Annotated in this window: 104 protein-coding genes, 2 tRNA genes, 1 pseudogene and 1 riboswitch (2 of these 108 cut by a window edge); of the genes and pseudogenes, 48 read left to right on the plus strand and 59 right to left on the minus strand. The window is 66.4% G+C overall.

The annotated features are described in order from the left end of the window. The 10 genes from R2APBS1_RS12395 to R2APBS1_RS12440 form a co-directional block, all read right to left on the minus strand. A protein-coding gene (locus R2APBS1_RS12395) for an arginase family protein (RefSeq protein ID WP_015448173.1) crosses the window boundary here: on the minus strand, positions 1 to 129 show its start. It extends 708 nt beyond the left edge of the window; only the first 129 of its 837 coding nucleotides appear in the window; its start codon is at positions 127 to 129; the stop codon falls past the left edge of the window. 39 nt (positions 130 to 168) lie between these two features. Then, positions 169 to 888, minus strand: coding sequence for a transposase (locus tag R2APBS1_RS12400; protein ID WP_015448174.1), 720 nt, complete (start codon positions 886 to 888; stop codon positions 169 to 171). 170 nt (positions 889 to 1,058) lie between these two features. Beyond that, the gene (locus R2APBS1_RS20165) at positions 1,059 to 1,673 is read right to left on the minus strand and encodes a hypothetical protein (protein ID WP_015448175.1); all 615 of its coding nucleotides are present in this window, start codon (positions 1,671 to 1,673) and stop codon (positions 1,059 to 1,061) included. Positions 1,674 to 1,772: 99 nt separating this feature from the next. Beyond that, positions 1,773 to 2,249: a TIR domain-containing protein gene (locus R2APBS1_RS12410; protein WP_015448176.1), complete on the minus strand. Its 477-nt coding sequence runs from the start codon at positions 2,247 to 2,249 to the stop codon at positions 1,773 to 1,775. Next, positions 2,246 to 3,676 (minus strand): SIR2 family protein, encoded by a 1,431-nt coding sequence (locus R2APBS1_RS12415; protein ID WP_015448177.1) that lies wholly within the window; start codon positions 3,674 to 3,676, stop codon positions 2,246 to 2,248. The genes R2APBS1_RS12410 and R2APBS1_RS12415 overlap by 4 nt, the downstream gene beginning before the upstream one ends. 189 nt (positions 3,677 to 3,865) lie before the next feature. Then, positions 3,866 to 4,069, minus strand: a complete 204-nt coding sequence (locus tag R2APBS1_RS12420; protein WP_015448178.1) for a hypothetical protein — start codon at positions 4,067 to 4,069, stop codon at positions 3,866 to 3,868. After that, positions 4,032 to 4,571, minus strand: a complete 540-nt coding sequence (locus tag R2APBS1_RS12425; protein WP_015448179.1) for a nucleotidyltransferase family protein — start codon at positions 4,569 to 4,571, stop codon at positions 4,032 to 4,034. The genes R2APBS1_RS12420 and R2APBS1_RS12425 overlap by 38 nt, the downstream gene beginning before the upstream one ends. A 3-nt stretch (positions 4,572 to 4,574) precedes the next feature. Beyond that, on the minus strand, positions 4,575 to 8,255 hold the full coding sequence (locus R2APBS1_RS12430) for a methylmalonyl-CoA mutase family protein (RefSeq protein WP_015448180.1): 3,681 nt from the start codon (positions 8,253 to 8,255) through the stop codon (positions 4,575 to 4,577). A gap of 167 nt (positions 8,256 to 8,422) precedes the next feature. Beyond that, positions 8,423 to 9,325 (minus strand): alpha/beta hydrolase, encoded by a 903-nt coding sequence (locus tag R2APBS1_RS12435; RefSeq protein ID WP_007511905.1) that lies wholly within the window; start codon positions 9,323 to 9,325, stop codon positions 8,423 to 8,425. A 10-nt stretch (positions 9,326 to 9,335) separates the two neighbouring features. Beyond that, complete coding sequence (locus R2APBS1_RS12440) at positions 9,336 to 9,938, minus strand: TetR/AcrR family transcriptional regulator (protein WP_007511907.1); 603 nt, start codon at positions 9,936 to 9,938, stop codon at positions 9,336 to 9,338. 106 nt (positions 9,939 to 10,044) lie between these two features. Here R2APBS1_RS12440 and R2APBS1_RS12445 point away from each other — a divergent pair, with 106 nt between their 5' ends. From R2APBS1_RS12445 to R2APBS1_RS12465, 5 genes are all read left to right on the plus strand, one after another. Further along, the gene (locus R2APBS1_RS12445; RefSeq protein ID WP_015448181.1) at positions 10,045 to 10,842 is read left to right on the plus strand and encodes a M48 family metallopeptidase; all 798 of its coding nucleotides are present in this window, start codon (positions 10,045 to 10,047) and stop codon (positions 10,840 to 10,842) included. Between the two features lie 207 nt (positions 10,843 to 11,049). Next, positions 11,050 to 11,289, plus strand: coding sequence for a YXWGXW repeat-containing protein (locus tag R2APBS1_RS12450; protein WP_015448182.1), 240 nt, complete (start codon positions 11,050 to 11,052; stop codon positions 11,287 to 11,289). 206 nt (positions 11,290 to 11,495) lie between these two features. Beyond that, complete coding sequence (locus R2APBS1_RS12455; RefSeq protein WP_007511915.1) at positions 11,496 to 12,599, plus strand: Glu/Leu/Phe/Val dehydrogenase dimerization domain-containing protein; 1,104 nt, start codon at positions 11,496 to 11,498, stop codon at positions 12,597 to 12,599. Positions 12,600 to 12,737: 138 nt separating this feature from the next. Continuing rightward, positions 12,738 to 14,282, plus strand: coding sequence for a phospholipase D family protein (locus R2APBS1_RS12460; RefSeq protein WP_015448183.1), 1,545 nt, complete (start codon positions 12,738 to 12,740; stop codon positions 14,280 to 14,282). A gap of 154 nt (positions 14,283 to 14,436) precedes the next feature. After that, positions 14,437 to 15,594: an isovaleryl-CoA dehydrogenase gene (locus tag R2APBS1_RS12465; RefSeq protein WP_015448184.1), complete on the plus strand. Its 1,158-nt coding sequence runs from the start codon at positions 14,437 to 14,439 to the stop codon at positions 15,592 to 15,594. Between the two features lie 443 nt (positions 15,595 to 16,037). On the opposite strand, the gene R2APBS1_RS12470 is transcribed toward R2APBS1_RS12465, so the two are convergent. Beyond that, positions 16,038 to 18,869, minus strand: coding sequence for a S8 family serine peptidase (locus R2APBS1_RS12470; protein WP_015448185.1), 2,832 nt, complete (start codon positions 18,867 to 18,869; stop codon positions 16,038 to 16,040). 228 nt (positions 18,870 to 19,097) lie between these two features. On the opposite strand from R2APBS1_RS12470, the gene R2APBS1_RS12475 reads away from it, so the two are divergent. The 5 genes from R2APBS1_RS12475 (at position 19,098) to R2APBS1_RS12495 (ending at position 25,680) form a co-directional block, all read left to right on the plus strand. Further along, the gene (locus R2APBS1_RS12475; RefSeq protein ID WP_015448186.1) at positions 19,098 to 20,282 is read left to right on the plus strand and encodes an acetyl-CoA C-acyltransferase; all 1,185 of its coding nucleotides are present in this window, start codon (positions 19,098 to 19,100) and stop codon (positions 20,280 to 20,282) included. A gap of 155 nt (positions 20,283 to 20,437) precedes the next feature. Beyond that, positions 20,438 to 20,803: a hypothetical protein gene (locus R2APBS1_RS12480; protein WP_007511924.1), complete on the plus strand. Its 366-nt coding sequence runs from the start codon at positions 20,438 to 20,440 to the stop codon at positions 20,801 to 20,803. A gap of 153 nt (positions 20,804 to 20,956) precedes the next feature. After that, positions 20,957 to 22,564, plus strand: coding sequence for a carboxyl transferase domain-containing protein (locus R2APBS1_RS12485; protein ID WP_007511926.1), 1,608 nt, complete (start codon positions 20,957 to 20,959; stop codon positions 22,562 to 22,564). Positions 22,565 to 22,606: 42 nt separating this feature from the next. Then, a complete protein-coding gene (locus tag R2APBS1_RS12490; protein ID WP_015448187.1) occupies positions 22,607 to 24,295 on the plus strand; it encodes a molecular chaperone HscC in 1,689 nt (562 codons plus the stop codon). A gap of 164 nt (positions 24,296 to 24,459) precedes the next feature. Further along, a complete protein-coding gene (locus tag R2APBS1_RS12495; protein WP_231378361.1) occupies positions 24,460 to 25,680 on the plus strand; it encodes a J domain-containing protein in 1,221 nt (406 codons plus the stop codon). A gap of 20 nt (positions 25,681 to 25,700) precedes the next feature. Here R2APBS1_RS12495 and R2APBS1_RS12500 read toward each other — a convergent pair whose 3' ends face one another. The 6 genes from R2APBS1_RS12500 to R2APBS1_RS12525 all read right to left on the minus strand — a co-directional run bounded on the left by R2APBS1_RS12500 (position 25,701) and on the right by R2APBS1_RS12525 (position 29,628). Beyond that, the gene (locus R2APBS1_RS12500; RefSeq protein ID WP_015448189.1) at positions 25,701 to 26,543 is read right to left on the minus strand and encodes an FTR1 family iron permease; all 843 of its coding nucleotides are present in this window, start codon (positions 26,541 to 26,543) and stop codon (positions 25,701 to 25,703) included. A 4-nt stretch (positions 26,544 to 26,547) separates the two neighbouring features. Beyond that, positions 26,548 to 26,874: a cupredoxin domain-containing protein gene (locus R2APBS1_RS12505; RefSeq protein ID WP_007511935.1), complete on the minus strand. Its 327-nt coding sequence runs from the start codon at positions 26,872 to 26,874 to the stop codon at positions 26,548 to 26,550. A gap of 179 nt (positions 26,875 to 27,053) precedes the next feature. Next, positions 27,054 to 28,133, minus strand: coding sequence for an Obg family GTPase CgtA (gene cgtA, locus R2APBS1_RS12510; RefSeq protein WP_015448190.1), 1,080 nt, complete (start codon positions 28,131 to 28,133; stop codon positions 27,054 to 27,056). A gap of 165 nt (positions 28,134 to 28,298) precedes the next feature. Continuing rightward, the gene (gene rpmA / locus R2APBS1_RS12515; protein ID WP_007511939.1) at positions 28,299 to 28,556 is read right to left on the minus strand and encodes a 50S ribosomal protein L27; all 258 of its coding nucleotides are present in this window, start codon (positions 28,554 to 28,556) and stop codon (positions 28,299 to 28,301) included. 20 nt (positions 28,557 to 28,576) lie between these two features. Then, positions 28,577 to 28,891: a 50S ribosomal protein L21 gene (gene rplU / locus R2APBS1_RS12520; RefSeq protein ID WP_007511941.1), complete on the minus strand. Its 315-nt coding sequence runs from the start codon at positions 28,889 to 28,891 to the stop codon at positions 28,577 to 28,579. Positions 28,892 to 29,001: 110 nt separating this feature from the next. Then, positions 29,002 to 29,628 (minus strand): DUF2059 domain-containing protein, encoded by a 627-nt coding sequence (locus tag R2APBS1_RS12525; RefSeq protein WP_015448191.1) that lies wholly within the window; start codon positions 29,626 to 29,628, stop codon positions 29,002 to 29,004. Positions 29,629 to 29,777: 149 nt separating this feature from the next. On the opposite strand from R2APBS1_RS12525, the gene uvrA reads away from it, so the two are divergent. Genes uvrA through R2APBS1_RS12540 form a run of 3 tightly spaced genes read left to right on the plus strand, consistent with a single transcriptional unit; the run spans position 29,778 to position 33,821 of the window. Then, positions 29,778 to 32,717, plus strand: a complete 2,940-nt coding sequence (uvrA, locus tag R2APBS1_RS12530; RefSeq protein WP_015448192.1) for an excinuclease ABC subunit UvrA — start codon at positions 29,778 to 29,780, stop codon at positions 32,715 to 32,717. Continuing rightward, positions 32,714 to 33,175 carry an acyl-CoA thioesterase gene (locus tag R2APBS1_RS12535; protein WP_015448193.1) on the plus strand — a complete coding sequence of 154 codons (462 nt, stop codon included), beginning with the start codon at positions 32,714 to 32,716 and terminating at the stop codon, positions 33,173 to 33,175. Before uvrA ends, R2APBS1_RS12535 begins: the two co-directional genes overlap by 4 nt. Before the next feature lie 7 nt (positions 33,176 to 33,182). Next, entirely contained in the window at positions 33,183 to 33,821 is a 639-nt protein-coding gene (locus R2APBS1_RS12540; protein WP_015448194.1) for a helix-turn-helix domain-containing protein, read from the plus strand. On the opposite strand, the gene R2APBS1_RS12545 is transcribed toward R2APBS1_RS12540, so the two are convergent. Continuing rightward, entirely contained in the window at positions 33,818 to 34,318 is a 501-nt protein-coding gene (locus R2APBS1_RS12545; protein WP_007511951.1) for a GNAT family N-acetyltransferase, read from the minus strand. The genes R2APBS1_RS12540 and R2APBS1_RS12545 overlap by 4 nt on opposite strands. A gap of 190 nt (positions 34,319 to 34,508) precedes the next feature. Here R2APBS1_RS12545 and R2APBS1_RS12550 point away from each other — a divergent pair, with 190 nt between their 5' ends. Continuing rightward, positions 34,509 to 35,963: a DUF4139 domain-containing protein gene (locus tag R2APBS1_RS12550; protein WP_015448195.1), complete on the plus strand. Its 1,455-nt coding sequence runs from the start codon at positions 34,509 to 34,511 to the stop codon at positions 35,961 to 35,963. 18 nt (positions 35,964 to 35,981) lie between these two features. After that, entirely contained in the window at positions 35,982 to 36,740 is a 759-nt protein-coding gene (locus R2APBS1_RS12555; protein ID WP_015448196.1) for an enoyl-CoA hydratase/isomerase family protein, read from the plus strand. A gap of 118 nt (positions 36,741 to 36,858) precedes the next feature. Here the strand turns inward: R2APBS1_RS12555 and R2APBS1_RS12560 are convergent, their stop codons facing one another. From R2APBS1_RS12560 to bamJ, 3 genes and pseudogenes are all read right to left on the minus strand, one after another. After that, the gene (locus R2APBS1_RS12560) at positions 36,859 to 37,722 is read right to left on the minus strand and encodes a sulfurtransferase (RefSeq protein WP_015448197.1); all 864 of its coding nucleotides are present in this window, start codon (positions 37,720 to 37,722) and stop codon (positions 36,859 to 36,861) included. Further along, positions 37,719 to 38,500 (minus strand): annotated as a pseudogene (locus tag R2APBS1_RS12565) (NUDIX hydrolase). Before R2APBS1_RS12565 ends, R2APBS1_RS12560 begins: the two are co-directional and overlap by 4 nt. A 38-nt stretch (positions 38,501 to 38,538) precedes the next feature. After that, positions 38,539 to 39,261 carry a BamJ family beta-barrel-assembly machinery protein gene (gene bamJ, locus R2APBS1_RS12575; protein ID WP_015448198.1) on the minus strand — a complete coding sequence of 241 codons (723 nt, stop codon included), beginning with the start codon at positions 39,259 to 39,261 and terminating at the stop codon, positions 38,539 to 38,541. A 166-nt stretch (positions 39,262 to 39,427) separates the two neighbouring features. Between bamJ and R2APBS1_RS12580 the strand changes: the two genes are divergently transcribed. Next, entirely contained in the window at positions 39,428 to 40,210 is a 783-nt protein-coding gene (locus R2APBS1_RS12580) for an enoyl-CoA hydratase/isomerase family protein (protein ID WP_015448199.1), read from the plus strand. A gap of 129 nt (positions 40,211 to 40,339) precedes the next feature. Here R2APBS1_RS12580 and R2APBS1_RS20170 read toward each other — a convergent pair whose 3' ends face one another. The 6 genes from R2APBS1_RS20170 to R2APBS1_RS12605 all read right to left on the minus strand — a co-directional run bounded on the left by R2APBS1_RS20170 (position 40,340) and on the right by R2APBS1_RS12605 (position 47,414). Then, positions 40,340 to 40,831 carry a hypothetical protein gene (locus R2APBS1_RS20170; RefSeq protein ID WP_155950924.1) on the minus strand — a complete coding sequence of 164 codons (492 nt, stop codon included), beginning with the start codon at positions 40,829 to 40,831 and terminating at the stop codon, positions 40,340 to 40,342. A 129-nt stretch (positions 40,832 to 40,960) separates the two neighbouring features. Beyond that, a complete protein-coding gene (locus R2APBS1_RS12585) occupies positions 40,961 to 41,866 on the minus strand; it encodes a DUF1684 domain-containing protein (protein ID WP_015448200.1) in 906 nt (301 codons plus the stop codon). Between the two features lie 33 nt (positions 41,867 to 41,899). Next, positions 41,900 to 43,726 carry a DNA mismatch repair endonuclease MutL gene (gene mutL / locus R2APBS1_RS12590; RefSeq protein WP_015448201.1) on the minus strand — a complete coding sequence of 609 codons (1,827 nt, stop codon included), beginning with the start codon at positions 43,724 to 43,726 and terminating at the stop codon, positions 41,900 to 41,902. Between the two features lie 49 nt (positions 43,727 to 43,775). Next, positions 43,776 to 45,284, minus strand: coding sequence for an N-acetylmuramoyl-L-alanine amidase (locus tag R2APBS1_RS12595; RefSeq protein ID WP_007508049.1), 1,509 nt, complete (start codon positions 45,282 to 45,284; stop codon positions 43,776 to 43,778). A 164-nt stretch (positions 45,285 to 45,448) separates the two neighbouring features. Beyond that, positions 45,449 to 45,934: a tRNA (adenosine(37)-N6)-threonylcarbamoyltransferase complex ATPase subunit type 1 TsaE gene (gene tsaE, locus R2APBS1_RS12600; protein ID WP_015448202.1), complete on the minus strand. Its 486-nt coding sequence runs from the start codon at positions 45,932 to 45,934 to the stop codon at positions 45,449 to 45,451. Further along, positions 45,921 to 47,414, minus strand: coding sequence for an NAD(P)H-hydrate dehydratase (locus tag R2APBS1_RS12605; protein WP_015448203.1), 1,494 nt, complete (start codon positions 47,412 to 47,414; stop codon positions 45,921 to 45,923). The genes tsaE and R2APBS1_RS12605 overlap by 14 nt, the downstream gene beginning before the upstream one ends. A gap of 15 nt (positions 47,415 to 47,429) precedes the next feature. Here R2APBS1_RS12605 and queG point away from each other — a divergent pair, with 15 nt between their 5' ends. Further along, the gene (gene queG / locus R2APBS1_RS12610) at positions 47,430 to 48,527 is read left to right on the plus strand and encodes a tRNA epoxyqueuosine(34) reductase QueG (protein WP_015448204.1); all 1,098 of its coding nucleotides are present in this window, start codon (positions 47,430 to 47,432) and stop codon (positions 48,525 to 48,527) included. Between the two features lie 4 nt (positions 48,528 to 48,531). Here queG and panD read toward each other — a convergent pair whose 3' ends face one another. The 5 genes from panD to pcnB form a co-directional block, all read right to left on the minus strand. Then, positions 48,532 to 48,924, minus strand: a complete 393-nt coding sequence (gene panD / locus R2APBS1_RS12615; RefSeq protein ID WP_007508045.1) for an aspartate 1-decarboxylase — start codon at positions 48,922 to 48,924, stop codon at positions 48,532 to 48,534. Between the two features lie 100 nt (positions 48,925 to 49,024). Beyond that, on the minus strand, positions 49,025 to 49,870 hold the full coding sequence (gene panC, locus R2APBS1_RS12620) for a pantoate--beta-alanine ligase (protein WP_015448205.1): 846 nt from the start codon (positions 49,868 to 49,870) through the stop codon (positions 49,025 to 49,027). Between the two features lie 17 nt (positions 49,871 to 49,887). Next, positions 49,888 to 50,718: a 3-methyl-2-oxobutanoate hydroxymethyltransferase gene (panB, locus tag R2APBS1_RS12625; protein ID WP_015448206.1), complete on the minus strand. Its 831-nt coding sequence runs from the start codon at positions 50,716 to 50,718 to the stop codon at positions 49,888 to 49,890. Between the two features lie 55 nt (positions 50,719 to 50,773). After that, a complete protein-coding gene (gene folK / locus R2APBS1_RS12630) occupies positions 50,774 to 51,253 on the minus strand; it encodes a 2-amino-4-hydroxy-6-hydroxymethyldihydropteridine diphosphokinase (RefSeq protein WP_007508042.1) in 480 nt (159 codons plus the stop codon). Next, entirely contained in the window at positions 51,250 to 52,602 is a 1,353-nt protein-coding gene (pcnB, locus tag R2APBS1_RS12635) for a polynucleotide adenylyltransferase PcnB (protein WP_015448207.1), read from the minus strand. Before pcnB ends, folK begins: the two co-directional genes overlap by 4 nt. Positions 52,603 to 52,793: 191 nt before the next feature. On the opposite strand from pcnB, the gene R2APBS1_RS12640 reads away from it, so the two are divergent. Further along, a tRNA-Glu gene (locus tag R2APBS1_RS12640) sits at positions 52,794 to 52,869 on the plus strand. A gap of 256 nt (positions 52,870 to 53,125) precedes the next feature. Next, complete coding sequence (fdxA, locus tag R2APBS1_RS12645; RefSeq protein WP_007508040.1) at positions 53,126 to 53,449, plus strand: ferredoxin FdxA; 324 nt, start codon at positions 53,126 to 53,128, stop codon at positions 53,447 to 53,449. Positions 53,450 to 53,516: 67 nt separating this feature from the next. Here fdxA and R2APBS1_RS12650 read toward each other — a convergent pair whose 3' ends face one another. Both R2APBS1_RS12650 and dapA read right to left on the minus strand, forming a co-directional pair. Further along, positions 53,517 to 54,107, minus strand: a complete 591-nt coding sequence (locus R2APBS1_RS12650) for a hypothetical protein (protein ID WP_027490127.1) — start codon at positions 54,105 to 54,107, stop codon at positions 53,517 to 53,519. A 33-nt stretch (positions 54,108 to 54,140) separates the two neighbouring features. Further along, positions 54,141 to 55,037 (minus strand): 4-hydroxy-tetrahydrodipicolinate synthase, encoded by an 897-nt coding sequence (dapA, locus tag R2APBS1_RS12655; RefSeq protein ID WP_007508037.1) that lies wholly within the window; start codon positions 55,035 to 55,037, stop codon positions 54,141 to 54,143. A gap of 126 nt (positions 55,038 to 55,163) precedes the next feature. On the opposite strand from dapA, the gene R2APBS1_RS12660 reads away from it, so the two are divergent. From R2APBS1_RS12660 to R2APBS1_RS12685, 6 genes are all read left to right on the plus strand, one after another. After that, positions 55,164 to 55,739: a glycine cleavage system transcriptional repressor gene (locus tag R2APBS1_RS12660; RefSeq protein ID WP_027484693.1), complete on the plus strand. Its 576-nt coding sequence runs from the start codon at positions 55,164 to 55,166 to the stop codon at positions 55,737 to 55,739. 105 nt (positions 55,740 to 55,844) lie between these two features. Continuing rightward, entirely contained in the window at positions 55,845 to 56,306 is a 462-nt protein-coding gene (locus R2APBS1_RS12665) for a peroxiredoxin (RefSeq protein WP_015448209.1), read from the plus strand. Between the two features lie 64 nt (positions 56,307 to 56,370). After that, positions 56,371 to 57,753, plus strand: coding sequence for a PhoH family protein (locus tag R2APBS1_RS12670; protein ID WP_015448210.1), 1,383 nt, complete (start codon positions 56,371 to 56,373; stop codon positions 57,751 to 57,753). A 183-nt stretch (positions 57,754 to 57,936) separates the two neighbouring features. Next, positions 57,937 to 58,884, plus strand: coding sequence for an aspartyl/asparaginyl beta-hydroxylase domain-containing protein (locus tag R2APBS1_RS12675; protein ID WP_015448211.1), 948 nt, complete (start codon positions 57,937 to 57,939; stop codon positions 58,882 to 58,884). A 57-nt stretch (positions 58,885 to 58,941) separates the two neighbouring features. Beyond that, the gene (sigJ, locus tag R2APBS1_RS12680; protein WP_015448212.1) at positions 58,942 to 59,847 is read left to right on the plus strand and encodes an RNA polymerase sigma factor SigJ; all 906 of its coding nucleotides are present in this window, start codon (positions 58,942 to 58,944) and stop codon (positions 59,845 to 59,847) included. Positions 59,848 to 59,882: 35 nt separating this feature from the next. Next, complete coding sequence (locus tag R2APBS1_RS12685; protein WP_015448213.1) at positions 59,883 to 60,338, plus strand: carboxymuconolactone decarboxylase family protein; 456 nt, start codon at positions 59,883 to 59,885, stop codon at positions 60,336 to 60,338. Between the two features lie 84 nt (positions 60,339 to 60,422). Here the strand turns inward: R2APBS1_RS12685 and R2APBS1_RS12690 are convergent, their stop codons facing one another. The 3 genes from R2APBS1_RS12690 to grxC all read right to left on the minus strand — a co-directional run bounded on the left by R2APBS1_RS12690 (position 60,423) and on the right by grxC (position 62,256). Then, on the minus strand, positions 60,423 to 61,436 hold the full coding sequence (locus R2APBS1_RS12690) for an isocitrate dehydrogenase (RefSeq protein ID WP_007508022.1): 1,014 nt from the start codon (positions 61,434 to 61,436) through the stop codon (positions 60,423 to 60,425). Between the two features lie 173 nt (positions 61,437 to 61,609). Next, complete coding sequence (locus tag R2APBS1_RS12695) at positions 61,610 to 61,996, minus strand: carboxymuconolactone decarboxylase family protein (protein WP_007508020.1); 387 nt, start codon at positions 61,994 to 61,996, stop codon at positions 61,610 to 61,612. Further along, positions 61,993 to 62,256, minus strand: a complete 264-nt coding sequence (gene grxC / locus R2APBS1_RS12700; protein ID WP_015448214.1) for a glutaredoxin 3 — start codon at positions 62,254 to 62,256, stop codon at positions 61,993 to 61,995. Before grxC ends, R2APBS1_RS12695 begins: the two co-directional genes overlap by 4 nt. A gap of 112 nt (positions 62,257 to 62,368) precedes the next feature. On the opposite strand from grxC, the gene R2APBS1_RS12705 reads away from it, so the two are divergent. From R2APBS1_RS12705 to R2APBS1_RS20175, 9 genes are all read left to right on the plus strand, one after another. Continuing rightward, entirely contained in the window at positions 62,369 to 63,991 is a 1,623-nt protein-coding gene (locus R2APBS1_RS12705) for a M48 family metalloprotease (RefSeq protein ID WP_174315855.1), read from the plus strand. Positions 63,992 to 64,067: 76 nt separating this feature from the next. After that, entirely contained in the window at positions 64,068 to 64,757 is a 690-nt protein-coding gene (gene phoB, locus R2APBS1_RS12710; RefSeq protein ID WP_007508013.1) for a phosphate regulon transcriptional regulator PhoB, read from the plus strand. 73 nt (positions 64,758 to 64,830) lie between these two features. Next, positions 64,831 to 66,099, plus strand: a complete 1,269-nt coding sequence (gene phoR, locus R2APBS1_RS12715) for a phosphate regulon sensor histidine kinase PhoR (protein ID WP_007508011.1) — start codon at positions 64,831 to 64,833, stop codon at positions 66,097 to 66,099. Between the two features lie 94 nt (positions 66,100 to 66,193). Next, on the plus strand, positions 66,194 to 68,287 hold the full coding sequence (gene ppk1 / locus R2APBS1_RS12720) for a polyphosphate kinase 1 (protein ID WP_015448216.1): 2,094 nt from the start codon (positions 66,194 to 66,196) through the stop codon (positions 68,285 to 68,287). A gap of 84 nt (positions 68,288 to 68,371) precedes the next feature. Next, positions 68,372 to 69,889 carry a Ppx/GppA phosphatase family protein gene (locus R2APBS1_RS12725; RefSeq protein WP_007508007.1) on the plus strand — a complete coding sequence of 506 codons (1,518 nt, stop codon included), beginning with the start codon at positions 68,372 to 68,374 and terminating at the stop codon, positions 69,887 to 69,889. Between the two features lie 69 nt (positions 69,890 to 69,958). Further along, on the plus strand, positions 69,959 to 70,675 hold the full coding sequence (locus tag R2APBS1_RS12730; protein WP_015448217.1) for a peptidylprolyl isomerase: 717 nt from the start codon (positions 69,959 to 69,961) through the stop codon (positions 70,673 to 70,675). Positions 70,676 to 70,682: 7 nt separating this feature from the next. Further along, positions 70,683 to 71,411: a UDP-2,3-diacylglucosamine diphosphatase gene (locus R2APBS1_RS12735; protein WP_015448218.1), complete on the plus strand. Its 729-nt coding sequence runs from the start codon at positions 70,683 to 70,685 to the stop codon at positions 71,409 to 71,411. 725 nt (positions 71,412 to 72,136) lie between these two features. Then, positions 72,137 to 73,330: a tyrosine-type recombinase/integrase gene (locus R2APBS1_RS12740; protein ID WP_015448219.1), complete on the plus strand. Its 1,194-nt coding sequence runs from the start codon at positions 72,137 to 72,139 to the stop codon at positions 73,328 to 73,330. A 483-nt stretch (positions 73,331 to 73,813) separates the two neighbouring features. Further along, positions 73,814 to 74,953: a hypothetical protein gene (locus tag R2APBS1_RS20175; protein WP_157769746.1), complete on the plus strand. Its 1,140-nt coding sequence runs from the start codon at positions 73,814 to 73,816 to the stop codon at positions 74,951 to 74,953. On the opposite strand, the gene R2APBS1_RS12750 is transcribed toward R2APBS1_RS20175, so the two are convergent. Continuing rightward, complete coding sequence (locus R2APBS1_RS12750; RefSeq protein ID WP_015448221.1) at positions 74,928 to 76,172, minus strand: inovirus-type Gp2 protein; 1,245 nt, start codon at positions 76,170 to 76,172, stop codon at positions 74,928 to 74,930. The genes R2APBS1_RS20175 and R2APBS1_RS12750 overlap by 26 nt on opposite strands. A 122-nt stretch (positions 76,173 to 76,294) precedes the next feature. Next, positions 76,295 to 76,735 (minus strand): helix-turn-helix transcriptional regulator, encoded by a 441-nt coding sequence (locus R2APBS1_RS19725; protein WP_157769747.1) that lies wholly within the window; start codon positions 76,733 to 76,735, stop codon positions 76,295 to 76,297. Positions 76,736 to 77,277: 542 nt separating this feature from the next. Between R2APBS1_RS19725 and R2APBS1_RS20180 the strand changes: the two genes are divergently transcribed. The 3 genes from R2APBS1_RS20180 to R2APBS1_RS12760 all read left to right on the plus strand — a co-directional run bounded on the left by R2APBS1_RS20180 (position 77,278) and on the right by R2APBS1_RS12760 (position 78,389). Further along, on the plus strand, positions 77,278 to 77,427 hold the full coding sequence (locus R2APBS1_RS20180) for a hypothetical protein (RefSeq protein WP_015448223.1): 150 nt from the start codon (positions 77,278 to 77,280) through the stop codon (positions 77,425 to 77,427). Then, positions 77,420 to 77,788, plus strand: coding sequence for a hypothetical protein (locus R2APBS1_RS12755; RefSeq protein ID WP_015448224.1), 369 nt, complete (start codon positions 77,420 to 77,422; stop codon positions 77,786 to 77,788). The genes R2APBS1_RS20180 and R2APBS1_RS12755 overlap by 8 nt, the downstream gene beginning before the upstream one ends. Positions 77,789 to 77,903: 115 nt before the next feature. Next, on the plus strand, positions 77,904 to 78,389 hold the full coding sequence (locus R2APBS1_RS12760; protein ID WP_015448225.1) for a JAB domain-containing protein: 486 nt from the start codon (positions 77,904 to 77,906) through the stop codon (positions 78,387 to 78,389). A gap of 28 nt (positions 78,390 to 78,417) precedes the next feature. On the opposite strand, the gene R2APBS1_RS19730 is transcribed toward R2APBS1_RS12760, so the two are convergent. Further along, positions 78,418 to 78,741, minus strand: a complete 324-nt coding sequence (locus R2APBS1_RS19730; RefSeq protein ID WP_015448226.1) for a helix-turn-helix domain-containing protein — start codon at positions 78,739 to 78,741, stop codon at positions 78,418 to 78,420. A gap of 472 nt (positions 78,742 to 79,213) precedes the next feature. Between R2APBS1_RS19730 and R2APBS1_RS12770 the strand changes: the two genes are divergently transcribed. Both R2APBS1_RS12770 and R2APBS1_RS12775 read left to right on the plus strand, forming a co-directional pair. Further along, positions 79,214 to 79,912, plus strand: coding sequence for a hypothetical protein (locus R2APBS1_RS12770; RefSeq protein WP_015448227.1), 699 nt, complete (start codon positions 79,214 to 79,216; stop codon positions 79,910 to 79,912). A 66-nt stretch (positions 79,913 to 79,978) separates the two neighbouring features. Continuing rightward, a complete protein-coding gene (locus R2APBS1_RS12775) occupies positions 79,979 to 81,730 on the plus strand; it encodes a hypothetical protein (protein WP_015448228.1) in 1,752 nt (583 codons plus the stop codon). Between the two features lie 158 nt (positions 81,731 to 81,888). Here the strand turns inward: R2APBS1_RS12775 and R2APBS1_RS19735 are convergent, their stop codons facing one another. The 10 genes from R2APBS1_RS19735 to R2APBS1_RS12820 form a co-directional block, all read right to left on the minus strand. Next, positions 81,889 to 82,098 (minus strand): KTSC domain-containing protein, encoded by a 210-nt coding sequence (locus tag R2APBS1_RS19735; protein ID WP_015448229.1) that lies wholly within the window; start codon positions 82,096 to 82,098, stop codon positions 81,889 to 81,891. Positions 82,099 to 82,117: 19 nt separating this feature from the next. Continuing rightward, on the minus strand, positions 82,118 to 84,022 hold the full coding sequence (locus R2APBS1_RS12780) for an ATP-binding protein (RefSeq protein ID WP_015448230.1): 1,905 nt from the start codon (positions 84,020 to 84,022) through the stop codon (positions 82,118 to 82,120). Further along, positions 84,003 to 85,316, minus strand: a complete 1,314-nt coding sequence (locus R2APBS1_RS12785; protein ID WP_015448231.1) for an SIR2 family protein — start codon at positions 85,314 to 85,316, stop codon at positions 84,003 to 84,005. Before R2APBS1_RS12785 ends, R2APBS1_RS12780 begins: the two co-directional genes overlap by 20 nt. After that, positions 85,313 to 86,629: a DUF2130 domain-containing protein gene (locus R2APBS1_RS12790; RefSeq protein ID WP_015448232.1), complete on the minus strand. Its 1,317-nt coding sequence runs from the start codon at positions 86,627 to 86,629 to the stop codon at positions 85,313 to 85,315. The genes R2APBS1_RS12785 and R2APBS1_RS12790 overlap by 4 nt, the downstream gene beginning before the upstream one ends. 253 nt (positions 86,630 to 86,882) lie before the next feature. After that, a tRNA-Ser gene (locus R2APBS1_RS12795) sits at positions 86,883 to 86,975 on the minus strand. A 77-nt stretch (positions 86,976 to 87,052) separates the two neighbouring features. Continuing rightward, positions 87,053 to 87,256 carry a carbon storage regulator CsrA gene (gene csrA / locus R2APBS1_RS12800; RefSeq protein ID WP_007508001.1) on the minus strand — a complete coding sequence of 68 codons (204 nt, stop codon included), beginning with the start codon at positions 87,254 to 87,256 and terminating at the stop codon, positions 87,053 to 87,055. Positions 87,257 to 87,525: 269 nt separating this feature from the next. Continuing rightward, positions 87,526 to 90,168 (minus strand): alanine--tRNA ligase, encoded by a 2,643-nt coding sequence (alaS, locus tag R2APBS1_RS12805; protein WP_015448233.1) that lies wholly within the window; start codon positions 90,166 to 90,168, stop codon positions 87,526 to 87,528. Positions 90,169 to 90,252: 84 nt separating this feature from the next. Further along, entirely contained in the window at positions 90,253 to 90,789 is a 537-nt protein-coding gene (locus tag R2APBS1_RS12810) for a regulatory protein RecX (RefSeq protein WP_015448234.1), read from the minus strand. Between the two features lie 32 nt (positions 90,790 to 90,821). Beyond that, a complete protein-coding gene (recA, locus tag R2APBS1_RS12815; RefSeq protein ID WP_007507996.1) occupies positions 90,822 to 91,859 on the minus strand; it encodes a recombinase RecA in 1,038 nt (345 codons plus the stop codon). A 137-nt stretch (positions 91,860 to 91,996) separates the two neighbouring features. Beyond that, on the minus strand, positions 91,997 to 92,506 hold the full coding sequence (locus R2APBS1_RS12820) for a CinA family protein (RefSeq protein ID WP_015448235.1): 510 nt from the start codon (positions 92,504 to 92,506) through the stop codon (positions 91,997 to 91,999). 90 nt (positions 92,507 to 92,596) lie between these two features. Here R2APBS1_RS12820 and mutS point away from each other — a divergent pair, with 90 nt between their 5' ends. After that, the gene (mutS, locus tag R2APBS1_RS12825) at positions 92,597 to 95,281 is read left to right on the plus strand and encodes a DNA mismatch repair protein MutS (protein ID WP_015448236.1); all 2,685 of its coding nucleotides are present in this window, start codon (positions 92,597 to 92,599) and stop codon (positions 95,279 to 95,281) included. Between the two features lie 191 nt (positions 95,282 to 95,472). After that, on the plus strand, positions 95,473 to 96,915 hold the full coding sequence (locus tag R2APBS1_RS12830) for a catalase (protein WP_015448237.1): 1,443 nt from the start codon (positions 95,473 to 95,475) through the stop codon (positions 96,913 to 96,915). 9 nt (positions 96,916 to 96,924) lie between these two features. Here the strand turns inward: R2APBS1_RS12830 and R2APBS1_RS12835 are convergent, their stop codons facing one another. From R2APBS1_RS12835 to R2APBS1_RS12850, 4 genes are all read right to left on the minus strand, one after another. Further along, positions 96,925 to 97,566, minus strand: a complete 642-nt coding sequence (locus R2APBS1_RS12835; RefSeq protein ID WP_007507977.1) for a response regulator — start codon at positions 97,564 to 97,566, stop codon at positions 96,925 to 96,927. A gap of 92 nt (positions 97,567 to 97,658) precedes the next feature. After that, positions 97,659 to 98,057 (minus strand): RNA-binding S4 domain-containing protein, encoded by a 399-nt coding sequence (locus R2APBS1_RS12840; protein WP_015448238.1) that lies wholly within the window; start codon positions 98,055 to 98,057, stop codon positions 97,659 to 97,661. 30 nt (positions 98,058 to 98,087) lie between these two features. Then, a complete protein-coding gene (locus R2APBS1_RS12845) occupies positions 98,088 to 98,675 on the minus strand; it encodes a response regulator (RefSeq protein ID WP_015448239.1) in 588 nt (195 codons plus the stop codon). 68 nt (positions 98,676 to 98,743) lie between these two features. Then, positions 98,744 to 99,637: an AEC family transporter gene (locus R2APBS1_RS12850; protein ID WP_015448240.1), complete on the minus strand. Its 894-nt coding sequence runs from the start codon at positions 99,635 to 99,637 to the stop codon at positions 98,744 to 98,746. Positions 99,638 to 99,779: 142 nt separating this feature from the next. On the opposite strand from R2APBS1_RS12850, the gene R2APBS1_RS12855 reads away from it, so the two are divergent. From R2APBS1_RS12855 to pnuC, 3 genes are all read left to right on the plus strand, one after another. Next, positions 99,780 to 100,916: a phosphotransferase enzyme family protein gene (locus tag R2APBS1_RS12855; protein WP_041676776.1), complete on the plus strand. Its 1,137-nt coding sequence runs from the start codon at positions 99,780 to 99,782 to the stop codon at positions 100,914 to 100,916. A 33-nt stretch (positions 100,917 to 100,949) separates the two neighbouring features. Beyond that, a riboswitch (TPP riboswitch) is annotated at positions 100,950 to 101,045 on the plus strand. A gap of 54 nt (positions 101,046 to 101,099) precedes the next feature. Beyond that, positions 101,100 to 103,283 (plus strand): TonB-dependent siderophore receptor, encoded by a 2,184-nt coding sequence (locus tag R2APBS1_RS12860; protein ID WP_015448242.1) that lies wholly within the window; start codon positions 101,100 to 101,102, stop codon positions 103,281 to 103,283. Between the two features lie 10 nt (positions 103,284 to 103,293). Further along, the gene (gene pnuC, locus R2APBS1_RS12865) at positions 103,294 to 103,881 is read left to right on the plus strand and encodes a nicotinamide riboside transporter PnuC (RefSeq protein WP_015448243.1); all 588 of its coding nucleotides are present in this window, start codon (positions 103,294 to 103,296) and stop codon (positions 103,879 to 103,881) included. Between the two features lie 32 nt (positions 103,882 to 103,913). Here pnuC and R2APBS1_RS12870 read toward each other — a convergent pair whose 3' ends face one another. The 4 genes from R2APBS1_RS12870 to R2APBS1_RS12880 form a co-directional block, all read right to left on the minus strand. Continuing rightward, positions 103,914 to 105,599: a hypothetical protein gene (locus R2APBS1_RS12870; RefSeq protein WP_015448244.1), complete on the minus strand. Its 1,686-nt coding sequence runs from the start codon at positions 105,597 to 105,599 to the stop codon at positions 103,914 to 103,916. A 143-nt stretch (positions 105,600 to 105,742) separates the two neighbouring features. Further along, complete coding sequence (locus R2APBS1_RS20185) at positions 105,743 to 105,904, minus strand: hypothetical protein (protein WP_015448245.1); 162 nt, start codon at positions 105,902 to 105,904, stop codon at positions 105,743 to 105,745. Positions 105,905 to 105,942: 38 nt separating this feature from the next. After that, a complete protein-coding gene (locus R2APBS1_RS12875) occupies positions 105,943 to 106,341 on the minus strand; it encodes a hypothetical protein (protein ID WP_007507960.1) in 399 nt (132 codons plus the stop codon). An 80-nt stretch (positions 106,342 to 106,421) separates the two neighbouring features. Next, entirely contained in the window at positions 106,422 to 108,635 is a 2,214-nt protein-coding gene (locus R2APBS1_RS12880; RefSeq protein ID WP_007507958.1) for a toll/interleukin-1 receptor domain-containing protein, read from the minus strand. Positions 108,636 to 108,944: 309 nt separating this feature from the next. Here R2APBS1_RS12880 and R2APBS1_RS12885 point away from each other — a divergent pair, with 309 nt between their 5' ends. Next, positions 108,945 to 109,580 (plus strand): DUF4124 domain-containing protein, encoded by a 636-nt coding sequence (locus R2APBS1_RS12885; protein ID WP_231378359.1) that lies wholly within the window; start codon positions 108,945 to 108,947, stop codon positions 109,578 to 109,580. 18 nt (positions 109,581 to 109,598) lie between these two features. Here R2APBS1_RS12885 and R2APBS1_RS12890 read toward each other — a convergent pair whose 3' ends face one another. Next, a complete protein-coding gene (locus R2APBS1_RS12890; RefSeq protein ID WP_007507954.1) occupies positions 109,599 to 110,222 on the minus strand; it encodes a phosphatase PAP2 family protein in 624 nt (207 codons plus the stop codon). Between the two features lie 171 nt (positions 110,223 to 110,393). Between R2APBS1_RS12890 and R2APBS1_RS19370 the strand changes: the two genes are divergently transcribed. The 3 genes from R2APBS1_RS19370 to R2APBS1_RS12900 all read left to right on the plus strand — a co-directional run. After that, positions 110,394 to 110,648, plus strand: coding sequence for an FAD-dependent oxidoreductase (locus tag R2APBS1_RS19370; protein ID WP_050980795.1), 255 nt, complete (start codon positions 110,394 to 110,396; stop codon positions 110,646 to 110,648). Positions 110,649 to 110,813: 165 nt separating this feature from the next. After that, complete coding sequence (locus tag R2APBS1_RS19375; protein ID WP_050980794.1) at positions 110,814 to 111,518, plus strand: NAD(P)-binding domain-containing protein; 705 nt, start codon at positions 110,814 to 110,816, stop codon at positions 111,516 to 111,518. A gap of 118 nt (positions 111,519 to 111,636) precedes the next feature. After that, on the plus strand, positions 111,637 to 111,906 hold the 5' portion of the coding sequence (locus tag R2APBS1_RS12900; protein WP_007507952.1) for a hypothetical protein. 300 nt of this gene lie beyond the right edge of the window; 270 of the gene's 570 nt are visible here — the first part of the coding sequence; the start codon lies at positions 111,637 to 111,639; its stop codon lies off the right edge, out of view.

Genomic DNA, 111,906 nt, shown 5'->3' on the forward strand with positions numbered 1-111,906 from the left:
GAGTGGCCCGTAGTTGCGGCAGACATCGGCCGCGGCCTGCGCGCCCCGACGCAGGTGTTCCGGGCGTCCCGAGCCTTGCCATTGCGGATAGGACAGCACCAGATCGAATGGATGATCGACAGCTTGCACGATTTCGCCCCCCCGAATCAAAGCGGGTCAGAGCCCGAATCAAAGCGGGTCAGAGCCCGTTCCGAAAGCATCTTTGTTCCGTCGCGGGCGGTGGGCGGCACGGACGCTGGCACAACGGCCGATCATCGCCTCGATCTCGCGCTGGAATCGCGGCGTGCCAAGCGCGCGCTGCTGCTGCACGTACGCACGAATCTGGGCCAGGCGATCATCGTCCAATACTTCCTTGAACAGTTGCCGGTAGGCAACGCAGCGTTCCGACACATCGGTACCAAGACGCAGATATTCGACGTGCGGCACTACCACTTTGTCCGGCAACGCCTGCGCGTTGGCACGGTAGCTTGACCACGCATAATCGGCCGGATCGGACACCATGGCTGCCCGCACAGGGTTCAGTTCGATATAACGATAGCAGGTGAGCAGGTAGCGCTCGGTATCGACCAGGCAGGACTTGTAGCGGCCTTCCCACAACGTGCCGGTACGCCGATACCGTCCGTTGATGTAGCCCACATACTGACGACCCAGCCACTGCATCATCCGCGACACCGCGCCAGCCGACGACGGTGTCACCAGCAAGTGCACGTGGTTGGTCATCAGTACGTACGCATGTACCGAACAGCCATAGCGGATGGCCGATTCGCGCAATCCGGCAAGATAACGTCGGTAGTCGTCTGTCACGTAAAAGCATGGCTGACGATCATTGCCCCGCTGAACCACATGCTGCGGAACACCGGCAAGATCAGGTCTGGGTTGGCGCGGCATCCGGAGTCTCCTCGTCACCGCTCCAGCCTGCCAAGCCGACCACGTCCTGCCCATCAGCCTCCGCCCCTCACCACGTCAGCCGCCACGAACCGTGCTTGTAAGGGGCTCTGACCCGGTTACGCGAGGGACGAGGCTTAATTAGCCACGCCCCTTTATTCGTCCTTGTTTGTTCATTCCTGTTTCGAGTTTAGCTTCTTCAGCAAATCGGAGGCCGTCCCGAGACGTTGGCGACGCAGCGTGATCCAACGCATAGCATTCATCGCAAGGGATGCGTTGTGTTTCGCAATTTGCTCCTCTTGGCGCTGCAGGTATTCCGGAATCTTGGCGATTGTCTCATCAATGTACCGTGCAGCCTGATCCGCCTCATTCGCTCGCACTTCGATACCAATCACGAGATTATTTTCCCGAATATCGCCGCGAGGTGGATTCATGCCCCAAGGATTGGTGCGAAGATGCCAAAGTTCGGGATCACCATTGAACGGGAAGGACTTGGTGGCTGCCAATCCCTGGACGCGAATAGGCCCCCTCTCGAAACCGAACTGATCATGGACCTCTATTTGACACTCACGAACGCTCGCTGTCCCTGCGTTGAAATCAACAGTGAGAGCCTGGAGGGCTTCCCGTTCGGCAATTTGTTTGGCGATTTCCTCATCAGATTTTTTGGAAAAGAAGTCTTCGGAAAGAGCGTCGACCTTGCCACGAAGTTGCTCAACCCGATGCCTCAGCACAGCATCGAGGTCAACCTGATCTCGCCGATAAAAAAGTAGCTCTCCTAAAACTGCCATCTTTCACCCCCCTACAATTAATATTACTTCTTCCAGTTCGATTAAAATAAACTAAACACTGTTCGTTCGTTATAAGTGGCTTGACCCACCTACTTTTTTTCAGATGCGTTGACGCTTGGCAGCTGCGATCCAGCTCTCGATATTGTCCTTGATGTCGTTGTAGGCATCCGACGATTTCGGGTCGTATACGAGGGGCTTGATTACGACACCGTTGTGGCTGAAATTAAAGGCATCAAACGGATTTGAGCCTTTCGTGCTCGCGCCATCGTTCATGGACTTGAGGTTGTGGATATGGATGCCGAAGATCGGCTTTCCCAGCTCCCACGCGCGCTTCATTTCGTACTTAACCCATTTTCTACCGGCAGTCGCCGCACCGATGAGGACGATGACTACATCCTTATTTTTCATGTTTTTTTCGATCCACGCCTCCACGCCGCTGTCCGTCTTTTTGAGAGTCTCCCAGACATTCGGCTCGACCGGCTCATCCCCGGTGACCACCCCCATGTTGCGAATCATCTGCACGCGCATCACGTCGTTGTCGAAATGAAAGCTGTAAAACACGTCTGGCTTGCTCATTTGCCTATCCTCTCCATGAATTTCAAAACAACGCCAATCAGGGCCTCGGCGTCTTTGCCGGCTGCCTCAAGCTCTTTGACCGAGTCCGCTATCCACCCGCGTTGACCGTAGACGTGCGCCACGTCGGCGAGCACGTCGCCGGCAAGATCCGCCGCGACAAATCCTGTGGCCGCAATCGGAAGCGGGACGACGCCCAGCTCGCGGGCGATGTCATATTCGGCACGCACTCCACCTGCCTTGACCACCTTCCCGTCCACGACCTTGTTACCGAAGACGAAAATCGCGGTTCCCGCGAGGGCAATCATGCGGCGGCGATAGCTGTCCCACAAAACCGGAAGATCTTTTCCGTTGCTGGCAAACTGCGGGAATGGGCGCATGACTAGCTGGTCTTCGCTGTACTTCGCCGGTTCGAGGTAGATGGTTTCTAATGCGCCATTGATGACAGCGCTTCCGACGCCCCACCCGAACCCCGTGATCACGCGATAGCCACCCCTGATCAGGGCGGCTGACAGACGGTGCAGAAGTCCTTGGGCCTCCTCCATGGCCCAGTCCCCGAATTCGTGTGCACTCCCGGAGATAAAAACCGTCTTCATCCGATAGCGCTCTTCGATGGCGGCGAGGATGCGTGGAATGTCCTCGTACTCATCAACCTCAAGAGCGGTGATGCCATACCGGTGAAGGTCGTCATTGCGAAGCTTCTCGCGACGTGTACGGTAATTGACCGAGGCCTCCGACTCACCCTCTTCAGCCACGACCTTACGCACAAAGCAGTAGTGCTCGCGAGAGGGCTCTGCTGGCAGCCGGCTCAGGACGTAATCGAGGTTAGGATCAGTAAAACTGAAGCCGATGAACAGGAACGTCTTGGTAACCAGATCGCCGCGAAGTGCCGTGATGAAGCCTTCGTGGGTCTTGTGGTACTGCTCGTATTGCGACTTGTAGAGAATCGCCTTCTTAGGATCCGAAGCGTCTCCGTGCATCTTGTAAATGACAGCGTCCCGGCGTGGCCGCGTATTGCTCAACTGGTCGACGTTGAACTTCACATCTGCGATGCGAAATGCCCGTTCGAGTGCTTTCTCAATGAGTGCGTCGTAGTTGGTCGTCCACCATGTCGGGATCGGCAAGCGCGCAAGGATGCGATGCGACTCGGTCTCCTCTGCCTGGTGAGAAAACTCCTCGATGATTTTTCGGACGAGGCCCGCCGGGCCCTTTTTTAAGTTGTAGTGATACTGGGCAACTGCGATGAGGTCATGCTCAAGCTGCAGCTCAAGTCCGAGCTCCTCTGCGATGTCATGAAGGAGTTCCTTCCAGTCAACGTACCCTGCACCGCGGGACATGCCCGCCCCCGCAAAGATTGCTCCTGTACCGTTGGCAATCTGGCCAACGAAATCTTTGATGAACGCTTCAATTTCCCTGCTGAATCCGGCCACGCCTCACTCCTGTTAGACACCTTCATACTAGACGATATGCCGTCCTTCCAAATCGTCGAGTCAACTGCACCACAGAAAAAGATCATTGCTCATGGCTTGCTCGCGCAGCGAGTGGCGCAACTTCCTTATCGCCTCTCAAATGAGGGACCGGAAAATGGGACGGAGGAAGTTAAATCCTGCTGGCGTTCTTCAAAGCTTGAACTCGAACTGCTTCGCCATCGGGTGCTCCCCCCTCGGCCACACCGGGCACAACGCCTCCACCGCCTCCATCAACTCTACCCAATCCGACAGATCGCCCCTGCCCACCTGCACGACATCCAGCACGTCGCTGCCGACCAACGGCTCGCGGACACCTTCATGCTTTGTCGTTGGCGATTTCGGCGAGTAGTTCATCCAGCATCTCCTGGCGATCGAACAGCGCGAAGTACCCCTGCACTTCCTGCATGTTGAGCCGGCCACGCTGCGCGCGCAACAGCGCGCGGATATCGTCGAGGTCGCGCGTGCGGGATGGGTTGTTGACCAGCGCCTGCAGCTTGAAGCCGATCAGGCCTTCGGCGCTGATGACGCGCAGCGGTCCCATGGCCGTGGAACGCTCCTCGGCGTCGGCGAGCAGGCGTCGTGCCGTCGGGCGATGCGCATACAGCAGATCCAGGCCCTCGTCCTCGCGGACATAGTTGGCTGCATCCTCGCTGCGATGGACGCAGCGGTAGCCGAGCGCCAGCAGGATCTCGTTCAGCCGATCTGCATCGGCCGCGTCGGCGAGAAAATCCACATCGCGGGTGGCGCGCACCACCTGGTGCGCGGCCAGCGCCAAGCCTCCGATCAACGCAGGCGTGGTCTTGCAGCCAGTAAAGGCGGCAACGGCCTGCTTGATCTGCTCGACCAGGCGGGACATGGTTTACATATTGCGGCGGTATTCGCCGCCCACGTCATACAACGCATGGCTAATCTGCCCCAACGAGTTGTACTTAACCGCCTCAATCAACTGCTCAAACACATTGCGCCGGTCCCGCGCCGTCGTTTGTAGCACTTTCAAACTGTCTGAGGCCAGCGCATTGCGCGCCTCCCCATACCGCTTCACATTGGCAATCTGCGCCCCCTTCTCTTCGGGCGTCGACCGAATCAACTCGATCTCGGTAGCAATCTCCCCGCCGTGGTCCTTCGGCAGGAACGTATTTACCCCGATCAGCGGCAACGAGCCGTCGTGCTTCTTGTGCTCGTAGTACATCGACTCTTCCTGGATCTTGCCGCGCTGGTACATGGTGTCCATCGCGCCGAGCACGCCGCCGCGCTCGCTGATCGCCTCGAACTCCTTGTACACGGCTTCTTCCACCAGGTCGGTGAGGGTGTCGACGACGTAGCTGCCCTGCCACGGGTTCTCGTTGAAGTTGAGGCCGAGTTCCTTGTTGATGATCATCTGGATCGCTACGGCGCGGCGCACGCTTTCTTCGGTGGGCGTGGTGATGGCTTCGTCGTAGGCGTTGGTGTGCAGGGAGTTGCAGTTGTCGAACAGCGCGTACATCGCCTGCAGCGTGGTGCGGATGTCGTTGAACTGGATTTCCTGCGCGTGCAGCGAGCGGCCCGAGGTCTGGATGTGGTACTTCATCATCTGGCTGCGGCTGCTGGCGCCGTAGCGCTCGCGCATGGCGCGGGCCCAGATGCGGCGGGCGACGCGGCCGATCACGGTGTATTCCGGGTCCATGCCGTTGGAGAAGAAGAAGCTGAGGTTGGGCGCGAAGTCGTCTACCTTCATGCCGCGGGCGAGGTAGTACTCGACGATGGTGAAGCCGTTGCTGAGGGTGAAGGCGAGCTGGCTGATCGGGTTCGCGCCGGCTTCGGCGATGTGGTAACCGCTGATCGATACCGAGTAGAAGTTGCGCACCTTGTGGTCGACGAAGTACTGCTGGATGTCGCCCATCATGCGCAGCGCGAATTCGGTGGAGAAGATGCAGGTGTTCTGCGCCTGGTCTTCCTTCAGGATGTCGGCCTGCACGGTGCCGCGCACGCGGGTCAAGGTGTCGGCCTTGATCTGCGCGTAGGTTTCCGCGTCGACCAGTTCGTCGCCGCAGACGCCGAGCAGGCCGAGGCCCAGCCCGTCGTTACCCTTGGGCAGCTCGCCGTGGTACTGCGGGCGCGGCACGTTCGCGTACAGCTTGTCGATGTATTGCTGCGCGGCGGCCCAGCGCTGGTCGTCTGCCTTCAGGTACTTCTCGACGTTCTGGTCGATGGCAGTGTTCATGAACATCGCCAGGATCAACGGCGCGGGGCCGTTGATGGTCATCGACACGGACGTGCTGGGCGCGCTCAAGTCGAAGCCGGAGTACAGCTTCTTCATGTCGTCCAGGGTGGCGATGTTGACGCCGGAGTTGCCGATCTTGCCGTAGATATCCGGGCGCGGCGCGGGGTCTTCGCCGTACAGGGTGACCGAGTCGAACGCGGTGGACAGGCGCGTGGCGGCACCGCCCTGACTCAGGTAATGGAAGCGGCGGTTGGTGCGCTCGGGCGTGCCTTCGCCGGCGAACATGCGGGTGGGGTCTTCGCCGCTGCGGCGGTACGGGTAGACGCCGCCGGTGTACGGGTAGTGGCCCGGCAGGTTCTCGCGGCCGAGGAAGCTGACCAGTTCGCCCCAGTCCTTGGATTTGGGCGGCGCCACCTTGGGCACCTTCTGGTGGCTCAGCGACTCGCGGTAGTTGTCGACGCGGATGACCTTGTCGCGCACCTTGTATTCGTTGACGTCGGCGGTGACGGATTGGTACAGCGCCGGCCAGTCGCGCAGCTGGTGGATGGCTTCGTGGCTGAGTTCCTTGAGCGCGGCGTTGTAGCGCTGGCGCAGGAGCAGGATGCTGCGATCCACTGCATGCTCGTCGCGCTCTGGTTCTTTTTTGCCGTCATTCCGGCGCAGGCCGGAATCGCTCTTCGTCGCCGAATGCGCGGCCTTCGCACTGTGTGCTTCGTGCGCGGTGGGTGATGCGATCCCGGCCTGCGCCGGGATGACGGTTTGGGGAGTTGAGGCGTTTGGAGTAGTGACGGGCTGGTGCAAATCCGCGCTGGCGTAGAGGTCGAGCGGGCGCGGCAGCTTGGGATCGCCCAGTTCCTTCAGCGCCTCGTAGTAGTGCTGCGCCTTACTGGCGAATTCGGCCTGGTGGGCGATGGCGCTGTTGATGCTGCGGCCCTGTTCGGCGATCTCGGCGAGGTAGCGCACGCGGTTGCCGGGGATCAGCACGGTGGCGCGCGGCTCCTTCAGGGTGGTGTCGAGCTCGGGTTTCCAGTCGCAAGGTACGGCAAGAGCGACCCCACCCTGCCCTCCCCTTGAAGGGGAGGGTTCAAGATGCAGTTTTTCGCGCATCAGCCGGCATAGGTTGGCGAACATCCAGGTCACGCCCGGGTCGTTGAACTGGCTGGCGATGGTGGGATAGACCGGCACGTCTTCGTCGGCCACCTTGAACGCGGTGTGGTTGCGCTTCCACTGCTTGCGCACGTCGCGCAGCGCGTCCTCGGCGCCGCGCTTGTCGAACTTGTTCAGCACCACCAGCTCGGCGAAGTCGATCATGTCGATCTTCTCCAACTGGCTGGCGGCGCCGTAGTCGCTGGTCATCACGTAGACCGGGAAGTCGACCAGGTCGACGATCTCCGAATCACTCTGGCCGATGCCGGCGGTCTCGACGATCACCAGGTCGTAGGGCTGGCTCTTCAGGAAGTCGATGCAGTCGTGCAGCACGATGCTGGTGGCGGCGTGCTGGCGGCGGGTCGCCATCGAGCGCATGTACACGCGCTTGGAGCGCAACGAATTCATGCGGATGCGGTCGCCGAGCAGCGCACCGCCGGAACGGCGGCGGGTGGGATCGACCGCGAGCACGGCGATGCGCATGTCGGGGAACGCGTGCAGGAAGCGCAGCAGCAGCTCGTCCACCACCGACGACTTGCCGGCGCCGCCGGTGCCGGTGAGGCCGAGCACCGGGGTGTGCTTGCCGGCCAGCTTCCACTGCTTGCGCTGGTGCTCGAGTTCGGCCCCGGCGAGCTTGCCTTCCTCGATGGCCGAGAGCATGTGGCCGATCGAGATCTCGTCGTCGATGTCGACCTTGGGCAGCGTGTGCGATTCGGACCCGGCGCGCTTCGCGGCAGCGCTGCCGGCGCGCTGCACCACGTCCTCGATCATGTGCACGAGGCCCATGTGCATGCCGTCGTTGGGGTGGTAGATGCGTTCCACGCCGTAGGCTTCCAGCTCGCGAATCTCTTCCGGCGTGATGGTGCCGCCGCCGCCGCCGAACACGCGCACGTGGCCGGCGCCGCGCTCGCGCAGCATGTCGACCATGTACTTGAAGTACTCGACGTGGCCGCCCTGGTAGGACGACAGCGCGATCGCGTCGGCGTCTTCCTGCAGCGCGGCACGCACCACGTCCTCGACCGAGCGGTTGTGGCCGAGGTGGATCACCTCCGCGCCCTGGCTCTGGATGATCCGCCGCATGATGTTGATCGCCGCGTCGTGGCCATCGAACAGGCTGGCCGCGGTGACGAAACGCAGCGGGGTGGTGTCGGCCTGCGTGGCGCTGGCGGGGACGTGCTTGGCGGGGGAACTCATGGCAACTCCGACATCGGTGCTTGAACTTGCCGATTCTAGTGGATCGACAGGGAGCGCGGAGTTTTGAGCTACCACGCCGTCATCCCGGCGAAGGCCAGAAGTGCGATCCCGGCCTTCGCCGGGATGACGGCGTTATTTCCCCTGAAATTCCGGGGGAGAAGGGAAACCTACATGCGGAGCGCGAGGTCAGGACTGCCGACCACACGCGTGCCTACCTGTTCGCCGCGCATGAAAGCCAGCGCCGCCCCGATCACTTCGGGGGCATCGAGCACGCGGCGGTGGCCCAGTCCCTGCGTGGTGTGCAGCCGCGCGCCGGGCCAGTGCTGGGCGTAGCGTTCGCCCTCGCCCCACGGCACGTCCGCGTCGTCCAGGTCATGCACGATCAGCGCGGGCTGGCCCAGCGAGGGCAGCTTGCGTTCCACCCGCAGCTCGTCGATGTGCACACCGGTGCGCCGGTGCAGCCATGCGTAGAACGGCTGGCGCAGATGGCCGGCCAGGTGCACGAAGCGGAAGAAGCGCCGCGTCGCCGCCTTCATGTCGGCGGCCGGCGCCACCAGGATCAGCTGCTCGGCACGCCACGCCTCGTCCTGCGCGAGGGTGACCGCGGCACCGCCGAGCGAGTGGCCGACCGCCAGCGCGGCGTTGCCGTAGTGCGCGCCGATTGCGCGGATCGTGGCGATGAATTCCGGCAGCGTGCACAGCTGGCCGCTGCTGTGGCCGTGGCCGGGCTGGTCGAAGGTGACCACGGCCAGGCCCTGCGCGCGCAGCTGTGCCACCCACGGCAGGAAGCGCAGGCCGAAGCTGGACCAGCCGTGCGCCAGCAGCGCGTAGGGCTGGGTCGACGGGTCGCCCCAGACGTAGGTGGCGATGGTTTCGCCGCCGACCTGCAGTTCGCTGCGCTGCATGTCCGCGTCGCCCTGCGCCGCCTGCGCGCGGCGGCGGCTGCTGGCGAACGGAGTGGCGAACAGGCGCGCGGCACGGTTCACCGTGCGCTGCGGTGCGATCCGGCCGCCCAGCACGAAGCCGGTGCGCACGGTAGTGAGCTTGAGTCGGTCGATGACGGTGGACATGGGTCTCGCCTCAGGTTTGCCAGCTGCGCCACAGGCGCTCGAAGGCCGCTCGCGTAAGGCAGCCGGCTTCATCGAACCCGAACAGCCCGGCGTCGTGGTGCAGGCCGAGCATCAGGGCGTAGATCTCGAAGGCGAGCTGGGCGACGTCGGTGTCGCTGCGCAGGTGGCCCAGTTCGACCGCCTGCGCGATCGCCTTCTGCAGTTCGTCGCGCCAGCCGGCCTGCTGCCGCACCACGCCGTCGTGCAGCGCGCCGTCGCGGCCGTCGTATTCGCTGACGGCGGACAGCAGCACGCAGCCGCTCTGGTGCTCGCGGCCCCACTCGAACCAGTTCGCCACGATCGCGCGCAGCCGCGGCAGGCCGCGCGGCTGCTGCAGCGCCGGCAGCAGCACCCGGGTCACGAAGCGCTGGCGGCCGGTGTCGAGCACGGCCAGCTGCAGGTCTTCGCGTGAACCGAAGTGGGCGAACACGCCGCTCTTGGACATGCCCACGTCCACCGCCAAGCCGCCGATCGACAGGCCTTCCAGCCCGCCGTTGCAGGCCAGCGCGTAGGCGTGGTCGAGGATGGTGTCGCGGGTGGCCGCGCGCTTGCCGGGGTGGGTTGCGATCGTCATGGCTGCATAAATAGCACGATCGTTCGTTCTATATCAAGCGACAGTCACGCGGCCTCGGCAGACCTTGTAGGTATGCTTTGCCGCTGCAAGCCAAGGAGGATCCCGCATGAAAATCCGCAACCTGAGCATCCCGCTCGCCACCGCCCTGCTGGCCGCCTGCGTCACCTCGCCGACCGGCCGCTCTCAGCTGATGATGGTGTCGGACAGCCAGATGAGCCAGATGGGCCTGAGCGCGTTCAACGACATGCGCAAGCAGGGCAAGTTCGTCGACGCGCCGCGCGAACGCGCCTACGCCACCTGCGTGTCGCACGCGCTGATCGCGGTGCTGCCGCCGCCGTGGAACGCCCAGCAGTGGGAGGTGCAGATCATCGGCGACGACACGGCCAACGCGTTCGCCCTGCCCGGCGGCCAGATCGGCGTGAACCGGGGCATGTTCAAGCTCGCCACCGACCAGGACCAGCTGGCGGTGGTGCTGGGCCACGAGCTGTCGCACGTGGTCTCGCGGCACGGTGCGGAGCGCGTGTCCGACAACATGGCGGCGCAGGCGGCGGTGGCCGCCGGCAGCATCTACGCCGGCACGCGCGGCAGCGACACCGGCAACGTCGCGGCGCTGCTCGGCGTGGGCGCGCAGGTGGGCATCCTGCTGCCGTTCTCGCGCACCCAGGAAAGCGAGGCCGACACGCTGGGCCAGCGCTATATGGCGCAGGCTGGTTTCGACCCGCGCGCGGCGGTGACGCTGTGGGACAAGATGGGCGCGCAGGGCGGCAGCAAGCCGCCGGCGTTCCTGTCCACCCACCCGTCTTCCGGCAACCGCGCGCAGGCACTGGACCGGCAGGCGCAGCAACTGCTGCCGGTGTACCAGCAGGCGCGCGCCAGCGGCCACGCGCCGAACTGCCGGCTGTAGACGGGCCTGGCCGCCATCGCCGACTGAACGGGGGACGACACCCCGTCAACTGCGCGCGCCGCTCCTCGTTTTCCGTCCTGCCTGCCGCGCCTTGCGGCGCTGACGGAGAACACCCTGACCCAAGCACTCAAGCTGGCCCTGCTGACTGGACTCGGCCTGACGTTCGCCGGCGCCCTGTATGCGCCGCCCGCTGCCGCGCGCACCCAGATGGCGGTCGGCATCAGCATCAGCGTGGCCCCGCCGCCGCCGCGTTTCGAACGGCTGCCGCCGCCACGCCGCGGTTACGTCTGGGCACCGGGCTACTGGCGCTGGAGCCCGCACGCCCATCGCCACGTGTGGGTCGACGGCGGCTGGCTCCGGCTGCATCCGGGCCGCCACTACCGCCCGGCGCACTGGGTACGCCACGGCCAGCAGTGGCGTTTCCGGCCCGGTTACTGGGGTCGCTGAGCGCTCCATACGTCCGTGACTTGTTGCGTCGCGTCACCACCCTCGGGGACGACGTACTAAACTTGTCGCTTTGATTCATCGCCCCGGCTCCGGTCGGGGCGATGAGTTTCCGGCGTTTTCATCACCCTCCGGCGGATTCCCGCGGTCTCTTCCGCCACCCTCTGTCGATGCCCACCGGCACCGTAAATCATGGAGTCACCGTTCCAATGATCTTTGAAACCATCGCCAACACGGGTCACGAAGAAGTCGTCTTCTGCCACAACAAGGACGCCGGCCTGAAGGCCATCATCGCGATCCACAACACGGTGCTGGGCCCCGCGCTCGGCGGTCTGCGCATGTGGCCGTACAAGACCGAGCAGGAGGCGGTGAACGACGTGCTGCGCCTGTCGCGCGGCATGACCTTCAAGAACGCCGTGGCCGGCCTGAACCTGGGCGGCGGCAAGGCGGTGATCATCGGCGATCCGAGCAAGGACAAGTCCGAGGCGCTGTTCCGCGCGTTCGGCCGCTTCGTCAACTCGCTCAACGGCCGCTACATCACCGCCGAGGACGTCGGCATCGACGTCAACGACATGGAATACGTGTTCCGCGAGACCGAGTACGTCACCGGCGTGCACCAGGTGCACGGCGGCTCGGGCGACCCGTCGCCGTTCACCGCCTACGGCTCGCTGCAGGGCCTGATGGCCGCGCTGCAGTTCAAGCACGGCAACGAGGACGTGGGCAAGTACAGCTACGCCGTGCAGGGCGCCGGCCACGTCGGCGGCGAGTTCATCAAGCTCTTGCGCGAACAGGGCGCCAAGGTGTTCGTCACCGACATCAACAAGGAAGCGGTGCAGCGCTGCGTGGACGAGCTGGGCTGCGAGGCGGTGGGCCTGGACGAGATCTACGACGTCGACGCCGACGTGTACTCGCCGTGCGCGCTCGGCGGCACGCTGAACGAGCAGACCATCGACCGCATCAAGGCCAAGATCATCTGCGGCCCGGCCAACAACCAGCTAGCCACCGACGCGATCGGTGACGAGCTGAACCGCCGCGGCGTGCTGTACGCGCCGGACTACGCGGTGAACGCCGGCGGCGTGATGAACGTGTCGCTGGAGATCGACGGCTACAACCGCGAGCGCGCGATGCGCATGATGCGCACGATCTACTACAACCTGGGCCGCATCTTCGAGATCTCCAAGACCGAGAACATCCCGACCTACAAGGCGGCCGACCGCCTGGCCGAGGAGCGCATCAGCGCGATCGGCAAGCTGAAGCTGTCGCACATGGGCAACGGCGGCACCCGTTTCCAGGGCCGCATGCGCGGACAGTAAGCCGCACCGATACGGGCAAGCCGGCCTTCGGCCTGCCCCCCGGTTTCAACCAGGGCCTGCCGCCACCCGCGGCAGGCCTTTGCTTATGCGGGGCGGTTGATCGAATAATCGCAGGCAAGGGGACCGAGGGTGCGCAGGATGATGATCTGGCTGGGCTGGGGATTGTTCGCACTGGTGTTGCTGGTGACCAGCGGGCTGCTGCTGGCCGACCGCCTGACCCCGCGCGCCACCGGCACACCGAGCACTGCACTGCCGCCGGAGCCGGCACAGACCCCGATCGACCGCGAGCTGGCCCCGTACCTGGCCGCGCACCCGGGCGAGACCGCGGCGACCCTGCTGCCCGACGGCCTGGACGCGTTCGCCGCGCGCGCCGCCTCCGCGCGCCTGGCCGGGCGCAGCCTCGACCTGCAGTACTACATGTGGCACGACGACCTGGTCGGCCACCTGCTGGCGCGCGAGGTCTACGCCGCGGCCGAGCGCGGCGTGCGCGTGCGCCTGCTGCTGGACGACATCAACACCAAGGGACTGGATCCGGCGCTGCTGGCGCTGGATGCGCACCCGAACATCGAGGTGCGCCTGTACAACCCGTTCCGCAACCGCCGCGGCGTGTGGCGTTTGCTGGAGATGGTGCAGCGCTTCTTCAGCGTCAACCACCGCATGCACAACAAGGCGTGGATCGCCGACGGCCGGATCGCGCTGGTCGGCGGCCGCAACATCGGCGACGAGTACTTTGACGCCAATCGCAGCGTGAATTTCCGCGACCTCGACATGCTGCTGCTCGGTCCGGCAGTGGCCGACGCCAGCGCGATCTTCGACGACTTCTGGAACTCCAGCGCCGCCGTGCCGATCGAGGCGCTGAACCCGCAGACGCCGGAGAACCTGCACAGGCTGGTGGCCGCGCTCGCCCACGAGTGCGCCGATGCCGCCGCGCAGGTCTACCTGGACCGGGTCGCTGCGTCGCCCTCGGCGCAACGCCTGGCCAACCGCGAACTGTCGCCACACTGGAGCGCGAGCATCACGGTGGCGTCCGATCCGCCGCTGAAGACGAAGGCCGCCGACCGCAGCGGCTGGCTGCAGCCGCGGCTGGCCGCCCACCTGGACGGCGTGCACAGCGAGGTGCTGCTGATCTCGCCCTACTTCGTTCCCGGCAAGCAAGGCACGGCGACCCTGCTTGGGCTGGCACGCGGCGGCACCCGCGTCGGCGTGGTCACCAACTCGCTGGCCGCCAACGACGTGCCCGCCGTGCACAGCGGCTACGAGCGTTATCGCCGGCAGTTGCTGGATGGCGGCGTGGGCCTGTTCGAGATCCGCCGCCGCGGCCCGGTCGCCACCCACGGCCTGTTCGGCAGCGGCGCCAGCCTGCACACCAAGGCGTTCGTGATCGACGGCGCGCGCGGCTTCGTCGGCTCGTTCAACCTCGACCCACGCTCGGCCAACCTCAACACCGAGATGGGCGTGCTGTTCGACGACGCCAGCCTGGCCCGCGACCTGCGCCAGGAATACCTGCGGCTGGCCATGCCGGAGCTGAGCTACCAGCTGCGCCGTGGCGCGGACGGCTCGCCGCAGTGGCTGGACCGCAGCGTGCAACCGCCGCTCGTGCTCGAGCACGAGCCCGAGGCCGGCTGGTGGCTGCGCACGATCACCCGCCTGATCAGCTGGCTGCCGATCGAATCCCAACTGTAGGAGCGCACCGAAGTGCGCGATGCTTTTCGTCACGTGGCGGAAAAGCATCGTGCACGACCGAAGAAAGTCCCTTGTGGACAGAGTGCGCTCCTACACACGGGCCAGGTGTTGCCGTGTGCGCTAAAATCGCCGGTCTGCATCCAAGGAGTTCGCCATGCGTCCGTTTCCGCTCGGAGAAGACATCGACCTGCTGCGCGAGTCCGTGCATGCCTTTGCGGAAAAGGAAATCGCCCCGCGTGCCGACCGCATCGACCGCGACAACCTGTTTCCCGCCGACCTGTGGCGCAAGTTCGGCGAGATGGGCCTGCTCGGGGTGACTATCCCCGAGACCTACGGCGGCAGCGGCATGGGCTTCCTCGCGCACATGGTGGCGATGGAGGAAATCTCGCGCGCGTCCGGCTCAGTCGGCCTGTCCTACGGCGCGCATTCCAACCTGTGCCTCAACAACATCTTCCACAACGGCAACGAGGCGCAGCGTCGCAGGTACCTGCCGAAACTGTGCAGCGGCGAGCACGTCGGCGCGCTGGCGATGAGCGAGCCCGGCGCCGGCTCCGACGTGGTCGGCTCGATGAGCTGCAAGGCCGAGCTGCGTGGCGACGTGTGGGTCGCCAACGGCAACAAGATGTGGATTACCAACGGCCCCGACGCCGACGTGCTGCTGGTCTACATGCGCACCGCGCCGCGGCCGGCCGGCAGCCGCTGCATGACCGCCTTCATCGTCGAGAAGGGCATGAAGGGCTTCAGCACCGCGCAGAAGCTGGACAAGCTCGGCATGCGCGGCTCCAACACCTGCGAGCTGGTGTTCGACAACTGCGAGATCCCCGCCGAAAACGTCGTCGGCGAGGTAAACGAGGGCGTGCGCGTGCTGATGAGCGGGCTGGACACCGAACGGCTGGTGCTGTCCGGCGGCCCGATCGGCCTGATGCAGGCGGCGCTCGACATCACCCTGCCCTACGTGCGCGAGCGCAAGCAGTTCAACGCGCCGATCGGCACGTTCGAGATCATGCAGGCCAAGGTCGCCGACATGTACACCGCGCTGCAGAGCTCGCGCGGCTTCGCCTACATGGTGGCGCAGCAGTTCGATGCCGGGGTGAAGTCGCGCATCGACCCGGCCGCCTGCCTGCTCAACGCCTCGGTCAACGCGGTGCAGGTGGCGCTGGAGGCGATCCAGTCGCTCGGCGGCAACGGCTACATCAACGAATTTCCCGCCGGCCGGCTGCTGCGCGACGCCAAGCTGTACGAGATCGGCGCCGGCACCAACGAGATCCGCCGCATGCTGATCGGCCGCGAGCTGTTCCACGGCAAGGCATGAGAAACATGCGCCGACAAAGGCATCGGCACCGGCACACCGAACCGAATTCCGCCGCATACTGATCGGCCGCGAGCTGTTCCACGGCAAGGCGTGAGGAACATGCGCCGACAAAGGCATCGGCGCCGGCACACCGAACCGAATTCCGCCGCATGCTGATCGGCCGCGAGCTGTTCCACGGCAAGGCGTGAGGAACATGCGCCGACAAAGGCATCGGCGCCGGCACACCGAACCGAATTCCGCCGCATGCTGATCGGCCGCGAGCTGTTCCACGGCAAGGCGTGAGGAACATGCGCCGACAAAGGCATCGGCGCCGGCACACCGAACCGAATTCCGCCGCATGCTGATCGGCCGCGAGCTGTTCCACGGCAAGGCATGATTCCGCCGCAATCGGAAGAGGAAAGGCCCGCACCATGCGGGCCTTTCTTCTGTGTGCACCGATGCGCTCAGAACGCCCAGCTGAAATTCACCGTACCCATCTGCGCCTGCTGGCGATCGCCGAAGTAGCGGTCGTAACCCAGTTGCAGGCTGGCGTGCGGTGTCATCTTCCAGTCCAGCGTGGTGCCGAGCATGCCGCCGTAACGCGACAGGCCGATACCCCCCACCGGGGCGAACTGGTTGATTCCGCTGAAGCTGGCATCGAATACCTCGCCGCGCATACCGAACGACTGCTGCCACAGCATGCGCCCCTGCAAGGCAAGGCTCCCGCCTCCGGCCAGCGCCCATTCGCGGGTGGCACGCAGACCCGCGCCGGCCTGCCAGCGCGCCGTGCTCTGCGCCGCCGATTTCAGGCCAAAGCCGTATGCACCCAGCTCGTTGAAACCATCGCGCCGGATCTGCGCGTACTGCAGGTTCATGTACGGGGTGAGCTGCGTGCGGCCCAGGGCGAAGCGGTAGCCGCTTTCACCATAGGCCACGCCGTAGCGGCCATGGACGTCGCTGGCGACCCCGGCGAACTGGTTGCCCAATTGCAATTGGCGACGCATGGTCTCGCGATAGTTGCCGATGCCGAAGCGTCCCATCGTGTACCACGAGCCGCGGATCATGCCGCCATACAGCATGCCCTCCAGGGCGTGGCTGCGCCCTTGATCCGCACTCTCGGCCAGTCGTCCCAGCCCCTGGCTCTGGCTCAGTGCATAACCGGCGACGCCGTTGCCGCCGACGCGCAGATCCTGCCCGACCAGTGCGCCGCTGAGGTCGTAGCCGACGTGCTCGTAGCCGCCACGCGACATGCCGCCGTGATAGCCAAGACCCTGCGTCCAGGCCCCGGCCTGCGGTGCATCGAGCAGGCTGTCGAAACGGTCGGACAGCGCCCGCGTGCCGGCGTCGATCGCCTCGAAGGTCATCGCCGCACTGGCCGCATGCAACTGGCCGGAAAGGCTTTCCAGCGAATGCTGCGCCGTAGCCAATGAGGCCGACTGCTGTAGGCTGGCAGCACCCGCGACAAACGCCGTCGCCACCGGCGTGGCACCCGTGGCAGCCGTACCGGAGCCGAGCTGGGCATTGATCAGCCCGAACGCGCCGTCCACCCGCTGCGCAGCGCCATACGAAGCGGCGGTGTACGTCATGCCCTGCACCGCCGTAGCCTGTACCTGGGTCACGTCGAGCCATGCGCTGCTGGCGTCGTAGTTGAGCGTGGCATCGAGCAGGACGACGTTGCTCGCCTTGTTCAAGGCGCTGAACGTGCCGCTCAATCCGCCGCTAGCACTGAGCACATTGGTATGCGAATTGACGACGTAACCCGGATTGGTGCCGATCACGTAGAGGTCGCCGCCGGCGAGGCTGGCCGTGCCGATGATTCGCAGCGACGAACCCAGCGATACCGCCAGTCGGCCATTGCCCTGCTGCACGTAGTTACCGCCCACGACGACGTCGCTGCCGACGGCAATGCCGCTGATTCCGAATACGCCGGCATTCGTGACATCGCCGAGAATGGTCTGTGCGCCGGCCAGCGTGCCGGCCGCCCCGATGCTGACGCTCCCGGCCAGTGACTTGGCGTTCAAGGTGCCGCCCTGCACCTGGGTCAGGCCGGTATAGCTCGCCGGCTGGATGAGATTGAGCGTGCCGCTACCCTGCTTGATCAGGCCGCCTGCACCATTGATCGGATTGCTCCAGTTGGAGGTGCCGCTGAAGTTCACCGTGACATCGCCCCAGTCGAACTTCATCGGCCCATTCACCGCGCGGCCCACGTTCAATTCGCCGTAGCCGAACACGGGATCCGGACCGGTGGCACCGAGATCATCGGCGGTGCCGAGCAGGGTCTGCCGCACCAGGTCGTTGCTGAAGTACGGGAAGGCCTGCCACACCAGTGCGGCCGCGCCGGAAACCTCCGGCGCCGCGAACGAGGTGCCGCTGACCACCCAGTAGCTCGGGCTGACGCCGGCGACCGCGCCCTTGTCGCTGACGATCACATCGCCCGGTGCGGCGAGGCAATAGTTCATCGCCCTGCCGCAGGCGTTCGAGTAACTCGCCAGCTGGGTCGGGTGATTGCTGTCGACCGCCACCGCGACCAGCCAGCCCGGCCCCAGTTGCGGCGCCAGGCTGGGCAGGCTGGCGATGTCGCTGGGGTCGCTGCGGGAGTCGTTGCCGGCCGCGAACACCACCAGCCCGCCATGCTGCAGCACGAACGGCTCGTAGGCCTGCGCGAAGGCCTGGTTGATCGAGGCCTTGGTGGTGTCCCAGTAGATGCCGCCCCAGGAGTTGTTCATCACCTGCACGCCGGCGGTGATCAGGTCCGGGTTCAGGGTCTGCGCGAAGAAGGCCGCATCCGCGGCGGTGACCGCGTTGCCCTGACCCGAGCCATCGTCCTTCGGCGCCACGTCGCTGATGATACGTGCCGAAACCAGGCTGGCAGCGGGTGCGATGCCGCCGGGAAACTTGTCGAACGCCCCGCCGGCGGCGATCTGCGAGACCCAGGTACCGTGGCCGACCACGTCGTCGATCGCCGTGTTGTTGGCAGTCGGGTCGACGTAGAGCAACTCCTGCTTGACTCGCCCGACCAGTGCCGGGTGGTTGCGCATGATGCCGCTGTCGACCACGCCGATGGTCACGCCCGCGCCGGTGTAGCCCAGGCTGTGCGCGGCGTAGGCGTTGGTGAGTGACAACTGGGCATCCAGTGGCGGCTGGCCGGTCGGCGTGCCTGGCGGCGGCGAACTCGGTACCGTCGGCGGTGACGTCGGCTTGACGTTGCCGCCTCCACCGCAGGCACTCAATCCCAGTGCCATGGCCACCAGCCAGGCCATTTCGCGACGCCGCAAGCCCGAGTCGAGCATATTCATCAATTCCCCTGTCGATACCGTCAGACCCCATGCATCGCCGGCGCGACGGATACGCCGCGATGCTTCCCCGCCGCGCATCTTGGCACAACGAAAATCCAATGAAACGCGCGCAAATCCTCACGACGCAAGGATTTGCGGCCGTTTGCCGAGTTTTGCGGCGGGCTGCGATAATTGCCCGGTTGTCTGTCAGGCGTTCGCGCCCCTCACGTCTCGCAAGCGGAGTTACCCATGTCGGATGTCAGCGTCGTCATCGTCGGTGCCAAGCGCACCGCCATCGGCTCCTTCCTCGGCCAGTTCACCGGCGTGCCCACCCCGAAGCTCGGCGCCACCGCGATTCGCGCCGCGCTGGAGCAGTCGGGCGTTGCCCCGGCCGACGTCGGCGAGGTGATCATGGGGTGCGTGCTGCCGGCCAACCTCGGCCAGGCGCCGGCACGCCAGGCCTCGCTGGGCGCCGATCTGCCGGCCGGCACCGGCTGCACCACCATCAACAAGGTGTGCGGCTCAGGCATGAAGGCGATCATGCTGGGCCACGACCTGATCAAGGCCGGCTCGGCGGCCATCGTGGTGGCCGGCGGCATGGAGTCGATGACCAATGCGCCGCACATGGTGCAGGCGCGCACCGGCATCCGCTACGGCGACGGCCAGCTGGTCGACCACATGGCCTGGGACGGCCTGACCAACCCGTACGACGGCAAGGCGATGGGCGTGTTCGGCGAGCTGTGCGCCGACAAGTACCACTTCACCCGCGAAGCGCAGGACGCGTTCGCGATCGAGTCGGTCAACCGGGCCAAGGCCGCGCAGCAGAATGGCGCGTTCGCCGGCGAGATCGTGCCGGTGACGGTGAGCGGCCGCAAGGGCGACGTGGTGGTCGACACCGACGAGCAGCCCGGGCGCTCCGACGTGGCCAAGATTCCCTCGCTGAAGCCCGCCTTCCGCAAGGAGAACGGCACGATCACTGCCGCCAGCTCCTCCAGCATCTCCGACGGCGCGGCCGCCGTGGTGCTGCTGTCGGCCGACGACGCGAACAAGCGCGGCCTGAAACCGCTGGCGCGCATCGTGGCGCACGCCACCCACTCGCAGGAACCGGAGTGGTTCACCACCGCGCCGGTCGGTGCGATCCAGAAGGTACTGGACAAGGCCGGCTGGAAGGTCGACGAGGTCGACCTGTTCGAAATCAACGAGGCGTTCGCGGTGGTGGCGATGACCCCGATGAAGGAACTCGGCATCCAGCACGCCAAGCTCAACGTCAACGGCGGCGCCTGCGCCCTGGGCCATCCGATCGGCGCCAGCGGCGCGCGCCTGGTGGTGACCCTGCTGAACGCGCTGAAGGTGCGCGGGCTCAAGCGCGGGGTCGCCTCCCTGTGCATCGGCGGCGGCGAGGCGACCGCGATTGCGGTGGAATGCATCGACTGACGCCGATCCATGACCAGCGCGTGATATCCAGATGACGGCTGGATAAATCTGTTTTTAATACGCCCTGAAGCGCCACGACAAAGATGTGGCGCAATTACCGCGAAAGCGCTATTAATACACGGCCAAACGGCATTCCACGGCAAAGGAGATCCACCATGAAGTTTACGCGTACCCTACTCGCCGCCGCGCTCGTCGCGCTGTTGGCGGCATGCAGCAACGGCGCGCAGGATTCCGCGCAAGACGCCCAGAAGTCGGCGGACACCGCCCAGCAGGCGGCCGACACCGCGCAGAAGGCTGCTGCAGCGGCTCCGACTGAGGCTCCGGCTGCGGCTCCGGCCACCACCGCTGCCGCTCCGGCTGCGGCTCCGGCCACCACCGCTGCGACCCCGGCCGCCGCCACCACCGCTCCGGCCGCCGCCGCAGTCGACGCTGCCGCCAAGGCTGCCGACGCTGCCAAGGACGCCGCAGGTGCGGCCAAGGACGCGGCTGACAAGGCCAAGGACGCCGTGAAGGGTCATTGATCCCTTGCTGGTTTCCTGAAAAAACGGCCGCCTCGCGCGGCCGTTTTTTTTCGTCCATGGTTCGCCGCTCCGCCACTGATTTTGGCCGCCGGCCGACGCCCGCTATCATCCGTGGTTTGGCCTTGATGGCAGCCTATCCGTGAGTCCGCATCCATGAGCGTCATTGCATCGCAGGTTGATCCGCGTTCCGCCGAATTCCAGGCCAGCAGCCGCCAGCTGCGCGCCGTGGTGGACGATCTGCAGCGCGAACTGGTGCGCAGCGCCGAGGGTGGCGGCGCCAAGGCACGCGAAAAGCACGTGGCACGCGGCAAGCTGCTGCCGCGCGAGCGCATCCGCGCCCTGCTCGACCCCGGCTCGCCGTTCCTGGAACTGTCGCCACTGGCCGCGCACGGCATGTACGACGATGCCGCGCCCGCCGCCGGCCTGATCACCGGCATCGGCCGGGTCAACGGCGTCGAGGTGGTGGTGGTCGCCAACGACGCTACCGTCAAGGGCGGCACCTACTTCCCGATCACCGTGAAGAAACACCTGCGCGCGCAGGAAGTGGCGCTGGAGAACAACCTCCCTTGCGTCTACCTGGTTGACTCCGGCGGCGCGTTCCTGCCGCTGCAGGACGAGGTGTTCCCGGACAAGGAGCACTTCGGGCGGATCTTCTACAACCAGGCGCGAATGTCCTCGCTCAACATCCCGCAGATCGCGGTGGTGATGGGCAGCTGCACGGCCGGCGGCGCCTACGTGCCGGCGATGAGCGACGAGACGATCATCGTGCGCGAGCAGGGCACCATCTTCCTCGGCGGCCCGCCGCTGGTAAAGGCCGCCACCGGCGAGGTGGTCGACGCCGAGACGCTGGGCGGCGCGGACGTGCACACGTCGATCTCCGGCGTGGCCGACCACTTTGCCGAGAACGACGCACACGCGCTGGCGATCGCGCGCGACATCGTGGGCCATCTGAACCGCACCAAGGCGATGCCGCTGGCGCTGCGCGCGCCGGTCGAGCCGAAGTATGCGGCCGAGGAGCTGTACGGGGTGATCCCGCAGGACACCCGCCGCCCGTTCGACATCCGCGAGGTGATCGCGCGCATCGTCGACGGCTCGGAGTTCCACGAGTTCAAGGCGCGCTACGGCAAGACCCTGGTGTGCGGCTTCGCGCACATCCACGGCTACCCGGTGGGCATCGTCGCCAACAACGGCATCCTGTTTGCCGAGAGCGCGCTCAAGGGCGCGCACTTCATCGAGCTGTGCAACCAGCGCAACGTGCCGCTGGTGTTTTTGCAGAACATCACCGGCTTCATGGTCGGCAAGAAATACGAGCAGGCCGGCATCGCGAAGGACGGCGCCAAGATGGTCACCGCGGTGGCCTGCTCGCACGTGCCGAAATTCACCGTGGTGATCGGCGGCAGCTTCGGCGCCGGCAACTACGCCATGTGCGGTCGCGCCTACGGCGCGCGCTTCCTGTGGATGTGGCCGAACGCGCGCATCTCGGTGATGGGCGGCGAGCAGGCCGCGTCGGTGCTCGCCACCGTGAAGCGCGACGGCATCGAGGCCAGGGGCGGCGCGTGGTCGGCCGCCGAGGAGGAAGCGTTCAAGGTGCCGCTGCGCGAGCAGTACGAACGCCAGGGCCACCCCTACTACGCCAGTGCGCGGCTGTGGGACGACGGCGTCATCGACCCGGTCGATACCCGCCGCGTGCTCGGCCTGGCGATCTCCGCCTCGCTCAACGCGCCGATCGAGCCGCAGCACTACGGCGTGTTCCGCATGTAAGCTTTCGCTCCACGCGAGACGACTTCACGGGGGAAGTCAGGGATGATCGTCGGCATCGATCTGGGGACCACGCATTCGTTGATCGGCTGCCACGACGCGACGGGGCCACGGCTGTTTGCGAATGCACTGGGGGAGTTCCTGACGCCCTCGGTGGTGAGCATGGACGCGTCCGGCCAGGTCGTCGTCGGCCAGCCCGCGCGCGACCGCATGGTCAGCCATCCGCAGGCCAGCGTGGCAAATTTCAAGCGCTGGATGGGCAGCCCGCGCGAAACACGGCTTGGCGCGCACAGCTTCCGTCCGGAAGAGCTTTCCGCCCTGATCCTGCGCTCGCTGATCGCCGATGCCGAGGCGGCGCTCGGGGAAAGGATCGACGAAGCGGTGATCAGCGTGCCGGCATACTTCTCGGACGCCCAGCGCAAGGCGACCCGCGCGGCGGGCGAACTGGCCGGCATCCGCGTCGAGCGACTGATCAACGAGCCCACGGCTGCCGCGCTGGCCTATGGCCTGCGCGAGAAAGCCGATGGCGCCCGCTTCCTCGTCTTCGACCTGGGCGGCGGCACCTTCGACGTCTCGGTGCTGGAGATGTTCGAGGGCGTGGTGGAAGTGCACGCCAGCGCCGGTGACAACTTCCTCGGCGGCGAGGACTTCCTCGACCTGCTCGAACAGGCCTGCCGCGCCGACCTGAAGCTCGCCGACAGCGCGCTGGACGCAAGCCAGCGTGGCCAGTTGCGTCGCCGGCTGGAAGCGGCCAAGCGCGATCTTGGCAGCCGTGGCCAGGCACAGGTCGAGCTCTCGCTGGGTGACCGGCAGCTGGCATGGCAGATCGACGAGGACCGCTTCGCCCGGCTTGCCGACCCGCTGGTGCAGCGCATGCGCGCGCCACTGGAACGGGCGATGCGCGACGCCCGCCTGAAGCCGGAACAGCTGGACGAAATCGTGCTGGTCGGCGGCGCCAGCCGCATGCCGCTGGTCGCCAGGACGGTATCGCGCATGTTCGGCCGGCTGCCGCTGCGCCACGTGAATCCGGATCGGGCGATCGCACTGGGCGCCTGCATCGCCGCCGGGCTGAAATCGCGCGACCAGCAGCTGGAGGAGGTCATCCTCACCGACGTCTGCCCCTACTCGCTCGGTACCGAGGTGGCGCGACGGGACGAACGGGGGCGCGTGGTGACGGGATTCTTCGAGCCGATCATCCAGCGCAACAACAGCGTACCGGTCAGTCGCGAGGAAACCTTCTGGCCGATCCACGAACGCCAGAGGCAACTCCAACTGGACGTCTACCAAGGCGAAAGCCCGCTGGTGGAAAAGAACATCAAGCTGGGCGCATTGACGGTAGACATCGACCCCGCGCTGCCGATCGCGCAGAACGCGGTGACCGTACGTTTCACCTACGACATCAACGGCGTGCTGCAGGTCGAGGCGCGCGTGCATGCCGACGACCGCCGCTACGAACTGCTGCTGGAACAGAACCCCGGCCTGCTCGATGCGCAGCAGATCCGCGAGCGTCTGGCCGCGCTGAATGACATCAAGATCCATCCCCGCAGCAAGCAGGAAAACCTCGCCGTGCTGGCGCGCGCCGAGCGCCTGTACGAGGAACACCTGCTTGCACGGGACCAGCTGCAGGAGTGGATCGCGCGTTTCCGCGCCGCGCTGGAAAGCCAGGACGACGCCCTCATCCGCGAGCATCGCCGCGAGTTCGCCCGCGCGCTGGACACGCTGGAGTCCGCCTGATGTCGCCGTTCGAGCTGCTCGGGCTGGCGGCGGATGCCGACGAGCGCGCGATCAAGCGTGCCTATGCGCAGCGCTTGCGGGCCACCCGCCCGGAGGACGACCCGCAGGGGTTCCAGCGCCTGCATGCCGCCTACCAGGCGGCACTGCAGCACTGCCGGGCATGCATGACCGGCGAACTGGCAGCGTCTTTCAACCCGCCGATGGACCGATCGGTTCTCGTGCCGACACGGTCGGAGCCCCTGCCCGCCGCGCCGGAGCCACCGACGCTTCCGCATGTCAACCCCGACGCCTTCTGCACCGCCGCGTTCGAACTCGCCGCGGCCGGCGACGCGCCGGCGCTGCAGGCATGGCTGGCCGGCCGGCCGGAGCTGTGGTCGCTGCAGCGCAAGGCCCACACCGGCCATGCCCTGATGGAAAAGCTCTACCGGCAGGTCCCGCCGATGCCGGCCGACTGCCTGGCAACCCTGCTGCGTTTCTTCGACCTCGACCACGCCCTGGCCGGGCACGATCCGCTGGCCCTGCTGCAACTGGAGCGGCGCACACGACTGGCCTGGCAACTGGAAGTCGCCGACCGGGAGGTCCTGGCCGCGCGCCTGGCCATCCGCAGCTCCTCGCAGCGCCGGCGGGCGCACTGGATCGTGCGGCTGCTGATGCGTCCGTTCCGCTGGCCGCGGGTGCTGTTCGTCGGCATGAACAGCGCCAATGCCGGACTCATCGCCGACTTCGTCGACGGCGTGAGCGACAACCATCCGGAGGATCTTCCCGCCGCCATCAACCGTCGCCAGCTTGCCTTCTGGCGCGCGGCGGCCGAACGCGATCGGGTCACTCGCCCGCGACTGATCCTCGGCGGCGCACGCAGCGCGGCGATGCTGCTGCTCGGCATGCTGCTGGCGCCACTGCTGAGCCAGTGGTTCAGCGGCCGCATGTCGTTTCAAACGATGCTGATCGCGATCGGCATGCTGATGATCCCCAGCGCGCTGTGGGCCCTGTGGATGGCCTGGTCGCTGCTCGTTTCCTGGTATCTCCGGCCCGAATGCATGACCGCGCGCCGCTCCGTGCGCGCGTACCTGGTGCCGGCGCTGTGCGCGGGCGGCGTGGTCCTTGGCGCAGAAGGGCTGGACGGGTTCGGTCTCGTCCTGATCGCGCCGGCCTTCTGGTTGGCCGTGCGTCGCTACTGGTACCGCCACGCGAGTCGGCACGCGCTGCTTCGCTCGGGCCACGTGCGGCTGATGAGCCTGCTGGCCATTCCCGTGCTGCACGGCGTACTGAACGCCGGGCGGGGCGGTGAACTGGTGTCCTTCGGCGAGATCATCGCCGCGTTGGCCATGCTGGCCTGGACGGCCGACCTGCGGAAGCAGCGCCAGCGCAGCGCCGAAGCGGGATGACCCGGGCCGCCAACCCGTCGTCAGCAGGCCGGGTGCACGGCGGGCCGGCCATCCAGGGGCCGCGTCGGCGGCTGGCGCTTGACGAAACGCGCGCCCATCCACAACGCGAGCAGGGTCAAGGCGTAGAACACCAGCTGCATGCCGGCCGGCTGCGCATCGTAACCGACCAGGATATGCGCGGTCTGGCCCGGCACCGAGCCGTTGCCGAGCAGCCACGAGCTGTCCCACAGCTGGTTGCCCCAGGCCGGCAGCAAGTCGGCCTGGATCAGGTAACGCGCGGCCGTCGAGGCGAGGCCCGCGGCCAGCAGCACCAGCATGGCGTTGGTCACGCCGAAGAAGTGCCGCAGCGGGATGCGCAGCAGGCCCGCGTACAGCGCGAAGCCCAGCGCCGCACCGGCGACCACGCCGATCGCCAGGCCGGCCCACAGGTGCTCGGCACCGCCGGCGCGCATGCCGTACAGGAACAGCACCACCTCCGAGCCCTCGCGCAGCACCGCCAGTGCCACCACCGCCAACAGCAGCCCCAGCGAACTGGCGCCGCTGTGCACCGCATTGCCCAGCAACTGCATCTGCCGGCTCAGCTCGCGGCCGTGGCTGGACATCCACAGCACGTGCCAGCCGATCATCAGCACCGCCGCCAGCAGCACGCCGGCATTGAACAGTTCCTGCCCGACGCCGCTGAACGCCGCGGCCAGCAGGTCGGCCGACAAGGCCACCAGCACCGCACCGAAGCCTCCCAGCGCGATCCCGCCGCCAATAAACCAGCCGCGCCGGGGCACGCCACGGGTGGCAGCCGCCACCACGCTGACGATCAGCGCCGCCTCCAGCACTTCGCGAAATACCAGCAGGGCTACGGCTCCCATGGCGCTACTCCACCACCAACGTGCCCTGCGCGGTGGGCTGGTGGAAATCGCCATAGAAGCGGTAGTGCCCCGGCTTGAACGGGCCGATCAACAAGCTGGTGCGGCTGTTCGGCATCACGATCTTCTCGGCCGGGAAGTCATCGCTCTCGAACTCCTCCGGCGAGGCGTCCTGGTTGACCAGTTCGAGCCTGACCCGGGTATCCGCCGGGATGCGCAGCTCGCTGGGCTGGTAGCGGTGATCCTTCAAGGTCAGCGTGTAGCTGGTCGTGTCAGCCGCGCTGGCCAGCAGCGGCAACGACAGGGCGAACACGAACGGCAGCAGGCGTGGCATGGGAGTGCTCCTGTGTTTCGGGTAAATGACTGATAGTCATTCTCATTCAATGGGCGCATGATACCCGATCGTTCGGCATGCCGCCAGTCGGCATCGCTCGGCCACGCCCGCCGTCATGCCGGCAGGCGCGAACCGCCTTGCGTCGATCCGGACCCGCGACGCGGCGCCGGCAGCCTGAATCAGCCTTGTGGCGCTTCCCCGCGCAGACGTACGTCGTTCGGCAGCATGTCGGTACGCTCCACGCTGGCCTCACGCTGCGACTCGAAGAAGCGCTGCACCTGCTGACACACCGCCATCGTGCCCTCGCGCGCGATGGCCGAGACCAGGAACCACGGCTGACTCCAGCCCAGTTTGTCGATGATGCCTTGCGCCACCGCCTGGCGTTCGTCCTCCGGCAGTACGTCCGCCTTGTTCAACACCAGCCAGCGCGGGCGTTCGAGCAGCTCCGGGTTGAATTTCTGCAGTTCCTGCTCGATCGCGCGCACCTGGCCGGCCACGTCGGCGCCGTCGATCGGCGCGATGTCGACGATGTGCAGCAGCAGGCTGGTGCGCGCCACGTGGCGCAGGAACTGGATGCCCAGCCCGGCACCTTCGGAGGCGCCCTCGATCAGGCCGGGGATGTCGGCGATCACGAAGCTCTGGTCGGTGCCAAGGCTGACCACGCCCAGGTTCGGATGCAGCGTGGTGAACGGGTAGTCCGCCACTCGCGGCGTCGCCGCCGACACCGCCCGGATGAAGGTGGACTTGCCCGCGTTGGGGAAACCGAGCAGGCCGACGTCGGCCAGCAGGCGCAGTTCAAGCTTCAGCTCGCGCACCTCGCCCGGGGTCCCCGGGGTGGCCTTGCGCGGCGCCCGGTTCACCGACGTCTTGAAATGGATATTGCCCAGGCCACCCTTGCCGCCCTGCGCCACCAGCATGCGCTGGCCATGGGCGGTGAGGTCGCCGATCACCTCGTCGGTGTCGACATTGGTGATCATGGTGCCGACCGGCACGCGGATCGTGGTGTCCTCGCCGCCCTTGCCGTACATCTGGCTGCCCATGCCGTTCTCGCCGCGCTGCGCCTTGAAGCTGCGCTGGTGGCGGAAGTCGATCAGGGTGTTCAGGCCCTCGTCGGCCACCAGCCAGACCGAGCCGCCGAAACCGCCATCGCCGCCGTCGGGGCCACCGAACGGGATGAACTTCTCGCGGCGGAAGCTGATACAGCCATTGCCGCCGTCACCGGCCTGGACTTTGATGTTTGCTTCGTCGACGAATTTCATTGGAGAACCGGGATTCCGGATTGGGGATTGGGAAGAGCAGCCCATCGTGGACATGGTACGGGACGGGACGCGTGCTGGCTTCTGCGAGGCCCGAATCTCGACATCCCGTGACAAAAAACAAAAGCCCCGCCGAAGCGGGGCCTTCGCTGTCGCATCGCGGAAGGCTTACGCCTGGACGACGTCGACAAAACGACGATTCTTCGCGCCGCGGATCTTGAACTGGACGGTACCGTCGACCAGTGCGAACAAGGTGTGATCGCGGCCCAGACCCACGCCGGCCCCCGGATGGAACTGGGTGCCGCGCTGACGCACGATGATGTTGCCGGCCTCGATGGCCTGGCCACCGTAGATCTTCACGCCGAGGTACTTCGGGTTCGAATCGCGACCATTGCGGGTGGAACCGCCTGCCTTCTTGTGTGCCATGACTTTCTACTCCGGCTGAATCAGGCGTTGATGCCCGTGATCTCGATTTCGGTGAAATGCTGCCGATGGCCCTGCTGACGCTTGTAGTGCTTGCGGCGGCGGAACTTGATGATGCGGATCTTATCGGCACGACCGTGCTTGCGCACGGTGGCGCTGACGGTGGCGCCTTCGACGACCGGCGCACCAACGGTGACCGACTCGCCGGAACCGACCAGCAGCACCTGGTCGAAGCTGACCGTGGCGCCTTCGTCGGCGGTCAGCAGCTCCACGCGCAGCACGTCGCCCTGCTGCACACGGTACTGCTTGCCACCGGTCTTGATGACTGCATAACTCATGGAAATGCCCTTCTGTCGTTATTCTCTTGGGTGTTTCGCCCCGAACCGGCCGGAACGAACGCAGAAGTATAGCGAGGCCACCGGCTGCTGGTCAATTCCTGACCAGCCGGTCAGGACTGGGGTGCCGCCGGCGCCGCGGATTTCACCGGCACCGGTGTCGCCGGCTTGGGCTTGGCTGCCGGCTTGTGATGGTGCACCGGCTTGTGCCGGACATGCTTCTTCGCCGGCCGGGCCGCGGGTTTGGCCTCGCCCTCGTCGGCCGCCTCCGGCGCCGCCGGGCAGCGACCCTGCGCGTCGAGGCTGCCCTTCTTCTGCAACTCCTGCAGCATCGTGCGGGTACGCTCCTGCCCCCACTGCCGGCCGGCCTGAACCGCCTCGGCAACGCTCGCCGGCATCTCGGTCAACACCTTCTGGCCCAGCGGCGAACGGTAGAACTTCAGCAGCCCGTCGACCTCCTCGCCGCTGAAATGACGCTGGAACACCGGAACCATGCGCTGCGTCACGGCTGCCGCACCGTCGCCATCGACGAACCCCTGCCAGTAGGCCGCCGGCACGCAGGGCAGCTTCTGCTGCATCAGCGTGGCCATCTGCGTGTTCATCTGGCCGAGGGTCTGTTCCATCCGCATCACCTTGAACAGGTCACGCACCTGCTGCTCGCTGGCGGTCACGGCAGCCGTGGCCGCTCCGCAGCTGACGAGCAGCCACAGCAAGGCGCCGATCCGGATCCGGGTACGCATGGGCAGTGATCTCCGAGGTAGCGGCGTGGCGGCCGGGAAGCCTCGCATTAGGCCATACGCCGCCGCCCACCGGAACTTTCCGGCTGAAGCGGCAATAACTGACCTGCCCAGGTTGGTATAGTGCGCGTTCCCCCCCATATCCGGCGTCCATGGACACCATTCGCATCCGCGGCGCACGCACGCACAACCTCAAGAACATCGACCTCGACCTGCCACGCGACCAGTTGATCGTGATCACCGGCCTGTCCGGCTCCGGCAAATCCTCGCTGGCGTTCGACACCATCTACGCCGAAGGCCAGCGCCGCTACGTCGAGTCGCTATCGTCCTATGCACGGCAGTTCCTGTCGATGATGGAGAAGCCCGACGTCGACCACATCGAAGGCCTGTCGCCGGCCATCTCGATCGAGCAGAAATCCACCTCGCACAACCCGCGCTCCACCGTCGGCACGATCACCGAGGTGTACGACTATCTGCGCCTGCTGTACGCCCGCGTCGGCACGCCGCGCTGCCCCGATCACGGCATTCCGCTGGAGGCGCAGACGGTGAGCCAGATGGTCGACGCCACCCTGGCGCTCGACCCTGAGCAGCGCTACATGCTGCTGGCGCCGGTGATCCGCGAGCGCAAGGGCGAGCATGTGCAGGTGTTCGAGCAGTTGCGTGCACAGGGTTTCGTGCGCGCGCGCGTCGACGGCACCGTGTTCGACCTGGATGCGGTGCCGCCGCTGACGTTGCGGCAGAAGCACACCATCGAGGTGGTGATCGACCGTTTCCGTCCGCGCGAGGACATCAAGCAGCGCCTGGCCGAATCGTTCGAGACCGCGCTACGGCTGGGCGACGGACTGGTGATCCTGGCCAACATGGACGCCGGTGCCAACGCGAAGGAGCAGATGCTCTCGTCACGCTATTCCTGCCCGGTCTGCGACTACTCGCTGCCCGAGCTGGAGCCGCGGCTGTTTTCGTTCAACTCGCCGATCGGCGCCTGCCCGTCCTGCGACGGCCTGGGCGTGACCCAGGTGTTCGATGCGGCGCGCGTGGTCGGCCACCCCGAACTGCCGCTGTCCAACGGGGCGGTGCGCGGCTGGGACCGGCGCAACGCGCACTACTTCCAGCTGATCCTGTCGCTGGCCACGCACTACGGCTTCGACGTGGACACGCCGTGGAACAAGCTTCCCGCGGACGTCCAGAAGGCCATCCTGTACGGTAGCGGCAAGGACAGGATCGCGTTCCGCTACATCACCGAACGCGGCGGCAAGGTCACCCGCGAGCACGCGTTCGAGGGCATCCTGCCGAACCTGGAGCGGCGCTACAAGGAAACCGAATCCGCCGCGGTGCGCGAAGAGCTGGCCAAGTACATCAGCGACCAGCCCTGCCCGGATTGCGCCGGCCAGCGGCTGAACCGCTCGGCCCGCAACGTGTTCGTGGCCGACCACGCCCTGCCCTCGCTCACCGCGCGCTCGATCGACGACGCGCTGGCGTTCTTCGAGGAGCTGAAGCTCGCCGGCTGGCGCGGCGAGATCGCGGTGAAGATCGTCAAGGAAATCCGCGAGCGGCTGAGCTTCCTCAACGACGTGGGCCTGAACTACCTCACCCTGGACCGCCAGGCCGACTCGCTGTCCGGCGGCGAGGCGCAGCGCATCCGCCTGGCCTCGCAGATCGGCGCCGGCCTGGTCGGCGTGATGTACGTGCTGGACGAACCCTCGATCGGCCTGCACCAGCGCGACAACGAGCGCCTGCTCGGCACGCTCACCCGGCTACGCGACCTCGGCAACACGGTGATCGTGGTCGAGCACGACGAGGACGCCATCCGCATGGCCGACCACGTGCTCGACATCGGCCCCGGCGCCGGCGTGCACGGCGGCGAGGTGGTGGCGCAGGGCACCGTGCAGGACATGCTCGACTCGCCGCGCTCGGTGACCGGCCAGTTCCTTTCCGGCGTGCGCGCGATCGAGGTGCCGAAGGAACGCCGCCAGCCGATCGACGACGATTCCTGGCTGCACCTGAAAGGCGCCAGCGGCAACAATCTGAAACACGTCGACCTAGCCATCCCGGCTGGGCTGTTCACCTGCGTCACCGGCGTCTCCGGCTCGGGCAAGTCGACCCTGGTCAACGACACCCTGTTCCGCCTCGCCGCGATCGAGCTCAACGGCGCCAGCGCGCAGCCGGCGCCGTTCAAGTCGGTCTCGGGACTGGAACTGTTCGACAAGGTGGTCGACATCGACCAGTCGCCGATCGGCCGCACGCCGCGTTCCAACCCCGCCACCTACACCGGCCTGTTCACCCCGCTGCGCGAGATGTTCGCGCAGGTGCCCGAGGCACGTTCGCGCGGCTACACGCCGGGCCGCTTCAGCTTCAACGTGCGCGGCGGCCGCTGCGAGGCCTGCGAGGGCGACGGCATGCTAAAGGTGGAGATGCATTTCCTGCCCGACGTCTACGTGCCCTGCGACGCCTGCCACGGCAAGCGCTACAACCGCGAGACGCTGGAGATCCTGTACAAGGGCCACACCATCGCCGACGTGCTCGACATGACGGTGGAGGACGCGCTGAAGCTGTTCGAGAACGTGCCGACCATCGCGCGCAAGCTCGACACGCTGCGCGCGGTGGGGCTCGACTACATCAAGCTCGGCCAGAGCGCGACCACGCTGTCCGGCGGCGAGGCGCAGCGCGTGAAGCTGTCCAAGGAACTGTCCAAGCGCGACACCGGCAACACCTTGTACATCCTCGACGAACCCACCACCGGCCTGCACTTCCACGACATCGAGCAGTTGCTCGACGTGCTGCACCAGCTGGTCGACCAGGGCAACACCGTGGTGGTGATCGAGCACAACCTGGACGTGATCAAGACCGCCGACTGGGTCGTCGACCTCGGCCCCGAGGGCGGTGCCGGCGGCGGCCGCATCCTGGTTGCCGGTACGCCGGAGACCGTGGCCGCCACGCCCGAATCACACACCGGCCACTTCCTCGCGCCGCACCTGAAGCCGGCCAAGCCGAAGAAGCCGGGCGCCGCCACGCGGGTCAAGGCCGCCACCAGGCACATCGCCTCGGCCGACAAGTACAAACCGATGCGCGGCAGCAAGAAGAAGCGTTCATGAATCCACGCAAATCCACCACGGTCGCCGATGCGGCGAGCACTGCCGCGGCAGAAGCCGAAACCGGCAAGCCGCTGTTCGTCGCCTCGCTCGGCGTGCGCTGGCGCGACCTCGACGCGTTCAACCACGTCAACAACTCCAACTACCTCACCTACCTGGAAGAGGCGCGGCTGCAGTGGCTGAGCCACGTGCCCGGGCCGTGGTTCGACGAGCACGCGATGCCGGTGATGGCCGCCAGCCAGGTCAACTACCGCCGCCCGATCGCCTGGCCGGCGCAGTTGCAGGTGCAGCTGTTCTGCGCGCGCATGGGCAACAGCTCGATGACGATCACCCATCGAGTGCTCGACGCCGAACACCCCGACCAGCTGTACTGCGACGGCCACGTGGTGATGGTGTGGATGGATCCGGCCAGCGGCAAGCCGGTGCCGTTGCCCGAGGCGATCCGCATCGCCGTGGGATGAACGACCCATGCGCACCGCCCTCGCCCGCACGTCCTTCGCGGTCAGCGCAACCGGTTCCGGCCGGATCGAAACGATCGCCGGTGCGCGCCATGCCTGGCGCTTCCGGCCGCATTTCCACGCCGGCGACGAAGTCGTGCAAGTGTTGGCGGGACGGGCGCGGCTGCGCCTTCCCGACGCCTGCCGCGCGGTGGTCGCCGGCAATACCGTCGTGGTGCCGGCCGGCGTGATCCATCGTTTCGAGCCAGTGGATGGCAGCGGCTGGGCTTTCAGCTCACGCTTCGTGCCGCCCGCCGCAAACGACGCCGCCACGCCAGGCGCCCTCGATGCGCTCGGCGTCCAGGCGATGGCCCTGCTGGCCGAACGAGCTTCGCTGCGTACCGACGTGGAAGCGATCGCGCAAGCCTGCGCGGTTTCCGCCGGCCACCTGGCGCGCGCGTTCCGTCGCGCGACCGGCAGCAGCCTGCACAACTTCCACCTCCTGCTGGCCCTGCACGAGGCAAAGGCGCGGCTGCGCCACCACGCGTCGATCGTCGAGGCCGCGCTGGATGCCGGCTTCTACGACCAGGCCCATCTCAACCGCGAATTCGTGAGGACGTTCGGCCTGACCCCGGCCGCCTTCCGCGCAGGCTGGGCCAGGGTCGCCTAGGCCGCTCCGGCCGTGAGTTCCAGCGCCATGTACAGGGTGCCCGGCACCGGGTTGTCGTAATACGGCGCCACCGCACGAAATCCCAGCGCGGCATAAAGATGCCGGGCCGCCTGCATCGAAGCCAGGGTGTCCAGCAGCACGCGCGCGTAGCCGGCCTCCGCGGCCCAGGCGATCACGGCCTCGGCCAGTCGCCGCCCCAGCGCCTGCCCCCGCGCCACAGGCCTGACATAGAGGCGCTTGATCTCGCACACGCCTGGCTGCGGCCGGGGTCGCAACGCCACGCAGCCCAGCACCGCGCCCGCGTCGTCGCGCGCAACCAGGATCACGCCGCGCGGCGGCGCATACTTGCCGGGCAGTTGCGCCAGTTCCGCGCCCACATCCTGGAAGGAAAGATCAACGCCGAGACCGGCGATGTATTCCGCGAACAAGCCGCGCACGAGCTCGATGTCGTCCGGCAGGCGGGCAGGCGCAATGTCGATCGTCGAAGGTGCAGGCATGTCCGCTCGCCGGTGGGAATTCGCGCAGCACGATAGTGAATCGGTGCCCTCGACGCTTGGACAATCCTGACCGGCGGTGCACCGGGCCCGCGGCCGGGCGCATCCCGGACACGCAGTGACGCGATCGACGCACGGCCTGCCCGCGCCGTCGCTATGATGGCGATTCGGTCCCCACGATGGAAGGCGCCTCATGACGACAGCACATCGCCCCGCTCTTGCCCTCGCCTGCCTGGCCGCCCTGGCCGGCGCATCGACGGCACGGGCCACCGACAGCACGGCACTCACCCTGTATCGCAGCGACAGCCCCGCGCTGTACGCCAGCCAGGGCGGCGGCGACATCGACGAAGGCTACGCGGTGGTACGCGAGCAGCGTTCGCTGAACCTCGCCGCCGGCGTCCACGACGTGGTGGTCGGCGACCTGCCGAACGCGCTCGACGCCGAGGCGCTGGCGCTGGGCTTTCCCGACGGCAACGCGAAGGTGATCTCGCAGCGCCTGCTGCTGGCGCAAGGTGCGGGCGCAGCGCTGAGCGGTCTGGTCGGACACGAGGTGAGCGTGCTCGGCGGCAGCGGCGAAGCGCTGGCCGGCGGTACCCTGTTGCGCGCAGGCAACGGCTTGCTGGTGCGCGGCACCACCGGCACCACGCTGGTGCGCGACTACGCCGCCGTGCGCAGTGCCGAAGGCGGCTTTCCGCTCGGCTCCAGCCTCAGCCTGCGCGTGGACGCTGCGCGTGCTGGCCAGGCCCGCGCCGTGCTCAGCTACCCCACCGCCGGCCTCGGCTGGCGCGCCGCGTACGTGGCCACGCTGCAGCCCGGCGCAGCCTGCCGCATGCGCTTCGAGTCGCGCGCCAGCATCGCCAACCGCAGCGGCCGCGACTGGCACGATGCGCAAGTCACCCTGATTGCCGGCGAACCGAACATGGCCAAGGCCTCGGCACCGCGGCCGATGGCGTCGATGGCGCGCGGCTACAGCGCGAAGGCCGAAACCCTGCCGCAGCAGGACAGCCTCGGCGACTACCGCAGCTACACCCTGCCCGGCACGGTCGAACTGCCCGACGGCAGCGTCAGCCAGGTGCCGCTGTATGTCGACCGCACGCTGGACTGCGAACGCACCGCGCTGTACGAAAACGGCAACCGCTACCAGCCGCCACGGCCGATCCTCGAACGCGACTACAACCCGGGCGGCGGCAGCGCCATCGTCAGCACGCTGAAGCTGAAGGCGTTCGACAGCCTGCCGGCCGGCTACCTGCGCGTGCTCACCGCCGACCGCCACGGCACGCCGCAATTCATCGGCGAAGGCCGCATCGAGGACACCCCGAAAGGCAGCGACGCCAGCATCACGCTGGGCACCGCCTTCGACCTGCGCGCGACACGCGAGCGCACCGCCTTCCAGGTGGACAAGGCCGGCCGCACGCTGGACGAGACGTTCCGCATCACCCTCGGCAACGCCGGCGACAGCGCCCGCACGGTGACCGTGCGCGAGCATCCCGGCCGCTGGCGCCAGTGGACGCTGGTCTCCTCCAGCAGCAAGCCGAGCGCACAGACGCCGGACACGCTGGAGTTCCGCATCGAAGTGCCGGCCGGCGGCAAGGCCGCGCTGGACTATGCGGTGCGCTACCGCTGGACCGACGACGAACAACCGCAATAACCCCGACCGGAGTTTTTCATGCTCAACCTCGGCAACCACGACCACGGCATCCGCGAGATCCAGCTTGCCCGCCCGCCGGTAAACGCACTGAACCTGGAACTGCTGCGCGCGCTGCGTGCCGCCGTCGACGATGCCGTGCAGGGCGGCGTGCGCGGCATCGTACTGTCCGGCGCGCCGGGGCTGTTCTCCGCCGGCGTCGACGTGCCGACCCTGCTCCAGCGCGACCGCGCCGGCGTACGCGAATACTGGCGCGAGTTCTTCGCACTGTGCGGCACGCTCGCCCGTGCGCCGATCCCGCTGGTGGCGGCGATCACCGGCCACAGCCCGGCCGGCGGCGCGGTGCTGGCGCTGTTCTGCGACTACCGGGTGATGGCCGAAGGGCCGTACCGGATCGGCCTCAACGAGGTGCAGGTCGGGCTGATCGTGCCCGAGGCGATCCAGCTGGCGCTGCGCCGCGTGGTCGGCACTTACCGCGCCGAACGGCTGCTGGTCGCCGGCGCAATGATCGAATCATCCGCGGCGCTGGCCTGCGGCTTCGTCGACGAGCTCACCGGCGTCGACCAGGTCGCCACCCGCGCGATCCGCTGGCTCGGCGACCTGCTGGCGCTGCCCTCGCACGCGATGCTGACCACCCGCGCGCTGGCCCGCGCCGACCTCGCCGCCGCCTACGCCGACATGGACGCGCTGCCGCTGGACGATTTCGTCGACGCATTTTTCCACCCGCAGACGCAGGCGGTATTGCAGCAACTGGTCGCGCGACTGAAAGACAAGAAATGAAACGGCCACGCCGCAGGAACCCGCTGGCGGGCGATACGCTTGCTTTTGCGAACCCCGGCTTTCAACGGACGGACATCCGGTCATCCCAGCTCCAAACGCATCGCCCGCCAGCGGGCTCCTAGAGCTCCCACGACTCCCCGGTTGCCACCGGCCGCGACGGGTCGCTGACCCAGCCGCTCCACGACGGCGCGTACAACCGCGAGCCGGTGAGGCCGGCGTGTTCCATCGCCAGCAGGTTGTAGCAGGCGGTGACGCCGGAGCCGCACATGTGCACGACCCGGTCGGGCATCGCGTCACCCAGCACCGCGGCGAATTCCGCGCGCAGCTGCGCCGGCGGCTTGAAGTGGCCGTCGGCGAGCAGGTTGTCCACGTAGGGGCGGTTGCGCGCGCCCGGCACGTGGCCGGCGGCGCGATCCAGCGGTTCGATATCGCCGCGATAACGCGCGGCGGCGCGGGCGTCGAGCAGCAGCGGCGACGGCGCGGCGTGCAGCGCCGCGTGGTCGACAATCACCTGCCGCGCGTCGTAGCCCAGCATCACTTGCGTCGGCGTGCGCGCAGGCACGTCGGTAGCCAAGGGCTGCCCGGCAGCCTGCCACGCGGCGTAGCCGCCATCGAGCACCGCCACCGCTTCCACGCCGGCCAGCCGCAGCAACCACCACAGCCGCGCCGCCGCCAACGCGCCCGGCCCGGCGTCGTAGCAGACCACCTGCAACTGCGGCGTCCAGCCCCAGCGGCCGAGCACAGCGCTGAACGCGGCCGCCGCCGGCAACGGATGGCGCCCCAGCCCGTCGGGCACGCGCGACATGTCGGAAAGGTCGCGCTCCAGGTCGGCGAACACGGCGCCGGGAACGTGCCCGGCCAGGTAGCTGCGCTCGCCCTGCGCGCGGTCGACCAGGTCGACGCGGCAGTCGACGATCAGCACGTCGCTCGCCGGCAACGCGGCCAGCGCGGCGACGTCGATCAGGGTGGTTTTCAGCGTCATGTCCGTCCCATCCTTTCGAGCAGGTTGTACAGCATCGCGGCGGTGGCGCCCCAGATACGGTGGCCGCCGTGGACGAATTCCACCATCGGCCGGCGATGGCCGCGGAACTCCATGGTGTAGCGGCGCAGGTTCGCCGGTTCCAGCAGGAACGCCAGCGGCACCTCGAACACCTCGGCTACCTCGGCCGGCGCCGGATACAACCTGGCCTCGGCGGCGATCCGCGCCACCACCGGGGTGATGCAGTAGCCGCTGATCGTCTCGAAGCGGTCGAGGTAGCCCAGCGGCGTCACCAGCGTGCGATCGAGACCGATTTCCTCCTCGCTTTCGCGCAGCGCGGTGGCCAGCGCGTCGCCGTCACCGGGATCGCTGCGCCCGCCGGGAAACGCGACCTGGCCGGCATGCGCCTGCAGGTGGTCGGTGCGCACGGTCAGCACCAGCCGCGGCTGCACGCCTTCGCGAAAACCCATCAATACCGCGGCCGGCAGGCGCTCGCTGTTGCCGAGCAAGCGGGACATGTCCGCGTGGTTCCAGCCCGGTCCGATCGGCGGCGTCGACAACGGCCGCAGTGCACTGACCAGCTGGTCGATCATGGCACCCTGCGCAGCGGCAGGATCTCGCGCATCACGCGCAGCCGTTCGGCGTCGCCCATCGCACGCCAGCGGCCGATCTCCTCGCCGGTGCGCCGGCAGCCGACGCAATAGCCGCGCGCGTCCAGCCGGCAGGTGCCGATGCAGGGCGTCAAGGGCGGCGGTTCGGCGGGATGCGGGGTGTTCGACATGCCCCGCCATGCTACCACCGCGGGGTTGGCGTCGGCTTTCAGGGCTTGCCCGTATCCGGCTTGATCGCGAGCAGCTCGATCTCGAACACCAGCGCCTCGTTCGGCCCGATCCGCGGCAGCGCGCCGGTTTCGCCGTAGGCCAGCTGCGGCGGGATCACCACCTTCCAGCGATCGCCCACATGCATGCGCGGGATCACGTCCTGCCAGCCGCGGATCACCTTGTCGACGGTGAAGCTGACCGGCGCGCCATGCGCCCAGGTGCTGTCGAATTCGGTGCCGTCCACCAGCATGCCGCGGTAGTTCACGGTGACCGTGCTGGTCACCGTGGGGCTGGCCTTGCCGCTGCCCGCGCTGAGCACGGCGTACTGGATACCCGACGGCAGCTGGACCACGCCGGGCCGCTGCCGGTTCTGCGCCAGGTACTGCGCGCTCTTGCGCGCGTTGGCGGCGGCGACCCGCTTGAACTCGGCCAGCGCATCGGCGTGCATCTGCTGGTCGAGCCGCTGCAATTGCTGATGCATGTCCTGCATCGACACGCTGGGGTGGCGCCTGGCGTAGGCATCCTGGATCGCCCGCAGCAGCACCGGGATTTCCACGTCCGGCTTGCCGTCGGCAAACTGGCTGCCGATCTGGTAGCCGATCGCGTACGACAACTTCACCTTGTCGGGCTTCGTTGCCGGCGCCGACGCGGCGCTCTGCGCATGTGCCGCGCCGCCCAGCAACAGCGCTGCGCCGAGCAACCCGCAACGCAGATGTGTCATGCCTTTCTCCACCGGGCCCTTCCCTATCGGACAGTCGATCCTGACGGTTCATCCTAAGCGGTCAGCGCGCTTCATGCAGCGCCGGCGTTCGTGGCTTGAGAAACCCCGCGGCGGCAAAGGTTCCCACTGCTACCATCGCGGACTAACCACCGTCAGGAGCCGGCCCATGGCCTACCGCAATCTGGAAATCAGCAACCGCGGCGCCGTCCGCACGATCGTCGTCAACCGCCCGGACAAGCTCAACGCACTGAACCGCGACACCCTCAACGAGCTGAGCCTGGTGTTCGCGCAGGCCGCGCAGGATGACGCCGTGCGTGTGGTGGTGCTGACCGGCGCGGGCGAAAAGGCCTTCGTCGCCGGCGCCGACATTGCCGAGATGAACGGCTACACGAGCGTGCAGGCGCAGGGTTTCTCGCGCGCCGGGCAGCGCCTGATGGCGTCGATCGAGCGGCTCGGCAAGCCGGTGATCGCGCGCGTGCAGGGCTTCGCCCTGGGTGGCGGCATGGAGCTGGCAATGGCCTGCCACCTGCGCGTGGCCAGCGAGAAGGCGAGGTTCGGCCAGCCGGAGATCAACCTCGGCCTGATCCCCGGTTTCGGCGGCACCCAGCGGCTGCTGCGGCTGGCCGGTCGTGGCGCCGCGCTGGAGCTGTGCCTGACCGGCGCGCCGATCAGCGCGCAGCGCGCGTACGAGCTGGGCATCGTCACTCGCGTGGTGGCGCCCGAGGCGCTGGACGACGCCGTGACCACGCTGGCCGACCAGCTTTCCGCCGCCGCGCCGCTGGCCGCCGCCGGCATCCTCGACGCCGTGCTGCAAGGCGGCGAGAGCGCCATCGACCAGGGCCTGGAGTTCGAGACGCAGGGCTTCGCACTGGCGTTCTCCACCGAGGACATGCTCGAAGGCACCACCGCGTTCCTGCAGAAACGCAAGGCCGAGTTCAAGGGACGCTGAAACCGCCGAGGACAAGTGACAAGAGCGGAGGCGCAGTTCGCAAGGCAGGTAGCGCCTCCGCTTTACATCAGGGCATCAGACAACAGGGCCTCCGCTTTGCTGAGCCGCAACTCGTTTCGCAAAATCTGCTTATGTCGCACGCGAGCAGGAGTTGGTCACGTTCCTCTTGTATTCCGTCAACTCCCAACCGGACGATCCATCAGGATAATGGACATACGTGTATTCCCACTCTTGGGTATATCCCGAGAGACAAGTCGATACCTTGTAGGTATCGCCGACGGCATGATGACCTCCCGGGGGTGGAAATGGCGGCTCAGGCACCGAAGCCTGAGGGCTGATTGTCCCGACCAATGTAGGTCCATTCACCTGCCTTGACCATGTGACCACAAAATCGCCCAGCTGCGTGAAGTCACCCATGGCACTCTGGCTGGTTCGAAGATCCATGTCTGGATGTTGGAGAAAAGCCTGAACTTGTGCGTACTCGGCAGTTCCAGCCGCAATATGGCGCGTGGTAGTGATGCGGACCACTTGCGCTCCAGAGGCAGGCGAATCAAACGCGATGGCAGATCCCATGCACAGCAAAAAAGCCACCATCGACAACAGAATTACAGCGCGTTTCATGAGTAATCCCTCACTTCAAAGAAACCGGCAAGCCATGTAGTCACGCCTACCCGTGGCAACCACTAGTTCTGTCAATCGAAATTGTCAAGCGCAATTTGCGAGGTCACGCCCCACCATCGCCGACAACTGTCAATGCGCGCCAGCGTATTTTTTCTCGCCGGCCGTCACTCTCAGATCCAAACGGTTTTCCGGCGGCGCCAGCGGGCAGGTGGCGAACGGGGTGAACGCGCACGGCGGGTTGTAGGCCTTGTTGAAGTCCAGCACGACCTTGCCGTCCCTGGGCGGGTCGATGTACAGGAAGCGCGCGGCACCGTAGGTTTCCCTGCCGCTGGTGCGGTCGGCGAACACGATGAAGTATTGCGCGTCGCCCGGCACCTCGATCACCGGCAGGATCTCGAAGCGCTTGCCGTCGCGGGTGAACTCCAGCTTGCCCGGCACCGGGTACTTGTCGACGGTGCCGATCACCGTGCCCATCTCCAGCGTCTCGCCCGGTGCCGCCGGCAGCCAGGTCGCCTCGATCCGCCACGACGGGTCGACCGGGAACGCGTCGATGCCGGCGAAGTGCTTGCGCGATGGCGCTTCCGTGTCCTTGACCCGCAGCCCCTTGCGGCCGTCGCGGTCGATCACGTAGAAGCTCGCGCTGCCGAACGCCACCCGCGTCGGCGCAGCGTCGCCGGCAACGTGGGCGTCATCCACCAGCGGCGCTTCGGCCACGGCCTTGCCGTCGATCGTCGCGCCATTGTGCTTGTCCAGCACCATGCGCACGCTGCCGTCGTGCGCCAGCGTGACCACGCCCAGGTGCGCCGGCCCGGTGCCCAGCACGATGTCGTTATCGGCGGCGCTGCCGACGCGGTTCGCGCCTTCCTTCAGCCACTCCAGCCCGATCAGGCTCAGCCAGCCGTCCGCCGCGGTGAGCCGCTCGATCCGCCCGGCACGCCACTGCTCGATGCTTTGCTTGTAGTTGTCGATGGTGGCGGCTGGCACGGTGGCGACTCCCAGGATGGCGGCGGCAACAAACAGGCTGGTACGTATCATCAAGATCTCCGGCAATGTTTTCTTGAAGGCGCGTCAACGGCCGCGCATGAACAACTTGTCGAGCTCGGCCAGACTCAGCTGGACCCAAGTCGGACGCCCATGATTGCACTGCCCGGAGCGTTCGGTCGCCTCCATCTCGCGCAGCAGCGCATTCATCTCGGGGATGGTCAGACGCCGTCCCGCACGCACCGAGCCATGGCAGGCCATGGTGGAGAGCAGTTCGTTCTCCAGCTCCTGCAGCCGGCGCGAGCTGCCGTGCTGGGCCAGTTCGGACAACACGTCACGGCTGAGCTGGCCCACGTCGGCGCCTTCCAGCAGCGCGGGAATGCGCCGCACCACGATCGTCGCCGGGCCGCTGCGCGACAATTCCAGCCCCCACTCGGCCAGCGCCTCGGCATGTTCCTCGGCGGCCGCCGCCTCCTTCGCGCTGACCGCGATCGACAGCGGCACCAACAGCACCTGCGAGCGCAGGTTGCTGGTGACGCGGCCGGACTTCAGCTTCTCGTAGGTGATCCGCTCGTGCGCCGCGTGCATGTCCACCAGCACCAGGCCGTGCGCATTCTCGGCCAGCACGTAGATGCTCTTCAGCTGCGCGATGGCGTAGCCCAGCGGCGGCGATTCGGCGTCGTCGGCGGCCGGCATCGGTGCGGTGCCGGCCATGCGCGGCGACTCGCCCAGCAGGGCGGCGTAATCGGCCAGCGGAGCCTCGCGCACGCCCAGCGCCAGCCGGCTCTGCCCGGCACGCCCGAGCCAGGCCGACGCCGCGGCGACCGCCGGCATGCCGGGCAGCGGCGAAGCGCTGGCGCTGGCCAGGCGCAGGTGGCCATCCTCCGCCTGCACGTGCGAGGCCACCTGCCCCGCACGTGTCTGCGCCAGTGCCTCGTGCAGGGTGCGGAACAGGAAGTCGTGCACCAGCCGCTGCTCGCGAAAACGCACCTCGTGCTTGGCCGGATGCACGTTCACGTCGACCCCGGCCGGATCCAGTTCCAGGTACAGCACGAACGCGGCGTGACGACCGTGGAACAGCACGTCGGCGTAGGCCTGGCGCACCGCGTGGGCGACGATGCGGTCGCGCACCAGCCGGCCGTTGACGTAGAAATATTGCGCGTCGGCCTGCGCGCGCGACGCGGTGGGCAGACCGACCCAGCCGGACAGGTGCAGGCCCGCCGCGGCGTGGTCGATGCGCAGGCTCTGCGCCGGGAACTCCTCGCCGAGCACCTCGGCCACGCGCACCAGCTGCGCCTGTTCGTCGCACGCCGCCTTCCAGATACGCACCGGCTTGCCGTTGTGACTGAGCCGGAACTCCACCGAGCTGCGCGCCAGCGCCAGCGATTTCAGCAGGTCGTCGATATGCGCGAATTCGGTGCGTTCGGCGCGCATGAACTTCTTGCGCGCCGGCACGTTGTAGAACAGGTCGCGCACCTCGACACTGGTGCCTTGCGGATGCTGCGCCGGACGCGCCGCCTGCAGCCCGCCGCCATCGACCTCGATGCGGAAGGCGGCGTCCTGGTCGCGCACGCGCGAGGTCAGCGCGAAGCGCGCCACCGACGATACCGAGGCCAGCGCCTCGCCGCGGAAGCCCATGCTGGCGACATGTTCCAGGTCGTCGAAACTGCCGATCTTGCTGGTCGCATGCGAGGCCACCGCCAGCGGCAGTTCGTCGGCATGGATGCCGTCGCCGTCGTCGCGCACGCGGATCAGCCGCGCGCCGCCGGCCTCGATCTCCACCTCGATGCGGGTGGCGCCGGCGTCGAGGCTGTTCTCGACCAGTTCCTTGACCACCGAGGACGGACGCTCGATGACTTCGCCGGCGGCGATCTGGTTGATGAGCTCGGGGGGAAGCGGGCGGATGACGGTCATCCGCGAACTTTAGCAGCGATCGCCGGCCAGGCCGCTGGCGCAGCCGGGATCAGCCGGCGGGGATGGTCAGCGTGGTGCCTGCGCGCACCGTGTTGCTGTTGATCCGGTTGGCGTTCTTCAATGCGCTGACGCTGACGCCATACTGCCGCGCGATGCTGCCCAGGCTCTCGCCGTGGCCGACCTTGTGCACGTCGTGCGCGGGCTCCTGCGCACGAGCCACAGACCGGCTGGCCGACGCCGCCACCTTGCCTGCGCCGGCAGTCGCACCGGAAGCCAGTTGCACGCCATTGCGACGCGCAGCCTCGGCCGCGAACCAGGTGCCGGGCGGCGGCGTGGATTCGAAATAATTCCGCACGCCGCCCATCACCGCCTCGGCGAGCTTCTTCTGGTGCGCCGGATCACGCAGCTTGCGCTCCTCGGCGGGATTGCTGATGAACGCGGTCTCGACCAGGATCGAGGGCACGTCCGGCGAACGCAACACCACGAAATTCGCGCGCTCGACATAGCCGCGGTGGGTCGGTCCCAACTGGGCCAGTGCCTTCAGCACGTTGCCGGCGACCACGTCGCTGGCCTGCATCGCCCAACCCTGCTGCAGGTCGAGCAGCACCTTGGCCAGGCTGTCGTCCTTGTCGTCCAGGGTGGTGCCGCCGATCAGGTCGGCGCGGTTCTCGCGGTCGGCCAGCCAGCGCGCGGCCTCGCTGGTCTTGCCGCGCGGCGACAGTACCCACACCGACGAACCACGGGCGTCGTCGCTGGTGAATGCGTCCGCGTGAATCGACACGAACAGGTCCGCATTGTGTTCGCGGGCAATCCGATAACGCTGCGTGAGCGGGATGAAGAAGTCGCTGTCGCGGGTCAGCACGGCCTTCATGCCGGGCTGGCGGTTGATCTGCGCCGCCAGTTCGCGCGCCACCGCCAGCGTGACGTTTTTCTCCAGCGTGCCGCCGGGACCATGCGCGCCCTGGTCCTTGCCGCCGTGGCCGGCATCGATCGCCACCACCACCTGGCGCTGGCCATCGAGCATCGCCGCCGCCTGCTCGGCCGCCACCCGGCGGCTGTGCGTGGGGTTGCTGTACGACGGAAGCACCGCCGGCGTCTTGGTGACGGCCGCCGGTGCGGCGGCACGGTGCGGCGCCGCAGCGGCGGCGATGCCGGCACCGTCACCGGCCGGATACAGGTCCAGTACCAGCCGGTAGGCCGTGCCGCTGGCCGGCTTCAGCACGAAACTCTTCAGGTGGCTGGCCGGGTCGACCTTCGCGGTCAGCTGCAGGCCGTCGCCGACCCGCGCGTGGCTCATGCCGCGATACAGGCCTTGGGCGGCCGGGCTGGAAAAACCGCGGGCCGCCCGGCTGCCGGGCAGGTCCACCACGACCTGGCCATCCTTCTGGCTGATCGAGTAACGCAGCGGGCCGGAGGCGTCGAGCACCACGCGGGTGTATTCGGGGCCGGCCCAGGCCCGCGCGCCTTCCAGTTCCGCTGCCTGCGCCGCACACAGCGGCAGCGCCGCCAGGATCGCGACGACAGCCCATCCGCACCGGTTGTTCAGCTGACCCCTCATGACGCGGCATTGAAACGCAGCCTTGCGAGGAATGCAAGATACTTTCCCTTGAATATCCATAACCTGCACATCATTCATCACGCTGCGTCAAGTTATGGGGTGCAAGTGGCACATCCGTAACGAATCCTTGCCTGCCCCGCCGTCGGCAATTTTTTCAGGGAAAATCAGGACTTGGCCAGCCGCGCCAGCAGCCGCTCGCCGCGGGCGGTACGCGCGCGCAACGACACTCGACGCCCCTGGCCGGCATAGTCCAGACGTACGTCAAGGTCGGCCGCCGGCAGCGCCCCGGCGCCGCGCTCGGGCCATTCCACCAGCACCAGCGCGGCCGGCTCGGCCAGCGCATCGAGGCCCAGCCATTCCAGTTCACCGGGGTCGGCGATCCGGTAGAGGTCCAGGTGCCAGGCCGGGCGATCACGCGTCGCATAGCCTTCGATCAGGCTGTAGGTGGGGCTCTTGACCCGCTCGCCCACGTCCAGCGCGGTCAGCAGGGCGCGCGCGAAACTGGTCTTGCCAGCGCCCAGCGGGCCATGCAGGTACAGCACCAGGCCGTCGTCCAGCAGATCGGCCAGGCGCGCGGCCAGCGCCGCCGTGGCTGCCTCGTCGGGCAATGCCCAGGCCAGGTCGGTATCGATGGATTCAATCATGCTCATAGCCCATCATGCCGTTGCCGAGGGCACGCAGGGGAGCCAGCAGGTCGCCGGCCAGCAAGCCGCGCTCGCCCTGCTGGGCGGCACGATCGCCGGCCCGCGCATGCAAGCCGACGCCGAGGCAAGCCGCCTGCCAGACGCCGCAACCCTGCGCAAGCAGGGCCGCCACGATGCCGGTGAGCAGGTCGCCCATGCCGCCCGAGGCCATCCCGGGGTTACCCCACGGACAGACGTCCAGACGTCCATCCGGATCGGCGATCAGGCTGCCGGCGCCTTTCAGCACGACGACCGCGGCGTAGCGCCGGGCCAGTTCGCGCACCGCGGCGAAACGATCCTGTTCCACCGCGGCGGCAGTCGTCCCGAGCAACCGCGCCGCCTCGCCCGGGTGCGGCGTCAGCACGGTCGGCGAGCCGAACCGGCGCGGCTCGCGGGCGAGCAGGTTCAGCCCGTCGGCATCGAGCACCAGCGGCTTGCCGGCGTCCAGCGCGGTCAGCCACAGCGCATGGCCCCAGGCGGCCTGCCCCAGGCCCGGACCCAGCGCCAGCACGCTGGCCCGTTCGAGCAGCGGCGCCAGCGCCTGCGGCCCGTCCACCCCGTGCGCCATCAGTTCCGGCCGCGCCGCATTCAGTGCGAACACGTGGTCGGCGCGGGTCGCCACGCTGACCAGGCCGGCGCCGGCGCGCAACGCCGACTCGCCGGCCAGGCGTACCGCGCCGGCCATGCCGTATTCGCCACCGATCACCAGCACATGGCCGTAGCTGCCCTTGTTCGCGTAGCGGGCGCGCGGCGGCAAGGCTTCGGCAACCAGCAACCGCGCGTCGGGCAGCATGTCGGCATGGACGCTGTCCGGCACGCCCAGGGTGGCCAGTTCGAGCACGCCTACCTGGTCGACCGCGCGACCGGTATGCAGCCCACGCTTGCCGGCGACGAAGGTCACCGTGACCTGCGCGCGGATCGCCGCGCCGGGACAGCTGCCGGTATCCGCATCCAGCCCGCTGGGCACGTCCAGCGCCAGCACCGGGCAGGCGCTGTCGTTGATCGCCTCGATCAGCTGCGCCGCTACCGGCTCCGGCGCGCGATGCAGACCGATACCGTACAACGCGTCCACGTGCAGCTCGGCATCGGGCAACTCGCTCTGCGCATCCCACAACCGCACCCGACCGCCACCCGCTTCCCACGCCGCGCGTGCCGCCGCGGCGTCGCCGGGCGAGGCAGCGGTCAGCGCCACCAGCTCGACCTGCAGGCCGGCCTCGCGCGCCAGCACGCCGAGCAGGAAGCCGTCGCCGCCGTTGTTGCCGGGGCCGCAGTGGATGCACAGCTGCTGCAGCTGCGGCCAGTGCCGGCGCAGGCTGTTCAGAGCGGCGCTGGCCGCGCGACGCATCAACTCGGGGCCGGAGATGCCCAGCGCCGACAACGCCGCACGCTCCATCGCGCGCAACTGTTCGACGGTGTGCAGATGGCGGCTGTACGGGTGGGCAGGCATGCGCGGATTATAGGCATGCGCCGCATCTACAATAGATGGATGTCCGGCACCGACATCCAGGCCCCACCCGATTACGCCACGCTCGCCCGCGACATCAAGCGCTGGGCGATCGAGCTGGGCTTTGCCGACGCCGGCATCAGCGGCACCGACCTGGGCGAGGACGAACAGCACCTGCAGCGCTGGCTCGATGGCGACCATCACGGCGAGATGGAATACATGGCCCGCCACGGCACCAAGCGCACCCGCCCGGCCGAACTGGAGCCGGGCACGCAGCGGGTGATCTCGGTACGCATGGATTACATCCCACCCGGCACCGCGAACGCCTGGGACGTGCTGGGCGACGCCGAGGCCGGCTACGTGTCGCGCTACGCGCTGGGCCGCGACTACCACAAGCTGATGCGCCAGCGCCTGCAGAAGCTGGCCGAGCGCATCCACGGCGTGGTCGGCGACTTCGGTTATCGCGCTTACGTCGATTCCGCGCCGGTGCTGGAAAAGGCGCTGGCGCGCAACGCGGGGCTGGGCTGGATCGGCAAGCACACCGTGCTGATCAACCGCCACGCCGGCTCGTACTTCTTCCTCGGTGAGCTGTACACCGACCTGCCGCTGCCGGTGGACGAGCCGGCCAGCGCGCATTGCGGCAGCTGCACGCGCTGCATCGAGGTGTGCCCGACCCAGGCGATCCTGGGGCCGTACCGGCTCGACGCGAAGCGCTGCATCTCGTATCTCACCATCGAGCTGAAGGGCAGCATTCCGGAAGAGCTGCGCACGCCAATGGGCAATCGCATCTTCGGCTGCGACGACTGCCAGCTGGTCTGCCCGTGGAACAAGTTCGCACAGATGACCGCCGAGCCGGATTTCGCGCCGCGGCACAGCCTGGACGGCGCCAAGCTGGTCGAGCTGTTTGCGTGGAGCGAGGAGGAATTCCTCAAGCGCACCGAAGGCATGGCGATCCGCCGCACCGGCTACGAGGGCTGGCTGCGCAACATCGCGGTGGCGCTGGGCAACGCGCCGAAGTCAGCAGCGGTGATCGCAGCGCTCGCCGCCCGCGCCGACCACCCGTCGGCGGTCGTGCGCGAGCATGTGGCGTGGGCGCTGGCGAAGCAGCGCAGTTGAAGGTTCAGGCCGCGGCCATCTGCTTGGGGATGGAACGGTTGGTGTGGCTGATGCGGTTGCCCGGACCCGGTGCGATGTAGACGCAGGTCGGCTGATACTGCTCCAGCTCCGCCTCGCTCAGCTGCGCGAACGCGGCGATGATGACGATGTCGCCAGCCTGCGCACTGCGCGCGGCGCTGCCGTTGACCGAGATGATGCCCGAGCCTTCCTCGGCGCGCAGCGCGTAGGTGACGAAACGCTGGCCGCTGTTGACGTTCCAGGCGTGGATCTGCTCGTACTCGCGGATGCCGGAGGCATCCAGCAGCAGACCGTCGATCGCGATCGAGCCTTCGTAGTGCAGCTCGGCGTGGGTCACCGTGGCGCGGTGGATCTTGGCCTTGAGCATGTTCAGGTGCATGACGTTCTTTCCGGCAGGGACATCCTGCAAAGTCGGCGATTATCGAACCGATGACGCTGCGCCGCAACATCAAGCGGCATGGGCTCGATATGCGGCCGGCTCAGTCCAGCCGCAAGTTGTCGATCAGCCGGGTGCCGCCCAGGCGGGCCGCCACCAGCGCCACCAGCCCTTCGCGCTCGCCCTCGGCCGGCTCGGCCAGGTCTTCGGCACGGCGGATCGCCACGTAATCGGGAACGAAACCCGCGCGTTCGAGGCGCGCGGCGGCGGTCTGCTCGACGGCCTGCCACGGGTGGCCCTGCGCCAGCAGTTCGCGCATCTTCTGCAGGGTGTCGTGGATCAGCGGCGCACGCGCGCGTTCCTCGGCGCCCAGGTACTGGTTGCGCGAGCTCAGCGCCAGGCCGTCGTCGGCGCGCAGGATGGGCGCTGCCACCACCTTCACCGGCAACCCCAGGTCGCGCACCATCCGCTCGACCACCTTCAGCTGCTGGAAGTCCTTTTGGCCGAACACCGCCAAGTCCGGCTGCACCAGGTTGAACAGCTTGCACACCACGGTGGCCATGCCGTCGAAATGCCCCGGCCGGTGCGCGCCTTCCAGCGTGTCGGTGATCTGCGGCACGCGCACGCTGACGCTGTGCTCGGGGCCGAACGGGTACATCGTGGCCACGTCCGGCGCGAACAGCAGGTCGCAATCGTGCTCGGCCAGGGCCGCCTGGTCCTGCACCAGGGTGCGCGGGTAGCGGTCGTAATCCTCGTTCGGCCCGAACTGGGTGGGGTTGACGAACACGCTGGCCACCACCCGTTCGGCGCGCGCGCGCGCCAGCTTGATCAGCGACTGGTGGCCGGCATGCAGGTTGCCCATGGTCGGCACGAAGCCCACCGTCTGGCCCTGCGTGCGCCAGCCGCGAATCGCGGCGCGCAGCGCCGGGACGTCTTGTACGGTCTGCATGGGCGGGCTCGCTCAGCTCAGTTGAAGCAATGCTCGGGGGCCGGGAAGGCGCCGCTGCGCACGTCCTCGGCGTAAGCGGCGATCGCCGCGCCGACCGAATCGCGCCCGGCCAGGAAATCCTTGCTGAACTTCGGCCGCTTGCCCGGGGTGATGCCGAGCATGTCGTGGATCACCAGCACCTGGCCGTCGCAATGCGGGCCGGCGCCGATGCCGATCACCGGGATCTTCAGCGCCGCGGTCACCCGCTGACCCAGCTCGACCGGCACGCCTTCCATCACCAGCAGGTCCGCCCCGGCCGCCTGCACTGCCAGTGCTTCAGCCAGCACGCGGTCAGCCGCCGCCTGCTCGCGGCCCTGGATCCTGAAACCGCCGAACTTGTGCACCGACTGCGGAGTGAGCCCGAGGTGGGCGCAGACCGGGATCGCGCGCGCGGTGAGCGCCGCGATCGCCTCCAGCACATGCGGCGCGGCCCCCTCGATCTTCACCATCGCGGCGCCGGCCTCGCCGACCAGCCGAGCGCCCGCCTCCAGCACATGCGCCACGTCGCGGTCGGCCATGAACGGCAGATCGGCCACCAGCATCGTGGCCGACAGCCCGCGCGCCACCGCGGCGGTGTGGTAGACCATGTGCTCCAGCGTCACCGGCAGCGTGCTGGCGTGCCCCTGCACCACCATGCCGAGCGAATCGCCGACCAGCGCAACATCGACGCCGGCCGCCTCCAGCTGCCACGCGAAACTGGCGTCGTAGGCGGTAAGCATCACGATGCGCCGTCCCTGCGTCTTCATCGCAAGCAGGCCTGGCACGGTCACCGGCTTGCGGTCGGGGACACTGGCGTTCTGCACGTACACGGCAATTCCTGGGATGGGGGTGGTCGCCGATTATCCGGCGCGCCACGGTGATGGCTCAAGCCACGCGTTCGCAGCCGGCCGGATCGAGGCGGGCGAGCCATTCCGCCACCGTGGCCTGGCCGGACGGACGCAGCGTGGGCGCAATGTCGTGCAAGGGCAACAGCACGAATGCCCGCTCGGCCATGCGTGGGTGCGGCAGGGTCAGCTGCGGGTCGTCGAGCCGCACGCCGTCGACGTGCAGCAGGTCCAGATCCAGCGTGCGCGGCCCGTTGCGCTCGCCGCGCACGCGGCCGGCGCGCTGCTCGATCGCCAGCAAGGCGTCCAGCAGGGCATGCGGCGACAGCGCGGTATCCAGTTCCACCGCCGCGTTGATGAAGGGTGGCTGTTCCAGCACGCCCCACGGCGGCGTGCGGTACAGCGGCGAGCGCTGCAGCAGGCGGGTGTCAGGCAGTTTCGCCAGCGCGTCCATGGCATCGAGCAGCTGTTGCCGAGGATTGCCGAGATTGCTGCCCAGCGCGACGTAGGCCAGGGTCACGCGGAACCGGACTTGTCGGCCGGCCGGCGTCGCCGCCGGCGCGCGCGCGGCGGCCTGGCGGCCACCGGCGCCGCCACCACGTGATCGCTGCCGCCGCCGGCCGGCAGTGCGGCGGCCAGCACATCCGGCGGCAGTTGCTGCGCATGCGCCCACCACTGGCCCAGCTCGCGCATTGCCGGCGATTCGTCGCCGCGCAACAGCAGGAAGTCGAACGCCGCGCGAAACCGCGGGTGCGCCATCAGGCGGAACACCCGCTTGCGCTGGACCTGTTCGAAGCGCGGCTGCAGCGACCAGATCTCCTCCATGGTGAAGGTGAACCGGCGCGGGATCGCGACCCGCTGGCACTGCTCGCCGACCACCTGCGCCGCGGCGCGCGACCACGCCTCGTTGCCCTCGACGCCGCGACCGATCAGCTGGTGCGCCACGTCGCGCACCTCGCCCCACAGCAGCACCGCAAACAGGAACGCTGGGGTCACTGACTTGCCCTCGGCGATCCGCGCGTCGGTGTTCGCCAGGCCGTGCTCGACCAGCGCACGCAGCGCCTCGTCGCCGCGCTTGAGCGCGCGCGCGGTCGCCGGGAACAGGAATTTCAGCAGGCCGCATTGCTCCAGCACGCGGAAACTCTTCAGGCCGTGGCCGGAGAGGAACATCTTCAGCGACTCGTCGAACAGCCGTGCCGGCGCCGCATCGGCCAGCAGCGGCCCCAGCGTCTCGAACGGCTCTATCGCGGCGGCATCGATGTGCATGCCGAGCTTCGCCGCCAGTCGCGCCGCGCGCAGCATGCGCACCGGGTCCTCGTGGTAGCGGGTGTCCGGGTCGCCGATCAGGCGCAGCATGCGGTCTTCGAGATCCCGCATGCCGCCGACATAGTCGCGCACCGAGAAGTCGCTGATGTCGTAATACATCGCGTTGACGCGAAAGTCGCGGCGTAGCGCGTCTTCCTCGATGGTGCCCCAGATGTTGTCGCGCACGATGCGGCCGTCGATGATGTGGCGGTCGCCCTCGCCACCTTCCTCGCCGGTGCCGCGGAAGGTGGCCACCTCGATGATCTCCGGGCCGAACACCACGTGTGCGAGCCGGAAACGGCGGCCGATCAGGCGGCAGTTGCGGAACAGCTTCTTCACCTCGTCCGGCGTGGCGTTGGTGGCCACGTCGAAGTCCTTCGGGCGCAGCCCCAGCAGCAGGTCGCGCACCGCGCCGCCGACCAGGTAGGCGGCGTAGCCGGCCTCGTTGAGGCGGTACAGCACGCGCAACGCCGACTTGCTGATGTTCTTGCGCGAGATGATGTGCTGGTCGCGCGGAATGACCCGCAGCGTCGGCGTGGCGTCGGTCCTCGATTCGAGATTCAAGCGGTCGGAATCCTTGCGGGGCGAGCTGCCCGTGGGTTGCAATATATCGCGGCGCGCAGCACCGCGAACCGTCCCGCAGGGGCGCGGAACCTCTGCGCCGACGGGGCCTGTCTCGAACCGCGCAAGCCGATGGCTGCCGAGCATTGCCGGGCGAAACAATTCCGCTATACTAGCGCGCCTCGCAAGTTAACGCTCCCTTCGTCTAGTGGCCCAGGACACCGCCCTCTCAAGGCGGGAACACGAGTTCGAACCTCGTAGGGAGCGCCATTGCTTTTGCAATCTTCCGTGATTGCTCCAGTTGGGCCGGCCAGTGCCAACGTACAGCTCGGCGCCACTGGCTGGATCAGAAGCGGCCATTAACGGCCGCACTTTTCATCACCTGTGCGATCGTCCATGATCGCCGCATCTGGAAGAGCTTCGACGAGCCACGTTGCTTGGCCGTTGGCTAGACTAAAGGCGGCCATCCATGGCCGCACTCTTCACAAGAGCGCTCCGATTCGCTTCTCTCAGAGCAGAGCCGCCCATGACTTTCGTTGTCATCGACAACTGCATCAAGTGCAAGTACACCGACTGCGTCGAGGTCTGCCCGGTCGACGCCTTCCATGAAGGCCCGAATTTCCTGGCGATCGATCCGGACGAGTGCATCGACTGCACGCTATGCGAGCCGGAGTGTCCGATCAACGCCATCTATCCGGAAGACGACGTGCCAGCCGGACAGGAAGGATTCGTGGCGCTGAACGCGGAGCTGGCCAAGAGCTGGCCGGTGATCACCGAACGCAAGGATGCGCTGCCCGACGCCAGGGAGTGGGAAGGCAAGCCGGACAAGCTCGCACTGCTGCAGCGCTGATGCCCTCTGCAAAAAAGAACGCCGCCCCGAGGGCGGCGTTCTTTTTTGCATGTCTGCGCTCCGCCGATCAGCCGCCCAGGCGCGACTTCAACGCATCGACGACCTTGCCCACGGCCGCGGCATTGCCTTCGGCGCGTATTTCGCTGGCCGCGGTGCCGCTGCCGTTCACGCTGATCTGCACCTGGTGCGAGCCGGCACCTGGGGCGGCCAGGGAGTCGCTCTTGTCGCGCCCGAACAGGCGGCCGAAGAAGCCTTTCTTCTTCTGCTGCACCATCGCGTCGGAAACATTCAGCGTGTAGCTGTGCGTGGCATCGTCGTGACCCACCAGCTCGCCCAGACTGCCGCTTTCCAGTACCTGGCCGACCCGGCGATAGGCATTGTCGACGCTGTCGGCCAGCACGAAGCCATCGCTGATCTGGCCGCCAACCGAACCGACGCGCGCGGTGGCGCCACTGGCGGTCGGCTGATTCGCACCCGGCGGCGGGATCACCAGCGCTTCGCTGGTCGAGGGCCGGTCGAGGCTCGGCGGAATCTCCAGCGGAGCCTCCTGCACGGCCTTGTCCCACGCCTTGTGCGAACGGAACACACCGCAACCGGAGAGCAGCAGGCCAGCGAGGGCCACGGCCGGCAGGGCCACGAGGAGCGAGGTTTTCTTCATGTAATCGGATTCCGTGAGTAAGTCGGGCAACCGTCAACCGGCCGCAGTCGCCAAGGATGCCAGACTGGACAGCGCTTGGTGCAATCGGGCGCGATCCGGCCCGTCGTTCAATTCCACCAGCGGCAACCTCGGCAGGGCCAAGCCCAGCCCCAGCAGGGGCAGGCCGGCCTTGACCGCGATCGGGTTGGGCGCACAGTTGAGCGCCTGTACCAGCGGCTCCAGCGCCGCATGGCACCGCGCCGTCGCCGCCTGATCGCCAGCGGTGGCCGCATCGCACAAGGCGCGGAACGCCTGCGGCACCAGATTGGCCACCACCGAGACGGTGCCGGCCGCACCAGCCAGCATCGCCTCGCCGGCACTGCCGTCGTCGCCGGACAGATAGACGAAATCCTCGCGCACAAGTTCCGCCAGTGCCGACATCCGCTCGCGATCGCCGCGCGCCTCCTTGATCCCGACGATCGCCGGATGCTCGCGCAGCGCGGCCACGGTCGACGGCAGCAGGTCGCAGCCGGTGCGGGTCGGCACGTTGTACAGCAGCACCGGCAGGCCGCCGTGCTCAGCCACTTCCAGGAAATGTCGGCACAGGCCTTCCTGGGTCGGGCGCACGTAATACGGTGTCACCACCAGCGCCGCGTCGGCGCCCAGCGCCTGCGCGCGGCGGGTCAGCGCCACCGTCTTGGCGGTGCCGGCCTCGCCGGTGCCGGCGATCACCGGCACCCGCCCGGCCACGCGCTCGAGCGCGAACGCCAGCAGGCGGTCGAACTCGTCGTGCTCCAGCATGTGCGCCTCGCCGGTGGAGCCAGCCACCACCAGCGCCTGGGTACCGCCGGCCAGCTGGTGATCGAGCAGTCGACCGAAAGCATCCAGATCGAGCCCGCCGTCAGCGGTGAACGGGGTGGCCAGCGCGCAGATGCTTCCGCGAATGTTCAAGACACGATTCCGCTACAAGGCAAGCCCCGCATGTTACTTGCCGCCTCGCGAGGCGGGCAAGTAAGCTCGACCGGAGTAGTCTCATGGCTCCGCATCGCGCGGGCTGACGTCCACAGGCAGACCCTCTTGAAATCCTCCCCCGGCCCCTCTTCCGCTTCCACGCGCTCGGGCAACGACAACCAGTTGCTGATCCACGCGCTTACCCCGACGACCAAATCGCCGCTGCTGGCGCTGGCCAAGCGCATCGCCGACGCCGGCTGCAACCTGTCCGAGTCGCGCGTGTCCACCATCGGCACGGAAATCTCGCTGATGCTGCTGGCTACCGGCGCCTGGGACGCGCTGGCCAAGCTGGAAACCGCGCTGGCCAAGCTGGGCCGCGACGAGAGCATGCGCCTGGTGCATTACCGTACCGGCCCGCGCCAGAACAGCTCGCACCTGCTGCCCTACCTGGTGGAAGTGGTGGCGGCCGACCGGCCCGGCATCGTGGCGCGCATCGTGGACTTCTTCAGCCAGCACGGAATCAGCGTCGAGCAGCTGAACTCCACCCGCTACCAGGCGATGCAGACCGGGGCGGAGATGTTCCAGGCCCAGTTCACCATCGGCATCCCGGCGGAAATCCACATCGCCGCGCTGCGCGACGACTTCCTGGAACTGTGCGACGGCCTGAACCTCGACGCAATCATGGACCCGGTGAAGTTCTAGGATGCGCCTGTGCGACAGGCCTGACAAGGCTGTCATCCGCCACAGCCATCGCGCTAGTCTCTGCCACGCACACCGGCGAAACCCCGTCGGGTTTCCGGAGAGACCATGCCAGACATCGGAAAGAAGACCCCCGCCCTCAGCGGCACCACCGGCGACGGCAGTACCCTGAAGCTCGCCGATCTCAAGGGCCAATGGGTGGTGCTGTACTTCTACCCCAAGGACTCCACCCCAGGCTGCACCAGCGAGGCTAAGGACTTCCGCGACCTCCACCCGAAGTTCAAGAAGCGCCATGCGCAGATCATCGGCGTCTCGCGCGATTCGCCGAAGTCACACGCCAACTTCGCCGCAAAGCAGGAGCTGCCGTTCCCGCTGGTATCCGACGCCGACGAAAGCTGGTGCCGCGCGTTCGACGTGATCCACGAGAAGGTGCTCTACGGCAGGCGCCACCTGGGCATCGTGCGCAGCACCTTCCTGATCGACCCCGACGGCAAGCTGGCGCGCGAGTGGCGCGGCGTGAAGGTACCCGGCCATGCCCAGGCCGTGCTCGACGCCATTCCCGCCCAGTGAGCGCCCCGCCGCGCATGGCCTCCATCCGCCGACTCCCTCCACCCACCAGCGAGGACACTTCCGCATGACCGGAAGCAAGCGCATCTACGCTCTCGACACCAACGTCCTGCTGCATGACCCGACCTCGCTGTTCCGCTTCGAGGAACACGACGTCTTCATCCCGATGACCGTGCTGGAGGAACTGGACGAGAAGAAGAAGGGCGCCTCGGAAGTCTCGCGCAACGGCCGCCAGGCCAGTCGCTTCCTCAACGAACTGATCGAACGCGGCAAGCAGCACGAGCTCGCCGACGGCCTGGAGCTGAGCAATCCGCAGGGCGTCAAGCTCAAGCGCGGCACCTCGGTCGGCCGGCTGTATTTCCAGCACCGCACCAGCAGCAACGGCCACGCCAAGGCGGACAACCAGATCCTGGCGGCGGTGATCGAGCTGCGCGACCAGAACCCGGGCCGCGACGTCATCCTGGTCACCAAGGACATCAACCTCAGGATCAAGGCCAGCATCAACGGGCTGGTCGCCGAGGACTACGAGAACGACCGCGCGCTGGACGATTTCTCCCTGCTCTACACCGGCTCGACCGCCCTGCCGGAGGATTTCTGGGAGCTGCACCCGGAGGTGCGCTCGTGGACCGAGCGCGGCCGCACGTTCTACGAGGTGAAGCGGCGCGAGGAGGAAACCTGGTACCCGAACGAATGCCTGTACCTGCCCGGCGAGAACGCGATCGAGCTGCGCGTGCTGCACCTGGACGACGTCAGCGCCACGCTGGTGCTGCTGGACGACCACTCGCACGCCAACCACCACGTGTGGGGCATCGGCGCGCGCAACCGCGAGCAGAACTTCGCGCTCAACGCGCTGATGGATCCGGACATCGACTTCGTCACCCTGCTCGGCAACGCCGGCACCGGCAAGACCCTGCTCGCGCTGGCCGCCGGCCTGGCCCAGGTGATGGACCAGCAGCGCTACCGCGAGATCATCATGACCCGCGCCACCGTCTCGGTCGGCGAGGACATCGGCTTCCTGCCCGGCACCGAGGAAGAGAAGATGACGCCGTGGATGGGCGCGCTGACCGACAACCTCGAAGTCCTGGCCAACCCCGAGGACGGCGGCAGTTGGGGCCGCCAGGCCACCAACGACCTGCTCGCCTCGCGCATCAAGATCCGCTCGCTGAACTTCATGCGCGGGCGAACCTTCCTGAGCCGCTACCTGATCATCGACGAGGCGCAGAACCTCACTCCGAAGCAGATGAAAACCCTGATCACCCGCGCCGGCCCCGGCACCAAGATCGTCTGCCTCGGCAACGTGGAGCAGATCGACACGCCCTACCTCACCGAGACCACCTCCGGCCTCACCTACGCGGTCGACCGCTTCAAGAACTGGGAGCACTCCGCGCACGTCACCCTGCGCCGGGGCGAGCGTTCACGGCTGGCGGATTTTGCGGCCGAGGCGCTATAGGGCCGGGATCCGGGATTCGGAAGAAACACGAATTCGCCACATCGTCACTCCCGCGAAGGCGGGAGTCGCTCTTGCAGCTGGCACCGACCGCTAAGGATGAACAGGCAAGCGCCCGGGCCGAAGCCAGGGCGCCGCATCCGGGTAGAATGCAGCTCTCGATAGTCTCCCGCTGCCCGCGTCGTCATGATCCTCACCCCCCGCCTGATCCTGCTGGTCCTGTTCGCCTTCTTCGTGCTGTGCGTGCTGCTGGTGCACCTGCGCGGCCGCGTACGGCTGCGCTTCGATCGCCAACTGGTTGACCACTCGGCCGTGTTCGCACCGTACAACCTGCTGATGTATGCGTTCTCGGCGGTGCCGGCCAAACCGATCCTCGATCGTCGCGGCTTTCCCGAACTGGACCTGCTGCAGGCGAACTGGCAGACCATCCGCGACGAAGCATTGCAGCTGACCGAAGCCGGCCACATCCGCGGCACCACGAAGAACGACGACGCCAGCTTCAACAGCTTCATCAAGCAGGGTTGGAAGCGCTTCTACCTGAAGTGGTACGGCGAGCCGCTGGCGTCGGCCGAGGCACTGTGCCCGAAGACGGTCGCGCTGCTCAACACCATTCCCGGCATCAAGGCGGCGATGTTCGCCACGCTGGCGCCGAACAGCCGCCTCAATCCCCATCGCGATCCGTTCGCCGGTTCATTGCGCTATCACCTTGGCCTGATCACGCCGAACTCGCGCGACTGCCGCATCTTCGTCGACGGCGAGGAACACGCCTGGGGCGACGGCAAGGACGTGGTGTTCGACGAGACCTACGTGCACTGGGTGGAGAACAAGACCGACCAGACCCGGGTGATCCTGTTCGCCGACGTGGAACGCCCGCTGCGCACGCTCTGGATGAGCGCGGTCAACCATCGCGTCGGCGCCTTCATGGGCCGGATCACCGCCTCGCCCAACAGCGACGCCGAGAAGACCGGCTTCGTGAACCGCCTGTACGCATGGAGCCAGCGCAAGGGCGCCCTGCACCACTGGAAGGCGGCGTTCAAGCGACGGCACAAGAAGCTGTACAAGGCCGGCAAGTACGCCGGCATCGTGCTGCTGATGTGGCTGGTTTTCCTGGCGCCCTGGCCGCTGTTCCGCTGAACTGTCACGTTTTGCGGGCGTGGCGCGTCCTGGCTGGGTCGACCTCCGAAGCATCCCATGGACCCGCAAACCGCCCTGTTCCAGCAACACCGCCAGCGCCTGTTCGGCCTGGCCTACCGCATGCTCGGCACGCCCAGCGACGCCGAGGACGTGCTGCACGACGCCTGGCTGCGCTGGCACGCGCAGGATACCGACGCGCTGGACGATCCGGAGGCGTGGCTGGTCACCGTGACCACGCGCATCGCGCTGGACCGCCTGCGCCGCGCCAAGACCGAGCGCGCGCACTACGCCGGACCGTGGCTGCCGGAGCCGCTGACCGTCGATGCCGACCAGCCCGAAGCGCAACTGGAGCGCGCCGAAAGCCTCACCCTCACCTTCCTGTTGCTGCTGGAGCGGCTGAGCGCGGAGGAGCGCGCCGCCTTCCTGCTGCGCGAGGTGTTCGATTACAGCCACGCCGAGACGGCCGCGATGCTGGAGATCAGCGAGGACGCCTGCCGCCAGCGCGTGCATCGGGCGAAACAGCGGCTGCGCGAGGATCGACCGCGCCAGGCGATGCTGAACATCGACACCCAGCGGCGCCTGCTCGAACGCTTCATGCAGGCGCTGCAGCAGCCCGACATGCCTACACTGCGCGCCCTGTTTGCCGAAGACGCCATGAGCGTCTCCGACGGCGGCGGCCTGGCGCGGGCCATCCTGCACCCGCTGCACGGCGCCGAGCGGCTGGCCCGGTTGTACATGCAGATCGCGCTGCAGCAACAGCGCCACGGCGGTGTGCGCTATGAGATCCATCAGCTCAATGGCATGCCGGCGCTGTTCGGCTGGCACGGCGACACGCTGATCTCGGCCAGCTGGATCGACGACGACGGCGAGCGCATCACCGCGGTGCACGCGTTGCGGCATCCCGGCAAGCTCGCCCGACTGGCGGCTGTCACGAAATCGGGGGCATCCACGTCCTTGCATTGAATGGCCAATCCCGGCCGCACTGCAAGGAAAACCCCATGCCCCGTTTCGATGTCACCAAACACCCCGACGCCATCAAGCCGCTGCTCGCGCTGAGCGAATATGTCAAGAACTGCGGCCTCGAACCGAGCCTGATCGAGCTGGTGCTGATGCGCTCCTCGCAGCTCAACGGCTGCGCCTACTGCCTGGACATGCACAGCAAGGACGCCCGCGCCGCCGGCGAGACCGAGCAGCGCCTGTACCTGCTGCAGGCTTGGCGCGAAGCGCCGTTCTACAGCCCGCGCGAACGCGCCGCGCTGGCCTGGTGCGAGGCGGTGACCCGGCTCGACCCGATCCACGGCGTGCCCGACGAGGTCTACGACGAAGTCCGCGCCCAGTTCAGCGCGGAAGAACTGATCGACCTCAACATGGCGGTGATCGTGATCAACGGCTGGAACCGCATCGCCATCCCGTCGCGCGCCGAGCCGGGCAGCTATCGGCCGGCGAAGCACTGACGCGCGGGTAACGGCAGGCTCCGGCTGCGTCTCGAAGAAGAAGCCGCGGCATGCCCGCGGCTTCTTCTTCAATGAGGGCGCGGATCAGGCCGCGAGGCGCTTCACGATCGCGTCGGCGAAGCTGCTGGTGTTGCCCTTGCCACCCAGATCCGGCGTCACGCTGTCGCGGTCGTGGGTCATGGTGTCGCGGATTGCCTGGCGCAACCGGTCGCCCTTGGCCACCATGTCCAGGTAATCGAGCATGTCGGCCGCGGCCAGCAGCAGCGCGCACGGATTGGCGATGCCCTTGCCCGCAATGTCCGGCGCCGAGCCGTGCACCGCCTCGAAGATCGCCGCGCGCTCGCCGATGTTGTCGCCCGGCGCCAGGCCGAGGCCGCCGACCAAGCCGGCGCACAGGTCGGAGAGGATGTCGCCGAACAGGTTGGTGGTGACGATCACGTCGAACTGGTACGGGTTCATCACCAGCTGCATGCAGGTGTTGTCCACGATCATCTCGTTGAACTCGATCTGCGGGTACTCCTTGGCGATCTCGCGCGCCACGTTGAGGAACAGGCCCGAGCTGGTCTTCAGGATGTTCGCCTTGTGCACCGCGGTGACTTTCTTGCGGCCCTTCTTCACCGCCAGTTCGAACGCATAGCGCACGATCCGGCTGCTGCCCTTGCGCGTGTTGCGCGCGACCGACTCGGCGATCTCGCCGTCCGCGGACAGGGTCTGTCCCTCGGAACGGTACGCGCCTTCGGTGTTCTCGCGCACGGTGATGATGTCGATGTTCTCGTAGCGCGACTTGGTGCCGGGGAAACTGACCGCCGGGCGCACGTTCGCGTACAGGTCGAAGTGCCGGCGCAGGGTCACGTTGACCGAGGTGAAGCCGCCGCCGATCGGCGTGGTCAGCGGGCCTTTCAGCGCCACCTTGTGCTCGGCGATCTTGTCCAGCGTGGCCTTCGGCAGCAGGTCGCCGTGCTTCTCCAGCGCGACCATGCCGGCGTCGACGAAGTCGTAGGAAAGACCGCAGTCCAGCGCGTCGAGCACGCGCAGCGTGGCAGTCATGATCTCCGGGCCGATGCCGTCGCCGGGGATCACGGCAATCGTCTTGCTCATGGGGGTAACTCCTTGGAACGGAATGCTGCGGGCAGTGCGCGCGCATGGGGATGCGCACGCGCCGAAACCGGACGATTATCGCCGATCGGCCCCGGTGCGAACAGGGCAGGCGCCCCGCAAGGCGTTGAAAATACTCGCACGCAGCATTGCAAAAAACCGCAGACGGACGCCGGCTATGCCGGGGCGTGGTCGGCACAGGCGGCCGCATCGTTCGCGGCACCCGACTCCAGTTGGTCGAGCAGGTCCACCGCACGGCGCAGGTGCGGGATCACGATCGAGCCGCCTACCACCAGGCCCACGCTGAACACCTCGAAGAACTCGTCGCGCTGCACGCCGGCGTCCTTGCACTGGGCCACGTGGTAGCTGATGCAGTCGTCGCAGCGCAGCACCAGCGAGGCGACCAGGCCCAGCATCTCCTTGGTCTTCACATCGAGCGCGCCGGCCTTGTAGGTCTGCGTGTCCAGCGCGAAGAAGCGCCGCACGACCTGGTTGTCCTCGGCCAGGATGCGCTCGTTCATGCGCTGGCGGAACGCGGTGAACTCGGCAAGCTTGTCGCTCATGCGGCCTGCCCCAGCAGCTCGCCCAGCTTGCCGCTGCGGTCGGCCGCCACCAGGTCGTCGTAGCCGCCCACGTGCCGATCGTTGATGAAGATCTGCGGCACCGTGCGGCGGCCGCCGCTGCGCGCCAGCATCGCGTCGCGCTGCGCCGGGTCGGTGTCGACGCGCACCTCGGTCCACTCCAGCCCCTTGGACTTGAGCAGGTTCTTCGCCGCCACGCAGTACGGGCATACCGCGGTGGAATAGACCTCGATCTTCGACATCACGACACTCCGCAACTTGGGGAAAGGCCACCCTCATATGGGGCCGCACGCCGGCGGCTCAAGCGGAACCGACGCGGCCGGCCACGGTCTCAATGCTATTGTCACCCACCTGATGAGCATGGCACCACGACCACTCGCACCGCGCCTGCTGACGGCGCTGATCACCGCCGGGCTGGCCTGCGCCGCCGGCGCCCAGCAGGACGTGCGCCTGCCCGACCTGGGCAGCTCGGCGAACGCGCTGATCTCGCCGCAGGAAGCGCAGGACTACGGCGCTTCCATGCTGCGCCAGATGCGCGCGCTGGACATGGTGGTGGACGACCCGCTGCTGGACGACTACATCAACGACCTCGGCTACCGGCTGGTCGCCAGCAGCGACAAGCCGAAGGACCACTTCGCGTTCTTCGTCGTCAAGGACCAGGAGATCAACGCGTTCGCCGCCCCCGGCGGCTACATCGCGGTGAACGCCGGGCTGATGACGATCACCCGCGACGAGAGCGAACTGGCCGGCGTGGTCGCGCACGAGATCGGCCACATCACCCAGAACCACCTGCAGCGCGCATTCGAGGATTCGAAGAAGGACGCGCCGCTGATGGCGCTGGTGCTGCTCGGCGCGATCGCCGCCGGCGCCGGCAGCAAGAGCGGCGACGCGCCAATGGCGGTGCTGGCCGGTGGCCAGGGCCTGATCGCGCAGAAGTCGATCAACTTCACCCGCAAGGACGAGATCGAGGCCGACCGCGTCGGCATCCAGACCCTGGCCAAGGCCGGCTTCGACCCGAACGCGATGGCCGGCTTCTTCCAGCGCATGCAGGACGTGATGAGCGCCGGCGCCGGCGGCGAGGACGTGCCGGCCCTGCTGCAGACGCACCCGGTGACGACGATGCGCATCAGCGACGCGAAAGCACGCGCCGGCGCGCTGATCGCCGCGCAGAAGCTGCGCCCCGCCGCCACCCTCATGGACAAGCTGCAGTGGGAGAAAAGCACCGCGCCGATCGCGTTCGTGAAGGATCCCACCACGTTGTTCCAGCCGCCCGCCCGCGGCCACCTGGACAGCTACGCCCTGATGCGCGAGCGCGTGCGCGTGCTGGCCGGCGATGCGACCAAGCTGGCCACCTACTACAGCGCCAACCTGCAGACCCGGCCGGACTTCGACATCCCGGCGAACCGCTACGGCTACGCGCTGGCGCTCACCCGCAGCGGTCGCGGCGCCGCGGCCGTCGAGCAGCTGCAGCCGCTGCTGCAATCCCACCCCGAGAGCCTGATCCTGAAGCTGGCGCTGGCCGACGCCCGCCTGCAAGCCGGGCAGCGCGCCGCGGCGCTGGCGGCGTACGCCGGGCTCAACACCCAGTCACCGCGCAATCGCGCCGTCGCGCTCGCCTACGCCAAGGCGCTCACCGCCGGGGGCGACCAGCAGCAGGCCCGCCTCGCCGCCGACCTGCTGCGGCCACTGCTGGACAATGCCAGCGAGCCGGAGATCTACAGCACCTACGCCCGCGCCAGCGACAAGGCCGGCGACAGCGTGCGCGCCGGCGAGGCCTTTGCCGACGCCAGTTACTATTCCGGCCGTCCGTACGATGCGATGGAGCAGCTCAAGCGGCTGCTCAGGCGCGACGACCTGGACTACTACGCGCGGGTGCGCATCCAGGCGCGCATCGCCGAGCTGACCCCGCTGGTACTGGAACTGCACAAGCGCAAGATCAAGACCGAGGACAGCCCGGACGACGGTTCCCGGCAATAGATGCGGGCTCCGTGTCATCGACACGTAACATCCATCCGCTGCAATATGTCCGTCACAAGCCAAGGCAGACCACGGCGTGCACAAACGCATCCTGATCGTTGAAGACGAAACCTCGATCCGCGAGATGATCGCCTTCGCCCTGCGCAAGGCCGGCATGGATGCGATCCAGGCGGCCGATGCCCGTGCCGCCCAGCTGGCGCTGGCCGAGCAGGTGCCCGACCTGATCCTGCTCGACTGGATGCTGCCGGGCATGAGCGGCCTCGAACTGGCCCGGCGCCTACGCAAGGAAGAGCTCAGCCGCGAGATCCCGATCATCATGCTCACCGCCCGCGGCGAGGAAATGGATCGCGTCAACGGCCTCGAGGCCGGCGTCGACGACTACGTGGTGAAACCCTTTTCCACCCGCGAGCTGGTTGCCCGGATCAAGGCCGTGCTCAGGCGCAGCCAGGGCGACGACGGCTCCGGCGTGGTCGAGCTGGGCGGCCTGCGCATCGACGGCCCGGCGCACCGGGTGTTCGCCGGCGACGAGCCGGTGCCGATCGGTCCCACCGAATACCGCCTGCTGTATTTTTTCATGACCCATCCCGAGCGCGTCTACTCGCGCACGCAACTGCTCGACCACGTCTGGGGCGGCAGCGTGTACGTGGAGGAGCGCACCGTGGACGTGCACATCCGCCGCCTGCGCAAGACGCTGGAGCCGTGGAAGCTGGACGAACTGGTGCAGACCGTGCGCGGCACCGGCTACCGCTTCTCGACCAGCACCTGAGCCGGCGCGGGCAAGCTTGCGGTATCCGCGGCTATTGCCGATGCTGGCCCGCCTTCCATACTCTGGCGCCAGCATGACCCCGCCTACCACGCCATCCTGGAAACTGCCCGCGGCGCTCGCCGCGGCGCTGTGCACCGGCGCTGCGCTGGGCTGGCTCGCCGACGGCCGCTTGGCGACAGGCATCGCCGTGGTCGCGGTGGCCGAAGTCGTCTTGCTGCTGACCCGGATCCGTCATCAAGCGCGGGCCATGATGGCTGCACCGACCGCCGTCAGCCCTCTCCAGCATGACCGTTTCATGACGCGTTCCCGCCGCATTGCCTCCTCCCTGCGCGATCTTCGCAACGCCGCCGGGCAGCTGCCGGATGCGGTGGTGCTGCTCGACCGCCAGCAACAGATCCGCTGGTTCAACCACGCCGCCGAGAACCTGCTCGGGCTGCGCCGGCCGGACGACCGCGGCGCGTCGCTGCAGCAGCGGCTGGCCGGCTCGGAACTGGCCGGCTGGCTGCGCGACGGCGCGCGCGAGCCGCTCACCGACGCCGCCGCCCCCGGCCGGGCGGACAGCCAGCTCAACGTCAGCCTGCTGCCGTTCGGCGATCACGAACAGCTGCTGCTGGCGCACGACATCAGCCACCTGAACCGGCTCGAACAGGTGCGCCGCGACTTCGTGGCGAACGTGTCGCACGAGTTGCGCACGCCGCTGACGGTGATCCACGGCTACCTCGAACTGCTCGATCCGGAGGACGTGCCCGAACTGGCGCCGGTGCTGGGCGAGATGCGCACGCAGTCGAAACGGATGGGGCAGATCGTGGAAGACCTGCTGACCCTGTCGCGGCTGGAAACCCAGCACGAAGTGGCCGACGAACGCGTGCCGATGGCGGCGCTGCTGGCCACCGTGCGCAAGGAAGCCGAGGCGCTCAGCCAGGGCCGCCATCGCATCGTGCTGGAATCCACCGCCGAGGCGGACCTGCTCGGCTCGCCGAAGGATCTGCACAGCGCGCTGTCGAACCTGGCCAGCAACGCGGTGCGCTACACCCCGGCCGGCGGCAGCATCACGATCCGCTGGCAGCGCGTGCCCGACGGCGCGGTGTACTCGGTCACCGATACCGGCTTCGGCATCCCCGCCTCGCACCTGGCCCGGCTCACCGAACGCTTCTACCGGGTCTCCTCCAGCCGCTCGCGCGAAAGCGGCGGTACCGGGCTGGGCCTGTCGATCGTCAAGCACGTGCTGAACCTGCACCAGGCACAGCTGAAGATCGAAAGCGCGCCGGGCGTCGGCTCCACCTTCTCCTGCCATTTCGGCCCGGCGCGATTGCTCGCTCCCGGCGGCAGCGACGAAAGCTGAGCGCCGCTTCAAAGTCGGCCCGGGAATTTTGAACACCCTCCCGGGCCGCGGCGGCGCCGCATGCAATGGCCCAGGCCATGCGCCAGAATGCGGCATGGCCCAACCCTCACCCACCCCGCCCGACGCCACCGATCTGAGCACTCCCGGCCTGTACCTCAGCCGGGAGCTGGCCGCGCTGGAGTTCAATTTCCGCGTGCTGGCGATGGCCCGCGATGCCGCCGTGCCGCTGCTGGAGCGGTTGCGCTACCTGAGCATCGTGGCGAACAACCTCGACGAGTTCTTCGAGGTGCGGGTGGCGATGCTCAAGCACCACCACGCCTACGGTTCGGCCGCGCCGGGGCCGGATGGCATTCCCTCCGGCGAGTTGCTGACGCGTATCCGCAGCCGCGTGCTGGACCTGGTCACCGAGGTCTACGCCGCCTGGCAGGAGCAGATCGGCCCGCAACTCGATGCCGAGCAGATCCACATCCTCACCCGCAAACGCTGGAGTCCGCGCCAGCACCGCTGGCTGCGCGGCTACTTCGAGCACGAGGTGCTGCCGGTGCTGTCGCCGCTGGGACTAGATCCGGCGCATCCGTTCCCGCGCATCCTCAACAAGACGCTGAACATCGCGGTGGTGTTGCGCGGCCGCGACGCGTTCGGCCACGAAGGCCACATGGCGCTGGTGCGCGCGCCGCGCTCGCTGCCGCGAATCATTCGTGTGCCGGCCGAGGTCAGCGGCCCCGGCGAGCATTTCGTGTTCCTGGCCGAACTGCTGCAGGCCTTCGTCGACCTGATGTTTCCCGGCCTCAAGGTGGTCGGCTCGTACCAGTTCCGGGTCACCCGCAACAGCGAGCTGATCGTCGAGGAGGCCGAGGTGGAGAACCTCGCCCTGGCGCTCAGCGAGGAACTGGTCGGGCGCGGCTACGCGCGGCCGGTGCGGCTGGAGATCGCCAACGATTGCCCGCAGGCGATCACCGCGATGCTGACCCGGAACTTCGAACTGGACGACGCCGACGTCTACCGCTGCGACGGCCCCGTCAACATCATCCGCGCCGGGCTGATCTACGACTGGCTGGACCGGCCGGAGCTGAAGTTCCCGCGCTTCAACCCGCAGCTGCCGCCGGCGCTGGAGAGCAGCCGCAACAAGTTCGACGTGATCGGCCAGCACGACGTGCTGCTGCACCACCCGTACCAGAGCTTCAACGCGGTGATCGACCTGCTGCGCCAGGCCACTGCCGACGCGCAGGTGCTGGCGATCAAGCAGACCCTGTACCGCGCCGGCGAAGACACCCCGCTGGTCGACCTGCTGGTGGAAGCCGCGCGCCACGGCAAGGACGTCACCGTGGTGATCGAGCTGCGCGCGCGCTTCGACGAGGAGGCCAACATCCGCCTCGCCACGCGCCTGCAGGAGGCCGGCGTGCAGGTGGTCTACGGCGTGGTCGGCTACAAGACCCACGCCAAGATGATGCTGATCGTGCGCCGCGAGGGCGAGGCGCTGCGCCGCTACGTGCACCTGTCCACCGGCAACTACCACCAGGCCAACAGCCGCATGTACACCGACATCGGCCTGATGACGGCCAACCCGGAGATCGGCGAGGACCTGCACAAGGTGTTCCAGCAGCTGTCCGGGCTGGGTCCGATCATCGAACTGAAGCGGCTGCTGCATTCGCCGTTCACGCTGTACCCCAGCGTGCTGGCGAAGATCGAGCGCGAGACCGCGCACGCGCGAGCCGGGCGCCCCGCCCGCATCGTGGCCAAGTTCAATGCGCTGAACGAGGCGCGCGTGATCGAGGCGCTGTACCGCGCCTCGACGGCCGGCGTGGAGATCGACCTGATCGTGCGCGGCGCCTGCACGTTGCGCCCCGGCCTGCCCGGCATTTCCGAGCGCATCCGCGTGCGCTCGATCGTGGGGCGCTTCCTCGAACACAGCCGGGTGTACTGGTTCGCCAACGACGGCGACCCCGAGATCTACTGCGCCAGCGCCGACTGGATGGAACGCAACCTGATGCGGCGGATCGAGGTGGCGTTCCCGATCCTCGACCCCGAACTGGCCGCACGCGTGTTCGAGGAGACTCTGGCCAACGGCCTGGCCGACAACACCCAGGCGTGGCTGCTCGGCAGCGACGGCCGCTACACCCGCGCCGAACCCGGTGACGACCCGCCGTACAGCGCGCAGCAGGGCCTGCTCGATCGTTACTGCAAGTGAACCGGCGCACCGCATGAGCCATCGTTTTCCCCATGCCGCACCTGCGTGCGAGAATTCGCGCTTTGCCGTCGCGGGAGCCCGGGCGTGAGTCCAGCCGAACAGACACCGATCCGCGACGGCGAACTGATCGCCGCCGTGGACATGGGCTCGAACAGCTTCCACCTGGTGGTGGCGCGCATGGAGCATGGCGAGCCGCGCGTGATCGACCGCCTGCGCGACACCGTGCGGATGGCCGCCGGCCTGCGTGCCGACGGCACCCTGGACGCCGAGCGGCGCGCCCGCGCGATGGCCTGCCTGGCCCGTTTCGGCCAGCGCATCGCCGGCCTGCCGTCGATGCGGGTGCGCGCGGTGGCCACCAACACGGTGCGCCGGCTGGCCTCGCCGCAGACCTTCCTGACCACCGCCGAGGCCGCGCTCGGCCACCCGATCGAGGTGGTCTCCGGGCGCGAGGAAGGCCGCCTGATCTTCCTCGGCGCGGCCCACGACCTGCCCGCTTCGCGCGAACCGCGGCTGGTGATCGACGTCGGTGGCGGCAGCACCGAGTTCATCATCGGGCGCGGGCTGGCGCCGCTGCACACCGAGAGCGTGCAGGCCGGCTGCATCGCCTCGACCTTGCGCTTTTTCCCCGGCGGCAAGCTCACCCGCAAGCGCTGGCAGCGCGCGCGCAGCGAGATCGGCGTGCTGCTGCAGCAGTTCGCCGAGGACTATCGCGAATCGGGTTGGCAGGACGCCTACGGCTCCTCCGGCACCGCCAAGTCGATCGGCGCGGTGGTGCAGGCGATGAAGTTCTCCGACGACGGCATCACCCCGGCCTCGCTCGCCTTATTGAGCGACGCGCTGATCGAGCACGGCCAGATCGGCACGCTGAAGCTGCCCGGCCTGGTCGAAGAGCGTGCGCCGGTGATCGCCGGCGGCGTGGTGATTTTCGAGGCGGCATTCGCCGCGCTCGGCATCGAGCGGTTGCGCGTGTGCGAAAGCTCGATGCGCGAAGGCCTGCTGTGGGACCTGCTCGGCCGCGCCGGCGGCAGCGATCCGCGCACCGCCAGCATCGACGCGCTGGCTACCCGCTACGGCGTGGATCGTGCCCAGGCGCGCCGGGTCGAGTCGACCGCCCTGATGCTGTTCGACCAGGTCGCGCACGCCTGGAAACTGGACGCCGATGCCCGCGAGTGGCTGTCGTGGGCCTCGCGCGTGCATGAGATCGGCCTGGCCATCGCGCACAGCCAGCACCACCACCACGGCGCCTACATCCTGCGCCACGCCGACCTCGCCGGCTTCTCGCGGCAGGAACAGCAGCTGCTGGCGGCGGTGGTCGAGATGCACCGGCGCAAGCCGGACAAGGCGGTGGTCGCCACCCTGCCGCAGCGCTACCGCCAGCTGGCCCGCTACAGCACCGCGCTGCTGCGCCTGGCGGTGCTGTTCCGCCGCGCGCGTCGCGCCGAGTCGCTGCCGCAGATGAAGCTCGCCGCCAGCAGCAAGTCGCTGCGGCTGACCCTGCCGCTGGCCTGGTTCGAGCAGCACCCGCTCAGCGAGGCCGACCTGCAGCAGGAACAGGCGCCGATGGCCGAACTGGGCATCAAGCTGGACATCTCCAGCAGCTGACCGCGCCGACCAGCCCGCTTTTGCCGCGGCCGCGTATCATCTCCGGACACCCAGACCATACTGATGCCCATGTTGAAATGCCTGCTCGCCACGCTGCTCCTGATCCTGCCGCCGACGCTGGCGGCGCAGACCGCCAGGCCGGCGCCAGCCACCCCCGCCACGCCACCGCCACAGGTCGTGCTGCGCACCTCGCAGGGCGACATCACGCTGGAGCTGTACCCAGACAAGGCGCCGAAGAGCGTAGCCAACTTCCTGCAGTACGTGCGCGACGGCTTCTACGACGGCACCCTGCTGCACCGGGCCATCCCCGGCTACCTGGTGCAGGGCGGCCTGTACACCCGCGACCTGCAACCCAAGCGCACGCGATCGGCCGTCGCCAGCGAGGCGGACAACGGCCTGTCCAACCTGCGTGGCACCGTCGCCGTCGCCCGCGGCGCCGACCCGAACTCCGGCACCGCGCAGTTCTTCTTCAACCTGGTCGACAACCGCCGGCTGGACTTCGTCGGCAACCAGAGCGGGCTGACCTGGGGCTATACCGTGTTCGGCAAAGTCATCAAGGGTATGGAGGTGGTCGACAAGATCGCCGCGCTGCCCACCCGTCCACTGGGTCCGTTCGCCGGCGACGTACCGAACCCGCTGGTGCTGATCGAGGCCGCCCACGTGGTCGGCGAGGAAGCCCCGGCCCCTGCCGCCAGTGCGGCAGCACCGGCCACGGCCGCGTCGGCGACCACCAAGCCCGCCGCCAGACCGGACAGGAAAGCCGCCAAGCCCGCCGGCAAGGGCTGACGTTGCGATGGCCACCCTGTTCATCGCCGACCTGCACCTGGACCCCGCCCGTCCGCAGATCACCGACCTGTTCGAGCGCTACCTGGCCAGCGACGAAGTCCGCCACGCCGACGCGCTGTACATCCTCGGCGACCTGGTCGAGGCCTGGATCGGCGACGACGACGACGCCGAGTTGCCTGCGCGCATCGCCGCCGCCACCCGTACCGTGCGCGATGCCGGCGTGCCGGTGTATTTCATGGTCGGCAACCGCGACTTCCTGCTCGGCTCGGCGTTCGCCGCAGGCGCCGGCCTGACCCTGCTCGACGACGGCACCGTGCACGACATCCACGGCCGCCGTACCCTGCTGATGCATGGCGACGTGCTGTGCACCGACGACCTCGCCTACCAGGCCGTGCGCCAACAGGTGCGCACGCCCGAGTGGCAGGCGCAGATCCTGGCGATGCCGCTGCAGGCGCGCCGCGCGTTCGCCGCCAAGGCGCGCGAGGACAGCAAGGCGCATACCGGCAGCACGATGGAAAGCATCATGGACGTCAATGCTGATGCCGTGGCCGAAGCCATGCGCAAGGCGGACGTGACCCGGCTGATCCACGGGCATACGCACCGCCCGGCCATCCATCGTTTCGAGCTGGACGGGAAACCGGCCGAGCGGATCGTGCTGGGGGACTGGTACGAGCAAGGGTCGGTGTTGGTGGCGGACGGCGATCGCGTGGAGCTGCGCGGATTGGCGGTGGGGTGAGGCCCGCACGGGCCAGAGACTTGGCGTCAAGAATTGCCCCCAGCCGTCCGGACTGAACGTAACGCCGAAGCTGCGGAGTCGAAGCCTCGGTGCAGCCTCCTGCCAAACACGCCCTGCTTCACCGGCGAGCAAAAGCTCACTTCAATGGAATGCGTCGCGGCGTAGAGGGCGCGGGGATTGTTCGGCGCATCCATGGTGAATCCCATCCATGGGATTCACCCTGCCGCGCTGCGCGCTCCAGGGCCAGCCTGCGGCTGTCCAAAATGGTTCCAGACAATTTTGTCGAACGAAGGGTTCGTCCACCACCTCTCTCCGCCAGATACGCAAAACGCCCACTTCGATGAGCGCCTCGCGACGTGGAGGGTGCGGGGATGGTGAATCCCATCCATGGGATTCACCCTTCCGCGCTGCGCGCTCCAGGGCCAGCCTGCGGCTGTCCAAAATGGTTCCAGACAATTTTGTCGAACGAAGGGTTCGTCCACCACCTCTCTCCGCCAGATACGCAAAACGCCCCGTGCGGGGCGTTTTGCGTATCTGGCGGAGAGAGAGACCGCCTTATATAACAACAACGAGGCCCAAGCATTCGTAAAGAGCCTTAGCACAAACCCTTATCTTAAGCCGTTTGTTTAAGGTAATGGCTCAAAGAGCCACAGCGGAAATCAATCACATCCAGACTTGCATGGCATACTAGATGGCACACCAAAACTCAACCTGGAGCCTCCTCTATGGCCCTTCTCACTGACACCAAAGTACGCAGTGTCAAACCTGGAGGCGCTCCGCTCGCACATGGCGGCGTCACCGGGTTGACGCTCCACCCATCCCCCAGCAACAAAGGGCAAGGCAAGTGGGTTCTCCGCTACGTCAGCCCTGTAACCAAGAAGCGTCGTAACGCAGGGCTAGGCAGCTACCCCGAGGTCAGCATTGCCGAGGCAGCACAACAAGCTCGCTTCATGCGCGAGCAGATCGCCCACGGGAAAGACCCGCTGGAAACCAGGGCCGCCGAAGCTGCCCAGCCGCATCTGCCCAAGCTCAAAGAAGCGGCAAAGACCCTGCACAAAGAGCTGGCTCCCGGCTGGAAGAATCCCAAGCATTCCCAGCAGTGGATCAATACCCTTACCGAGTACGCCTTTCCACTGATCGGTGCGATGCCGCTGGATCAAATCCAGCCGCGCCATATCGCCGATGTGCTGCGACCCATCTGGTTGGAAAAAGCTGAGACGGCAGGACGAGTCAAGCAACGGCTACACGCGGTCATGGCGTGGGGGTGGGCACACGGCTTCTGCCAGTCCAACCCAGTCGACGTGGTAAATCACCTCCTGCCCCTCCAGCCGGGCAAGACAGTCCGCACACAGCACCAGCCTGCGATGCCTTGGACGTTGATTCCCGCGTTCGTGGCCGACCATCTGCCGCAAAGCCTTGAAGTATCGCGCCAACTCTTGGGGTTTGTGATTCTGACGGCTGCCCGCTCGGGCGAGGTGCGCCACATGACGTGGGATGAGGTGGACTTAGATGCCAAGCTCTGGACGGTGCCTGCGGAACGAATGAAGGCCAAGCTAACCCACCGCGTGCCGCTTTCCAAGCAAGCCGTAGCGCTTCTCAAGCACCAACAAGGGCTGCACCACACGTTTGTGTTCCCGTCCGTGCGCAAGGGCGTCCCGTTGTCGGACATGGTTCTAACGGCCTTTCTGCGGCGAGCGAAGGCCGTCAGTGACGTTCCAGGCCGTGTAGCCACCGCTCACGGCTTCCGATCCAGCTTCCGCGACTGGTGTAGCGAGAAGGGGTATGCGCGCGACTTGGCCGAAAGAGCGTTGGCGCACACCGTGCAGAACAAGGTGGAGGCGGCCTATCACCGAACCGACCTGCTGGAGCAACGTCGCCCGCTCATGCAGGCGTGGGCGGACTTCGTGACATCTGGCTAACTGACAAGCCCCTCCCCCAGTTGTTGCTGGGGGGAGGGGCTGTATGTGCGCCTAGCTCACAATCTCACGGCTGAGAGCGGAGCCAGCCAATTTCGACCTCGAATTGATGGATGAGTACATGCGTCATCCACGTTTTCTTAGACAAGTGTTCGATGAACTCTTGCAACTTTGCATCGGTGTCAACCTGATGGCTCGCTACGCGGTAGTGCCAGCCTGTCGAGCCAGAAAACACCAAGCAGCCATCTTCGCGGCTCAAAATTACACTCCCTTCCCCGGAATCCATCGTCAGTTCTTTTTCAGCCAAAGGAACATGTCAGATGGGGGGCATACACGCCTCTTCAAGCCGTGGCTCTGTCCCGTCGTTGAAGCTTGAGCAAGGAGGCCCAGTGGTGCAGTCTTAGGCCGACTTCGACATGCCTCGCTGAGGTAAGGACTTCCATGATTGGCACAGAGCACGATGCACCCTTTGACCTTGTGCCACTCATGGAAATCGCCGCAGAAGCGAGCTACCAGAGGCACATCCTGGCTTTGGCTGCGGCTTTCACACGCCCATCCTTGTACATCCAAATTCCATCAGGAAAAGCGGCGTATTCCAGCAATCTCAAGCGCAGTGTGCATGACGACACAAGCTGGCAGACACAGCAGCGAGTGGCTGAAGCCCGTAGCAAGGGTGTGCTCGTCATTCGTAACCCGACACTCTGCCACGACATCAGCTTTGTAGCTTTGGCACCTGAGGACGTACGACGCTTAGCGATAACAGGGGTCGTGCACGTTCAGCGGTTTATTGGTGGGGTAAAAGCTATCTCTGCGCAAGGGGACCCGGAATATATGCATGCGGTGCTTTGCCTACGTCCAGCACTGGAACCAGTGGGCTCCTCACCGTTGATCCTGGATTCGCCCGAGCATGCGACCAGAGTCGAGTTGCGAGACGTGCTTCTGGATCGTGGTGCTATGGGATTGTTGACAGGTTTAGCCGATGCCGATGGGGGGGATAACCCTTTCAATCTGCAGGTACGCGCTCCTGGCGTGTTCGTGCTGTACGCCGCTGCGAAACATTTCTTTGGGCCAAATCCCCCCGACTCCTTCAATCAAGGGACAGTTAAAAAATGGCTTCTCGACCACAGAAACCAAGCTGTCTCATGGGCATACCGTAGTTTCAATAACTACAAGGAGCTAGCCACAGAAGCCAATAGACGGCTCGCATGTAAGCTGATCGACACACGCTACGATTTAGACAAGATCGACAGAAGAAAACGACCGGGCAAGCCACTTGATGCCAAGGGGCTACAAAAAGCCATGGCATACCGCAGAGGCGGTTACGTCAGCGACCGCCTTAGCCTTGTTGCCCTGGCAGTGGAAAAATGGGCGGCATTGACCGAGGCCAACCCTGCCCCAGAAAGCGGCGCCGCTGCCATCGCGAGCCATCAGCTTGATCTGGTTGACAAGCTTCGCCGTGAACTTCTCAAGTGGGGAATAGACTCCACTAGCGAGCGAGATTCTGTCGTTGACTTTGTGACCTGGCCGAAACTGGCTGCCGACTACCGCAAAGCGAGGAAGGAACAGAGGGCTTCCAGGAAAACCCTCTTGGTGCAAAACACTAGGCATCGCGCAGGATCTCGTTGACCAAGGTAAGGTCGTGCTTGGCCTTGCGCGGTGCCCCACGCTTCACTCCGCGCCACGATGGGCGATCAATGCCCTTCCACAGATTGCGAGGGTAACCGGTGAGCACCTGGCAATCGGTTTTGGTGATGTAGCGGATCGCCTCGCGCAGGCCAAGCAGCATCATGCGATCGCTCAGATGGAGCGACCCAAGACAATTCAACGGGTACTGCGAACGCCGAGACCAGCAGTTGAAGTACGTCCCATAGCCCTCGCTGAAGCGATGCTGCCACGCCTCACCGATCAGGCGTGCATACACCTCCGCCTGCTTATGCTTGTGCCCGTCCATGGCGACGAGTACGTGGCAATGCATGCCACGACGAAAGCCGAATTCGCGCTTGCAGATCCACGCGACCACGTCCGGCACAATCCGCTTCTCGCGCAGAGCCCGACGAAACCGACGAACGCAACGGTCACCCGCATCAGTCATGGCCCATGCCTTGTACTCCGGCGCGATGTAAAGCTCGACGCGGAGGATTAGCAGCCGTGAATACTCGGAGAACTTGGTCGCCATGAACTTGCAGCACGACCGCAGGTTCTCCCGCGCGCAATGCTCGTAGTCGTTCTGGATGCGCTTGAACCTTTTGGTTCGACAAACGCGACGAACGAAACGCAGGAGATGATTGAGAGCTTTGACGGCCCACTGGTCGCTCAGATCCAGACGCTTGCCGCCGCCACGCACAAGCCACGGCACCGCCTTCTGGCAAGCGCGCAGCATCACGGTGAGGAACGGATTAAAAATGACCTTCAGGTCATCCAACCGGTAGGGGTCATCGAAGCGATATTCCGCGACTACTCCAGTCTGATTCCTGTTTTTCAAGCGACATCCCGGATACGCCATTTCGATCATGGGGATGGTGTCCATGCACACATCCAGAACCGCCGTGCCCAGTGGCGTGAGCATGGGGGTAAGGTGCCCGTAGGTGAGGAGACCTTTTCCGGTGGCCATATGCACGGCATTCTCGTTCTTGTCGGCAATACGCCTCGCCGCTCTCTCCATGCGTTTGAGCTGCTCAGGCTCGTCGATCTCCTCAGTGATGGAAGACTCGCCGTTCGCCCTGTGCACCATGCCCCGGGCGTACATCTGGTAGCGCGTCTCGCCGGCTTCTACCCCGCGCCGCATGTCTTCCAGAAGACTGACACTTGCTGCCTTGGCGGGCCTGCTGCTTTGCTTTTCTATCATTGCTTTATTTCACCTGGCATCTTGGTTTGATCATTAACTTGCAGCCAATTTGTTATTCCTGTTCACCTCCCTTGAAAAGCCATTAGATAGAAAGCCGTAAATCGGCTATCACGGATAACCCGTCAGAGCATGAATTCCTCCTTGTCAGAAGCATGGCCACGCACGTTTTTCGCCACCTTCGCACGGTTGTTGAGTTGGTCGGTCAGGTAGGCCTTGGGGCGTGTGTTCATCCAGTCGAGGATTTCGCTTTGAAGCCAACCGACAGCCGAACGATTTTTCCCGCTCCCCAAAACCCGCGGCTGCGGGAACTCGGGATCAAACGAGGAGTGGCCCACCGTGCAACGATTACGGATCGTTGACGGGCTGAGACCCGTGCGATGCGCCACTTCGGATTCGCGAAGCATGCGCTGTGCGCTGCTGAAATCAGCCATGAAGCGGAGAAGCCGCCTGAAGAGACCTTCCAACGTGAAAATAGAGCCATCTTTTTTACCCATCGCATAACCTGTGTCGTTGAGATGGGCGCAGGATGAGCCGACGGCATGGGTTTCGGCCAGATGAGACAATCTGACCTGCCGCGGCCTGGAGGTCTGAAACCCGCACCAGGACTGCGCTTGCAGGTCAGACCCCCACCAAGAAAGTAGCGCCGAAACGACTTCGGGTCAGGCAACGCGCCGGACGCGTTCGCGAGGGTGATGGGCCCCACCTTGGCCGCCCACTCCATTGCCATTGCCATTTGCTACGGAATGGTGGCCCTACCGATTGATGATGAACCCGCTTCGTTACTTCAAATGATGCCTGGCGCTATACAAGCGCACCCGATTGGACGAAACGAAACCATAGCGACGCAACGAAATTCATGGCCGGGTTTTGGCGACTTGGTGCCTAATCGGCTGTCGAGTTGGTTCAACTGTTTGAATGGGCAAAGAGAGGCGAGTTAGACGCAACGAAGTGCAATGAAGTTCGACGAAAATAGTTGCCATCCGTAATTAAGCTTCTTTGTGAAACAAAAATCCCACAAATCCACATCACCTTCCCGAGCTGCCATCCCGACAGTTCCATCCATCCGACTAACCGGTGGATGTCTCCCCTCGAAGGAGTCATTGTGATGTTCAACAACGCATGGGTAGGCTCTCCCTATCCACCACTGCTCGAATGCCTCGTCGTCTTCGCTGTGCTGTTCCTGGCCGGTGTGCTGTGGTCGTGGGGCCTTCGTTGGTATGTGGCCTGTCGCCTGAAGGAGGCTGCTGATGAATGAGGCTCTCCTGGATGACGACGGGAGCGACGACCTCGTGGAGTTCACGCCGTGCTGCCCTAAATGCCGGTCGGCCCATGTCGAGCCACGCAACCTGGCAAGGCGCTTCGGTGGGGCGATGGGTGCCATCGTAGGAACGACGGGTGGCGTCGCTGCCGCCGTGGCGGGTGCGGAGGCTGGTGTTCTGGGTGGCCCCATCGGGGTATTACTTGGCGCAGCTGCGGGTGTGGTTATCGAGGGCATTGTTGGCGGGGCCGCCGGCTGTGCGGCGGGCTCCCGTCTCGGTGACGCCATCGACCGGAACATCCTGCACAACTGCCGCTGCCGCGCCTGTGGCCATACCTTCGGCGGCACCTCCAGCTAAGCCACGACACCCTGTCGCGGTTCGCTTCGACCTTTCCCTCTCATAGCGACATACGCCCCGGGCCCGGCTTCTGCCGGGCCCGGGGCGTTATGCCGTCTCATCCAAGGAGTCTGTCATGCCAAAGGTTCCACCCTCGGCACCGCCGTCAGCCGATCATTCTCACAACGCTACAGATCAAGCCATCCTGGCTGCCGCGGAGGGCATCCTGCACGAGAAACTTCAGCGGCAAGGTTGCATCGGCAACCCGATGGATGCCGCCGACTTCCTGCGCATGCGCATGGGAGCGCTACCCCACGAGGAGTTCCATGTCCTGTGGCTCGATAACCGGCATCGCATCCTGGACTGTCAGCGGCTTTTCACCGGCACCGTCGATGGTGCCAGCGTCTATCCGCGTGAGGTCGTGCGAGCCGCCTTGGGCATCAATGCCAGCGCGGCCATCTTCGCCCACAACCATCCAAGCGGCGTAGCCGAACCCAGTGCGGCTGACCGCGCCATTACCAAGGAGCTACGCGATGCCCTAAGCCTGGTCGGTGTGAGGGTGCTCGATCACCTCGTTGTCGGTGCCGAGTGCGTCAGCATGGCCGGCCGGGGGCTTCTGTAGCTCCCTTCTCTAAGTCAAAGCGACGTACTCATTTGGCGCTTTCTCGGGGCTTCCTGACCTTCATCGCAGATGGCAGGTGCTTGGGAAGTACGTCTAGTGTGCTTTCCACCTGTTGCGCATAGGCAGCGAGTGGTGTCCCGGTGGCCTTACACCAATCGTAGAGCTGGAGGATGTCGAGTCGCCGTCGACCCAGCTCGACATCAGCCACGAAAGTTTGTGTGCGCCCCAGCTTCACGGCTAGTTGCCGCTGGGTCAACTTGGCTGACAGACGCGCGGACTTCAGGAGAGCCCACGCGATGGCGTATTCGCCTCTGTCGACCGATTTGACACTTTTGTCAGTACGCATCGCCATGGCCCCACCATACGGAGGCGCCGAGACGATCTATTTATCAACTCATGGACTTCTTATGCCTAGGCGATGCAGTCGCCAAATTGTGCTTATTTCTTGGGCTTTTTGATGAATAGATCCTTCATGCGCCACTCCTCGTTGAACCGTTTTATAGTTCAGTTCAGAATGAGGGTGCATCATTGATGCGTAGCTTGGATTCCGATCTGAGCAGCATTCAAAGCTGGCCACAGGGGGCCATCGAACAACCGATGCGAAGCCGCACACACCTAAGACAAAGCCAATGAACACTTCATCGACTGTGAAGCGGCGGTGGGCATGTCGATTGGTGACCACGCGCAGCGAGTTCTGTTTCTTCACTCTGATCTTGGGCGGGTCGGCTCTTTACCAAGGGCGGCCTGCGGGGATGGGGCCGCGTACACGAAGGCGGTTCCCGCAGTACCAGTTGAGCCAACCACACCACTCACAAGGAAACACCATGACCGCTGTTGCGAATACCTATCCGTCCTATCGGACGAACCTGCAATCGCTTTCCCCGGCCCAGCGCTACAACCTCATCATCAGTCGCCTCTTCCTGGCCACCTGCTTGGCCGGCGCAATGGCCAGTGGACTCGTATTCCTGGCAACCGACAACGGCTTCGGGCTCGTGCTTCAGTACCTGCTGCCGATCGTCGCCCTGCCGTTCATCGTTTGGCGCGGTGCCTGCCGTGGTTCCTACTTCCGCGGCACGCAGCTTCCGAGCGGGTATGTCAAGAAGGATAGCCCCGCGCTCAAGAAGGAATACATCATGGCCGCCATCGGCGGCGTGATCGTGGCGGTTCTCGTCGGCATCGGCTGCGCCGTAGTCAGTAGTGGTGGCGCAGCCTCCTTCTTCACGGTGATCGTGGGCGCCTTTGCTGCGGGCTGGTTCCATACCCGCGGCTTCCTCGCGGGCTGGAACCGCGTCGATGCGGTGGACAGCAATAACGGTCCGGCCGTCGTTGCCAAGCCCAATGCGGCCACCAGTCTCCTGATCTGGAGCGCCCTCCTGACGGTCCTGACGCTCTGTAACCTCTGGGGCATCATGCAGAACCCTTCGATGATTGAGCAGGCGTTGGCCCTCCAGTCGCAGTCGCAGTCGCAGACCTGTGACTCCACCTGCCAGGCGATGTCTGGTAACAGCAGCGATTCCCAGTAAGTCCCTCGCATACAGCCCCGCCCGGTGAGGACGGGGCTGTATGCCCTCCATCGAAGGAAGCCCCCTATGAAAACCCTCCTTTTCATCGTGGCTGTCGCCGCAGCCATCACCCTCACGGGCTGCGCCCCCGACAAGCACATCACTGAGGTGAAGGCGCTCGCCTTCAGCTACCCCAGCAACAACGTCCCAGATCCCAACATGACCGTGGATCAGGCACTCGATTATCGCAAGGTCTGCGACTCCGTGAAGTGGAAGGTCGACGAGACCGAACAGCACCAGACCTTTGTCGAATACAACTGCGATTACAAAAACGTCAAAGACTCATCGTTCATCGCTAATAACTTGGAGGAAGCCAAAGCAAAAAATCCGAACGCTACCGGAGCTGTGCGTATCGGTGATGTCTACCAGTGGGTCTATGGCGCAGACGGTAAGCCCGTGCTCTCCTACGTCACGCTGAGGTACCAGTTCGCAAACGGAACGTCCAAGGACGTGACACAGTCTGACATCGTCATGGGGGAGTTCCGTCTTACGGGGACCGGTTGGATGACGACGCTCATGCAGCAAGCGGTTGAGAACACGGCGATCGATTATGACCACTTCTACGCACAGCTCTATGGCAAACGCATTCCGCCTATGCCTCTCCCGTTGATCAAGCCTGCTTCGCCCATCACGAAGTCGACCTACGCAAATACCGTCGCCGCGCTTTATCCGGGCAAGAGTCCCACCGAAGCAGCTGCTCTTGCTTATCGGTGGATCGGTTCGCCAGTGAAGGTTCAAGGGGTGAATGCGCTTGGATATCCCACTCAGGCAGCAACCTGCAATTACAGTGGAGAAACGGTTGATAGACAGGGAAGGCCTTCTAGCGCCGGAACGATGCAATGCGATGTCACGTTGAACAATGGAACTAGAATCGGATACGACGAGGCTCAATTCGTGAGTCATCTGCTTCCTGTTGATCCCAAGGACGTACAGACGGCCCTTCGGATCATGCTCGGACTGACTGAGTCACGTTTCCATGCGGGTTTCGTTCAACTTTCGCCGACTAAGCTCCTGTGTGCGAGTCGTCTGTGCTTTGATCGGGACGGTCATGTCGTAGGGTGGGCACCTGACTCCGTCTTCACCAAGGAAACGATAATTGTTCTTCCGCCGAAAGTAACGTTCGATGCGTACGGTAATGATTTCACTCGCTACTACCCCGACCGGTCGCCTCAAGAGGCGATGAAGGCCGCTATGGACGAGCTTTCTCCCATCGGGACCTCTGGTATGAATACGGAAGGTTATCCGGTCTATGAGGTGAAATGCGTATCGGACAACGATTGCTTCCACACGAAGAATGGCCAGTTGCTTCCTCAGTCCTTCGGCAGTCCATCCAGAACTGCCGGGTACATGTTTCCCGTGAATCCGAAGGACATCGGCAAAAACGGCATCCAGTGCGATACGTACTTCTGCAAGGATGGCCAAGGCAACATCATCGGCAGTAATCCAGACCTACATCCTTCGCGGTCAGTGACAAGCACGGCCACGCCACCGCTAGCTTCTGCTCACGTCCAGCCAACACCAGTCACTCCGGTGGCACCGCAGGTGGTGAACTCGGCCGTGGCGGGTCTGACAGGACCCTCGCAGCCGCAAACCACTCCGTTGGCGCAGGCAGCTTCTAGTGACGAAGCCGACCAAGGCGGTTGGCCTAAGATGACCCCTTGCATCCAGAAGCTGCAGGACAAGTTCACGGCCGACCAACAGAAACAGAACGCCGACACATCGACCAGTCTGGAGCAGATGCAAGAGTGGGCTGACGTCTGCAAGTCGCTCGGTCAGTGATAGAGCATCCGCTCCTCCCCGCATAGGGAGGAGCGGATGCTCCATTGGTGGTACGAGCCACTGAAATAAGCAAGGCACTCCGGAGGCGCCTTGGTCGGTGCGTCGGTCATCCATGTGGCGACAACCGAAGCGACGATACATGCCGCGGGTGCCGTGAATTATAGCTTCACAAACGGATATCGATTCTTGATATTGGCGTGAAGATACTTCCCCTTGGAATCTGCGTTCATGATCCCGTCGTGTTCGCTAGAAGGTACACCGGAATACTGGTAAACCGACCCATCATTGAACTCGATCTCAAGTATCTGGTTATCCTCGTCGTAGCCGATTGAGGCGATGTTGCTTGAGCTGACTGGCGTACGTTCCACGGTCGTCTCTCCTGGTCAATTAGGCCTGCGGTTTCGTCGGTGCAGTTGTGCCTGCGTTCGGGTCCTGCTTGCGCCATGCCTCGACAAGAGGCTTGTAGTTCTCATTTTTCACAGGTTCTGTCCAGCCACCGCTTCGTACGCGCTTTCCGCTTGAGTCTTTGGGGACGACGACCAGTGGATCGTCACTGTCGGGCCGGCGACCTTCGGCGGGCCGATCAATGATCGCCCTGATGGGCATATTGACCGCCTCTCCGACCACTAGCGCCTCGCCGGTGCGCAATACCGGAAGCATCGAAAACAACCCTTTGAGGTTGTCTGAAGCGCAAGAAGTGACTTGGGAGCGATCCTTGTCATTTGTTAGCCGCATTGCAATGACGGTTCCGCACTGAGACAAAATCGTGGGATCGACTTCGGCGGGGCGTTGGCTAACTAGCATCAGGCCCACGCCGTACTTCCGCCCTTCCTTTGCGATACGTCGTGCAGCGTTCGCTGCACGGCTTTTCGACTCTGCTCCCAGGTAGACGTGCGCTTCCTCCAGCACGATCATCAATGGTCTTTGCCGACCGCCTTCCTGTTTCTGTCGTCCCCAAAATACGGCGTCGTAGAGAATGCGCAGCACGGCCCCGACGAGATCGTCAACAATCGCAGTGGGAATCCCCGAAAGATCGAAGACTGAAATCGGAGAGGCCGAGCCTATCCACTCGGCTAGCAGCGCATCAAGATCTGCGGTAGTTGAGTTGTCTTTGGCGACAGACCACTCGCCTGGGCGAAAAAGGAACTGCATCCGAGGATCGCGGAGCTTGCTTTCCAGGACGTCCAGGTGCGCGCGTGGTATATCAGCGTAGAGGCCTGCGTAGACTTTGTCAGGGTCATTCGTCTCGTTTTTAAGCGCTCGAAATCTCGGCCGCTCAAGCTTGTCCGCATCGCCAACCGCCTTCACTGGGGGCGTGCCTTCCTCGGCATAGGCGCGCGTGTTCTCGCTCTGGTTCTGGTTTTTGCTAACGCTGTGGCTAGCGCAATGCAGCGAGTACAAGTCATGCCAGAGCTGATAGACAGAGAATGGCAGCGGTGTGTCTATCGTCACCGAGAGGTCGGGCATGCCGTGAGCAACGCCGCCAGCTTTGGAAGCTCTTTTGCTCGCAAGTAGCCTCTCTTGCAGCAACGTGAGCGGAGTCGAAGTGACTGACCCCATTGACATCGAAATGAACTCTTCGGCCGTCAGCGCCCAGAACGGCACGTGCAGCTCACGCTCTCCGGCTTTGGTATCAGCGCCGACTTTGAAGACTCTGGCTAGGTCGCCAAACGCCTTTCCGTACTCGCCGTGAAGGTCAAACAACACCACGCGGGCTGATTTGAAGTGCTCCCGATTCGACACGGCGCCGAGCAAGTTTGCGACTGCATTGGACTTGCCAGCACCAGTGCTCCCGACGACTGCAGAATGACGGCTGACGAGGCGATTCAGGTCGAGATATGCGCGAATCGACTCGGCGCTGGCGACGCGGCCAATCGCAACGTACCCGTCTTCGTCCTCCGGAGCGTACACAGTCTTCAGATCTGATTCGGTAACTACGTGGACCGAGTCTCCAATAGACGGATACTGGGCTATGCCTCGCTCAAACTTCGTGCCGCGACGCCCTTGACCGACGAGTTCCACGCGAAGCCATCGGTTGCCGAACTGCGGAGCAAGTTCTGGCGGTCCGGGTGCAGCTCCAGCACCAACCTGGGAGATCACCCCATAGAGGTCAACATAGCCGGACGGAATGCGAACAAACCCACCGACTTGGCCGACCTGGTACGCCTCTCCGTTAACGAACAGGAGTCCGCCCGGCGTGTTCTCTTCCAGCTTTACGCTGATGCTCGATCCGTCAACATTCTCCACGGTGCCAAGCCGGGAAGGGGCCGAGTTAGACAGTGACGTGTGCATCAGAAGTGCTCCCGCCGCAAACTTGCTCCAAGAACAGTCCGAAGTAATGGAAATCACCGAGGCGGCAGCGCGGTACGCGATCTTTCGGATCGCTACCCGCGACGGATTCTTCTATCAACCACGGCGCGTGCTCATCGCCGCCCGTAGTTTCAGGTCGGTATCGTCCAGCACGTGTTCCCACCACTGCCCCATCTGAGGCGAGTACGGTCAGATTGCTTTGCTTCGATGCGTATTCGACGACACGGGGATGTGCGTCGAGGCTGGAGTACATCAGGGCAAAACACTGGGCGTTACGATTGCCGCGCAGGCCATCGAGCAAAATCTCATTCAGGTGGTCATCCAGGAACGAATAGCCGCAGACGATCAACCGAGGCGCATCTTTCCCATGAAAGAAGGCCCGCAAACGATCGAGCATTGCCAAGTACGGCATCCTGCGGCTTTGGTCGTACTTCAAGTGTGATGGATAGATCATCACCTTTCCGGCTGCGGCAGCACCGGTGACCCGAACGATGCGCGTCACTGTCGTCGCGTTCACGGTCTCCTCGTTCTTTTCCCAGTTTATCGAACCATGAAGTTTCCAAAGCCGCGTCCAACGCTTGGGGATCGCATCATGTTCGATCGAAGAAAGGTCGAACCAGGGTTCACGCGATCCGACAAAGCCGTCGAAGTGTGGTAAAGGATGCTGCTCAAGGGCCTGCTCAAACAGCAAGTCGTAGTTTGGTGTGAATATTTCCGTGGGCCAATCTCTCTGGACGCCTCCGATCCATGAGGCAAGGCGGGTGTACGAATTTCGGTATGCCGGCAGATTTTTGCTTATCTCCTTAGCGATCAATGCGCAAATCGCCTCATCGAGATCAGTAAGGTTCTTTTTCGTCATCCCGAGAATTTCTGCGTTTCCCCGGCGATTTGCCAATGCCCGAAGTTCTGTCAGGACATCCTCGACTGTCGGTTCTTTTCCATCAGACGGTTTGCACTCTCCATACATCGCGTCCCAATGTGTCTTGAACGTGGAAGTAGCGCCGGGCATGCTGTCAGTGGCCTGCAATCCACTGGCGACCCGCTTGGTCAACTCGACGACAGCGGGAATTAGTACGACGCTATTTTCACCAGCCGCGTCGTAGACGCCGAGAGGACAGCCTGCACCAAGAAAGCAACCGACGCGCTGCTTGTCGTCCTGAAGAACTTGACGGAGATTCCTTGCCTGCTGAGCCGCGTCGTGGAGCTGCGGCAGTGCCGGCACGGAAGGCGCGGTCGAAACGGCTGATACCGCGCCCGGAGTTGGTCCGGTTGTCATTGTGGCAACTCTCCTTGGTTGTCATCGCCCGAACCTGGCAATGCCGCCAAACTCAAGCCTTCGATTTCCTGCAACGTCTTTCCTGCTATGCCCTGAAGGTCGCCATACATCCCAACCGTGGCGACCATGACTCGCTCGATTTGCTCGTCGCGTTTTGCCCATTGCTTCATGATCGCCTTGCGCTCCCTGTCTAAGTCGTTTCTCATCGAAGAAAAGGCTTCGACGATCGCCTCGACGCGGTGACGAAATCTGGGGCCGGTGAGGTACTGATAGACCATCTCTGTCTTTGTTTGCTGTCCTTCACCGACCTGTCGCGCGACACCTATTTCGAGCAGGGTATGACGCAGAATAGTGGCTACCGGCAATGCGGCTCGGGGTGTGGTTACCCATACGCCGTCCACGACGTCAAATGTCTCGATGCCTTTCGGTAGCGCCTGGCTAACAAGAATCGACACTTCCGCCTTGGCAGCTCGCTGGTCGTCACGCAGCTTGGCAAGCCAGCCATCGCTCCAGTTCTTGGTGCGCTTCGACTCCCAGAGAATCGCTCCGCTTGGCTGCCCAGTAGAGCTGTTGACGCGCTGAAGCACATCGCCGCCAAACTCACCTTTTGCGACTGGCTCAATGGAGTCGAATGGGAACTTGGTTCGCAGGAGGCTTTCGAGATCCATCTCCTGAACTTCCCCCTGCAACTGTTGAGAGCCTTGCTCGGCTTTCTGTTTCAACTCCTCGATCTTCTGCTGCATGGAGGCGATCGTCTGATCTTTCTCCAGCACCTTGAGCTTGAGGCTGTCCTCGGCTTCTCGTTTTGCGGACGTACGAACGTCGTCTAGGCTCTCTTGAACACGCTTTTCTACGGTAAGTTCAAGCTCCCGCTTTGCATCATCCAGCTCGCGCTGTTTCTTAATTAGCCCGGCCTGCGCGTTTTGCGCTTCGGCCAGTTTTGCGTCACGGGACTTCAGCACCTCTTGCAGATCGACAAGCTCGCGGGTCTTTGCTTCTAACTCGGTCGCTGCGGCGAGTCGTGCTTTCTTGGATTCTTCGGCGATGACACGTTCGCGCTCGGTCTTTAACTGCGCAGCAACTTGATCTGCGACTTGTTCGTCTAGGGTACGTCGCGCATCGAGAATTTCCTTTTCTCTGTCCCGGATATTCTGTTCTCGCTTGGCAACGTCCTCGTCCTTCTGGCGTAGTTGTTGCTCGTACTGCTGGCGAGTTGCGGCAATCAACGGTGCCGCGAGCGATTCAGTCAGGCGAATTTCCGTCTTGCAGTTTGGGCAAACAATCTTCGGGTCCGATGTTGAGGTATCGCTCATGATCTCTTGTGCCCCGTCTTGCAGTTCCAATGTGATTGATGATGGCTTAGCAGGACGCAAGAAAGAAGGGAGCCGGCCGGAGGCCCGTCTCTTCTTTCAATCTGTACCATCAAACTTGGATGTTTGCCGCGGATGCTCAACGAGGCGCGACTGGGCACAACCACAAACAACAACGGCTGGCATACCCAATGGCATACCAGCCGTCTTTGCTTGCGAGTAAGTTGTTCTAGATCAACAACTTAGTTCATTCAATTGGCGGAGAGAGAGGGATTCGAACCCTCGATAAGGCTTTTGACCCTATACTCCCTTAGCAGGGGAGCCCCTTCGGCCACTCGGGCATCTCTCCGGGGTTTTCTTCGCATTGCTGCGGAGCCGGCAAGGATACCGACCGGCGCGGTCGAGGTAAAGCCTCAATTCACCGGATCAATGCTCAGCGGACTCATCAGGTGTGCTGCCGGCGTCGTGTTCGCCCTTGATCCGCTGATAGATCTCTTCGCGATGGACGGCCACGGTTTTCGGTGCATTGATGCCGATGCGCACCTGATTGCCTTTCACGCCAAGAACGGTAACGGTCACCTCGTCGCCGATCATCAGGGTTTCACCGACCCTGCGGGTCAGAATCAACATGATTGCTACTCCATAGTGCTGTTGGTCACAGGCCTGCGAATCGACGGTGCCTCACCCCTGAGCGCCCGCCTGTCCACAGTTCGACGATTGATCCGCCGAAGGCCCTACCGCCTTCCCGGCTCACAGCCAAAACACTCCTGAGCGTCCTGACTGGCGACACCACCGTTACCGATCGCGCCGACACTGGACCGATAGTAACTGAGCCGGAATCTCCTGCGCAATGCACCGCCAGCATGGCGGACGGTGCGTTCAGCTCGGCTGCTTGTCGCCTATTGGGCCGCGACCCAACTCGGCAGTGCGGCAAGGATGGCCGGCAAATTCGGAGTGTCGGTGCCGCCCCCTTGGGCCATGTCCGGTCGGCCACCACCCTTGCCGTCGATCTGGCTGGCGACGTGGGCCACCACGTTGCCAGCCTTGACCCGCTCCAGCGCCCTGCCGTGCACGCCGGCGATCAGCGCGACGCGGCCCTCGGCCGCGCCGGCCAGCAGCACCACGCAGTCACCGAGCTGCTGTTTGAGCTGGTCCACGCTGTCACGCAACGACTTCGCGTCGAGCCCTTCCAGCCGCGCAGCCACCACCTTGATGCCACCGACATCCTTTGCGGCTCCGGCCAGGTCGGCGGTGGCCGAACCTGCCGCCTTGCTGCGCAGCGATTCCAGCTCGCGCTCGAGCTTCTTCTGGCGGTCGAACAGCTGGCGCAGCTTCTCCACCGCCTCGTCGCCGCTGCTGGAAAGCAGCTGCGCGAACTCGGCCAGGCGACGCTCCTCGTCGACCACCCAGGCCAGCGCGCCGGCACCGGTGACCGCCTCGATGCGGCGCACGCCGGAAGCCACGCCGGCCTCGCTGACGATCTTGAACAGGCCGATGTCGCCGGTGCGCCCCACGTGGGTGCCGCCGCACAATTCGGTGGAGAAGTCACCCATCTTCAGCACGCGCACTTCGTCGCCGTACTTCTCGCCGAACAGCGCCATCGCGCCGAATTCGATCGCCTGGTCGTAACCCATGTTGTGCACCTCGGCCGCCGCGTTGCGGCGTACCTCGGCATTCACCATGGCCTCGACCCGTGCTACCTCGTCGTGGCTCATCGGCTTGTGATGCGAGAAATCGAAACGCAGCCGTTCCGGCGCCACCAGCGAGCCCTTCTGCGCGACGTGCGTGCCTAGCACCTGGCGCAGCGCCGCATGCAGCAGATGAGTGGCTGAATGGTTGAGCACGATCGCCTGGCGGCGCGACGCATCCACCCGCGCCTCGACCGTGTCGCCGGTACGCAGCGGCCGCCCGCCATGCCAGCGGCCGGCGTGGCCGAAGAACACGCCACCCATCTTCAGCGTATCGGCAACCTCGAAGCGACCAGCCGCATTGGACAGCGTGCCGGTGTCGCCGACCTGGCCACCGGACTCGGCGTAGAACGGCGTGCGGTCGAGGATCAGCAAGCCCTCCTCGCCTTCGCCCAGCTGATCGACCTGCTTGCCGCCGCGCACGATGCCGAGCACCTTGCTGCCTTCACTCTGCAGCGCCTCGTAACCAAGGAAAATCGTGGGCTTGAGCTCGCTGGCCAGCTCGGCCGGCATCTGTCCCTTGGCCTCGAACTTGCCGGCGGCGCGAGCGCGCGCTCGCTGTTCGTTCATCGCCTGCTCGAAACCGGCCATGTCGACCTCCAGCCCGCGCTCGCGCGCGATGTCGGCGGTGAGGTCGACCGGGAAACCGTAGGTGTCGTAGAGGCGAAACGCGTCGACGCCGGAAATGGTTTCCCCCGACTTCGCCGCCCGGCTCTTATTGGCGATGTCGTCGAACAGGCGCATGCCGTGTTCCAGCGTCTCGCCGAAACGATGCTCCTCGGTGCGCAGCGCGTCCTCGACGAATGCCTGCTTCGCCGGCAACTCGGGGTAGGCCTCGCCCATTTCCTCGACCAGCGGCTGCACCATCTTCCAGAAGAAGTCGCCGCGCACGCCGAGCATCCAGCCATGCCGCAGCGCGCGGCGGATGATCCGGCGCAGTACGTAGCCGCGGCCTTCGTTGGACGGCAGCACGCCGTCGACGATCAGGAAGGAGCAGGCGCGGATGTGGTCGGCGATCACGCGCAGCGACTTGTTGCCCAGGTCCTTCGTGCCGGTCAGCTCGCCGGCGACGCGGATCAGGTGTGCGAACAGGTCGATCTCGTAGTTCGAATGCTTGTGCTGCAGCACCGCGGCAAGGCGCTCCAGGCCCATGCCGGTGTCCACGCACGGCGCCGGCAACGGGCTCAGCGTGCCGTCGGGCGCGCGGTCGAACTGCATGAACACCAGGTTCCAGATCTCGATGTAGCGGTCGCCGTCCTCGTCCGGCGAGCCGGGCGGGCCGCCGGCGATCGCCGCGCCGTGGTCGTAGAAGATCTCGGTGCACGGGCCGCACGGGCCGGTGTCGGCCATCTGCCAGAAATTGTCGGATGCATATGGCGCGCCCTTGTTGTCGCCGATGCGCACAATGCGTTCGGCCGGCACGCCAACCTGCTTGTTCCAGATGTCGAACGCTTCGTCGTCGGTGTGGTAGATGGTCACCCACAGCTTGTCCGCCGGCAGCTTGAAGACTTGCGTCAGCAACTCCCACGCATAGGCGATCGCGTCGCGCTTGAAGTAGTCGCCGAACGACCAGTTGCCCAGCATCTCGAAGAAGGTGTGGTGGCGCGCGGTATAGCCCACGGCGTCCAGGTCGTTGTGCTTGCCGCCGGCGCGCAGGCAGCGCTGCACGTCGGCCGCGCGCACGTAGGACAGTTTCTCGCTGCCCAGGAACACGTTCTTGAACTGCACCATGCCCGAGTTGGTGAACAGCAGGGTCGGGTCGCTGGCCGGCACCAGCGAGCTGGACGGCACGATGGTGTGGCCCTTGGAGCGGAAGTAGTCGAGGAAGGCGGAGCGGATGTCGGAGGTTTTCATGCGGATCAAAGGTGGCAGGCGATAAAGGCCACGCCGCGGCCAGGCCGCCCGACCCGTCAACCCATCATCTGCGGATGACGGATTTCAGGAAATATCGTCGGCTTCGTCCACATCGGCGTGGGTAACACTTCGTACTGTGGCGGCGGCAAAGCCGCGGCGCAAGAGGAATTGCGCCCGCCGGGTACGCTCGGCGGGGTCCGCCGTACCCGCGCCACCGTAGCGGCGACGCAGCTGGGCGGCGGCCGAAGCGACCCAGTCGACCTCGGCCGCGTCCAGCAGCTCGCGGATACGCGCGTCGGCCAGGCCGTGGCTTTTCAGCTCCACACGCAGACGCAACGGGCCGTAACCCTGGGCGATCCGGCTGCGCAGCAGCACCTCGGCGAAGCGGTCGTCGTCCTGGTAGTGCTGCTCGCCGAGCCGCTCCAGCGCGTCGGTCGCTTCGCCGCCCTCGTAACCGCCCTGGCGCAGCTTGGTCTTCAGCTCCTTGCGCGAGTGCTCGCGGCGCGCCAGCAGGCCCAGCGCCTTGTCGTACGCGCTGCGCTTCGGCCTGGCCGGTTCGTCCTTGCCTGGCGGGCGCTTCATGGCCACGCAAACGGACATGGCCCGGGCGAGCCGGGCCATGTCTTCCGCTGGGGAACACCAACGATCACCGCTCAGACTTCCTCGAGCGCCTCTTCCGGCGCGGCGGGGGCCGGCTTGCCGACCGGTACCAGCAGGCGCTCGCGCAGCTGCTTGTCGATCTCGTTGGCGATCGCCGGGTTGTCGCGCAGGAACTGGCGCACGTTCTCCTTGCCCTGGCCGATGCGGTCGCCGTTGTAGCTGTACCAGGCGCCGGACTTGTCGATCAGGTTCTGCGCCACGCCCAGCTCGATGATCTCGCCCTCGCGCGAGGTGCCCTCGCCGTACAGGATCTCGAACTCGCACTGGCGGAACGGCGGCGCCACCTTGTTCTTGACCACCTTGACGCGGGTTTCCGAACCGATGATCTCCTCGCCCTTCTTCACCGCGCCGATGCGGCGGATGTCCAGGCGCACCGAGGCGTAGAACTTCAGCGCGTTGCCGCCGGTGGTGGTCTCGGGGCTGCCGAACATCACGCCGATCTTCATGCGGATCTGGTTGATGAAGATCACCAGGCAGCCGGATTTCTTGATGTTGGCGGTGAGCTTGCGCAGCGCCTGGCTCATCAGGCGGGCGTGCAGGCCGACGTGGGAGTCGCCCATCTCGCCCTCGATCTCGGCCTTCGGAGTCAGCGCGGCCACCGAGTCGACCACCACCATGTCCACCGCGCCCGAGCGCACCAGCATGTCGGCGATTTCCAGCGCCTGCTCGCCGGTATCCGGCTGCGATACCAGCAGGTCGTCGACCTTGACGCCGAGCTTTTCGGCGTAAGTGGGATCGAGCGCATGCTCGGCGTCGATGAATGCGGCGGTGCCGCCGGCGCGCTGGCAGCTGGCGATCGCCTGCAGCGTCATGGTGGTCTTGCCGGACGATTCCGGGCCGTAGATCTCGACCACGCGGCCGCGCGGCAGGCCGCCGACGCCGAGCGCGATGTCCAGCCCCAGCGAGCCGGTGGAGATCGTCTCGATCGCCTCGTTGACGCGGTCGCCCATGCGCATGACCGCGCCCTTGCCGAACTGCTTTTCGATCTGGCCGAGGGCGGAGGTGAGCGCCTTGCGCTTGTTGTCATCCATCGTCTTGTGTTCCGGTTGGGCTGTGATTGGGGGGCATGATGCCCGGATCGGATCTCACGGGCTGCGATCAGGTCGGATCGCCGGCGGCCGGGCCAGTATCCCACATCGGTCAAGCCGGTCTGGCGGGCGATTGCGCGTCACTCCGTCAGCGTTTTGCGCAAGCCGATGAGCGCCGCCGCCACGGTCTGCCGCCGCACCGCCTCGCGGTCGCCGGGAAAGTGGAACAGTTGTGCGTGGCCGTAGCCGCCGCGGCGTTTCCAGCCGATCCACACCGTGCCGACCGGCTTGTCCGGGGTACCGCCGGACGGCCCGGCGATGCCGGTGACCGCCACCGCCACGCCGGCGCCGAAGCGCGCCAGCGCGCCGGATACCATCTCCAGCACGGTTTCCTCGCTGACCGCGCCGGTGTGCTCCAGCGTACGCGGGTTGACCCCGAGCAGCGCCTCCTTTGCCTCGTAGCTGTAGGTCACCACGCCGGCGTCGAACCAGGCCGAGCTGCCCGGCAGGTCGGTCAGCGTCTTGGCAATCCAGCCGCCGCTGCAGGATTCGGCCGTCACCAGCATCAGCCGACAACGTTGCACCTCGCTGGCCACCTCGCCGGCCAGTGCCAGCAACTCGGCATCGGTAGGAACAGACGACGACTCCATGCGAGACTCCCGGACTTGGACGAAACTGTGCGCCACGCGCAGAGGCACCGTTCTACCCGTTCCGCGCGACCACGCCAAGACTTGCATTGCATGAGCCAAGACGATCTCACCAAGCACACCCCGTTCATGCGCCAGTACCTGTCGGCCAAGGCCGCGCACCCGGACGTGCTGCTGTTCTTCCGCATGGGCGATTTCTACGAGCTGTTCTACGACGACGCCCGCAAGGCAGCGCGGCTGCTCGACATCACCCTGACCCAGCGCGGGCAGTCGGGCGGCGCGCCAATCCCGATGGCCGGGGTGCCGTATCACGCGGCGGAAAATTATCTGGCGCGGCTGGTGCGCCTCGGCGAATCGGTGGCGATCTGCGAACAGATGGGCGACCCGGCGCTGGCCAAGGGCATCGTCGAGCGCAAGGTGGTGCGCGTGGTCACGCCCGGCACGGTGACCGACGCCGCGCTGCTGGAGGAACGCCGCGACAACCTGCTGCTGGCGATCGCCACCGGTGCGCACGGCGCCTACGGGCTGGCCTGGGTCGACCTGTCCAGCGGCCGTTTCCTGCTCAGCGAAGTGCCCAACGCCGAGGCGCTGGCCGCCGAGCTGGCGCGGCTGCAGCCGGCCGAGACCCTGGTCGGCGAGGACGTGGCGTGGCCGAAACTGGTCAGTGCCCTGCCCGGCCTGCGCAAGCGCCCGCCGTGGCACTTCGACGGCGATGCCGCAAAACGCGGGTTGAACCGCTTCTTCGGCACCCGCGACCTCGGCGGCTTCGGCGTGGACAAGCTGCCGCTGGCGGTCGCTGCCGCCGGTTGCCTGCTCGGCTACGTCGAGGAAACCCAGAAAAGCGCGCTGCCGCACCTCACCGGCATGGCGGTGGAAAGCGCCAGCGAGACGATCGCGCTGGACGCGGCCACGCGCCGCAACCTGGAACTGGACACCCACCCCAGCGGCCGCACCGAACATACCCTGCTCGGCGTGCTCGACGAGACGGTGACGCCGATGGGCGCGCGAGCGTTGCGGCGCTGGCTGACCCGGCCACTGCGCTCGCGCGAGGTGCTGCGCCAGCGCCACCAGGCGATCGGCATGCTGATCGACGGCCGCCGCGGCGAGATGCTGCGCGAAACGCTGCGCGGCATCGGCGACCTGGAGCGCATTCTCGCCCGCGTCGCGCTACGCTCGGCGCGGCCGCGCGACCTGTCTACGCTCAGGGACGGCCTGCTGGCCGCCCCTGAGCTCACTCGTGCGCTCGTCCCTGATCGCGAAAATCAAGAAGCGGGAGTTGCCAGTGCGATCATCCCTGATCGCGGAAATCAAAAAGCGGCCATCCATGGCCGCACTCTTCAAGAAAGCCTCGGCCCATTGCTGCACGCACTGGTCGAACGCATCGGCAACCACGCGGATACGGCGGCCTTGCTCGCCCGTGCCGTGGTCGAACAGCCGCCGGTGCTGCAGCGCGACGGCGGCGTGATCGCCGACGGCTACGACGCCGAACTCGACGAACTGCGCCGGCTGTCCACCCACGCCGACCAGTTCCTGGTCGAGCTGGAGGAACGCGAGAAAGCCGCCAGCGGCATCACCACGCTGAAGGTCGGCTACAACCGCGTGCACGGCTACTACATCGAGATCACCCGCGCGCAGTCGGACAAGGCGCCCACGCATTACACGCGCCGGCAGACCACGAAGAACGCCGAGCGCTACATCACCGAGGAACTGAAGGCGTTCGAGGACAAGGTGCTGTCGGCGAAGGAGCGCTCGCTGATGCGCGAGCGCGCGCTGTATGAGGCGCTGCTGGACACGCTGACCGAGAAACTCGAACCGCTCAGAACCGCTGCTGCCGCGATGGCCGAGCTGGACGTGCTGGCCACCCTGGCCGAGCGCGCCGAGGCGCTCGACTGGAACGCCCCGCAACTCACCGACGAGCCCGGCATCGCGATCGAGCGCGGCCGCCATCCAGTGGTCGAGAAAGTCCGTGACGAGCCGTTCGAGCCGAACGACCTGAAGCTCGACGACACCCGCCGCATGCTGGTGATCACCGGCCCGAACATGGGTGGCAAGTCCACCTACATGCGCCAGAACGCGCTGATCGTGCTGCTCGCGCACATCGGCAGCTACGTACCGGCGTCGCGCGCCGTGATCGGCCCGATCGACCGCATCTTCACCCGCATCGGCGCCGGCGACGACCTCTCGCGCGGCCAGTCCACCTTCATGGTGGAAATGAGCGAGACGGCCAACATCCTGCACAACGCCACCGCCGACAGCCTGGTGCTGATGGACGAGGTCGGCCGCGGCACCAGCACCTACGACGGCCTGTCGCTGGCCCGCGCCGCCGCCGTGCATCTGGCGCGCCACAGCCGTGCCTACACGCTGTTTGCCACCCACTACTTCGAGCTCACCGAACTGGCCAACGAGTTCGCGGCGATCGCCAACGTGCATCTGGACGCCGTGGAATATCACGACAAGAAGCAGGGCGAGCAGCTTGTGTTCATGCACGCGGTGAAGGAAGGCCCGGCGAACCGCAGCTTCGGCCTGCAGGTGGCCGCGCTGGCCGGCCTGCCGAAATCGGTGATCGCCGACGCCAAACGCACCCTGGCCGAACTCGAGCGCGGCATGCACCTGCACGCCAGCACGCCCGCGCCGGCCGCCGAGTCCTCGCCGCAACTGGGCCTGTTCGCCCCCGCGCAGCCTTCCGCCGCCGAGCGGATGCTGGAAGCGATCGACCCGGATGCGCTGAGCCCGCGCGAAGCGCTGGAACTGCTGTACCGCCTGAAACGATCGGGCTGACTCCGCCGGCGTGCAACGCCGCCGGCCACCACCTTGCGCTCACGCCTCCTCGGCGATGCTGGCCTGCCAAGTGAGGCAGCAGCCATCCATCCATAGCCATGGACTATCGTCCACATCGGAACATTCGAATTCCATTGATCGTCATGCCTGCGTAGTTTGGCCGAACACCCAAGTCCCTCCAGGAGCCCACCATGAGCCAGGACCGCAAGACGCTGACCACCGACGCCGGTGCACCGCTGGCCGACAACCAGAACAGCCTCACCGCCGGCCCGCGCGGCCCGCTGCTGGTGCAGGACGTGGCGCTGTTCGAGAAACACGCGCACTTCAACCGCGAGCGCATCCCCGAGCGCGTGGTCCATGCCAAGGCCTCGGCCGCGTTCGGCACGCTGACGATCACCCACGACATCACGAAGTACACCCGCGCCAAGGTATTCAAACCAGGTGCGCAAACGCCGATGCTGGCGCGCTTCTCCACCGTGGCCGGCGAGCGCGGCGCGGCCGACGCCGAGCGCGACGTGCGCGGCTTCGCGCTGAAGTTCTACACGGACGAAGGCAACTGGGACCTGGTCGGCAACAACACGCCGGTGTTCTTCATCCGCGACCCGTACAAGTTCCCCGACTTCATCCACACGCAGAAGCGCGACCCGCGCACCAACCTGCGCAGCCCCACCGCGATGTGGGACTACTGGTCGCTGTCGCCCGAGTCGCTGCACCAGGTCACCACGCTGATGAGCGACCGCGGCATCCCGGCCACGCTGCGCCATATGCACGGCTTCGGCAGCCACACTTACAGTTTCTGGAACGAGGCCGGCGAGCGCTACTGGGTGAAATTCCATTTCAAGACCCGGCAAGGCATCAAGAACCTCACCCATGCCGAAGCGGCGACGCTGATCGGCAACGACCGCGAATCGCACCAGCGCGACCTGTACCAGGCGATCGAGCGCAAGGATTTCCCGCAGTGGACGCTGTACGTGCAGATCATGCCCGAGGCCGATGCGGAGAATACCTGGTACAACCCGTTCGACCTGACCAAGGTGTGGCCGCACAAGGACTATCCGCTGATCGAGGTCGGCGTGATGGAACTGAACCGCAACCCGGACAACTACTTCGCCCAGGTCGAGCAGTCCAGCTTCTCGCCGGCCAACGTGGTGCCCGGCATCGGCTTCTCGCCGGACAAGGTGCTGCAGTTCCGCCTGTTCTCCTACGCCGACGCGGCGCGCTACCGGCTCGGCGCGAACCACGACCAGCTGCCGGTGAACCAGCCGCGCTGCCCGGTGCACAACTACGCCCGCGACGGGTCGATGCGCCATGGCGACAACGGCGGCGGCAGCGTGAACTACGAGCCGAACTCGTTCGGCGGCCCGGTCGAGGATCCGTCGGTGAAGGAGCCGCCGCTGCGGATCTCCGGCGACGCCGATCGCTACGACCACCGCGCCGGCAACGACGACTACCGGCAACCCGGCGACCTGTTCCGCCTGATGAGCGAGCAGCAGCAACAGCAGCTGTTCGACAACATCGCTGCGGCGATGCAGGGCGTGCCGGAGAACATCATCCGTCGCCAACTCGGCCATTTCGCCAAGGCCGATCCGGCCTACGCGGCGGGCGTGGCCAGGGCGCTGGGCATGACGCTCTGAGGCAGGCGCTCAGCCGATGCCGTGAACCACCTGCAGCGGGGCCACGCCGGCCAGGGGTGGCGCGACCTCGGCATCGGGCATTGCGATGTCGGGAATGTCGGCCAGCTCGTCGGCCGACAGTTCCGCGGCCAGCGCCGGCAGCGCCTCGACGGGTACCGGCGCCGAAGGCAGCCGGCCGTCCAGACGTCCGGAGCCTACCAGCTGGCCGATACGCAGGTAGACCTCGTCGCGGTCGAAGGGCTTCTGCATGAAGTCGTCGGCGCCGAAGCGTTGCACGTAGAACTGCTCGGTCGCCTGCGGGTTGCCGCTGATCATCACGATCGGGATGTCGCGGGTCAGCGGGTCGTGGCGCAGCGCGCGCAGCACCGCGAACCCGTTCATCCCCGGCATCACGATGTCCAGGAAGATCAGCGCCGGCCGTTCGCTGCGGGCCAGCTCGATCGCCTCCTTGCCGTCGGTGGCCTTGAGCACGGCGTAGCCGTCCTGACGCAGCATCTTGCCGAGCACGGCGCAGATCGTGGGCGAGTCGTCCACCACCAGCATGCGCGCGCCCAGCGCGGCCTGCGGCTCCACGCGATGTTCGGCAGCCGCCTGGCTACCCAGCAGGCGCTTGAAGAAACCGAAGCCATTCATCAGTGCATGTCCGTCCATGCGAGCCCCCGGGCTTGTCGGTCGGCGGCGCCAACCCTTTGGATTGGCATGGATATTCCCGCAGATCCGGCCGACATTCTGCGATGCACTGCTCAGCGCCTGTCTCTGAGCCGTCGCAATTCGCGCCGCGCCTGCTTGTCCGGGCGCTTCGGCGGACCGCTTGCACCGACCAGGCGGTGCTGCTCGCGCACCGCCTCCCGTGCGACGCGACTGGCTTCGGTCTCGGCGTACAGCGCCTGCGCCACGCTGGCCGGGCCACGCCGCTCGGACAGCGCCAGCACGCCGACCTCCAGCCGCTCCTCGCCGCGGCTGATCTTCAGCCGGTCGCCGGCGTGCAGGGTCTTCGCCGGCTTGCAGCCGGCGCCGTTGACGTCGATGCGGCCGCCGTCGATCGCCTGCCTGGCGAGACTGCGGGTCTTGAAGAAGCGCGCGGCCCACAGCCACACGTCGACGCGCACGCCATTCGTCGGAGGGGCGGAAACTTGGCTCATCGCGCCGATTATCGCGCGATCGCGCGCCGTTCAGTCCTGCCCGGCAGGTGGCATCACCATGTCGTGCGGGTCCGGCATCGCAATGTCCGGAATGGCGGCGTGCTCGGCCGCGCTGGGTTCGGGCTCGGCCGGGATCCTTTCCGTCTCCGCCCGCTGGCGCACCACCAGGCGCCCGCTGCGCGTGAGGTTGTCGATGCGCGCGAATACTTCGCTGCGGCCGAACGGCTTCTTCATGAAATCGTCGGCGCCGAAACGCTGCACGTAGAACTGCTCGGTCGCCTGCAGGTTGCCGCTGATCATCACGATCGGAATGTCGCGGGTCAGCAGGTCGTGGCGCAAGGCGCGCAGGACCGCGAAGCCGCTCATGCCGGGCATCACGATGTCGAGGAAGACCAGGTCGGGGCGTTCGGTGCGCGCGATCTCCAGCGCGCTTTCGCCATCGGCCGCCTTCAGCACCACGTGACGGTTCTGCGCCAGCATCTTGCCGAGTACCGCGCGGATGGTCGGCGAGTCGTCCACCACCAGGATGCAGGCTTCCTTCGGCTCGCCGCTGCGCGGCGCCGCGCGGCGCTCGCCGTGATCGCCGAACATGCGCTTGATCAGTTCGAAACCTGCCATGACACGAGCTCCCCCCGCCCATGAGACTGCGCTAGTCTCGGTGCAGCGGGTGCCCGGTGCAAGGGTTCCTAGCCGCCCAGCAGCCAGTTGCCCAGCGGGACGGTAAGCAACGACAGCACGATGCCGGCACCCAGCACGGTATTGGCCAGCGCCGGCTCCAGGCCGTACTCGTCGGCCAGGATCGTCGCCGATACCATCGGCGCCATCGCCGCCTGCAGCACGCCGACGGTCAGCACCAGCCCGTCGACACCGGTGGCGGTGCCCAGCGCCCAGCACAGCAGCGGCGCCAGCAGCAGCTTCCAGCCCAGCCCCCAGCCCGCTGCGCCGAGTTGCCGCTGGCCCGGATGGAACTTGAACTGCAGGCCGACCGAGAACAGCGCCAGCGGCGTCAGCGTGGCGCCGATCGGCGCGAACACGCCATCCAGCAGCGCGGGCCAGCCACCGCACAAGCCGGCGACGATGCCCACCACTAGCGCGATGAACGCCGGAAACGTGACGATGCGCCGGACGATCAGGCGTAGCTGCAGCGTGCGCCCCGAATAGACCGAAGCCACCACGATGCCGGCCGAGGCCAGCACCGGAAACGCCCCGATCTGATCGGCCACCACCGCCAGCGCCAGGCCCGCCTTGCCGTGCAGGGCCTCGATCATCGGATAGCCCATGTACGCCGTATTGCCCAGCCCGCAGACCAGGATCAACGCCCCCGTGCGCTGCCGCGACCAGCCCAGCCGCGGCCCGAGCAGGCCGAACAGCAGCCACGCGCCGCCGAAGGTGAGCCACATCGCCGCCACCGGAAACCACAGCTGCGGATCGAACTTCAGCTTCGGGATCAGTTCCAGCACCAGCGCCGGCAGCGCCACGTTGAGCACCCACCAGTTGATGCCCGGCACGATCCCCGCCGGTGGTTTCGCATAACGCGCCACCAGGGCACCGAGGATCAGGCAGGCGAACAGCAGCAACATCGCGCTCATGGAACGGGGCACCGCGGGGAAAGTCGGCCATTATAGGGACGGCATCTCGCATGCCGGCGGCGGCTGGACGCGAGGCCTGCTCCTTTCGGGGATAATCCACGGCCTGCCCTGCCTGCGGACGCCCCGCCATTCCATGAACGACCCGCTCCACCTTGCCCACGGGCTGGCCGGCGACAACACGCCGCCGGACTGGCCGCCACTGGCCATCGTCGAGGTCGAGGCACTGCTGCGCAGCTACCCGCCACTCGGCGCACCGACCGGTATCGCCTGGCACAGCCCACGCCCGCTGTCCGCGGCGTGCCTGGTCGAGACGGCGCACGCCACCGTCTTCGTCAAGCGCCATCACCGCCGCGTGCGCTCGGCCGCCACGCTCGCCGAGGAGCATCGCTTCATCGCACACCTGCGCGACCGTGGCATGCCGCTCCCGGCGGTGTTGCGCGATGCGCACGGACAAACCGCGGTGGCATCCGGCGACTGGGTTTACGAGGTGCACGAACAGGCCGCCGGCATCGACCTGTACCGCGAAGCGATCTCGTGGGAACCGCTGCCGGATCTCGACCATGCCCACACCGCCGGCCGCATGCTGGCCACGTTGCACGACGCCGCCGCGGACTACCGCGCGCCCCAGCGCGACACCCACATCCTGGTCGCGCGCAGCGAGCTGATCGCCGCGCCCGATCCCGTCGCCGCGCTGCGCGCACAGCTGCCGCAGCGCGCGGGCCTGGCCGACTACCTGCGCGCTCGCGACTGGCCGCGCGACTTCGCCGAACTGCTCGCTCCGTGGCACGCCGCCGCCCAGCCACGACTGGCGCAGCAGGCGCCACTGTGGACGCACGGCGACTGGCACGTCTCCAACCTGTGCTGGAGTGGCGGCGGCAGCGACGCGCGGATCAGCGCCGTGCTCGATTTCGGCCTCGCCGCCGCCAACGTCGCGCTGTTCGACCTCGCCACCGCGATCGAGCGCAACGCGATCGCCTGGCTCGCGCTCGACAGCGGCCTTGATGCCGCCCATCCCGACATCGCCTGTGCACTGATCGAGGGCTATCGCCGGCAACGCCCGCTGGGCGCGACCGAACTGCACCTGCTGGCCGACCTGCTGCCGCTGGTGCATGTGGATTTCGCCTTGTCCGAGGTCGAGTACTTCCACGCCATCACGCACTCGCGCGCGAACGCCGACGTGGCCTACGACACCTTCCTGCGCGGCCACGCGGCGTGGTTCCACACGTCGGCCGGGCAAGCCCTGCTGCAGGCCATCCGCGCCGCCGGCTGAGCATGCTGCGGCGAATCGTGGTTCAATAGGCGCTTCTTGAAGCGGGGGTGCCCGGCGTAGCCGGGCTGAGAGAGTCCCTTGGAACCTGACCCGGTTAGTACCGGCGTAGGGAGCTTGCAGATCCGGCATGTCCTCGCGACAGCCGGGTCGCCGTCGCTTCGTCCGTACCCACCGACGACGACGATGACCATGCCACTTTCCCGCACTCCCCTGCTGCTCGCCCTGCTCGCGGCGGTCGCGCCCGCCCACGCCGACCACAGCGCCGACAAGCCGCAAGCGACGCAGCTGGCGCCCGTTCACGTGGAAGCCGACCGCGCCAAGGGCTACCGCGCCGACAGCTCGCAGATCGACACCTTTGGCAGCTTCGGCAGCGCGCCGCTGCACGACACGCCGGCCGCGATCAGCGTGATCACCCGCGACCAGATCGACGACCGCCAGCCGCGCACGCTGAGCGAGCTGGCCCGTTCCGACGCGGCGCTCGGCGACAACTACGCGCCGGTCGGCTACTACCAGGACCTCGCCATCCGCGGCTTCACGCTGGATCTGGCCACCGGCTACCGGCTCAACGACATGACCATCAGCGGCGAGCAGCTGACCCCGCTGGAGGACAAGCAGCGGGTGGAGATCCTCAAGGGCCTGGGCGGACTCGAAGCCGGCGTGGTCGCGCCGGGCGGCCTGGTCAACTACGTCAGCAAACGCCCCGCCGACGTGCGCAGCGCCACCGTCGGCACCGACTCGCACGGCTCGCGCTACGTCGCGGTGGACGTCGGCGGCTGGCTGTCGCCCGCCTTCGGCGTGCGGGTGAACGCCGCACACGAGGACATGCATTCCTGGGTCGAGCACGCCGACGGCCGGCGCAACTTCCTCTCGCTGGCGGCGGACTGGAAGATCAGCGCGGACACCACACTGCAGCTTGACACCGACTACCAGACCAGCGGCCAGCGCTCGGTCTCCGGCTACCAGCTGCTGGGCGGCACGGCCCTGCCGCCCCACCCCAGCCGCACACGCATGCTCGGCTTCCAGCCGTGGCAGCAGCCAGTGGGCATCGCGGCCAGCAACAGCACCGCGCGCCTCGACCATCGCTTCGGCGACGCCTGGAGCGTGCAGCTCTCGGCCGGCCACAGCCGCAGCCGGATCAACGACAACGTCGCCTTCGCCTACGGCTGCTTCTATGCGCCGGCCTGCGCCAGCGGCGCCACGCCGGGCTATTTCTTCGCGCCGAACGGCGACTACGACGTCTACGATTTCCGCAGCCCCGGCGACACCCGCGTCAACGACGAGGTGCGCGCCGTGCTCAAGGGCAGCGTCGACACCGGCGCCATCGGCCACGAGATCAGCCTTGGCGCCAGCGCGTTCCGCCGCACCCTCGATCAGCGGCCGTATGTCTACGACTACGTGGGCACGGCCAACATCGACGAGGCCAACCCGCCCTATTTCGCCCCCTCGCCGAGCCAGCCGGGGCCGTCCGCGCGCACGCTGACCAGTTGGCAGCATTCGCTGTTCGCGCTGGACCGCCTGCACCTGGGCGAGCACTGGCAGCTGCTCGGCGGCGGCCGCTTCGTGCGCCTGCACGAACGCGATTACGACGGCAGCGGGCTGCTCCAGCGCGACACCCGGCTGAGCAAGTTCCTGCCGCAGACGGCGCTGATGTGGCAGCCGATCGCGCCGCTGACCACCTACCTCAGCTACAGCAAGGGCCTGTCGCTGGGCGCGCAGGCGCCGTACTGGACCTCCAACGGCGGCACCACGCTGGCGCCGATGCTGTCGCGCCAGCTTGAGGCCGGCGTGAAGTACGACTGGAGCGACGCGCTCAGCCTCAATGCCGCGCTGTACCGCATCCGTCAGGCCTACCAGTTCGCGCAACCGGACAGCACCCCTGAAGGCTTCACCTTCGTGCAGCGCGGCAGCGAGGTGCACAGCGGGCTGGAGCTCGGCGCCGCCGGCCGCATCAGCGACGACCTGCGCCTTACTGCCAGCATCAACCTGATCCGTGCCCGCACGCAGGACACCGGCACGCCCGCCTACGAAGGCCACCAGGTCATCAACGTGCCGCGTCTGCGTTCGGCCGTCTATCTGGATTACCGCCTGCCGTTCGCCCCGCAGCTGAGCCTGCTCGGCGGCTGGCGCTACGCCGGCAGCAATCCCGCCACGCCCGAGGGCACGGTCAAGGTGCAGGCCTACCACGTGTTCGACGCCGGACTGCGCTACGAGAGCCGGTGGCGCGACCACTCGCTGACCTGGCGGCTGAACGTCGACAACGTGTTCGACCGCTTCTACTGGCGCGATACCGGCAGCACCGGCGGCGACCGCTACCTGTTCCCGGGTGCGCCGCGGCTGGCCCGGCTCTCGCTGACCGTGGCATTCTGAGCGCCGGCGCATGGTACGGATCGAACTCGCCGCCGCACTGGTCAGCGCCTGGGCCGTCTGGCTCACCACCCGCCGCCGCCCGTGGTGCTGGCCGGTGGGACTGGTCTCGGTGCTGGTCTACGCGTGGGTGTTCGTCCACGCCAAGCTGTACTCCGATGCGCTGCTGCAGCTGGCCTTCGCGCTGCTGATCGGCTACGGCTGGTGGCGCTGGCTGCAGCACATGGGCGGGGACGGTCGTGTGGAAGTGGCCGCCCTGCCGCGGCGGCAGGCCGTCGCGCACCTGGCCATCGGCGGCCTCGGCGCGCTGGCGCTGGGCGCGTTCATGCACTACCGCACCGACGCCGCGCTGCCCTGGCTGGACGCGGCGCTGACCGCCTTCAGTCTGGTCGCGCAGTGGTGGCAGGCGAAGCGGCACGTCGCTTCGTGGTGGCTGTGGATCGCGGTAGACGTGATCTACGTGGGCGAGTACGTCTACAAGCACCTGCTGATCACCTCGGTGCTGTACGCCGGCTTCGTGCTGCTGGCGGTGCTCGGCCTGCGCGCATGGCGGCGCGTGGCGAAGACCGCGGCGCCACACCAACCGGGCACGGCTTATTGAAAGATCGGCACGGCTCCGGCCAGCCGAACCGATCAGAGCTTGCTGTGCTCCACCTGGCGTTCGCGCTGCATCAGCGTCCATTCGGCGTGTTCGGTCAGTGCCGCGTCGCCGAGCGAAAGCAGGATCTGCCGCTGCAGCACGGGATCGTGCGTGCGGTCCAGTGCCGCGCGCGCGCTGGCGAAGATGCGCTGCATGAAGCGGTACTGTCTGATCAATTCCTTGTCGGCCTTGCGGTAGGCGTAAGCCTCGCGCACGGCGGCGATGATCGACAGCACCGCCATGATCAGCACCAGGACGGTCTTGGTGTCGTGCGACAGCCGGTGCACGAACACCGCCAGGAACACGCTGATCGCGACGCCGCCCCACAGGCTGAGCGAGCCGACCACCTCGGTGACATGGTGCAGTCCGGTGCGCTCGGCGGTCTTGCGCTCGTAGTAATGAAGCTGGCCGGACTTGCCGGACTCGCCGACCCACTCCGCAATGACCTGCGTCAGTGCCGCGGGCGACGGCTGCGCCGGCCGGGTCGCCGCATGGAGGCCGGCGGCACGCATGACGTTGCGGATCCAGCCCAGCTCGATGTTCTGCCTCTGCAGGAAGTTGTCGTGGGCGAACTCGTGGTCGGCGTTCGCCGAGATGTTCGCCCGCTGCCAGTACGACTGGATCCGCAAACCCTCCGCCAGCGCGCGGTAGTCCAGGTACTTGCGATGCCAGCCGCGGCGCCGGGCCAGCATCGCCACCGCGCCGCCGCTGGCGAACAGCAGCAGGAACAGGTAGATCAGGAAGTCCTGCGCGGGCAGATGGGCGTAGAACGTGAAGGCGATGCCCATCAGTGCCGCCAGCGTGTAGGTCAGGCGCATCGCCAGCAGCACGCGCCGCTGGAAATGCAGCGCCAGCCAGTCGGCGGCGTGGAACAGGCTGTCGATGTCTGCCGCGTCACCCGCCGCGTCGGCCTGCCGCACCGATGCCGCGATCTCGCCGGCATATGTGTCGCACTCGCCGTTGAACTCGACCATGCGCGCGAACATCAACCGGAAATCCGCCGGCAGGCTGTCGGCAGCTGAAACCGTATCGGCGGTGCGCCACAACGTCTGCAACGGCAGCAACCCGGCGGCCGGCGCGCCATCGGCCCCGTCGCGCGAACAGACGATGTGGTAGAGCAGGCTCTCGTCGCCGCCGCCCAGCACGTGGCGCGTATCCTGCCGCCGGTCGATCAGGCCGGGCATGGTGCCGTTCAGGTGGTAGTTGACGATCTGCGCGGTGCCGCCGAGCCGGCCCGATACCTTGCCGTCCCAGATCGCCAGCAGGATGTGGCAGTGGCTGGCGATATACACGCCGGCCTTGGCGTACTGGCGATCGCGCGCGAGGCCCGGCGTGCCGAGATCAAGCAACAACTGCCCCTTCGGCGGCGGTAGCGGCACGATCTCGGCCTGATTGCACAAGCGGTGAAAGTCGGCACGCACGGCCGCACTGGAGAAGTCCTCGACGTACAGATCCGGCGGCAGCGGCAGCGGCGCGACCAGCCGTGCGCCGGCGGCGAGCGCCTCCTGCGCCACCAGCTGGTCGCCGCCCTCGGCCAGCGCGGACACCACCACCAGCGGCAGCCCGGGGAAATCGCGCCGGAGCTGCGCCAGGAAATCCCGCACGCATTGCCGGATCGGCTCGATTTCGTCGGCGGGGATGTTGCGATGGCTGGTGACGCCGATGACCAGTGGAGTCATGTGGCTTCCTGGCGATGAATGGTCACGATGGACAGGTCACACGCAGCTTCGCCGGCCCATGCTTCGCAGGAATCCATGCGGCTGCCTTCTCGCGAAGCTGCATGAGCTGCTGGACGCATGGCGTGGTATCGGCGCCAACGCGCCTACGTGTTTTTTATCATCGGGTTGGTGGCTTGGTCCGGCGTTGGCGTTCCTGTCAGCCCGGATTCGGCAACGGGTTCGCTGGCTGCAGCGTCCGTCTCGTTGTCGGCGGGCGGAGGCACTGCCGGGGTGTTCTGATTTTCCTTGCTGGTGGTCTTGGACATGATGGTCTCCAGAGTGTTGGAACCGATGGATGCAGACGCTAGGTATTCTTGATCGTCGGATTCGTGGTCTGCCCCGTGATGGAGGTCTTCTTCGACTGATAGACCGTGCCGCCGATCGTGGCGCTCAGCTGGTAGATCCAGGTTCCTGTCGTGCTGGCGCTGTTGTTGAGGTCGCTCATGGTTATTTCGTTGCCGTTCGAGCTGAGCGTCGGGGAGCCGAAGATGCCCGCCGGTGGCGCCGGGTCGACCCAGGCGAAACCCGGCTCGGCCGCGTCTTGCGCATTGAACGACCCCGACGCCGCATTGCCGCTCAGCTGCCAGGTGATGGTCTGCGCGTTGGGGCCTCGGCTGACGTGGTTCGCGTTGTCTTTCTGATCGATGTCGAGACTTGGCGGGCTCGTGCTGTTGTCGAGGGTGACCTTGAGAAGGTTTGGCATGATGGATTCCTTGGTGATGAGGGTTTGATCCGATACCGCACTTGCCGGTGTTGCCTTTTCCCTGTTCGTCTTGCCCAGCCTTACTGGCGGGCGCTGGTGTCGGTTGCCGCCAGCAGCTTCTGCTGGAATGCCGCATTGACCGGGTAGTCGATCCGCTCTCGCCGCAGCACGGCCAGCAGCGCCGCATCGCGGTAGCCGCTGCTCCACAGTTGCCGGATCACCGGCTGTGCCTCGGTCTTTCTGCCAAGCGCAAGCAGGGCTTCAATTTGCAACGCCAGCAGCCGGGGATCGCTGCCGCCGCTTTTCACCGCTTTCACCGCACTCAATGCGTCGTCGCGCAATTGCTGCGCGGCGCTTGCGTCGTCGGTGACCGCGGCAAGCAACAGCTTCGCGCCCACCGTGGCCAGCAAGGTGGCCCGGTCGTCGGGTTGCTGGGCGAGCAGTGGGTCGAGCATGCTCAGCACGGCCCGGGCCTGCGCTCGCGCCACGTCGGTCCGGCCGGCGGCTCGCGATTGCGCGGCCTGTTCCAGTCGCGCCTCGGCAAATCCACGCTGCCAGGCAGTGTTGTCCGGGTCCTGTCGGGTCAGGCTGGCGAAGATCGCCAACGCCTGCGCGGTGAGCGCCGCCGGCGCGGTCGCGCCGCCGCTCAGGCGCCGCAAGCGGCTCAGCTGGGTGGCGTACAGTGCCGCATGTTCCTGGAAGTCGGTATTGCCCGGATCGGCCGTCCGCAACTGCATGGCGATGTCGACCGCCTGCTGCAATCCGGCGATGCCAGAGGTGACATTGCCGGCCAGTGCCTGCGTACGTCCCAGGATGGCGTGCACGGTCAGCATGCTGTCACGCTGGCTGGTGTCCTTGGGATCGCGCGCCGCCAGCGCGGACTCGATCGCGTCGTCGGCGGCGTATTGCGCGATCGCTGTAGCCAGCTCACCACGCATCAGCGCCAGCTTGCCGAGATTGTTGTGTGCCACGCCTAGCGATGCCGCCCACTCGGCATTGCCGGGCTGGGCCGCGACCAGCTTGCGCATCAGGAGCAGCATGCTCCGGTACGAGAGCATTGCATCGTCCAGTCGGCCGCGCGCCTCCATCGCATGGCCGAGGTTGTTGTCGATCGTCGCCAGCTGGAACTGCAGTTGCGTGTCATCCGGCGCGAGCACGCGCGCGCGCTGCAGGATGGCCTGCGCCGCCACGAAATCCCGCTGCGCGGCGTCCAGCTGTCCCTGCCGCCAATGGGTCATGCCGATGAACGCGTGGATTTCCGCGACGGCCAGCTGTCGCGGCACATCGGCGGGCGCGCCATCGGCGAGCGCACCCGCCAGCTTCAGGGCTGCCTGATAGGACGTCATCGCCGCAGGCAGATGGCCCTGATCAAGCCGCATGCTGCCGATCTTCTCCAGCGCCTTGGCGCGCTGGGCCAATGCCTCGTCGGTCACATCGGCGGTCGGCAACGCCTGGAAGTAGCTCATCGCGTGGTCGTCCACCGCTTCCAGGAGGTCCAGCCGCGAGGTTCGTGCCAGCTTGTCGTTGAGGTCGCCGAGCATGAAATTGACCAGACTCTCGGCCTGCTTCTGCCGGCGCTCGGCGGCCTGGCTGGCGACCACGGCGGCATGGCGGGCGATCAGCGCGGTGATCGCCAGGGCGGTGGTCCCCGCCATCACGATCAACGCCAGCGTGGCCAGCGCCGCCATGCGCCGGGCGCGTCGCTGCAATTCGCGCCGCTTCAGCACGTCCAGGCCGACGTCGAGCATGCCGGCGATCAGCTTCAGCTTGGCGTTGGCCTTGCCGTCCTTGCCCGGCCGCACGTCGGCGGCGATCGGCTCGGTGCGCTGGTGGCTCAACTCGCCGTCCGCGCCGAGTGGATGACGCAGCGCCGGCGCGAAGCATTCCTCTGCGGCGCGGCCGGGCAGCTCGCTGGCGCCGGGTTCGCCGTCCACGATCAGGCAGAAGATGCGCTCGCTGCGCCCGAGCCGCTTGAACGCCAGCACCTCCTCGTTGACCCAGCGCGAACTTGCCGAGTGCGGCGAACAGATCACCAGCAGGCTTTCCGACTGGGCCAGCGCCTCGTTGACCTTGCGGCCCAGGTCGGTGGCGCTGGCCAGTTCGTCGCGGTCGCGGAAGATCGGCGCGAGACGGGCGGGGATCTCGCCGAACGCCGTCGCCTGGCCGACCAGGCGCTTCGGCACCGCATAGGTCTCCAGCGCCCGGTGCAGCCAGCCCGCCCAGGCCTTGTCCCGGTGGCTGTAGCTGATGAAGGCGCGGTACCGGCATGCCGGCGTCGCCGAGGCTGGCGTCATGACGCATCGCGCTCCCGCGCGAGGTGATGCACTCCCTTGCCGGGAACCCTCCCCCATCCGCTCGACCGGACCCTGGGCACCCAGCCACCCCTCGGGCGGCACCCGTAGGGAAGAACGCTAGCACCAAAAATGTGATGTAAATCTCATTTTTTGGTAGCGGGAGCCGATTTCACGGTCCGGTTTTTTGCGACCCGCGGCTGGCCCCCCTTCCGCCTCGGGCCTGGCCACCCCGAAGCCGCGACGCTCCCGGCTGCCTGGCAGGGCCCCCGGCATGCGGGCGATGCCGGCCGGGTGCAGAATGTCGCCATCATGAGAAGCCTGACCGCGGGAATCCGTTGCCTGGCTGCCGCCATGCTGTTGGCCGCAGCGCCGACGGCCGGCGCCCAGAACATCTACAAATGCACGCAGGGTGGCCAGGTCGCCTACACCGACCACCCCTGCCCGAACGGCAGCGGCGAGCTGCTGCACCAGGCCGACGACACCGAAGTCATCGACCGCTACCTGCGCCTGGGTCAGGACGAGCTGGCCAAGCGCTATGCGCAATCGCGTCACCTCGAAGCGCTCTACCAGCAGCGCGTCGACGCCCGCCAGCAGGCCATGGACGAGAAGGCCCAGCGCGATGCCGACGAGGCCTATGCGGCGCAGCAACGCGCCGAGGAGGCCCAGCAGCAGGCGCTGGCAGACCAGGCAGCGGCACAGGCCGCCGAGCGCGACCGGTTGCAGGCCGAGAACACGGCGCTGCGCCAGCAGAACGCGGATTACCAGAACCAGCTGAGCCAGCCGGTCTACAACGCCCCGCCCGCCTACTGGGGCGCCCCGCCGTACCCGCGCCGCCATCGCGACCGAGACCACGACGGCGACCATGACCACCAGCCGCCACCGGTATCGGACAAGCCGATCTTCCACCCGTGCAAGCAGTTGGCCGGTGGCCGCACGCAGTGCTGAAGCGGCGGCGTACCGCCCCTACTTGAACCGATGGATGAAGCCCACCTTGAAGCCGCCGGGCAGCCAGCTGATGATCAGCGGCGAATCCCGGTGCGCCGCCCACAGGCCGATCCCGGTGCCGAGCGCGGCGCCGACCAGCACGTCGCTCTGCCAATGGCCCCGGGTCTTCACCCGCGCCACCGCGTCGTACGCCGGCAGCAGGGCCAGCGCGTACACGGCCGGATGGTCGCGCCCGTAGGTGACGATGAACGGCGTGACCGCCGCCGATATCGCCGCCACTTCCCCGCTGGGGAAGCTCTGCGCGTGGCTGCCGCTGAAGAAGCGATCGGGATTGTCGGTCTGCGAAGGCCGCTCGCGCTGGAACGTGTATTTCATCGCCTCGGCGCCGACGCCGGTGATCATCATGGCATCCACCGAGCGCCAGAACGTGTCGCCCAGCTGGTCGTTGTCGCCAAAGACCAGGGCGCCGCCGGCGATCGCACCGATCATGCCGTACATCAGGGCATTCTGGTTGGAGCGTTTCCAGATGCCGCTGTTGTCGTAGTGGACGCGGTGGTCGATGCCGAGCGGGCCGCCTCCCGCATGGGCAGCGCCCGAAACCAGGATGGCGGCGGCGCATAGCCAGGATCGCAATGCAGGCATCTCGCGGCTCCCGCATGACAGGCAGCGCCTGCCTTCCGGCCCGAACGCTACGCAGCCCAGCTTTCGGTCGGCTTACGCGACCGGCCCGGAAGGGCCATCGAACCGCGCGCGGAAAAAGCGCACTCTGGGCTACCTTGGCCGGACCCGGATGCCGGGACGAACGGGAACCTCATGCAAAGTGCGGACGCGATCATCGTCGGCGCGGGCCCTGCCGGCCTTGCCTGCGCGGCATGCATGCGCCAGCGCGGCCTCGACGTGGTGATCCTGGAAAAGGCCGGTGCGGTCGCTTCCGTATGGCGGCGCCACTACGACCGGCTGCACCTGCACGCGGACCGTGGCCACTCCGGCCTGCCCGGCATGGCGATGCCGCGCAGCTGGCCCAGGTATCCATCGCGCGCCCAGGTCGTCGACTACCTGGAAAGCTAAGCGGCGCAGTTCGACCTGCAGCCGGTCTTCCACTGCGCGGTGCCCACGGTCCGTCGCGATGGTTCCGCTTGGCGCGTGGAAACGGCGCGGGGCGAGTTCACCGCGCCGGTGGTGGCGATCGCAACCGGCTGGGCCGATTTCCCGCACCGTCCGCGCTGACCGGGGGTGGATACCTATCAAGGCCTGCTTGTTCACAGCAGGGACTATCGCAACCCGGCGGCCTGCGCGGGCAAGCGCGTGCTGGTGGTGGGCTTCGGCAATTCGGGCGGCGAGATTGCGCTGGACCTGGCGCAAGCCGGGGTCGACGTGACGCTGGCCGTGCGCGGCCCGGTGCAGATCCTGCCACACGAGCTGCGGGGCATTCCGATCCTGACCTGGGCGATCGCGCAGGCGCGCCTGCCCGCACGCGTGGCCGACTTCATCAACGCGCCGGCGATCCGGCTCGTCATCGGCCCGGCCGGGAAGCTCGGCTTGACCATCGCCCGCAAGGGGCCGCGCCGCATGATCGAGGAAGACCACCACATCCCCTTGCTCGACGTGGGCACGCTGGCCCGGATCCGCGACGGCACGATCAAGCTGCGCGGCGGCATCGAGCGCTTCACCCGCGATGGCGTGGTGTTTGCGCAGTCGCCAGCCGAACCGTTCGCTGCCGTCATCCTCGCCACCGGCTTCCGGCCCGACCTGCGCCCGTTGCTGCCCGAGGCGCATGGCGTCCTCGACGACCACGGCATGCCGCTGGCGAGCGGCCGGACAACGCCCGAACCGGGGCTGTTCTTCTGCGGCCTGATCGCCGCGCCCACCGGACAGTTGCGCGAGATCGGCATCGAGGCCCGGCGCATCGCCGGCCTGGCGGCGGCTTGCCAGCGGTAACCACGAGCACCTTGCCGGTGGACGCGGCAGCACCGCGCGATAACAGCCGGCATACCGGAGAGATGCCACAATGCACCGGAGTCTCCACGCGACTCCGTGATGCTCCAAGGAGGTCACCATGAAACGGTTCCAAACCACCCTGCTTTTCGGAATGCTGTCGCTCGCGGCAAGCACGGCCCTGGCTTCCTCGGGCTCGCTCAACGAATTCCGGCCCAAGGTCATGCCGGTGCTGGTGCAGGTGAACGCCCACGGCAAGGTCACCGACGCCTCGCCGGCGATCGAACTTTCGCCGCGGCTGCGCCGGCTGCTGCTGCAGAACCTGAATGAAATGATCGTCAAGCCGGCGACCGAACACGGGCGCCCCGTGTCCAGCCAGTTCGTCGCCAAC

The sequence above is a fragment of the Rhodanobacter denitrificans genome, from assembly GCF_000230695.2.
Classification (GTDB): Bacteria; Pseudomonadota; Gammaproteobacteria; order Xanthomonadales; family Rhodanobacteraceae; genus Rhodanobacter; species Rhodanobacter denitrificans.

Excerpts from the sequence above, each read along its gene's own strand:
- alaS (WP_015448233.1), bottom strand. The coding sequence starts at position 90,168 with ATGAAAACCTCCGACATCCGCTCCGCCTTCCTCGACTACTTCCGCTCC.
- R2APBS1_RS12445 (WP_015448181.1), top strand. The coding sequence starts at position 10,045 with ATGAAAATCCGCAACCTGAGCATCCCGCTCGCCACCGCCCTGCTGGCC.
- R2APBS1_RS12820 (WP_015448235.1), bottom strand. The coding sequence starts at position 92,506 with ATGGAGTCGTCGTCTGTTCCTACCGATGCCGAGTTGCTGGCACTGGCC.
- recA (WP_007507996.1), bottom strand. The coding sequence starts at position 91,859 with ATGGATGACAACAAGCGCAAGGCGCTCACCTCCGCCCTCGGCCAGATC.
- R2APBS1_RS12685 (WP_015448213.1), top strand. The coding sequence starts at position 59,883 with ATGCCCCGTTTCGATGTCACCAAACACCCCGACGCCATCAAGCCGCTG.
- R2APBS1_RS12785 (WP_015448231.1), bottom strand. The coding sequence starts at position 85,316 with ATGACAACCGGACCAACTCCGGGCGCGGTATCAGCCGTTTCGACCGCG.
- R2APBS1_RS12885 (WP_231378359.1), top strand. The coding sequence starts at position 108,945 with ATGAGAAGCCTGACCGCGGGAATCCGTTGCCTGGCTGCCGCCATGCTG.
- bamJ (WP_015448198.1), bottom strand. The coding sequence starts at position 39,261 with ATGACACATCTGCGTTGCGGGTTGCTCGGCGCAGCGCTGTTGCTGGGC.
- R2APBS1_RS12650 (WP_027490127.1), bottom strand. The coding sequence starts at position 54,107 with ATGAAGAAAACCTCGCTCCTCGTGGCCCTGCCGGCCGTGGCCCTCGCT.
- R2APBS1_RS12480 (WP_007511924.1), top strand. The coding sequence starts at position 20,438 with ATGAAGTTTACGCGTACCCTACTCGCCGCCGCGCTCGTCGCGCTGTTG.
- R2APBS1_RS20180 (WP_015448223.1), top strand. The coding sequence starts at position 77,278 with ATGTTCAACAACGCATGGGTAGGCTCTCCCTATCCACCACTGCTCGAA.
- R2APBS1_RS12500 (WP_015448189.1), bottom strand. The coding sequence starts at position 26,543 with ATGGGAGCCGTAGCCCTGCTGGTATTTCGCGAAGTGCTGGAGGCGGCG.
- mutS (WP_015448236.1), top strand. The coding sequence starts at position 92,597 with ATGAGCCAAGACGATCTCACCAAGCACACCCCGTTCATGCGCCAGTAC.
- R2APBS1_RS12810 (WP_015448234.1), bottom strand. The coding sequence starts at position 90,789 with ATGGCCCGGCTCGCCCGGGCCATGTCCGTTTGCGTGGCCATGAAGCGC.
- R2APBS1_RS12605 (WP_015448203.1), bottom strand. The coding sequence starts at position 47,414 with ATGCCTGCCCACCCGTACAGCCGCCATCTGCACACCGTCGAACAGTTG.
- R2APBS1_RS12460 (WP_015448183.1), top strand. The coding sequence starts at position 12,738 with ATGATGATCTGGCTGGGCTGGGGATTGTTCGCACTGGTGTTGCTGGTG.
- R2APBS1_RS12665 (WP_015448209.1), top strand. The coding sequence starts at position 55,845 with ATGCCAGACATCGGAAAGAAGACCCCCGCCCTCAGCGGCACCACCGGC.
- R2APBS1_RS12525 (WP_015448191.1), bottom strand. The coding sequence starts at position 29,628 with ATGCGTACCCGGATCCGGATCGGCGCCTTGCTGTGGCTGCTCGTCAGC.
- csrA (WP_007508001.1), bottom strand. The coding sequence starts at position 87,256 with ATGTTGATTCTGACCCGCAGGGTCGGTGAAACCCTGATGATCGGCGAC.
- R2APBS1_RS12595 (WP_007508049.1), bottom strand. The coding sequence starts at position 45,284 with ATGAGGGGTCAGCTGAACAACCGGTGCGGATGGGCTGTCGTCGCGATC.
- R2APBS1_RS12410 (WP_015448176.1), bottom strand. The coding sequence starts at position 2,249 with ATGAGCAAGCCAGACGTGTTTTACAGCTTTCATTTCGACAACGACGTG.
- R2APBS1_RS12495 (WP_231378361.1), top strand. The coding sequence starts at position 24,460 with ATGACCGGCGAACTGGCAGCGTCTTTCAACCCGCCGATGGACCGATCG.
- R2APBS1_RS12540 (WP_015448194.1), top strand. The coding sequence starts at position 33,183 with ATGCGCACCGCCCTCGCCCGCACGTCCTTCGCGGTCAGCGCAACCGGT.
- R2APBS1_RS12860 (WP_015448242.1), top strand. The coding sequence starts at position 101,100 with ATGACCATGCCACTTTCCCGCACTCCCCTGCTGCTCGCCCTGCTCGCG.
- cgtA (WP_015448190.1), bottom strand. The coding sequence starts at position 28,133 with ATGAAATTCGTCGACGAAGCAAACATCAAAGTCCAGGCCGGTGACGGC.
- R2APBS1_RS12465 (WP_015448184.1), top strand. The coding sequence starts at position 14,437 with ATGCGTCCGTTTCCGCTCGGAGAAGACATCGACCTGCTGCGCGAGTCC.
- R2APBS1_RS12545 (WP_007511951.1), bottom strand. The coding sequence starts at position 34,318 with ATGCCTGCACCTTCGACGATCGACATTGCGCCTGCCCGCCTGCCGGAC.
- R2APBS1_RS12870 (WP_015448244.1), bottom strand. The coding sequence starts at position 105,599 with ATGACTCCACTGGTCATCGGCGTCACCAGCCATCGCAACATCCCCGCC.
- R2APBS1_RS12425 (WP_015448179.1), bottom strand. The coding sequence starts at position 4,571 with ATGTCCCGCCTGGTCGAGCAGATCAAGCAGGCCGTTGCCGCCTTTACT.
- R2APBS1_RS12880 (WP_007507958.1), bottom strand. The coding sequence starts at position 108,635 with ATGACGCCAGCCTCGGCGACGCCGGCATGCCGGTACCGCGCCTTCATC.
- R2APBS1_RS20185 (WP_015448245.1), bottom strand. The coding sequence starts at position 105,904 with ATGTCCAAGACCACCAGCAAGGAAAATCAGAACACCCCGGCAGTGCCT.
- R2APBS1_RS12670 (WP_015448210.1), top strand. The coding sequence starts at position 56,371 with ATGACCGGAAGCAAGCGCATCTACGCTCTCGACACCAACGTCCTGCTG.
- R2APBS1_RS12475 (WP_015448186.1), top strand. The coding sequence starts at position 19,098 with ATGTCGGATGTCAGCGTCGTCATCGTCGGTGCCAAGCGCACCGCCATC.
- queG (WP_015448204.1), top strand. The coding sequence starts at position 47,430 with ATGCGCCGCATCTACAATAGATGGATGTCCGGCACCGACATCCAGGCC.
- R2APBS1_RS12550 (WP_015448195.1), top strand. The coding sequence starts at position 34,509 with ATGACGACAGCACATCGCCCCGCTCTTGCCCTCGCCTGCCTGGCCGCC.
- sigJ (WP_015448212.1), top strand. The coding sequence starts at position 58,942 with ATGGACCCGCAAACCGCCCTGTTCCAGCAACACCGCCAGCGCCTGTTC.
- R2APBS1_RS12580 (WP_015448199.1), top strand. The coding sequence starts at position 39,428 with ATGGCCTACCGCAATCTGGAAATCAGCAACCGCGGCGCCGTCCGCACG.
- rpmA (WP_007511939.1), bottom strand. The coding sequence starts at position 28,556 with ATGGCACACAAGAAGGCAGGCGGTTCCACCCGCAATGGTCGCGATTCG.
- R2APBS1_RS12400 (WP_015448174.1), bottom strand. The coding sequence starts at position 888 with ATGCCGCGCCAACCCAGACCTGATCTTGCCGGTGTTCCGCAGCATGTG.
- R2APBS1_RS12435 (WP_007511905.1), bottom strand. The coding sequence starts at position 9,325 with ATGTCCACCGTCATCGACCGACTCAAGCTCACTACCGTGCGCACCGGC.
- rplU (WP_007511941.1), bottom strand. The coding sequence starts at position 28,891 with ATGAGTTATGCAGTCATCAAGACCGGTGGCAAGCAGTACCGTGTGCAG.
- R2APBS1_RS12755 (WP_015448224.1), top strand. The coding sequence starts at position 77,420 with ATGAATGAGGCTCTCCTGGATGACGACGGGAGCGACGACCTCGTGGAG.
- R2APBS1_RS12750 (WP_015448221.1), bottom strand. The coding sequence starts at position 76,172 with ATGATAGAAAAGCAAAGCAGCAGGCCCGCCAAGGCAGCAAGTGTCAGT.
- R2APBS1_RS12485 (WP_007511926.1), top strand. The coding sequence starts at position 20,957 with ATGAGCGTCATTGCATCGCAGGTTGATCCGCGTTCCGCCGAATTCCAG.
- R2APBS1_RS12695 (WP_007508020.1), bottom strand. The coding sequence starts at position 61,996 with ATGAGCGACAAGCTTGCCGAGTTCACCGCGTTCCGCCAGCGCATGAAC.
- pnuC (WP_015448243.1), top strand. The coding sequence starts at position 103,294 with ATGGTACGGATCGAACTCGCCGCCGCACTGGTCAGCGCCTGGGCCGTC.
- R2APBS1_RS12675 (WP_015448211.1), top strand. The coding sequence starts at position 57,937 with ATGATCCTCACCCCCCGCCTGATCCTGCTGGTCCTGTTCGCCTTCTTC.
- R2APBS1_RS12835 (WP_007507977.1), bottom strand. The coding sequence starts at position 97,566 with ATGGACGGACATGCACTGATGAATGGCTTCGGTTTCTTCAAGCGCCTG.
- R2APBS1_RS12735 (WP_015448218.1), top strand. The coding sequence starts at position 70,683 with ATGGCCACCCTGTTCATCGCCGACCTGCACCTGGACCCCGCCCGTCCG.
- R2APBS1_RS12690 (WP_007508022.1), bottom strand. The coding sequence starts at position 61,436 with ATGAGCAAGACGATTGCCGTGATCCCCGGCGACGGCATCGGCCCGGAG.
- R2APBS1_RS12830 (WP_015448237.1), top strand. The coding sequence starts at position 95,473 with ATGAGCCAGGACCGCAAGACGCTGACCACCGACGCCGGTGCACCGCTG.
- R2APBS1_RS19370 (WP_050980795.1), top strand. The coding sequence starts at position 110,394 with ATGCAAAGTGCGGACGCGATCATCGTCGGCGCGGGCCCTGCCGGCCTT.
- R2APBS1_RS12730 (WP_015448217.1), top strand. The coding sequence starts at position 69,959 with ATGTTGAAATGCCTGCTCGCCACGCTGCTCCTGATCCTGCCGCCGACG.
- ppk1 (WP_015448216.1), top strand. The coding sequence starts at position 66,194 with ATGGCCCAACCCTCACCCACCCCGCCCGACGCCACCGATCTGAGCACT.
- R2APBS1_RS12875 (WP_007507960.1), bottom strand. The coding sequence starts at position 106,341 with ATGCCAAACCTTCTCAAGGTCACCCTCGACAACAGCACGAGCCCGCCA.
- R2APBS1_RS12740 (WP_015448219.1), top strand. The coding sequence starts at position 72,137 with ATGGCCCTTCTCACTGACACCAAAGTACGCAGTGTCAAACCTGGAGGC.
- R2APBS1_RS12855 (WP_041676776.1), top strand. The coding sequence starts at position 99,780 with ATGAACGACCCGCTCCACCTTGCCCACGGGCTGGCCGGCGACAACACG.
- mutL (WP_015448201.1), bottom strand. The coding sequence starts at position 43,726 with ATGACCGTCATCCGCCCGCTTCCCCCCGAGCTCATCAACCAGATCGCC.
- R2APBS1_RS12420 (WP_015448178.1), bottom strand. The coding sequence starts at position 4,069 with ATGAACTACTCGCCGAAATCGCCAACGACAAAGCATGAAGGTGTCCGC.
- R2APBS1_RS12770 (WP_015448227.1), top strand. The coding sequence starts at position 79,214 with ATGACCGCTGTTGCGAATACCTATCCGTCCTATCGGACGAACCTGCAA.
- tsaE (WP_015448202.1), bottom strand. The coding sequence starts at position 45,934 with ATGAGCATGATTGAATCCATCGATACCGACCTGGCCTGGGCATTGCCC.
- R2APBS1_RS12450 (WP_015448182.1), top strand. The coding sequence starts at position 11,050 with ATGGCGGTCGGCATCAGCATCAGCGTGGCCCCGCCGCCGCCGCGTTTC.
- phoR (WP_007508011.1), top strand. The coding sequence starts at position 64,831 with ATGACCCCGCCTACCACGCCATCCTGGAAACTGCCCGCGGCGCTCGCC.
- R2APBS1_RS12535 (WP_015448193.1), top strand. The coding sequence starts at position 32,714 with ATGAATCCACGCAAATCCACCACGGTCGCCGATGCGGCGAGCACTGCC.
- R2APBS1_RS12790 (WP_015448232.1), bottom strand. The coding sequence starts at position 86,629 with ATGAGCGATACCTCAACATCGGACCCGAAGATTGTTTGCCCAAACTGC.
- R2APBS1_RS20165 (WP_015448175.1), bottom strand. The coding sequence starts at position 1,673 with ATGGCAGTTTTAGGAGAGCTACTTTTTTATCGGCGAGATCAGGTTGAC.
- R2APBS1_RS12560 (WP_015448197.1), bottom strand. The coding sequence starts at position 37,722 with ATGACGCTGAAAACCACCCTGATCGACGTCGCCGCGCTGGCCGCGTTG.
- R2APBS1_RS12505 (WP_007511935.1), bottom strand. The coding sequence starts at position 26,874 with ATGCCACGCCTGCTGCCGTTCGTGTTCGCCCTGTCGTTGCCGCTGCTG.
- R2APBS1_RS20170 (WP_155950924.1), bottom strand. The coding sequence starts at position 40,831 with ATGAAACGCGCTGTAATTCTGTTGTCGATGGTGGCTTTTTTGCTGTGC.
- R2APBS1_RS12760 (WP_015448225.1), top strand. The coding sequence starts at position 77,904 with ATGCCAAAGGTTCCACCCTCGGCACCGCCGTCAGCCGATCATTCTCAC.
- panC (WP_015448205.1), bottom strand. The coding sequence starts at position 49,870 with ATGCAGACCGTACAAGACGTCCCGGCGCTGCGCGCCGCGATTCGCGGC.
- R2APBS1_RS12775 (WP_015448228.1), top strand. The coding sequence starts at position 79,979 with ATGAAAACCCTCCTTTTCATCGTGGCTGTCGCCGCAGCCATCACCCTC.
- R2APBS1_RS12890 (WP_007507954.1), bottom strand. The coding sequence starts at position 110,222 with ATGCCTGCATTGCGATCCTGGCTATGCGCCGCCGCCATCCTGGTTTCG.
- R2APBS1_RS12440 (WP_007511907.1), bottom strand. The coding sequence starts at position 9,938 with ATGACGATCGCAACCCACCCCGGCAAGCGCGCGGCCACCCGCGACACC.
- R2APBS1_RS12555 (WP_015448196.1), top strand. The coding sequence starts at position 35,982 with ATGCTCAACCTCGGCAACCACGACCACGGCATCCGCGAGATCCAGCTT.
- R2APBS1_RS12845 (WP_015448239.1), bottom strand. The coding sequence starts at position 98,675 with ATGGCAGGTTTCGAACTGATCAAGCGCATGTTCGGCGATCACGGCGAG.
- R2APBS1_RS19730 (WP_015448226.1), bottom strand. The coding sequence starts at position 78,741 with ATGGCGATGCGTACTGACAAAAGTGTCAAATCGGTCGACAGAGGCGAA.
- uvrA (WP_015448192.1), top strand. The coding sequence starts at position 29,778 with ATGGACACCATTCGCATCCGCGGCGCACGCACGCACAACCTCAAGAAC.
- R2APBS1_RS12470 (WP_015448185.1), bottom strand. The coding sequence starts at position 18,869 with ATGAATATGCTCGACTCGGGCTTGCGGCGTCGCGAAATGGCCTGGCTG.
- grxC (WP_015448214.1), bottom strand. The coding sequence starts at position 62,256 with ATGTCGAAGATCGAGGTCTATTCCACCGCGGTATGCCCGTACTGCGTG.
- fdxA (WP_007508040.1), top strand. The coding sequence starts at position 53,126 with ATGACTTTCGTTGTCATCGACAACTGCATCAAGTGCAAGTACACCGAC.
- R2APBS1_RS12490 (WP_015448187.1), top strand. The coding sequence starts at position 22,607 with ATGATCGTCGGCATCGATCTGGGGACCACGCATTCGTTGATCGGCTGC.
- R2APBS1_RS12840 (WP_015448238.1), bottom strand. The coding sequence starts at position 98,057 with ATGAGCCAAGTTTCCGCCCCTCCGACGAATGGCGTGCGCGTCGACGTG.
- panD (WP_007508045.1), bottom strand. The coding sequence starts at position 48,924 with ATGCACCTGAACATGCTCAAGGCCAAGATCCACCGCGCCACGGTGACC.
- R2APBS1_RS12585 (WP_015448200.1), bottom strand. The coding sequence starts at position 41,866 with ATGATACGTACCAGCCTGTTTGTTGCCGCCGCCATCCTGGGAGTCGCC.
- R2APBS1_RS12705 (WP_174315855.1), top strand. The coding sequence starts at position 62,369 with ATGAGCATGGCACCACGACCACTCGCACCGCGCCTGCTGACGGCGCTG.
- R2APBS1_RS12850 (WP_015448240.1), bottom strand. The coding sequence starts at position 99,637 with ATGTTGCTGCTGTTCGCCTGCCTGATCCTCGGTGCCCTGGTGGCGCGT.
- R2APBS1_RS20175 (WP_157769746.1), top strand. The coding sequence starts at position 73,814 with ATGGAAATCGCCGCAGAAGCGAGCTACCAGAGGCACATCCTGGCTTTG.
- R2APBS1_RS12780 (WP_015448230.1), bottom strand. The coding sequence starts at position 84,022 with ATGCACACGTCACTGTCTAACTCGGCCCCTTCCCGGCTTGGCACCGTG.
- R2APBS1_RS12430 (WP_015448180.1), bottom strand. The coding sequence starts at position 8,255 with ATGAGTTCCCCCGCCAAGCACGTCCCCGCCAGCGCCACGCAGGCCGAC.
- R2APBS1_RS12455 (WP_007511915.1), top strand. The coding sequence starts at position 11,496 with ATGATCTTTGAAACCATCGCCAACACGGGTCACGAAGAAGTCGTCTTC.